This is a genomic window from Dictyobacter vulcani (assembly GCF_008974265.1).
Classification (GTDB): Bacteria; Chloroflexota; Ktedonobacteria; order Ktedonobacterales; family Ktedonobacteraceae; genus Dictyobacter; species Dictyobacter vulcani.
In genome coordinates, this window is record NZ_BKZW01000002.1 from 1,211,103 (window position 1) to 1,326,445 (window position 115,343).

Below are 115,343 nucleotides of genomic sequence, written 5' to 3' on the forward strand. Positions count from 1 at the left end.
ATTGCCCCATTTATGATTGGCTTATCATTGAGACCGCTCTCGCTGGCTTTTTCTTTAGCGTTGAGAGTCGGGTGAGGTAGGGTGCGCTTCTCTTTACCATTGAGAGAGAGGCGAGTTACATCGTATCTCCTTTTAACGTATAGAGGTTGTTGATTATTCTTAAATGATCTGCTATGTAAGTAGTTTAAAACCCATGGTTGAGCAGGGTTATGCTACATTTATAGAGCTAGCTTGCATAGTGTGTTTTCCTTATATGGATGAAAGGGTAAGTATTCATGCGGGCAACGGTCTATCATGGTAAGTGTGATGTACGAATTGATCAAGTTCCTGATCCTCAAATTAAAGAACCTGGTGATGCGATTGTGCGTGTAACTCATGCCTGTATTTGCGGCTCGGATTTATGGCCTTATCGTGGTATGGATCAATATCAAGAAGGCTGGCGCCTGGGTCATGAGTTTATGGGTATGGTAGAAGAAGTGGGTAAGGATGTGCATACGATCAAGCCAGGCGATCGGGTGATTTCTCCCTTTACCTATTCGGATGGAACCTGTGAATTTTGCCAGAAGGGTTTGTATACCTCTTGCTTGCATGGTAGCATCTGGGGGGGAGCGGCGAACGATGGTGGGCAGGCTGAGGCGGTGCGGGTACCGATGGCAGATGGGACGCTGGTAAAGATTCCTGAGGAAGCATCCAATGACGAGAAACTGCTCAAATCAATCCTTCCACTTACTGATGTGATGGGTACCGGTCATCATGCAGCCGTGTGTGCTGGAGTCACCCAGGGCGGAACAGTTGCCATTATCGGCGATGGAGCGGTAGGCCTGTGTGGAGTTCTAGCTGCGAAGCGGCTGGGTGCTGAACGCATTATTGTACTCGGACATCAGCCGAAACGGCTGGCGATTGCGAAAAGCTTTGGGGCGACGGATATTGTTGAGGAACGTGATGCCGAGGCAATTGCCAGGGTACAGGACCTGACCAAAGGTGGTGCTCATGCGGTGCTGGAGTGCGTCGGAACGAAAGCGGCGATGGATATGGCGATTGATGTTGCTCGTCCTGGTGGTGGGGTTGGTTATGTTGGCGCTCCCCATGGCAGCGAAAACTTGAAATTCTCCCGACTCTTCATGCAAAACATCTCTTTGCGCGGCGGCATCGCGCCAGTGCGAGCATATATACCTGATTTGCTTAAAGATGTTATTGCCGGCAAAATTGATCCATCTCCTGTACTGGATATGACGGTTGATCTGAATGGGGTTCCGTCTGGTTATGCTGCCATGGATAAACGTGAAGCGATTAAAGTTATGGTGCAGCCACAAAAATAAGCGGGTCGGCGCCATGTAAGCCTGGAGAAAAGGCTATGCGATAGATCTATATAATGAGTTGGGTATGCAGTCACAGATGCATGCCCATTATTATATATAGGTGTGAGTGAATTATTTAATCAGAACGACCAGACGCCAGCCGCCAAAGACGCGTACTGCAAAGTCAGGCTTGAAGGCATAGCAGAGCTGGGATGGTAGCCTGACGAGGGCTCGCTTAGCCAGCCGAATAAGTTTATAGAGCGCTTTTGTTGGACTTTTGACTTTGCTCCAGGGTTCAGGATCCAGCGGCTGTAAGCTATAGTAATAATCAAGCACCTCATAGCCAGCATCGCGTAGGATTTCCAATGCAATGTCTTTGGTAAAAAAGTGTAAGTGTCCGGTTGTATGACGATAGTCGATTAACTCGTTCTTAAACACCGATCTGACGGAGATGTCGAGCGGCAGTTGAAGAATTTTGTAGGTGCTCTTGGGATGGACATCGCGTAAAATTTGAAAGCAGTTCTCGAAATGCTCCAATACATCGATGAAAAGGATCAGATCAAAGTGGGGTAGTTCTTTGGCGGCAAAGAAATCGCCGAGATGAAAGTGTAAGCGGCTGTTTTCGCGTGTTTTGGCTATGTCGATAGCCTGTGGAGCGATATCATAGCCATCAAAAGTGCAATCAGACGGTAAACTTTGCTGGATAATCTGCAGGATTCCGCCCGATCCACAGCCTATCTCACAGGTAGTTTTGGGTAACAATGCATTGCGCTGCATCATTTCTAAAATACTCTCAGCCTTCCAGCGAGCAGCATCTTCATGCCAATCGGGGTTCTTCTGTAGATATTCTCCATTTGTATAAAAATCCGCGACAACCATAGCTACATCCTCCTTGTATAGTACGATTAGCATCGGCAATATGGGCAATCGGTATTTTTTTACCCATGTCACCTATTATAATCTATTTAACCATACATTTTTTGTTATGCGCTAAAAAAACATAGGAAATTGGCTCTCCGGCCATTAGGGGGAAAGCAGGGTGCAGGGGCGGCAGACCCTGACGGAGCGCGAGGTGTCCTCGCAACCCTACCCCTCCCCTCTTCCCCCGGAAGGACGGAGAGCCAGGAAATTTAGTCGAGAAATGTGGTCTACTCACTATAGCCTAACATTGATAGATTAATGCTCTATTAAGTTTTTGTTATGCAGATACTTCTCAGGAGATAGATTGCTCGAATATTTTTTTTACTACCTTTCTTGTGTTAAATGCATCTTTTCATGGAAGCTTTTGCGTAAAGATTGCTGCTTGAAGGAGGTTTGTCATGTCATATGTCCTGGTGGGTGTTGATACGGGAGGGACATTTACTGATCTTGTCCTGTTGTATGCTGGCACATTCAAAGTTCATAAAGTACTTTCCACGCCCGAGGACCCATCCCAGGCGATTCTACAAGGGTTGGGTGAGTTAGGTATTTTGCAGACGTTTGATGTGCTGGTGCATGGCTCGACGGTGGCGACGAATGCGGTGCTGGAGCATAAGGGTGTGGCGACAGGATTGATTACGACGGCTGGCTTTCGCGATATTTTAGAGATTGGCCGTCAGGCGCGACCGAAGTTGTACAGCTTGCAGGCACAGAAGGTGGAGCCGCTGGTTCCGCGCGAGTTGCGGGTTGAGGTCATTGAGCGACTGAATGAGCGTGGTGAAGTCCTGCTGGAACTGGATGAGGCTTCGCTGACAGCAGCGCTTGAGCGCCTGCAAAGCGCTGCTGTCGAGGCCGTGGCGATATCATTGCTCTTTAGTTTTACCAATCCTGCCCATGAGCAGCGCGTGGCTGAATTGGCTCAGCAAGCCGGTTTCTATACCTCGGTCTCCTCACAAATTCTGCCAGAATTCCGTGAGTATGAGCGCACCAGTACGACGGTGCTCAATGCCTACATTGGTCCCTTGATTGCGCGCTATCTGGAACGACTGGAGCAGGAACTTCCATCCCATACGACCCTACGTATCATGCAATCCAATGGTGGCTCTATTTCCAGTGGGACCGCGCGTAGCGAAGCGGCTCGCACACTTCTCTCAGGACCTGCGGCTGGCGTGGTTGGTGCGGTCTATGTGGCGCAGGCATCCGGTTTTGAGCAGGCAATCTCTTTTGATATCGGTGGTACTTCGACCGATGTGGCCCTGATCAATGGTGCGGCTACTGAGACGACTGATGGCATGGTTGGTGGCTATCCGAGCAAACTACCCATGATAGATATCCATACCGTAGGCGCGGGTGGTGGGAGTATCGCCTGGTTTGATACCGGAGGAGCCCTGCGCGTTGGGCCCAGATCAGCGGGTGCCAGCCCCGGTCCAGCGGCCTATGGACTTGGTGGACATGAAGCCACCGTCACCGATGCGAATGTTGTGCTTGGTCGTCTGATTCCAGAAGCCTTTCTGGGTGGTGCCATGACTCTGGATCTACAGGCGGCGCACCTGGCTGTTCAGTTGATTGCGACACGCCTGCAGACCACGCCGGAAGAGGCGGCACTGGGGATTATCCGTGTGGTCAATGCCAATATGGAGGGCGCGATTCGCGTGATTTCGGTCGAGCGTGGTTGTGATCCGCGTAGCTTTACGCTCGTTGCCTTTGGTGGTGCCGGACCCCTCCATGCCTGTGAACTGGCGGCCGCCCTGCGTATTCCACGTGTGCTGGTCCCCACAGTGCCAGGCGTGCTGTCAGCTCTGGGTACGCTGGTAGCGGATACGCTCAAAGATTATGTGCGGACCGTCATGCTCACAAGCGAGCAGGCTCAGGAAGTAGTAACTACCGTGTTGCAGGATCTGGAGCAGCAAGGTCGGCAGGACCTGCAAGCTGAGGGCATTGCTGCTGAGGATGTACGCATCGAGCGTTATCTGGATCTCCGCTATGTGGGCCAATCCTATGAATTGCGTATCCCGTTTGTACAAAAGATTGAGCAGGCAGTCAGGGATTTTCATGCGGCCCATGAGCAGCGTTTTGGCTATAATGATCCTGCTGAGCGTGTACAGGTGGTGAATGTACGCTTAAAAGCGCGTGGTCTGACCCATAAGCCTGAGCCGCAGCACCAGCAGGCAAGTACTGATCAACGCTTGATCCCATTAAGCCAGCGTCAGGTGGTCTTCGCAGGATCCACAGGAGCGGTGGCGACATATGAGACGCCTGTCTATGAGCGTGCTAACCTGGTTGCAGAGACTACGCTGGCGGGTCCGGCGATTATTGTGCAGTATGATACCACAACTGTGTTGCCACCTGACTGGCAGGGATACGTTGATCAGGTTGGCAATCTGATCCTTGAGCGCAGAGAGGAGCAATAACGCTATGAGCGAGACGACACATGTGACGCCGATCAGCCTGGAGATCTTGCGCAGTGCCCTGACGGCACTGGCTGAAGAAATAGGCACGGTCTTGATGCTGAGTAGTTATTCTCCCAATATCAAAGAGCGACGCGACTTTTCCTGTGCGCTCTTTGATATCCAGGGTCGCTTGATTGCCCAGGCTGCGCATATTCCGGTCCATCTGGGTGCAATGCCGGACTCGGTGGCGGCCGCGCTGGCCAGCTTTGATAGCTTTGCGCCTGGTGATCTGATCGCGCTCAATGATCCTTTTCTGGGCGGCTCGCACCTGCCAGATATTACGTTGATCTCGCCGATCTTTGTCGAGCTAGCAGGTGATGAGCGCCTGATTGGTTTCGCGGCCAATCGCGCTCACCACTCGGATGTTGGTGGGATGTCGCCGGGCTCGATGCCGCTGGCCAGCGAGATCTACCAGGAAGGGCTGATTATTCCGCCGATCAAGTTGTGGGATGCTGGTCAACTCAACCAGCCGTTACTGGCCCTGCTGCTGCGCAATGTGCGTACCCCTGAGGAGCGGCGTGGCGATCTCACAGCCCAGGTGGCGGCGAACCGGACGGCGATCCGCCGCATGCAGGAGCTGGTTGAGCGCTGGAGCTTGCCGATCCTGGAGGAACATGTCGAGGCGCTGATCGCCTATGCCCAACGTATCACGCGCGCCAGTATTGAGAAGATTCCAGATGGCACGTACTCCTTTGAGGATTACCTGGATGACGATGGGATGAGCGCTGAGGCCGTCAAAATCGCCGTTCGGGTGACGGTGTATGAAAGTGACCTGACGGTGGATTTCTCGGGCAGTAGTCCTCAGGTCCGTGGTAATATCAACACCGTGGCGGCAATTGCTCGTTCGGCGGCTTACTATGCGGTGCGCTGCCTGCTACCAGAGGATGCGCCGATGAACCATGGTACTTTTGCGCCGGTGACGGTGATCGCACCAGAGGGAACAGTGGTCAATGCGCGTCCGCCCGCCGGGGTCGCGCAGGGCAATGTCGAGACCTCCCAGCGTATTACCGATACCATCTTTGGAGCCCTGGCTCAGGCGCTCCCGGAGCTTATTGCGGCCGCCGGACAGGGAACCATGAACAACCTGACTGCCGGTGGCATCGATCCCCGCAGTCAGCAACCCTTTGCCTACTATGAAACCATGGGTGGTGGTATGGGGGCTGGTCCCGAGTGCGATGGGATGTCCGGGGTACATGTGCACATGAGCAACACCCTCAACACACCCGTTGAAGCGTTCGAGTACGCGTATCCCATGCGCATCACCCGTTATCAACTGCGCGACGATTCTGGTGGTCACGGTCTGCACCGTGGAGGCGATGGCTTGATCCGTGAAATTAGCTTTGAAGTCCCGACCGACGTAACCCTGCTCAGCGAGCGCCGCCGCTTCGTACCCTATGGACTCCAGGGAGGAGAGCCAGGCCAGCGTGGCGAGAATCGCTTGATCCATGATGGGCAGGAAAGCAGCCTGCCCGGAAAAATCCACTTCCGAGCCGCACCTGGTGATCGACTCTCCATCGCCTCACCCGGCGGAGGTGGCTGGGGCAAACCAGCAACGTTGATAGATAAAGATTGAACGTATATAAAAACAAGCCCACTAATGCGTTTTGGATTAGCGAGCTTGTTTTTATATAAAGGATTGTAAGGTGTGCTTAATTATAAGTGTTGATAATCGTTATAGCGTTCTAATGCCCATTTGGATGCATGTTCTGCTTTATGCCAGTGGGTAATTGAAGTATTTCGAGCGGCAATTGACACAGGTGAGAGTGTTGCTGTGTTCAGCCCGAAGAAATAGGTGAATGCTGCTCCAACAATGCCCCCATGACTGATCAGGACCACTGTCTTACCAGCGTGCTCCTCAATAATACGTTTTAGAGCGGATTGAACACGTAGCGAGAACTCCTGGCCGGTTTCGTAACCATCCTGCCAGCGATAAAAAGGTTTTTGTTCATCCGGAACCTGCTTCCAGCGCGCCGTGAACTCCTCGGGTGTCATACTACCATCCTCGCAGCGCCACTCCTCAAAATCCTGGTCCAGCACAATTGGCTGTCCCAGTACCGGAGCCAGGATCCTGGCGGATTCCTGTGCGCGCTGCAATGGACTACTAATCAACACATCAACCTTTATCTCACCTGTCCTCGCCAACCGATCACGTAAGCGTTCCGTTTGTCTGATACCATCCTCTGAAAGACCCAGATCCTGATACTTACCGTCCTTCAAAGCCTCAATGTTATCGCCATGGCGAATCAAATAGATATGTGTCAAATCTCTGCCTCCTTACCTTATTGTATCTTACACGGATATATCTGTTATGGATATAATAAGGTAAGGTAGAAGTACTGTCAAGTGTGTTATTCAATTGACCATGAACAAGTTGTGATGTGTTGGGTACGGTTTTCTGGCTGCGAACTTGCGATTGTCCTGATCGAAACTATGTTGTTAGAATGTCGCAATAGATAGTTTGGCCGCCGGTGATGCTATAGATATGATGATAGCCGGCGGGCCATGGATAGCCGCGTTGCTTGAGGTTGGTGGGCCAGATGAGATAGGTGTAGCCTTGAAAACTGCTGGGAATATATTTGAAGTCTTTGTCGGTAACATCGATTTGTTTGAGCTGGAAGCGCTGGTTCAGGGTCGGATTATAGGTAAACCAGTTGACAGATAAGCCGCCTCCATTGAGGCTGCTTCCGATCAGGCCGACTCTAGCGTGGTCCTGTGAATGAGATGCCAACCATTGCAGGGCTTCGCGATAGCCAGGATAGGCGACCTGTAAGCGCTGGTTTTCGTTATTCTGGAATAACTCAGATGTATAGCCTTCAGCCGCATAGACTGTGCTCAAGCCAAGCAAGTGTGGAGCGATTGCCAGGATGGCAAGGAGTATGGCTGGAATGAGTATATGGAGTTGCATACCCGGATTCTTGCTGCCTATATGTGGGTCTTGATCGCTGGCCGGTGTTGGTATATCCAGACTATGTATCGATTTTTTCCAGATCAAGTTGGTCAGGTAATGTAGTAATACTGCTAATCCAGCGACGCCTGCAATGGCAACAGGTGGAGTGACGGGCAGGTAATAATGGGTGCCAACTGCGATATTGAGCAGGCTGAACATCGCAAGCGTGCCAATGAGCCAGATCAGCAGGTAAGCGTGGCGGCTAATCTGTGTGACTTCTATCTGTGATGGATTGAGATGAAAGCGTATGACTTTGACCAGTGCAAAGATGCAAAAAAATACAGCAGGAATCGTCAGGAAGCTACTCATTTTTATGAAGATAGTATAGTCGCTGGTCCAGATGGGCACATGGGTAAGAATATGATTGTCCAGAAAAACAAGGTGCCCGCTCTTTGAATGGGTGGCTTCAAAGGCAAAGCTGCTTAAGAGTCGTGCTACAGGTTGTGGCCAGATGGCTGGATCAGCCAGCAAGAACCCGAGTGGAGCAACGATAAAGGCGATGGCCCACCAGCGCCAGGGAAATGCGGGTCGCTGCTCGATTGGTAGCTTTGGTCGCAACACGAAATAGTAATAGGCGATAAAGAGCACGATGGCGGGAATGGCTAAGGCGGCAGGATATTTGCTGGCGGCTCCCAAACCTATGAGCAGTGTGACCACTGGATAGAGCCAGGGGCGCTTGATTGCGTGCCATAGTAGTAGATAGGCCAGGGTGACAAAGGTTGCCATGGTCATGTCCAGATAGGCCAGAGCGCTGAAATATGCCAGCCAGGGACTCACTGCCAGGGCCAGTGCTGCAATCTGTGCGATCTTTTTTCCGAATGGAGCGCGCCCTAACCAGTATATGCCCAGGACCAATAAGGTGCCCATGATCACACTGGGCAGACGTCCTGCCATAAGTTCGCCGAGTGGATGGCCAATGAGGTTATTTAGCACTATCGACGTTCCGATCAAGATTTTGACCAGTGGTGGATGTTCGTGATTGACTAACCATTGCCCGGAAGTGATATCGTGGCTGGCAATCAAGCTTAGATAAAGTTTACCACCAGATATATACACAATTTCATCGGTAACTTCATCAAGTTGCCGTGCCAGTAGCAAACGTGGTAGCAGGGCCACCAGAGCCAGACCAATACTTACAAGCACCGTGATCAGGTGTTGGCTGGATAATAGCAATAGCGTGGCACGGCGCGATGTTTTAGCCGCATCAGGTGTGGCTGTCTGTTTCTTTGTTGTGCTTTCAATACTGGCTGCCATCGTGCTCCCCTCCCCATATGATAATAGATGAATATATAGTAATAGAAGCTTGTATCCCAAAAATAACATCAATAAATATTGCTATGTCTGAAAGGCATTATAGCAATAACTGGCTTTAAAATCCTGTAACGTAGTACTAAAGTTATGATTTGCCAGCATCGGTTGATCGTATTTTTGGTCACATTACTGTTATTCCACAATGGCACAAAAAAGAGGAAGAAAATCATGACTCATTTTCTTCCTCTTTTTTATAGCAAGCGAGTAGTGTTTTAGCGTACTTCCAGGACTACTTCGGCTTCGGTGGCGACTTGGTCGGTGACGTGGCCGATACGCCAGAAGGGGACTTCTGGGCCGAGGTTGGCGAGTTGGGACCAGGTGTCCTGGTCGACGGCGGCAAAGAGTCCGCCGGAGGTCTGGGGATCCCAGAGGATGGCCTGGTCGATGGGGTCGATGCCCTCGGCGATGCTGACATGGGATTCCAGGAAGGCTTTGTTGCGTTGGGCTCCGCCGGGAATACAGCCGAGTTCGGCATAGTGGCGAACGTTTTGCAGCAAGGGGAAGGCGTTCAGGTCAAAGCTCATGTTGGTCAGACTCTGGAGCGCCATCTCGCGGGCATGACCCATGATGCCAAAGCCAGTGACATCGGTGGCGGCGTGTACGCCTTTGCCGGCCGCAACCAGTGCTTCGCTGGCCTTGAGGTTCAGACGCGTCATCGAGGCAATGGCGGCCTGGATGTCCTCTTCAGTGACTTTGTTACGTTTCTGCGCGGTGGTCAGGAGTCCTGTGCCCAGTGGTTTGCTGAGGATCAAGATATCGCCAGGCTGCGCGCCGCCCTTGGTCAGGATATGGTCTGGATGAACCATGCCAGTTACCGAGAGGCCGTATTTAGGCTCATTATCAATGATGGTGTGCCCACCCGCGATGGCCCCACCGGCCTGCGCCACGATATCGGCTCCCCCACGCAGCACCTCGCTGAGAATGGCAGGATCCAGATCATCCGGCCAGGCCACCAGATTGATGGCCATCAGGACCTTGCCGCCCATGGCATAGATATCGCTGACCGCGTTCGCCGCCGCGATAGCACCATAACTATAAGGATCATCCACAACGGGTGGAAAGAAGTCTGCGGTACTGATCACCGCCTGTTCAGCATTTACGCGATAGACCGCCGCATCATCAATCGCATCCAGCCCCACCAGCAGATCCTGTGGTACGCCTGCATGTTTTAAGGGACTCACAACCTGGGCCAGATTCTGCGGACCCATTTTAGCGGCACAGCCAGCGCTACCGGCCAGCGTAGTTAAGCGAATCGGAATATTGATACTCATTAGAGATAACCTTCTCAAACAAATGACAATAACTACTATCAATATTGTACTATCTTTATTGAAGTAGCTTCAATCCATCTAGTATAAGATCAATGCCCTTGCATATTAGCAGAGATAGATGCCGCAACTATGTTTCGATCTATGGTATTACTCAAGTCGCAGAAAAAGAAGACTTTTATCTTGCATAAAACCGCTAAAAGGAGTACGATGAATTTTAATCTCATCTATGAATTACGTATATATAGATGATCTGTCAGTCAGGATGCTTGCTATACCAATCGCTATAAATACAATCGATTTGAGCATAGAGCATAACTGGCGCAGTATTTCAGGGAGGAAAAAGATAATGCAATTTGCATATGGCAGACAATTGCGGAAGAATCCGCTGATAGAGACATATAGAACACAAAAAATTATGTTTACGGTGCTCCTGGTTATGTTTTTTTTTATTGCATCTGTAATAGTCTTTGGCTACCTTACCTCACCATTAACTATGGATTCATTCCTGCAATTTTTAGATTCTGGAAGTGAATTCATCAGTTTCTTTTTAATGTATCCTTTGATTTATTTAAATACTGTCACACAATTATTCTATTGGCGTTGGATTGAGCAGCGTCGTTATGCGGCGGTGATGAGGCCAGATTTATGGAGTGTCGCCGAACAACCGATTGAAAATCCAACTGCCCTGTCATTACCTTACACCATCATTTCACCACTGCTTAAACGCCCACGCCTACGTGACTATGCCATGATGGTTTTAGTTATACTTATGCTTGCGCTTATTTTGGCTCCAGGTTCTAGTCATACTCTTACTCCCTGGTTGGATCGCTGGCACGGTTTTCTGGCAGCTTTTGCCGCAATAGTATTTATTTTTGGAGGCTTAATCATTCTCATTCTCATCCTTAATAGGTATACCAGGCTTGGCAGGGCAAAGATAGTTGTCGCCGAGCAGGGAGTAACCATGGGCAAAACGCAGATTTACTGGTGGGAAGCACAATTATTTGCTATCTATCAAACTTATAACGGGAAGCGGCCAGAAACATCTATCACCTATGAGTTGTCCAGCGCTACTGATATTCTGCGCTGGACAACTGTGTGGCGAGCGGCGGATGTGCAGCCAGATAGTGCCGAGGTAGAATATACGCGGCAGCTTCAGACGCTCAGTCAGATGATAGTGGCTCGCACCGGTTTACCGCTTGTCGATCTGCGCGACAGGCCAGTGGAGGGATAAAGGTCTCCAGATCTTTTTTATCCTTCCACTGGTTTCAGGCTGGTAACTAATCTGCTATCCGCTCAAAGCTGACAAGCAGGTGGCGAGGTCCACGTAGGGTTGGGCTTTCGCGGTATGGTGGTGGATCTTGGAGCAGGCGTGGGTTGATCAGGCGGCGTGCCAGGGCTCTCAGGGCGATATCGGCTTCGAGCCTGGCCAGTGGCGCTCCGACGCAATAGTGAATGCCGCCACCAAAGCCGAAGTGCTCGATGGCGGGCCGCACAGGATTAAAGCGGTCCGGATCCTGAAAATGGGCGGGATCCCGGTTGGCGGCTGCATTCATAAGCATGATAATTGACCCTTTTGGGATCTGGATGCCTTCGATCGTCAGGTCTGTGAGGGCGTTACGCATCGTGAACTGGACAGGTGGCTCGTAGCGCAGAACCTCTTCAATCAGGTTGGGGATGATGGCAGGCTGGCGGCGTAAGCGCTCAAATTCAGCAGGATGGCGCATGAGGGTCAGCGTGCTATTGGTAATCAGGTTGACGGTCGTCTCATGTCCCGCAATCAGCAGTAGCGTGGCCGTGGTTACCAGCTCGATCCGATTCATCTGCTTCTCCACAGTATTGTCATGGATCATCGCGGAGAGCAGGCCGGGCCGTGGCTGCTGCTGTATCCTGTCGATCAGCTGGCCCATATAATTGTTCAGCAGCTCTCGACCCTGTCGTGCCTCTTTGACAGCTTCCAGATCCCTGCCCAGGTTGCTCCCTTTGATGATCATGGTGGACCAGATATGGAATTGCGCTTCGTCTTCGCGTGGGATGCCCAGGAGTTCGCAGATCGCGGTAACGGGTAAGGGATAGGCAAAGTTATCCACAATATCCATCTGTGTCTGCCCGTGTTGGGCATCGAGCAGCTCATTGACGATCTCCTCCAGCCGTGGTCGCAGGCTGCTGATCAGTTGTGGCGTGAATTTGCTCATCACCTGCTGACGTAACCAGTCATGTTTGGGTGGATCCTGGAAGACAAAGCCGGGCTCCTGCTGTTCGACGCGGATCGTTGGCTCGTTACTTTTGCGCATATCGACGCTCATACGCGGATCCTTGATCAGCTGGCTGACGAGGTTGTAAGAGCTGACCACATAGCGACCATCATCCTGCAACTGGATTGGGTGTTCGCGCATCTTTGCATAGATTGGATAAGGGTTGGCTCGATTGGTATAATCCAGAACCTGATCTAATAAGTTTGAAGGCGAGACTGCCATGGCGTACTCCTACTTCCCACCTGGACTAAGTGACATACTCCGCATGATATCAATCAATATTATTAATCGTCATCATAGATAAATAAGAAAATAAATTTTTTCATGTATTAAGGGAAACGAGAGATGGCACATAAAATATTGCTGGTTGGCTCAACTGGCTATCTGGGCCAGGCACTGATGCTGCAACTACAGCCCGCTGGCCAGGTTATTCCTACCCATCGAAGCAGGGCCCTGTTTAAAGGATCGTGGCGTTATGATTTCTGGACGGATATTCTGTCTGACTTTATCCAGCAAGAGCGGGTGGATACGGTGGTTATTGCCGCCAGTATGGCAGGATCAGCGGTTGAGTTTACTGTTTTTCAGCAATGTGTACAACAATTGATGCTGGCGATCAAGCATTGTCGTGTGATCTATATTTCTAGTGACGGTATTTTTTCTGGCCGCAAAGGAAATTATACTGAAGAGGATATTCCAGACCCGATCACGTCATATGGTAGAAATCTGCACTACTTTGAGCAAATAGTACAGCAAAGATGTGCTAATTATTGTATTATTCGTCCCAGTTATCTTTATGGATATTCACAGGGCAAGCTGGATAGCCGCCTTAGCGGCGCACGGGAGAGTTTGCTGGCTGGCAAGCACCTCACCTATTTCAGCGACATGCTTAAGAGTCCGATGGAAGTAAATCAGGTGGCGCGTGCTATTGTCGTGCTGACACTTTCTAACTATATTGGCATTGTCCATGTGGCCGGGCCAGCAGTCAGCATCTATGATTTTTATCGTGAGGCTATGAAGCAGTTAGGTATTTCCTGCCAGCACCTGCATGCCGAGTTGATGCCAGCAGACTTTCCACATCCACGAGACACATCATTAAATACCAGTCTCTTGCAAACACTTACTGGTATCGAGCCACTGAGTATTCGTGATGCATTGCATATGTGAATAATAGCAGCTATAAAGTAGATGGAGTTTGTGCTATGGTATACTGATATGCAGGCAATATAGAGTGGAAGCTGTTGGGAGGGCATGCTATTTTTGGATGTTTGTCATACATAGGATGTGTATATGCAGACGGAAAAGCCGTTATCATTTCAGCTGGCGGGCAGTGTTATCAGTACGATTCTGCGCCACGATAGCAAGATGACAAGCTATAAGATTGCTTTGTTGCGGGCGATGAATGATGTCGTGCTGTCGTTTCCCGATCTCTATACCTATGATCAGGATGTGGCGGTACCGCTGCGCGAGCTGGCGCGCTATTGGGTGGCGTATTACTGGCCGTTTATGGATGAGCAGCAGCCGATCTGGCAGGGTCCACGTGCTCGACAGGGTGATGGCTGGAAAAATGATGTGTTGTTTCGCGATGCCCTGACGCGCTTGCGACAGGAGTTGGAGCGCTTAAGCCCCTGGGTGTCTCCCAGGCCCTCAGATGGTTTTTTCTTGATCAATGAGATGAAGATTGCACGCAAGAAACACCTATATTCTCCTGAGTTATTGCAGCAATATGAGCTGACTCTGAAAGCGATCTGTGAGGCATTGGAAAAGCCGATCCAGCATGCAGGTCCTGGTGAATGGGGGATCTTTGCGCGGCCAGCGCGCTATAAGTTGCTGGCCGGCCATGTGGTGGCTGTTCCGGGTACGCGGCCAGAGGATCGGTGTGTGGTCATTAAGGCGGATCTCTGGCGCACGTTCCGTGAGATGTCACTGTGGATTGAGGCGCTGTGTATCCATGAGTGGTGTCTTTTTTCTGAGCGCTTGCCATCTGAGGACCCGGTGGATCGTGGTCGCATCTATAGTTTACTGGTAGATCGCCCGGATAATCGTCGTCCTTTGAACTGGGAGCGCAATCATATCGATATCCTGCTCCTGGAGGGCAAGGAATTTACCTGTCCCTGGTCGCATAAAGTGATTCGCGTGGGAGTGAAATACGACCTGGATCATTTGATGCCACTATCGGTATATCCGATCAATGAATTATGGAATCTCGTCCCTGCCGATCCTTACTATAATTCGCATCAGAAGCGCGATCGTTTGCCGTCTGTAAAGCATCTACTCGAAGCTCAGTCACATCTGATACAGGCATATAGCAATTATCTGGCCTCCATGCCATTAGCTACCGTGATCAAGGATGATGTGTATGGACGCTTTGCGACGGTGCCTGCTATGGTCAACGGGCAAGATGCGAATTTTACCAGCGAGGTTGCCCGCGTGGTGGTGAATTTCCTGGATGATGTCGCGATTGCTCGTAACCTTGCCCGTTTCTGATTTCTCCTCTATCTATCAACGATTGCGTTCGCTACGCACAAAGATAATCGTACCGCTCACCAGGAAGACGACGAACAGGACAGTGGTGATGGCCAGGTTGATCAGCGGGTTTAACATGACGATCTGCTTGTACTCGGGGCGTCCGAGGTAGCATATGCCACGGGTGAGATCGACCACGTAGCGCATCGGCATGATTTTCGAGAGAATGTCGAGGTACCAGGGCAGGTTGCGCACGGGCAGAAAGACTCCTGATAGAAAGAACTGTGGGAATAGTATAAAAGGCATGATCATGTTTGCGGTACGCTGGTTGTTGAACAGTGAGATTAGCAGGACACCAAAGGCACCTCCAAACAGACAGATGATCAGGCAGACCGGAAAAATCAGCAGTAGCGTGAGTGGTGACATGGGCACGTTAAAGACGAGCAGGCCCAGAATAATCAGCACGACTCCCTGTACCATGGCGACCAGCGCTTCTCCCAGGATCTTGCCAAAGACGATAGCGTAGCGCGAGATGGGCGCGATAAACATTTCCTGGCTGAAGTCAGGATCGAGATTGTCGTGGTCTTGCCCGCGCCATTGGGGCCCAGCAACGCAAAGAGCGTGCCAGTTGGAACCGCAAACGAAATCTCGTCGACCGCGTTCTGCTCCGCTTTTTTATAGTGCTTGACCAATTTATCTACAGTAATAATCGGCGTGTTTGTCACCGTTTGTTTATGGCTAATCTCTGGGAGTACCAGACTATTTTGCGACACGTTATTTACACCTTTCTAGTATCTCTATTTTTTGTGTATATTGTTTGTTTGGAACAGACGCGACCAGGTACGTGCTCGAATGTGAAGAGGTCGCAGCGACCAGCGCTGCCGGTACGACTAGATCATTTGTTGTTGTACATAGTATAGCGTTGGATAGGATGATGGTGCATCATCTGCATGAGTGAATAGATGGATGATTTCTGCTGGGCAGGTAATGCGGGAAAAATTTGACTCATGTTAGAGTAATTGCAGTTCGCGTGCGACTTCGCTGGCAGCCTGGCGGTTGTTGACCTGGAGTTTGCGATAAATACTCTGAATCTGGGTGCGTACAGTATTCACGGATACGCTCAATTCGCGCGCGATCTCGGGATTAGAGTGGCCGGCGATTAAAAGTCTCAGGACTTTTTGTTCGCGCCTGGATAGTGGTTCATAGATAGTGGAGATGATCGGTGTAACCGTGACCTTACGGCGTTGCTGGACGAAGGAGCGCAGCAGGGCCTGGACATAGCTACGCAGGGGCTGTCTGGGTAATTCAGGCAAGAGATCACGTAGCAGCAGGAATAGTTGATCTCCTTCATCCAGGATGAGCCGTTGATATCCTCCGGCATAGGCTTGCTTTAGCGCTAGCAGCAGGACATCACGTGACTCCGCAGTTTGTTTGCGCGCCTGGTATGCCTGAGCCAATAGCAATCTGATCTGGAGCGTATGCCGTCCACGTCCGGCCTCATGCGCGGTGGGTAGGAGCTTGCTGAGCAGCTCAAGTGCTGTTTCTGCCTGTCCTTGAGCTAAATAGAGACGCGCTTCCAGTAATGATTTTCCTTCTTGCAGTATCATGGGTACCTGTTTATTTGTGTACAGGGAAGATATATCTTCTGTTTGTAGAGTATCGCTAGCCGTGGCATCAGCTGGTGCATCGAGTAAATGTGTTATGGGCATGGTGAGAGCATGATTATGCTGATGGGTCAGTTCGATGATCCATTCTTGCGCGGCCTGTTGATCTCCAAGGAGGAGTGAGAGGCGCACGATCCAGGATAGTGCTTCATGATACATATAGAAGTAAAATGGATTGTCGGGAGAAGTGTTTTGCGCACATTTGAGCCGGGTCTTTAACTGCTCCAGCGCCAGCACTGTTTCTCCCTGACCGTGCTGGAGGAGCGCGTGTAGGAGCTCGGTCATGGTTGCCAGTATATCCTGGGGGATATTGGTGAAAAGTTCTATCAGCCGCAATCCCTCTTGTAGTTGTTGCCTGGCCTCTTCCAGCCTGTTCCACTCATAATAGATGTAGGCCAGTCCCAGGTGTGCTGAGGCCGCCATTGGTTGTTGATTTGTGAGATCAAGCTGAGTTAGTTGCTGGCGATAGTGGTAGGCCGCTTGTTGCAAGTCCCCCTGTTCAAGACAGAGTATGCCGAGTAAGATGGCAATGCCATCACGTGCCTCTCTGTTGCCTGCGCTGGTCCACAGAGCAGAGATTTGCTCAAAAATGCTGCGTACTTGCTTGATCTGACCTTGCTGTAATCCTTCAAGTCCCATGACCATTAAGCTCATGCTGCGCCAGATTGTTTCATCTGCTGCTAACCACTCCAGGGCCTGGGTTGTATAGGCCAGAGCCTCCTCGCGTTTCCCTTGCTGGAAATGAACCAGGCCGCGTATAGCCTGGATTTTGCCTGATCCTGACAGGTTGCTGGTGGCTTGCCAGCTCAGTTCTGCTACGTGCAAAAGTTCCTCAAACCTGGGTGGAAGCGGTTCTTCGGGATTCTGCGGGTCGCGCCCGAAGAGCAGGCTAACCGCGTAGCTGAAGCAGAGAAGCGGGTGCTGGTGTAGAATGTCTTGTGGCAAGCGTTCAAACCAGTGGCGCAAGGTATGGTGCTCCCGGGTATCAAGGAAACGTAATGCCTCAACGTGTTTCTCAATCAAGCTGGCAGCTTGCTCATAGTCACCGAGCTGAAACACGGCCTCAACGGCTTCTGTCAGCATGCCATGCTCGCTAAACCAGTGGCTGGCCGTTTGATAAAGTTGTTGCATGGCCGTTTCACCAAGCTGTTTCCGAGCCTCATGTTGCATGGCTTCAGCAAAGAGGCCGTGATAGCGATACCATCCATCCGAGCAGTCCAGTGCTTCTAAAAACAGATTGGCTTGCTCGATCGTTTCCAGCAAATCAGCGCTATCAACTCGGCCTGTCACGGCCTCACAGAGCGCCGGACTGAGGCGTGTCAGGATGCTTGTACGCAGCAAAAAATCCTGGATCTCTGTCGTTTGAGCCTCTAGCACCTCACCGACAAAGTAGTTGCGAATTGGTGGCTGGCTGCCGCGAAAGGTAGCCAGGACCCGTTCGATCTGTTCGGTGGTATGTTTGCCCTGCAAGGACAGTGAGAGCAGGCGTAGTCCAGCCGCCCAGCCATCCAATTGACCCTCCAGCCGTTCCAGGATCTCGCTTGAGAGTGCTACCGGCAGGGTACGTTCCAGAAAGGCCACCATCTCTTCATGGGTGAAGCGTAGCTCGCTGGCCTGTAGCTCGTTGGTTTCACCGTTGGCACGCAGCCGAACCAGGGCGAAGGGCGGCTCCTGGCGGGTTATGAGCATAATATGCAGCGTCTCGGGCAGATGGGCCAGGAGAAAGTTGAAGCTCGCATGGATGCGTGGCTCGGTCAGCACATGGTAATCTTCCAGGATCAAGAGGTGGTGCTGGTTCTGCCTGGTCAGTTGATTTAGAAATACTGTCAGGACCATTTCTAAGGGGATTGGCTGCAAGGATGGTGGGGCCTGGGATAGGAGTAAGTCGAGCGCGTGCTGATTGGCGGGATGAGACCAGGCCTGGCAGGCGGTTAGAAGATAGCGCCAGAAGCGTATGGGATCATTGTCGCCTGTATCTAGTGAGACCCAGGCTGTTGCAGGTGCGTCTGGTTGCTTCTTCAACCAGGAATTTACCAGCGTGGTTTTGCCAAAGCCAGCTGGTGCCGTGATGAGTGTCAGTTTATAGGCTTGCCAGGCATCCAGGTGTTGATGGAGCCGTGGACGCGCTACCAGTAGCTGTGAGAGGCGCGGTGGTCGCAGTTTGGATTCCAGCAATGGAGCTAACGGTTTTCCTGAGGAAGGTGGTAATACCGGCTCTATCGTCTCTGTATCCGGGGAAGGAGCGTCGGGCGCTGGCTTTACCAGCAGCACAAAACGCTCGGCGATCTTTTCTAAATGTGTCAGTGAAAGATCCATCGTGCGGCCCAGATAGCGCTTAACGGTACGCTGTTGCAGTGAGCGATAGGCATACCAGTATGAGCCACTTCCCTGTATCACTTCTTTACGGACAGTACAATTAGCACCGGATGGACTATAAAAAGCAAACGAGGTGATGCTCTCTAACCAGGTAAACCAGCTTGCCTCGCCTGGTACCAGATCGGCGGGAGGCAGCAGGCCGGTGGTTCCAGCGATCTCATATTGTTGCGCCAGTGCAGACCAGCGCACAATATAGGGGGCACGTCGAGGCATCCAAACTCCTTATGCCAGAAAGCGGCGTATTACCTAAAGCGTCCATTACGCTGCAATTATAGCACATAGTGCGACTTTAGGTAATACGAGAGGGACCTTCTGCTCAGGTCAATTTGAATGGTGAGGCTGGATCGGTTTGTAACAGGGTGAGCAGGCGAGGACTGGGTTTAATAGTTATTGAGCTTGCATTGGCCAGGATCTGTTGACGCTCGTCTTCGCTCAGATCGCGGTTAGGATCCCAACCGTAGCGCTTCAGATCGACATGTCCATCCTCTAGAAAGGTCACACCATCCTTTTCTAACAACTGGCGCATCCGGCCTAGCTGGCCGAATGCCCGGCTACCTGTAAGCTCGCCTTTGCTACTGATCACGCGTTGTGCCGGCACACCTTCAGGTGCTTCATGCATCAAAAATCCAACCATGCGCGCGCCACGCGGATAGCCAATGGCCTTGCCCAGCCAGCTATAGGTTGTCACCTGGCCCGCCGGACATGCCTGCACGAGGGAAAATACCTGCGTCATTAAGGTCGCAATCTGTTGCCTGAAGTCACCTACTATCTCTGACATATATGCTCCTCCACCTTTTATCGACAGTTATTCTGACAGTCAGCTATGTACCTTTAATCTTACTGCATTTTTCTGCAAAGAGGCAAACCATGCTAAATGTGAAACCAGAGTAAGGGATTTGCTGTAATGGTAGGTATAGATTATGTGTAGCGAACACTAGAGCTTTTATGTAGTCAATGGCCTGTATTCTATGCAATAATAAAAAAATCTTCTATGTTTCAATCAAAGGAGCGCCAATTTTTTATGCCAATTATTAGTATTGTGCTGCTGATTATAGTGCTTGTGATTGTATTATCATTAGTAGCAGCAAGCCTATATTTTTATCGTCTGGTAATCTATCGTCAACCGAAGACATTTTTGCTGGATAATCCTGATCTAAAGCAAGATGGCGGGACCGACCTCCCGGTCCAGGATGTGCCATGGGTGGAGTCGCAGCCGTTTGAGTGTATCGAGATGAAGTCTGTAGATGGTTTGTTGCTGCGCGGCTTTTATCTGCCGGCCCCGACGCCTACCACCAAAACCGTGATTGTGGCCCATGGCTATAATTGTAGCTCCAAGCTGAACATGGGTCCATTTGCCCAGATGTATCATGAAGAGTTGGGGTATAATGTCCTGATGCCTGATGCGCGCGGACATGGTGAGAGCGAAGGCAACTATATCGGATTTGGCTGGCATGAGCGATTGGATTACTTGAAATGGATTCATCTATTAATTCAGCGCGTGGGTGAGGATTGTGAGATTGCGCTGCATGGTGTGTCGATGGGCGCGGCCACGGTTCTGATGACCAGTGGTGAGTCCTTGCCTGCACATGTCAAGTGCGTGGTTGCTGACTGTGCCTATACCTCCGCTAATGATATTCTGGCCTACCAGGGTAAGCGCATCTACCATCTGCCGGCGTTCCCGATTATTCCCGCTACCAGCCTGGTCTGCAAACTGCGTGCCGGCTACTTCTTTGGTGAAGCATCTACCCTCAAGCAGGTAGAGAAAACGCAGGTGCCCGTCCTCTTCATCCATGGGGAAGAAGATACCTTTGTCCCAACGGAAATGGCCGATCGCCTGCATGCAGCCTGTCCGACCACGAAAGAACTGATCCTGGTTCCCGATGCCGGCCATGGTATCTCCTTTAATGTTGATCCCGCCGCTTATGCGGGCCATGTAGGAAAATTCCTGAACAAGATTATCCCGTAAATCCCTTCGACCCGTTGTACCGGAATTGCTGGTCACGGCAACCTGTGTACGTACGAACAGGTGCCTGGTAGCGATGACCCGTTGCCTGCTCGGACGTGCACTGATCGCAGCGATTAGCGCTGCCGGTACGTTGGATGTATTTATAGGCGACCAGGCCACCAGTTCCATTTGCCGAGCATGAGTACGAGGCCTGGAACGAGGAGGCCGCGCACGATGAATGTATCCAGCAGGATACCAACGGCGACACAGGCACCCAGCTGGTAGAGGATGTTCAGGGGCAGGGTCGTCAGGACAGCGAAGGTGCCGGCCAGGATGAGGCCCGCTGAAGTGATGACTCCACCTGTGCGTGCGACGGCGTGTGGTACGCCTTTTTCGATGCCGAGTCGCTTGACTTCTTCACGGACACGCGACATCAGGAAGATGGTGTAGTCCGCTCCGAGGGCGACCAGGAAGATGAAGGTGTGCTGTTCCGGTGTAAAGGCCGGAGGCTGTTGTCCTGTTACAGGCGGCTTACCACCGATAGGCGGCTTGCCAGTCGTGGGAGGTTGCTGTCCTGTAGGCGGCTTACCGGTTGTAGGAGGCTGCTGTCCACCGATAGGCGGTTTGCCAGTTGTAGGTGGTTGGGTTGGCATACTTGGTTGTTTGCCTGAGCGGATGGAATCACGCACGGGAGCAGGCAGGGTTGTAATCGTATTTTGCAGCTTTGCAGGATCCACCAGTGGATCTTTCCCGGTTGGACGGGTTGGTCCCTGCACCTGAGCGACGCCGGCGGCTTTCTGAGCAGCAGCATTGAAGGCGTCGATTTTGACCAGTTGTTTATAGGCGTCCGCATCGGTGCCGCTGAGCTTGACCAGCACCGTTGTTGGGGCTAGCGTGCCTGCCGGGAAGTGCTTTTGCAGGATCGCATAGCCTTTGCTGGAGTCTGTGGGATCGCGGAAAGCGGTCAAGAAGTTAAAGGTTGGGAGGGAACCGATATTGCCGAGGGCCAGGATAATCAGGAAGACGGTACTGCCGACTATGGCCACGACACGATGGCGGGCGGTCCAGGTTCCCAGGCGGCCCCAGAAGCCTTTGAGCTCTTCCTCTGAATCGATTTGCAGGGCAGGATTATATTTTGGTACGAAGGGCCAGTAAGCGGCACGCCCCAGCCAGACGAGTAGGGCGGGTACCAGGGTCAGACCGGCGAGTAGCATGACAAAGATCGCTGTGACCAGGGCAGGACCCAGGCTGTAATAAAGTCCAATGTAAGTGAAGAGGAGGGTCAGTAGTCCCAGGATGACGGTTCCGGCGCTGGAGGTGATGGCTTCGCCCACCGCGCGCATGGTGGTGCGCATGGCTGTATGCTTATCCTCTGTCAGTGCGAGCTCTTCGCGGAAACGTGAGGCGATAAAGATACAGTAATCCGTTCCGGCGCCGAAGAGGAGGACGGTCATGATTGAGGTAGCTTGCTGGCTGATACCAACTGCACCAGATTTACCGAGAAAGCCTAATAACGCATTGGTAATTTGTAGCGCCCAACCCACGCCTATCAGGGGCAGTAAGGCCAGGATGAGTGAGCGATACAACACGATCAGCAGCACCAGGACCAGCGCGACGGTTGCCAGCAGCAGCTTGACGTCGACTGAGCCAAAGATCAATACCGTGTCGGTAATCACGCCAGCGGGTCCGGTTACGTAGGCCTGGACGCTGGTATTGGCGGTATCTGTCTTGAGATGATCGCGCATCTGCTTGACGCTATTCTGAAATTTCGTGTCCGAGGATGAGCCGGTCAGGTTAGCGATCAAGGTCATGGTTTGCCATCCTGCGAGATCAACTGGCTGGCAGCCTGCGGTACCGTGAAGATCGAGAGCACTTTATCGACCGAGGTTGGTTTCTGGCTGGAGGTTAGCCAGTCGCTGGTCTTTTTGGCGGTGGCTTTATCCTCTGCGCTTAATCCCTTTTCATCATAAAAGACGATAATTGCGGGTATGCCACGACTACCAGGAAACTTTTCCAGTAACAGTCGTTGCGCTACCTGTGAATTGGCATCACTGGGAATATTCTGGGTTGATGTATTATCATAAATATCGGCCAGTTTTGGTGCAGTCACCACCAGCACGACCGCGACAATCAACCAGATTGCGATCGTGACAAACTTACCGCGCTTGCCTACAGCACTATCAGTGAGTGCATGTAACAATCGTGTAACCATACCTTCTCCTAAAAAATCCAGTCGAGCAGCCACCTGCATGGCCAGCTACTAACTTCTATCTATTGATTAAATCCTTCACTTAAAAACACAGCATGATTGCTTATCACACTATAAAACAGAGTCAAAAAATTATCAAATGATAAGTAAAATGCAGTTTGTTTTTGCCTGACTTAATGTAATGACGTAAGCTAGAGTCAAATCGGGTGCATATTCGGAAAAATTGGCTAAAAAAGGTTAGACAAATACGCAATAGTTAGTTATCATCTGATAACAAATGTCTGACGAAGCGTGGTTGTAGTTACCGCTATAATCGAAGCATATTATAAAATGTATGCAGACCGGTTTTGTGTTTATAAATAGAAAGAATAGGACTACGATGTCTAAAGCTTTGAATTATTCCAGTTATTTGCGCGTCGATGAGCTTTTGCGTTTGCAGGCCCCGAAGAGTGTAGGACCTCATGGACCAGAGCATGATGAGTTGCTCTTTATTATTATTCATCAAGTGTATGAACTCTGGTTTAAAGAACTCCTCCATGAGATTACATATATGCAGCAGTTGCTCTATCAAAATGAAGCGGCCCGGGCCTCACATACGACGCGTCGTATTCTGGCTATACTAAAAACGGTGGTGGCACAAATTGATGTTTTAGAGACACTGACGCCACTGGAATTCAACTCGTTTCGCAGATTTTTAGAGACCGCCAGTGGTTTTCAATCGGTCCAGTTTCGCGAAATCGAGTTTGCCTTTGGCTATAAGCGTGCAAAGGTGATAGAACATTGCACCGATGATCCAGAGGCCCATCAGCGGCTGCTAGAGCGCTATCAACAGCCAACGGTCTGGGATGCTTTCCTGCATTATTTATCTTTGAATGGCTATAATGTTTCACAGGAGCAGTTGAATCGCGATGTGACGCAATCCATTCAACCTTCAGCTGAGATCCAGGCTTTATTGATCGATGTCTATCGCCAGGATCCGTCGGTTAGTAATGTATGTGAGAATCTGGTCGATATTGATGAAGGTCTACAGGAGTGGCGCTATCGACATGTGAAGATGGTGGAGCGCACAATCGGGGTAAAGATCGGTACTGGTGGATCTCCTGGCGCGGCTTATCTGGCGACGACGCTCAAGCCTTTTTTCCCGGATCTGTGGGCGATGCGCTCGCAACTCTAGTACTGCATAGAGTCGCAAGCCGCTCCAGGCCTGCTACTGTCAATAGAAAGAGTGAGTATCTATGACTATTTCGACCGATCTGGCCTATGCTGATAGGCTGGATGCCCAGGATGTGCTGGGACAATTTCGCAAGCGTTTTATGATCACCGATGATGAGCTGATCTACATGGATGGGAATTCGCTGGGACGCTTGCCTGTGGCTTCGGCTAAACTGGCCACGCAGCTGGTGCAGCAACAGTGGGGAACACGCCTGATCCGCAGCTGGAATGAGGGCTGGTTTACAGCTCCTGAGCGTATCGGCGCGAAGATTGCGCGGCTGATTGGTGCGCATGAGGATGAAGTAATCGTGGCCGAGTCTACCTCGATTAATCTCTTTAAGCTGGTCATGGCCGCCCTGCGCTTCCAGGCTGGCCGCTCGCATATCATGACTGACGACCTGAATTTCCCTCGGACCTCTATATCCTGCAGGGTGCCATCGAAATGCTGGACAAGCAGCATCAGCTTGAAATGGTACCTTCTGCTGATGGGATATATGGTCCTGTGGACGCTCTTCAGGAGAGTTTAAGCGAGCAGACGGCCCTGCTCACGCTCTCCCATACCGTCTTTAAGAGCGGCTATCTCTATGATATGGCGAGTTTGACTGCGGCCGCGCATGCCGTTGGTAGCCTGGTGCTCTGGGACCTTAGCCACTCGGTTGGCGCAGTCCCGGTAGATCTGCATGCCGCTAACGCGGATCTGGCTATTGGGTGTACCTATAAATATCTTAATGGTGGACCGGGTGCGCCGGCCTTTCTCTATGTGCGTCGTGACCTGCAAGAGAAGCTGCTCAACCCGCTTAGTGGCTGGATGGGGCAGCATAATCTGTTTGATTTTGCCCTGGAATATCAGCCCGCAGCCGGCCTGCGTCGATTTCTGACCGGGACGCCACCAATGATGTCGCTGGCCCTGATTGAGCCCGGGGTTGAATTATTGCTCGAAGCAGGTATCGACAACCTGCGCGCTAAATCCTTGCAGCAGAGCGATTACCTGATCCAGCTCTGGCAGAGTGAGCTGGCGCCCCATGGCTTTACCCTGAAGACGCCTGCTGAAGACCACCTGCGCGGCTCGCACGTCTCCCTGGGACATCCAGAAGGACTGCGTATTGATCTGGCCTTGATCAACGACATGCAGGTCCTGCCAGACTTCCGGGCACCCGACAATATTCGCCTGGGCATTACGCCGCTCTACACCACCTATCGGGACATCTATCAGACCGTCATTCGCCTCAAAGCCATCGTGACCGAGCGCCTTTACGAGAAATACTCGACCGACGCTCCGATCGTGACCTAGAGCGCAATCAGTGCCTGATCTGGCGGAAGAAGGTACGAATCTCATGGACTAAGGCGGCTGGCTGCTCCATGGCAGCGAAATGGCCGCCTGCGCCCATGCTTGCCCAGCGCTGAATGTTATACTGGCGGGTTGCCAGATTGTGTGGTGGCAGCGTGATCTCGCGTGGGAAGAGCGCGACCCCGACTGGTACCTCGACCTTGCCAGCTGTAGTGCCATCCGCATGTGCAGTCTCATAGTAGAGCCGCATTGAGGAATTAATGGTCTGGGTGATCCAGTAGATCATGATGTTGGTCAACAGCTCATCCTTATTGAAGACACACTCCAGGTTCTCATGGCAATCGCTCCAGGCGCGAAACTTCTCAATGATCCAGCCTGCCAGGCCAACTGGAGAATCATTGAGCCCATAGGCCAGCGTTTGCGGCCGTGTGCCCTGGATATGGCTATAGCCTGAACCATCTTTCTGGAAACGCTGCAGTTGCTCACGCCAGCGCTGCTCGTCTTCGGAAGGCTCTCCATCACCAATTTCCTGCCTGAGTGGTAGCATATTGACATGGACACCAATCAAATTATCAGGATATAACTCACCGAGCCGTAACGAGATCGAGCTGCCCCAATCGCCGCCCTGGGCCCCAAAGCGCTTATAGCCCAGTTCCCGTGTCATCAACTGCATAAACAGTTCCGCGATCCTCCTGACATCCATCCCCGGCCTATCAGAGCGATCCGAGAAGCCATAGCCAGGTAGCGAAGGCACCACCACATCAAAGGAATCCTGTGGATCGCCGCCATGGCTGGCTGGATCCGTCAAAGGTCCAATAATCTTATGCAGCTCAAAAAACGAGCCCGGCCAGCCATGCGAGATGATCAGTGGTACCGGATCTGGCCCCTGTCCCTTTGCATGGATAAAATGCAGTCCCACGCCATCGACATCAACCTTAAATTGGGGAAAAGAATTCAGCAACTGTTCCTGTGCCCGCCAATCAAAGCCATCCTGCCAGTACGCCACCAACTGTTGTAAATACGCCAGATTCGTCCCATAATCCCAGCTACTGTCTGTAATCTCATCGGGCCAGCGCGTCAACGCCAGCCGCTGCCTCAAATCATCCAGCACCGACTCTGGTACTTTAATTGAGAATGGCTCTATACTCATATTATATTACCCCATTTTAAGCTCATCATTTTATTCTACACAATTCAACTAGCATTCTACCATAAATAAAACACCAAAACATCCTCAAGTAAAAATTTTAAAGTAGCAAAATGTGTTTGCAAAAAATATCTTACGTTCTTCTTTTCTTAAGTTCTTATGCTGTCCCGAAAAAAAGCGCTGCATGTCTTCTGGAGTGTTAATGCTTTGATTTGAGGTAGATATTTTTAAAAATATATATATAATCATAACAGAAGTAATAAGATATTCAAAGATTTTTGGATGATTACAGGCAAAGTCATAGAGCAGCGGCAATCGCTGCCGCTACGATGGGGTTGCTGGCTCGCACGTCGAGAGGTCGCAGCGGCAATCGCTGCCGCTACGATGGGGCACATCCTTGTTTACGCTTTTGGAGCCGTAATGTTGACGACCCAGTTTATGCCAAATTTGTCGGTGAGCATGCCGAATGTATCACCCCAGATGGCTTTCTCAAGCGGCATTGTTATGTTGGCACCAGCCGAAAGCTGCTTGAAATAGTTTGTTAATTCTGCTTCGTTGTCCCCACTAAGAGACATACTAAAGTTTGTGCCGGTTTTATATTCCATGCGGTCTGGCGTGTCGGATGCCATAAATGTAATGCCGTTTTCGGCTTGCAGCATCGAATGCATGATTTTGTTGTCTTCGCTTGGATCCTGAGATGCGTTGTATTCTTTGAATGTGTTCATCTCAAGCTTACCACCAAAGATCGATTTATAAAATTCCATGGCCTCGCGAGTGTTGTCTTTAAAACTCAGGTATGGGTTCAGTTGTGTGTGCATTGTTTCCTCCTACTTAATACTAACTCTTTATGAGACAAATGTTCTACTGCCTGGAAATAGTATACGCGATGTTGAGCTGAAAAACTTATCGGATCTTGCTCTTTTTGGATTTCTACACGTTATTCGGATGGAGGCGATAATCCGGGGCATCTATCATGTCGATGCGCTGTACGAGGCGGGTGTCGCTCATGCGTGAGCGCAGGCGCGGCTCGATGCCTTCGAGGCCGATCAGGTTGGTGGTGATGACTGTGGCGAGGTGGGCATTATAGCGATGGTTGAGTAGCTGGAAGAGTTTCTCGTTGGCCCATGGTGAATGCTGCTCGGTCCCCAGATCGTCCAGGACCAGGAATTGGGCCTGGCGCATGCGTTGGAAGAGGATATCATACTGGATCTCGGCTTTGGGGGCATAGGTGGCGCGCAGGTAGTCCAGCAGGTCGGGGACGACCGCGAAGAGCACGGTATCTCTGGCTTCCAGGCGATGACGGGCGATGGCGACGGCCAGATGGGTTTTGCCACAACCATTCGGACCGATAAAGATCAACCATCCCTCTGGATTGCAGGCATAGCTGGCGGCTTGCTGAAAAGCCTGGCGTGTGCCGGGTAGAAAGCCGTTAAAGGTGTTCAGTGACTTGTAGCGGAATTCCTCCAGCGTATCCAGATTTGACAACTGGCGCAGATACTGGCGATGATGCTCTTCCTTGATGGCTTGCATGCAGGTACACGCGACCGCTTTGCCAAACAGTGGATGGCTAATTTCAACTTCCATGCGGAAATAGCGGCGTCCACTACACCGGGTACAGGATGGCTCTGCTGGCTCTTTGACGATACTCGTTTGAGCGCTGGGCAGCTCAAAGGCTGACTTCGCCATGGGACGCCCGTAGTTGGCCGAGCTGCGCTCAAACTCGGTTCCAGGCTCCGGTTCGGCCATGGGGGCTTCGCCCCCGTGCGCATCCTCATCAGCTGGCTCCTCGCTAGTCATCCAGCGGCGTGGATCATTATCTGGTTGTTGCATGGCGAGAAATTCTCGCGAGTTTTGGTGTGCGCGAATAATATTAACAATATGTTCCATGAAAAAAATCCTTTCTTTTCGTTCAGGCTGGAATGCGTAGCCGTGCTTGCAGCATGCCGCAAATTTCAGCCAGCTCTCTACGCCAGTGAACTGGACTCTTGATTGGCAGATTATTGCCTTCCCATTTGATGCGAACTATCCAGCCCGCGTACTCTGTCGTGACTTCGCTGGTGATGGTATAGCCGCGCTCTGCCGCATCTTGCACAACCTGTTGAGCCAGAGCACGCGCCTCTGCCTCATTCATCCAGTCCTTCTCGGCGTCCAGCGGTGTAATAGTCGTACAGCCTGTACTCCTGGCAGATTGTTTGTCAGATGTGTCGTTGGAGGCAGACGCAGGTGGCTGTGAGCGCTGTTCTGCCTCCAGCCTCAGAGCGTGATCGATCTCTTCCCAGCTTGCCTGGGTATTGAGCCAGAACAAAATCTCATCACTGATCACTGGATCCAGACAGTCATAGCGCTCGTATGCCTTGTTGACCCAGGCCCCTGGTGTACGTGGTTTACCGCGATAGTCGGGATGATGGGTGTGGACCAGCAAATCAATGACAGCTGCCCTGGTCGCGCGGGATTCTTTGACAGCTTGTTGATATACGACGGCAGATTGCGTGGATTCTTTTCCACAAAAAATACCAGGGCTTCCGCTTCTTTGCGGATCTGCTGGATCTGGCTTTTTCTTTCTGAAGTTGAATTCTTCAGCCTCTGAGCCGTCTCTTTATCGATAATAGTATCGTTTGAAAGATAATTATTATTCGATAATAATTTATTATTATCAGCTCTTCTATACGCTTGGTTGCTATGTATAAAACGGCTTCAGGCCTTGCTTTGTGTGTTAGATAATTATATAGGCTAGATACTACTTATTCTAGGTCAATAAACGGTTTATTTAGGAATAGATAGGCTTGATAGGCTGCTTTAAATGCATGAAGTTAAATAAATAATTCCAGTGATTATTCTAGGTCAATTGATCTAGATCAATTGTTTTTATTAAAAGATCTAGATCAATTGTCAATGTTGACATGCAATCGTTTTTGTCTTATGCTTGCTCTAGAGTTGCTATACTATTGCATCTGTGTTAGATCAGAAAGTGTTAAGATTATGACTTCCGAGATTAGCAAAGTTGACGAGATTATTAATGCAATCCGTCAGCGCATTGTGGCAGGCGAATTCGGAACTGGTGGCAGACTGCCATCACTGAGAATGTTTGCATCCCAATACAACACGACTCAAGAGACTATGAACAAGGCTATACAGCAATTGCAGTCTGAAGGTTTGTTATCATCTCTTGGTCGCCAGGGCGTCTTCGTTCATATGCCAAAAAACCGTATTCCTGGCATCTTACCTAGATTTGATAAGTATATTGAAAGTTTAGGTTTGACACCTGTTGAAACAAATATTGACGAACCGGCTTTAGTGCCAGCTTCTGAAGAGATTGCAAAAACCTTTGGTATTGCTGCTGGGTCTTCGGTGGTTCATCGCTTACGTCGCCAAGGAACAACTACTGTACATTATCGGCTAGCTGAAAATTTTTATCCTGTGGCTTTGGTCAATGATCATATTCTTCATCAGATGCAATCTGACGAAAGATTTGATGCAGTTCTTGCCATAAAAGAGGCTCATGGTAAAGTTATTAAGCACGTGCATGAGGATGTTATTGCACGGCTGCCAGATCACAGAGAACAAGAGCTATTGAAGATTGTTCGAGGTGCTCCTGTTCTTGAGGTCAAGAGAACTAACTACGCTGAGGATGATAAAACAGTCATTATGTATAATAAGATCATTTTTGTAGCTAGTTACTTCATGCTCTCTTATGACTATGAGGCTGCTCATTGGACAAACAAAAAATAATAGCAAGCTGTGAAAAGGGGTGATTTTTGTATCACCTCTTTTTTTTACCAATTTTGTGATCTAGACAGTTATCTATTGACATTTGATCTAGATCAATCTATAATCTTAATAGTTGCTGAGTGAGTAGTGATAAATATCACAATAGGAGGTGATTTTTGCGAGAGAATCGTGCACTACGCAATACATTTTTGCTGGTGCTGTTGATCTTTGGTGCTGGGGCTTTCTACTGCTTCTCTGTAGGAAATGTTATCGGTGGTGCCATTAATGCTGTTGGTTTTCTGGCAATTGTAGGAGTGCTGGCTAGCGGTTGCCGCCACTAGTCCAGCGTATGAGATTAGTTTTGTGTCGACAGTGAACATCTCTCATGTTTTCAGTATGCGGGATGGGACCGAATACGTCAAGATAGGAGTTTCTAATGACCACCTTCATTTTGTCACCTGTGCAGGTGCTTATGGTTCTCGGTGTCCTGGTCGTGTGTTCGTTGATCTTCCGTGCTATGAAATTGCGTTCCTTACTGCTGCTGGCCGTTGTGGCGTTTGCGGTTCTGTTCTTTGTGAAATTCCAAGTCCCTGTAACTCAGCTCTTCGCATTCTTTGCGCATCGCTAAGTGGGGGTGATCATGGCACAGTGCGCGTATTGTTCTGCCCAGAGCGTCCGGCTCCGTAAAGTCAAGATGGGTTCTTACCTGGTAACGCTTTGTTCTGCCTGTGCAAAACGGCGCAAGGAAGGTAAGTAAGATGGGCCTTTCCATTTTTAGCAGTAAGGCGACCTGGTCAAGTCCTCGCTCTAAAGAGCTGGTGCGGACGGATGTTGAGAATGAGCGACAAGCTCAACGCGAGATAGATCAACTGCTCCGCCAGGGCCATAAAATTAACGGCGTGCTTCCGAATGATACTGGTCGTTCCTCCTCACGAGGTCGACGATCTTCACGATAGTTTGTGTGTATGCTCGTTTGTCCGGCCTGGGGTCCAGTTCTTCAGGCCACTTAAAAAAAGAAAGAGGTGTCCCATGGCTTTTGAATTAACAGGTACCGTCAAATATGCTCGTCGCATGAATGGAACGGCGAAAGGTTCCGGCAAGGCCTATGATTTCTTTTCCCTGATTGTCCTGGATACGGACGAGGGCGAACGCATTCCTTTACAGATGAGTGCAGACAATCCCCAGTTTGAAGATCTCTGCAAGCGTGATCAAACCATGCTCGACCAACCTATCAAGGTTGTGATTCGTCGCTGCCTTCCTGGTACAAAAAAGGATAAAGACAGTGGAAAAGAAACTCCTACCGTTCGCTTCTTCATCAAAAAAGTGTTGTTCCCTGCTGCTCAGACTGCTGCTCGTTAGGTCTGGAAAGGATACCGACTATGCGTTTAGCGATTGGTTTACATCTGCTCTGGAAACGGTTTGAAATTGCCTTATGTGCGCTCGTAGTGCCTGGACTCATTTTTGAGTCCAGTATCGCGAACGGGTGGGTCTATGGTGGCACCTTTGTCGCCTTTCTCCGTGGCCTCTTCCTTGACCTGGTCATCTACATTTGTGCTCGTCAAGCGTACTTACTTATCAGCAAAAAAAAGATTTTGAGTGCGGTGATGATGGCGTTTGTTGCTTTAAGTATCACCTATGTCAGCGCTATTAATAATCTTGGGTGGGTGCTGTCTGGGCATGAAATGGCAGGAATGCTTGGTTCTCTTGGTTCTGTCCTGGGCGCGAAAAGTGGTTTCTATTCCGCCTATGAATTTACGCTGGCGGTCTGTCTGCCACTTTCCTTGCTTGCCATAGCACTGGTTGACCTGGATCACTTCTTTGAACATGGCGTCAATCAAGATCATTTGGATAATCAAGCGATGCTCTCAGATGAACGGCGTATGCATCGTACCGCTTTCTTGAAAGCTCAGAGAGTGCAAAAAGGCGCTATTCAGGGCCAATATGAAGAGATTGCAGAAGATCGTGCGCAAACCTTTGTCGATAAAGCTCGTGATGGTGATTTGACCTTTGGTTCTCAAACGGCGGCGCATGATACTGAGCAATTACCCCCCACAGACATCAAACAAATTGAACAACCAATCCAACATATCAAGGGCACGGTCTGGCCTGCGGATCGACCACATCCAGCTCATTATGAGGAGCAAGAACAGTGGCCGGGAATGCAAACACAGGCGGTGTCGGATTGGCAGTAGGCCGACGGTTAATGGTCTAAGAATAACGCCAAATAGGGAACGCCTTCTGCCGGACGCCAGGAAACGGTGTCCGGCCTATCTTTGGAGAGGAGAGAACTATGGTGATTACTCCTTCTGTGTATACATACTTTGCCGCTCTCTTTGTGGGTCGTCGCGATGATTATGCTCTTCAGGCTCCCAACGGTTTATATCGGCGTGTTGGCCGTCCGTTAACCCTGGATGTCCTGCGCGCTCATCTGGATGGGAAACAGACCATCGGAACCTATGTTTTGAATGATCGTCAAGCCTGTTCGTATGCTGTGATGGATGCGGATAAACCGGGCGGCCTGGCGCTCCTGGCTCATACTCAACGAACCTTAGCCGCGGATGGTATCACGTCGTATCTCGAACAATCGCGTCGAGAGGGCCATTTATGGATCTTCTTTCAAAAGCCTGCCCCAGCTGCGACTGTGCGGGGATGGCTGCGCCCCTATTGTCCTGATGGAATGGAGTTTTTTCCGAAACAAGATTATACAGATGGGTACGGATCTTTAGTTCGGTTGCCTCTGGGTGTGCATCAAGTCACGGGTCGGCGCTATCCCTTTGTGACCTATGATGAGCATGGATACATCGAGCCAGTGGCTCCGACACTTCATACCATGTTGGAATGGTTGCGCCATATTGAATCTGTCGAAGTTCCAACCCTCGAAGTAGTGAAACCTCGCTCGACACGTATAACGCACGGGGTCGTCAACAAAAAAAGATCGATGACACAACCTGTTACCTCACGACCCAGCTCACCCTATACGATGATTACCGACTGGTGTGCGCAGCAAGATCCTATTGCCTTGATTGGTCAGTATGTCGAACTGAACCAGCAGCGCATGGGACACTGTCCATTTGAAGAACATCATGACCATGGAGAAGATCGACGGCGCTCCTTCAAAGTGTTTCACCCTACAACTCCTGGCGGAATGTCCTGGTATTGCTATGCCTGGGGAAAAGGTGGGAGTGTCTTCGATTTTTTGCGCTTGTACTATCAGCTTGATGCTCGTGAATTATGGCGGCGCATTCAGTCCGGCGCTCGCTTCTAGGTGATTTGTGCCTGTTTTAGCAGTGCTATCAACAGTGGTAGCACTGCACACCACGAAACTAGTAACACGTGGTGTGCTATTTACACGGCTTCTGTGTTTGTATTGCTGCTTTGATCGGTGTGGTTTCACATATTGCCTGGAGGTCCGAATGCAAGAACATGGTGTGTATGATGTGGCACTCTGGCGCTACTGGCCTACCTCTGATTTTCCCTATGTAGCTTCAATCAGTGCTGATGTGGTGTCTTCTGCCCTGGTCGCTGCGCTGCACGTGATGGCGGAACATAAAGTAAAACATGTGGCTCGTGTGGCGGTCAAGTGTCCTGATAAGAGTTTTCAGCGGTGGGAACAAGGTTTGAATCTCTATTATCGAGAGGAGGTGGTTGCCCATGACTGATGAGCAAAAGATTGTCCACTTTGGTCCTGATACGTTTCTCGTCAACTGGAAGTTTGCGAATGAGCATGATATTCCAACTGGTGCGACTCTGCCTGACCATGTCATTGAGCTGCTTGAGGCGTATCAGAATGAGGCAAAGAAAGCGCATGAACCTGTCCAGACTGACCTTGAGTGTGATGGTCGGACACTCTATATGCGCTCGCATGGCTCTGGTACCTTCTCCTGGCTGCTCTATACAGATGAAATTACACTTGATCTGGGCTATGGCACATTACAGGGGCATGTGTTTTGTCAGGCTCGTTTCTCTTCTATCCTCTTGAATAAGATTGGTCCTGAGGCGTGTATTCTGGCGGTTGAAGAAGTCTTAGCGGGTTTGCTCGGTGCCACATTTCATCAGCAAGCCTCTGAAATTCATTTATGTGCTGATGTGGTCGGTGTGGACTTCTCCCAGGTCGATCCTCATCATGATTTTGTTTCTCGCGTGGTGCGTATTCGTGAACGTCCAACGGTCCCAGAAGAAAATGAACTGACGGAAAGTCTGTCTCCTGGTGAGATTGAAAAGCTTGAAACCTTATTGCAGCACCAACGTGAGGAAGGCATTGTTGATCCGCTTATCACCTCCAATCATCGCAAAATTGCGACCATAGATTTTGGGTCGCATGGCTCTCAAATTTCTTGCCAGATTTATAACAAGTTGGCGGAGGTCAAGAAACGCAAAAAAGACTGGTACTTTCCAATCTGGATTGCAAAAGGGTGGGATGAAAAGTCTGTGGTCTGGCGTGTTGAGTTCCGTTTTAAGCGCAAGTTTTTGCAACGCTTTGATCTGAATGGTGCGTATGAAGTGATTGAACAATTCCATTTGATGTGGAAGTATGCCACGGAACACTGGTTACGCTATGTGGATCACTCGCAACCTTTGACTAACGTGTCACGCTATCCAACCCATGCGGCCTGGGCGCTCATTCAATCGGCGTACAGTGCTGATGATCAGCTGGTGTGTGATGAGCAAACAGAACAGGCCTTGCGAGTTGAGATGGTGACGCATGATAAGCCGTTATATGTGATTGAACAGGCACAATCAATCCTGCTGCATGATGCGCTCTGGAATGAGGTTGATGGTATGCAGCATGAAATATATGCACTGGCGGCTGCGCTCCTGGCTCCGGCGACTTTCTCTCGATGGGTGCTGGTCTTTATATTGCTGTCGAGCATAGAAAAAATGCTCTCAAGAAAAATGTCTGATGATGGTCATGCCATAACAGCATCAATGCAGAATCAACCTATTGAGCTTTTACGTGAGTTTGCGAGTGATCAAATCACCCTGTTGTCTGATGTGCAGCGAGGTGAGTTATTAGACCACTTATGTCCTGAGCCATTCCGTGAAGTGCGCTCTGAATTGATCGAGCGTCAAAAACGCACGGCAAAACAAAAAGCGTGTGTGGCCGCAGCGCTTGGCAATCTGCGAACGGCGGTCGCGCTGATGCCATTAGATGAATTACCTGGGCATTTAGCGCATACCTGTCGGGTGCCTGGTCGAACCTATGTTGATTTGCTTTCCTCAATGCTCTGGTTTGTTGGCAAAGCCTATACCTATGATAAGGAAAAAGGCCGGGTCTTTGTGGAAGAAGTGAACAAGAAACGGCTTGCGTTTGGCATGCTGACGGCTGCAGAGTATGAACGGGAAAAGCGCTTGTATGGCGTCGATATCGCTGCTGATGATTGGTCGGTTATTGATCGTGAACTTGATGCATTGCGTCTCAAGTCTGTGATTTCTGCATAGGGAGTTTTATTATGAAATTATCGAAACGTCGCCAGGGCGTCCAAAGCTCTACACCGCTACAGCAAAATGGGGAATCGCTATCTTTTGAAAGAGCCTCGGAACTTTTCCTTAAATCTCAAAATGCTGCTGGTCATTCTAAGACAACACAAAAAGATTATCTTCAAGTCATCACATGGTTTTGGCGTTACATCTCTGATGAATTTGGCTATACAAAAATAGATGAAGTAGAGGAGGCGGATATCATAGAGTGGTTAGACTATTTACGGAATGCTACAAGCCGAATGGGGAAACCTTATAGCAGTAGAACTATAAGCACTTACTATACAGATGTCACAGCTTTTTTTTCCTGGTTGGTTAAGCATAACTATATAAGTGATAATCCGATGAAAGGTGTGCCAGCTCCAAAAACAGATAAGCCACTAATCCGTGTTTTTACAGAGGAGGAGCTAGTTTTATTGAATGCAGCATGTGATCGTGCTGCCAGTGGCAAGGCGATAACTCCGGATGAGCGTAAAGCGCTTGCAGCTCGCGACAGGGCTTTTCTCTGGCTACTTTTATCAACTGGCATTCGTGTTTCTGAAGCATGTGGTTTGCTCTTTTCTGATATTGATTGGGATACGGGCATGATCTATGTGCGTGGTAAAGGTGCAAAGGAGCGTAAAATCTCATTTGGTAAAGTTGCTCGTCAGTATCTGGATACCTATATTCGGTATTGGCGTGGTGGTACAACAACTGGTGATGAGTATGTGTTTCTTAATGTGTTTGGCAATCCCTTTAGGCCTGCGGCGGCTGGAGAGCTTTTTAGGAGATTAAAGAAAGTTGCTGGTATTACTGATAAACGTGTAAGTGCTCATACTTGCCGTCACTGGTTTGCTGTGAATGCTATTAAAAATGGTGTTCCTAGTACAGTTCTTCAAGGATGGCTTGGACATGAGCAGTTAGAGATGATTAATACATATGTCCGCCTGGCCGAGCAGGATAACAGAGACCTATATGCTCGGTTCTCTCCAGTGGACGCATTGAACATGCATCACTCATCTAAAGACAGACGAAAGCAGATGAGGGATTGGCGCAATTCCAGAAAAAAAAGTTGAGACTCTGACCTAGTTATTCTAGGGCAATAGCATTTTTGAGCTTAGATGGCCTTTAAAATAGGCTTTCTAAGCTTGTTTGCTTTGTGTGTAAACTGGCTTCTAGCCTGGATTTATCTGTATCCTCTGAAAAATGATTAATGCTAGCATAATTTATTATTATCATCGATAATCGATACGGGGGTTACCCGGGTCGCCTTAAAATCTTCAGAGTAACCCTGTTCGTGCTCAATAACTGCTGACGGGTCTCCTTTTTCAGTTTTCAAAGGGCTTTTCAGGTCACCTTTTGTGACTTCAGGTCGCCCTTTGTCCACAACCAGGTCACCTTTTTGTGTGGGCAGGTCGCCTTTTTGGATAAGTGCTTGAATGGGCAGGTCGCCTTTTGTCCCGGTTGAGTCGCCTCTCTCAATCGGAGTTACTCGTTCCGGGTCACCTTGTGTTTGGTGTGAGTCGCCTTTTTCAGTCGGAGTCGCCCATTCCAGGTCGCCTTTTAGTGCATGTGCCTCGCCCGGATGGGTTACCCGGGTTGGACGGTAGGAGCTACCATGGCTCGCATCATCAGCGTAAATCTTCTGTTCAGGACGATGCGGGTAACCTGTGGCCGCTGGATCTTGAACGTAACTGCTCAGGGTATTGATCTGGGCGGTGAGTAGCTGCATCGTCTCCCGCGTGAGCTGTCCCTGGAGGAGTTGCTGGCATGTGTCTTTGAGCTGTTGGATGGTGGCTGGATAGCTACTATTGTCGGGATCTCCATAGTGATAGATATAGCGTTTTCGGGTTGAAGCGGCCAGTTGACAGAGTTTGAGGCGGTGCTGGCTCATCAGGTTGTTCAAACCGGCCAGGGAGGTAGGAGCCTGATATGGACCCAGTGGCAGGTGTAGTTGGGTTCCTGAATGCGTGCGGTGATAGTGCTGGGCCAGCCCCAGCGCTCCAAAGATGGAGATGGTGCGCGCGATAAAATCGTAGCTGCCACACTCGGCACCGGAGAGATCACGCAGGCAGCGACAGGAGAATACAGCGGTCATGCCTTGACCGGTCACATATTCGATGGTGGCATGTTTAAGTACAAAGAGGTACAGCTCAAGTGCCTTCGCTTTGCAGGTGCGTACAAGTACATCCTGTCTGGACGCATCAACCTGCTCCCAGGCAGGATCGCTGGTGAGTACGGCACTGTATTTCTTATATTCTCTTTTTTTTGATTTCGTAGACATCTCTTCTATCCTTTTCAATGGCTTTCCATTCAATCGTGCGAGCTGTGCTAGCCGCATATGAGCGGTGTTCACGCTGGCGCATCCATGGCAGGTGAAGAGAGATGTAGCAGGATCTTGAAGAAGAAGCAGGCGGAATAAGGACTACTTGACTTTGATGTGAACAATGTTATACTCGATTCCAGCCGATACTACAATATACTAAGATCGGTGATACATTTTTCTTTACCTGCCAGTCTGTTACTCATAGCTCTGTTTTGTTTGGCAACAGGGGTGGAGCTATGAATGCAAGCCTGGCTTTTTTTTACTAATGTGCAAGGTGTAGAAGCATTTAAGACTTCTTATCCATGAATGTATTTTACCTGAAATGCCCGAAGAGTTCAATCGAATTATATCAATATGGCGCATGCTTGAGCAGCTTCTGTATTTTTCTGAACACTTTGTAATCTTTAAATGCTTTTTATTGTATGAGGTGCGGCCTCATCGCAAGCAAGGCAAGCACGTCTAGGACAGTGCTCGTACGCCGAGGGGTCGCAGCGACCAGCGCTGCCGGTACACGGTTGGTGCTCTCTGAACTGCGGCCTTGCTTTCAGGCCAAAAAGCTCGTACCCTGTTAGGGGAATAGCAACCTCAGTATGCCTGGCGCAATGCAAGCAAAAAGGCACTATGTCTCCTGAACCATGAGTATTGAGGAAGTCAACTTTGCAAGGGAAAGGATACAGATGAAATTCAAACGTTTAGGGCGTACAGGATTAAAAGTTTCTGAAATATGCCTTGGTACTATGACTTTTGGTAATCAGTGCGATGAGCCCACTTCACGCGCGATTATGGATCAGGCTGTTGAGCATGGAGTTACCTTTTTTGATACTGCCGATGCGTATCCGCTGGGTGGGACGTTAGAGACCGCTGGTCGAACGGAAGAGTTTATTGGTGGCTGGTTGAAAGGTCGGCGTGAGCAGATCGTGCTGGCAACCAAGTTCTTTGGCAAGATGGGTAGTGGTCCCAATGATCAGGGCGGCTCACGCAAACACATCTTCCAGGCTGTTGAGGATAGCCTGCGCCGCTTGCAGACCGACTATATTGATCTTTATCAGATGCACTTTCCGGATTATGAGACCCCCATTGACGAGACCCTGAGGGCGCTGGATGATCTGGTGCATAGTGGCAAGGTGCGCTACATTGGCTGCTCCAATTATCCTGCCTGGCTACTTACCAAAGCCTTATGGACCAGTGATAAGCTTGGCCTGGCGCGCTTTGATAGCGTGCAGCCGCGCTACAATATCTTGTTCCGCCACATCGAGACAGAGTTGTTCCCACTGGTTGAAGATCAGGGGCTTGGTGTGATCAGTTACAATCCGCTCGCCGGTGGTGTCCTGACCGGTCGCTATCAATCTGGTCAGAACGTCGAGCAAGGCACGCGCTTTAGCCTGAATAATGCTGGCCAGATCTATCGGGATCGCTACTGGCAGGAGCCACAGATGCGGGCCGTAGAGGATCTCAAGCGCCGTTGTGACGAGCGCAATGTTCCGATTGCGCAGGTAGCTGTGGCCTGGGTGCTGAAGCAATCCGCGATCACCTCGGCTATCGTCGGAGCAAGCAAACCCGAGCAACTCGATCAATCTCTGCCCGCCGTCAAGCTAACCCTCGACAAGGAGTTGATGGATGCCTGTAACGACATCTGGTACCAGCTCCCACGCGAGCGTAACAAAGATGTAGCTTACCGCTAAACCATGAGCAAACGGCCGGTATTCCATATAAAGGCCAATTGGGATACTGGTCATTTTATGAATGGAAATTATTCTTCTTGATATCCACGGCGCAGCCGGGCTCGATTGAGAGTGCGCCCTGGACATTGTCGAGCAGGGTACAGTTGTCGATGGTGCCGCGTCCGTTGTCGGCGACGATGATACCGTAGTCCTGGCCTTTGCTGATGGTGTTGCGTTGGAGGTGGGGATCTCCTCCACTGGCGATGGCGACATTGGCGGCCTGGTTGGCGAAGATGTCGCAGTATTCAAGGATACCTTTGCCGTTGTTGTTGACTATTACTCCATGTTGCTGTGCTTCGTGTATGCGGCAGAGATAGAAATAGGGTGTACTCCGGTAGTAATTGCGACATTATCGATGCCGTTGGCGAATATCTCGCAGTCCTGGTAGGAGCCCTGACCTTCCTGCAGGATTTCGACACCATACTTCTGGTTGTCGTGTAGCTGGCAGCGCAGGAAGAGTGGATTGCTCTGGGTGCTGACCGTGACAGCGGCATAGCCATGATGATGAATATCACAGTCTCAAAGTACCACGACCCAGATCCTGAACCAGGAGGCCATAGCGCTGACAGTTGTACACGTTGCAGTGGCGGATGGTTGGATCCGCGCCGATCGTGCTATGTATCCCGGCTCGGTTATGGTTGAAGATGTCGCAGTATTCAATCGTGGCATGGGCGTTGTGGGAGATGGTGATGCCATGGCCAGCGCCATCGTGGATGGTGCAGTAGCGAATGGTGGGATTGGTGTTGGCGTTGAGGATGGCGATGCAGGATGAGGAGGCCGAGGTAATATCACAGTTTTCGATATAGAGCTCGCCATCCGTAATGCGGAGCGCATGCGAGGTCTTGCCCGTTGGACCCACGGGACAGCGGATGGTCAGGCCACGGATGCTGGCGGAACTGGTCTGCATGACCACGCAATGGGTGTCGGCGCTCTCAAGCACCACCTGCTCACGTGGACCATTGGCGATGATCTCGATCGGCTTATCCAGGATAATATTCTCTTTATAGATGCCTTCGCGTAAAAAGATAAAGGTGCCGGGCTCTGCCTGCTGTATGGCTTCACTCAGCGAGGTATAATCGCCACCACCCTGCTGTGCCACAATGATACTGACGCGCGGCTCAAGGTTCAGTGGTGTTCCAGGCAGGCTCGTAGTCGTAGTCGATATCCTGGTCTGAACAGGTTGTACCAGTTGTCGAATGCTGGCGCTCTGCAGCATCTGCTGGATGCTCTGCAGCTCTTGCTTCACGATATCGGTATCCTTTGGCCGCTGCTGCTCTTTCATCTCCAGCATCTGCATAATCAGGTTTTCCAGCGCCACGTTGGCCGGTACTGCCGGGTCCAGTTCCAGTGGCTGATGTAGAAATGGTGTCAGACCGGGGTGGATGCCGGAACATAATTGATAGAGCGTCGCTCCCAGACTATAGATATCTGAGCGAATCGTGGTCTGCATTTTGCCATATTGCTCAGGAGCCGCATAGCCGGGTGTCCCTAGATTCATCGTATCTTTGGTCTGTCCTGGTTTAAAGAAGCGGGCGATACCGAAATCGATCAAATACAGTTGACCATCCGCCGTCAGCATCACATTATCCGGCTTCAGATCGCGAAAGATGATCGGTGGCTGGTGGCTATGCAGATAGCCCAGGACCGTACAGAGCTGGATACCCAGATCGACCACCTCTTTCAGAGGTAGCGAGCCGCCTGGAGTATTCTCCAGCCGCTTCTCAAGCGTCTCGCCCTCAATGTAATCCATTACCAGATACCAGCGTCCATGCTCCTCAAAATGATCATAGATGCGTGGCAGATTGGGATGGGAGAGATTCGCCAGCAGCGTCGCCTCATTACGGAAGGCTTCAATCGCCTCTCTGGTCTCCTGGACATCCAGTCCCCGCATCCCCATCTCCTTTACTGCCCGCTGCGTTTTATTAAAAAGCTCATCCTCCACCAGATAGATAGCGCCAAAGCCACCCTGTCCCAGTTTTTGTAGAATTCGATAACGCTGTTTTAGTTCAGAAGAAGAAGTCAGGAGCCCGGTAACCGTACTGGTAGTCGCATAAGAGATTTGAGGTTGCCCACAGGCATAACAGAATCTGGCATCGAGCCGATTAGTGGCTCCGCAATTATCGCAAAAGCGTACAGATGAATTCATCTACCAATTCTTTTCATTGAAAATCGTAAAAACTGTGATAACCTCTTAACGATAACACGCCATAAAAAAGGTTGTCAATCCCGTTACGAAGATCAATGAATCCATCGTACCGGCAGCGCCTTTGAAAGACAATCGTGAACGCCGCTCAATCGCGGCTAGCTGCGCTCACACGATTGCAAGGTAGGGCTGGTCGCTGCGATCAGTTCGCGTAAGGCATGTCCCTCAAACATGAGGGCAAGCGCATCCAGCCGCGCTCAGCGTGTGCCTTCGCGTACGCCAACAGGCTGCAGCGACCAGCGCTGCCGGTACTTTTACAGAACAAAGGTTCCTTTTTCGTTGTGATAGCGTACATGGTTATTTTGAAATGAGATATCCATATCTTGTAGCTTGCTGCCGCTCGCCGATGGGACAAAGCTGATATGAATCGGCACCAGATCGGCTTGCGCACCCCAGATCTGTGGACCCAGGAAGATGCGGGCGTGTGAGGCGTCGCCGCCGGGCATCTCGATGATTTCGACGCGCCCATGATCGTTAAGCGTGATAAAGTGGCTGGGTGTGGTGCCGCTTTCGTGGCCCACAAACGCGTCCGTCTGCACGGTTCGTGGCCGACCATAGCGCATATCATCATAGGTAATGGTTCCCCAGGCGATAGCCTGTTGCGCCAGCCAGAACAGCAGCAGCATTCCTAACATGGTCAGGCCAGCAATCAGCGACCAATGGAAGTTATGTGTCCGTGGTTGTACGCGCTCGCTCGGCTTCGTCAACTTTTTCACGGAAGCAGGACCGCCCGTGGTATGTGCTTCTCGTTTACCCGGCGCGCGCGAAGCTCTGGGCGTCACAAAGCGAATATCCTCAGTCTCCCATGCGATCGGCCGATGGCGCAAGGCACTGGGTGGTGTAATCTCCGATGTCATCACTGGTGCTTGCATAGCAATCCCCCTCTGTATATAGAAGAACAATAGCCAGATAAAAATCAGGAAATAAGCGATCAATTGAGAGGAGGTAGAACCATTCTCTATGCAAAAGTGTAGCTGATCAGCCTGTATGCTCGCTAGTAGTTTATCCACAACTTCGCGACCAAATATGTGGAAGCTTTGTGCACAACTCCTGAAGACATGTGTATAAGCAGTCTAACCCTGTGGATAACCGTTAATTTCACAATAGTATTTTATGGGAACACAAACTTGACTGTGAATTGTTATATACATTACCATGAGGTCGAGATGTTTTTTTAGAGTAAAGGAAGTGATATACATGAATAAGCTAACCCCCAGGAAGAGCGGGTAATTCTCCACAAGGGAACTGAGGCTCCATTCAGAAATGAGTACGATGAGTTTTTCGCGGACGGCACCTTCATCTGTCGCCGCTGTAATGCTCCTCTATTCTCCTCTGAGAGCAAGTTCAATAGTGGCTGTGGCTGGCCAGCTTTCGATGAGAATTATCCCAATGCCGTACGTCGTGAGACGGATGCTGATGGTCGCAGAACTGAGATTCTGTGCGCTAATTGTGGAGGCCATCTGGGACACGTTTTCACTGGTGAGCGTTTAACCGAGAAGAATACGCGCCACTGCGTCAACTCGTTATCGATTCGCTTTATCCCCAAAGGCAAGGAAATTCCTGCCATTATTCACGAATGATCCGATAAATAATCCAGCGAGCGCTCTGGTAACTTTGCCAGAGCACTCGCTTTATTTGTGCTAAGGCACGCTTTCCTTATATAGATATCCATAGCTATTTTATGTTTGAAGGCTCTTCTAGCTGTACCCGTTTTGCATTATCTTCTGGTGTGGATTGATCGTTAGCTGTACCCTGTTTGAGTGGAAAACGCAGGCCGGTCACAAAGAAGGTTCCTAGCAGGATAATGCTGAAGCCAATGAACGTACTCAGCGTTACCGACTCGTGCAGTAGTAATGCACCCCAGAGGATACTAAAGATAGGCACCAGAAAGGTCACGGTCAGGGTATTCGTCGGACCAATATTCTCGATCAAGCGGAAATAGAGCAGATAAGCGAGCGCCGTACACACCAGGGCCAGACAGGCGACCGAGATAATCACCGGTAGCGTCGGCACATGCTGAGCAGGGAATAGCGCCGTCAACGGCAACAAGAACAGGCTGGCCCCCATCTGACAGCAGGCCGTCATCGCCAGCGGACTGGCCCCTTTCATATAGACTTTCGTATACACCCCACCGATCCATAGAATGTTGAAGCGCCCAGCATTGCCAGGATGCCCAGGAGTACTCCCGATGTCAGCGGCAGCGGACTCCAGCCCACCAGCACCACGACACCGATAATTCCTAGAATAAGTCCGATGATTTTTTTCAGTGTCAGTCGATCTTTAATCCACAGTGCCGCCACAATTGCGCCGAACAGTGGTGTGGTTGCATTGAGAATCGCCGCCAGCCCGGCCGTCAAGTAGAGTTCAGATGTAGCAATCAGTGTAAACGGAATCGCAGAATTGATGATACCTACTGCCAGATAATGCTTCCAGCGCGCCCGCAGATCCAATGCTCTTCCTATAGCCTTAGTGTAGAGCAATAGTGCCAGGCCCGCGATTCCTACGCGTAGCTCGATCAACACTACCGGTCCAAGTACGGGAGCCGCGACCCGCATAAAAAGAAAAGAGCCGCCCCACATCACAGCCAGCAGGAAAAGCATCCCGATATCTCTGGTTCTCATCGTTGTATAGCCCTCAAGTTCTGTCCATATTCATGTGAATTTTTCCAATACAAGCACTAGTATAGACGAGAACTGCTGAGAAGGCTATCCGAATCTTGCTCTTGCTATGATGCTCTGTGCTGAGATAGGTGGCGGCTCCTGATGGATGTTGAGAAGGTTAAACGAGCTTTTTGAGTTGCCGCAAAAATTTCTTGCGTCCTATTCCGAGACGTTCCAACGTCTCAGTGGGTGGCTGGTATCCTATAAATGAGAGCGGTTTGCCCTGATCATCCAGCGTGTAAAAGCCTTTGTGTTTTTGTCCCCTGTTAAACGTAATGGCGACTGCAAGGATGGGTAACGTAAGCATCAAGACACGCACAACCGGGGAGAGAGCTGGCCGTACACGTGGTTCAACAAACCAGCCCAGGCTTCTCTGGAATGGTGCAATGAGCATGTAATAGAAGATATGTTTGCCTGGAACTGCGTAGCCGATATTATTTTCTTCAGCTGTTCTGCGTGGCCAATAAGCGGTAATCACCAGGTTTTTTGGAACGCGTTGATCAACCTTTTTCATTGAGAATCCTTTCTATAGACGCATAAGTAGAGCCATAATAGTTTTTACTATATCTGGTGTTTCATTGAGATGAAATTGCTTTATGTCATAAAACACTATGTATAATACGTCTGATAGCGCGCTCGGTTACCAGGAAAAGTCTGACAAATTCATGCTTGACAAGATATTGTAGAAATTGTGAATTCGCCCTTTTCGATATGGATATTTTATCCATACCACGGAATAGATATTTTATGGTATGCTCATAAATACAAGGTTACATCTCAATGTCGAGAAAAAGCGAGGAAGTGAAAGATGAGTGTTTTTGAGCAGCTGCACAAATTATTCAAAGAAGACCTGCAGTCCTTACGCCAGTTAAAGAAATATGGCTGGTTTGTCTGGCCGATGGAGCGGGTTGTCAAGCAGGAGCATCTAGGACGTTGCTGTTATCTGGCCGAAGAATTGTTGAGCGAAGATGAACTGTGCCAGATGAAGAGTCAGCTTGGTCTTTCGGATGTTCAATGGTATAGCTTAAAGGCCAGGGTCTCCGGTGATCGGCACGCGAGATCATAAGGCTTACAGCTGTATCGCGACCCGACCATAAGCTCATCAACGGCGTCTCCTTCTGCGTTATATAGTTACTATATACACCTCAGTGTATCCTTCAAGAAGGGAGACGCCAGATAGGTTGTGTCTTTTCCCCTCTTTTTATGCTTCTTATGATTAACTCTTCCGCTTTTTCCTTTGCAAATAGAATAGAAAGTTAGCAGGTAATTGATCTGTTATAACTGCGACCAGAGGAGTATTTTAATCATGGCAACGAATACAAATAGTCCAGCAGGAAAATATGTATCTGTAAATGGTATCAATCTTTACTATGAGGTCCATGGTACTGGCAATCCTTTAATTATGTTGCACGGCGGCTTTGGCACCTTTGATATGTTCTCTGCTCTTGCTCCCACGCTGATAGGTGAGCGTCAGGTGATTGGTGTGGATCTGTATGGACACGGCCGTACTGCGCTTACTGAGCGCCCGATCGATTTTGCGCAAATGGCGGACGATATCGCGGGCCTGATCCACCATCTCGGACTCGAAAAAGCTGATGTGCTGGGCTACTCTCTTGGTGGTCTGGTAGCTCTCCAGACCGCTATTCGCCATCCAGAACTCATCAACAAACTTGTGCTTATTTCCATCCCCGTCAAACATACTGACTGGTATCCAGACGTTCAGACAGGCATGGCCTCTCTTGCTGCTGACGGTTTCATTGGTACTCCCATGCATGATGCATATAAGAGTATCGCGCCAAAGCCAGAAGATTTTGCTCTCTTTGTTGCCAGAATGAGAGAAGGTATGAGTCGGGATTATGATTGGACTGATTCTGTTGCTACTTTAAAGACCCCGACTTTGATTATAGCTGGTGATTCTGATTCTTTCTCACCTGTCCATGCCGCCGAGTTTTTTGCCCTGCTGGGTGGTGGCTTGAAGGACGCTGGTTGGAATGGCGAAAACATGATTCCCTCCCAGCTTGCCATCTTGCCTGCTACCACTCACTACAACATTGTGTTCCAACCTGAGCCAATCCTCCCGATCATCTCATCTTTTTTGAACAAATAACTCCCTTGTGGCTTGACACAATATACATACATGTGGTATGTATATTGTGTGAGGGAGAGATATGCGTAAGACAAAAGAAGATGCCGCGATTACACGTAAGCGCTTGCTAGATGCCGCGCTGGAAAGTTTTCATACCCACGGTTATGCTGCTACCACGCTTGAAGATATTGCCCGGCGGGCCGGGATCACGCGTGGGGCGATCCAGTGGCATTTTGGCAGTAAGGCTGATCTTTTTAATACGCTTGTGCGTGAATGCTATCAGCGGGTGGCGATCCAATTTCAAGCCATCTATACGCAAGGAGGAACCCCATTGCAAGCGTTACGCCGGATCTTGTTGAGCTGGCTGACCTATCCTGAGCAGGACGCTGATTTTCGTATCATGCTGGAATTGACGTTATTGAAGACGGAGGTTTCACCGGAACTGGCAGAAGGTATGCAGGAGAAGATTGCGGGCAATCGCTCTTCCATCCAATTTTTCGCCGGACTTATCCAGCAGGGCATTACGGCTGGCGAGATCCGCTCCGATGTGCGTCCAGAGGTGGCGGCGACTGCCGCGTTAGGGATTATTAATGGCATGACTTCACTCTGGCTGGTTGATCCTACAGCTTTTTCGCTCCAGAGCTATGCCGAAGACACGGTGGATCTTTTTTTACAGGGAATTGCTCAAGGCTAGCAAATTCGCTCTTTTTTTTGCCTATTATACATACATACTGAATGTATATATGTTATTGTGAAAGAGGAAAATAGTATGGCATTGATTGATCTTGAGGATGTCTGGAAGTGTTTTCGCGTGCGGCGCGATATCGTTGAGGCGGTGCGTGGCTTACATTTGCAGGTGGCTGAAGGTGAGATGTTTGGCTTCCTGGGTCCCAATGGTGCTGGCAAATCAACCACGGTACGGATTCTGGCGACGCTACTCAAGCCAGATCAGGGCCGGGCCAGCGTGGCTGGTTTTGATCTGGCCAATCAGGCCGCGCAGGTGCGCATACGTATTGGTTATGTTGGACAGAGTAGAGGCATTGGGGATGGTGCGACCGGTCGGGCGCATCTGCTCTTTCAAGCTCATGCCTATGGCTCAAGTGGCGCGTCGGCACGCCAGCGGGCGCAGGAACTGATAAAGCAATTCACCATGGAAGCCTTTGTAGATCGGCCGATCCGCACCTATTCAGGTGGTCAGTACCGCCGGCTGCATCTGGCCCTGGGCATCGTGCACCGACCGAAAATCCTGTTCCTGGATGAGCCCAGCCTGGGACTTGTCCCCAGAGCCGGGCCTATCTCTGGGATGAAGTGCGCCGACTGCATACGCTGGGAACGACTGTGTTCCTGACCACACATTATCTGCAAGAGGCGGATAGCCTGTGCGATCGGCTGGCGATTATCGATGGTGGCAAGATTGTAGCCGAGGGTACGCCGACCGCGCTTAAGCAGCAGATCGTCGGTGATGTGCTGACATTTCGCCTGGAGCATCCCGAGAGAGCGCTGGAGCCGGCACAGCAATTATTGCGCGAGCAGGCATGTGTGCGGGAGACTAAGAGCGATCAAGCAGCATTATATGTGTATGTGGATCAGGGTGAAGAGGCGCTGGTAAGCCTGCTGCGTCGATTAGAGGACGCCGACATCGCTGTCCAGAGCGCCGCCCTCACCCGTCCCTCGCTTGATGATGTCTTCTTACAAAAGACCGGACGCTCGCTGAGCGAAAGTACAGCCAGCGTGCTTTGAGCTGTCATGACTGCTGTGTGTAGAGATTTTTACTTGTACATGTATTTATGAGCTTACTCCTAAGGAAGGTTAGCTGATGAAACTCATACGTGACACCTGGCTCCTGTTCTCATGGATCATGGGACAGACCCTGCGTAATCCGATCTGGGCTATGATCGGACTCTTTCAGCCGCTATGCTACCTGTTCCTGTTTGCGCCGCTACTCCAGTCGGTTACGGGCGTACCTGGTTTTCCAACGGGAGGCGCCCTGACCGTCTTCACCCCAGGCGTCCTGGTGATGATGGCGCTTTTCGGCTCCGCCTTCACCGGCTTTGGTCTGGTTGCCGAACTGCGCTCAGGCTTTATCGAGCGCCTGCGTGTTACCCCACTCAACCGGCTCGCGTTATCCCTTGGCTATCTCTTGCGGGATTGCGTCGTGCTGCTGCTGCAATCTCTATTGCTTATAGACATAGCATTGCCACTCGGTGTACACATCAACCCGGCTGGCCTTGTCCTGACCCTGGGACTATTAATCCTGCTGGCGCTCTGCCTCTCTTCCTGTTCCTATGCCCTGGCGCTGTTGCTCAAAGACGAGAACGCCCTTTCATCGCTGCTCAACACCTTCAGCCTGCCGCTCTTCCTACTCTCGGGCATCACCTTACCCCTGACGCTGGCACCACCAATCTTACGCTTGCTGGCCAGCTTTAATCCTTTCGCCTACGCCGTCAACGCGGCTCGTGCCCTCTTTATTGGTCATCTAGCGAGCAGCGAAGTCATCCAGGGCTACCTGCTGATTGGCCTGCTGGCCCTACTCTCGATCCTCTGGGTCACGCGTACCATGCAACGCGCCAGCGAGTAGCGGCACATATTTGCCCTATAACCATAAAAACGCGCGGACGTCTCTCTCGTCCAGTGAACGTCCGCGCCGCCACCCCAGCGTACCGGCAGCGCTGGTCGCTAATACTTTTCACTTAGCGCTATGTTGAGAGATGGTTGGACGTGACCAGCAAGCCAGGTGTACGTGGAGAGGGCGCCACACGCGGAGGCCGCACTGCTGCGTTTGCGCAGGCCAGCGTGCAAGCACGACGCGCAGTGCTGTGGCGCCTCCAGGGATCGTGTGTGCCGTGGCCTGCTCGCACCGCAACGTGGTGGGTGAGCGCGTGGATCCTCCCCGTACCTTCTCGAAGAGGATCACGAAACAGGATTCGTCTCGGTGGAGGCGCCACAGGCATGCGCTGCTCGTTGAGCCCTCGCTCCACGATCATGCCGCATGCCGGCCTTCTACGTTATACTTTTGGCATGAGTACTGAATGCTTCACTTGGACAGCAGAAAGGATGATGCGATAGAGTGAAGCAACGGGACTCCACCTGGAAAATACCCTGCCGGCCCGCGGCTCTTCTTCGCGAAGAGACTGCCAACGCGAGACCTGTATTTCCAGGTGCTTTCCAAGGTCGTAATCACACGAGAGCGTTGCGCTTCGAGCGCCAGTAGAAGGCTCGATCCGCCTTGGAGCGTTCCCTTTCATTTCAAAGGAGCATTGCTATGTGGTTTACTGGTATCGATTGGGCTGACACCCATCATGATGTGGTCGTCCTCGACCATGAAGGAGCGCTGTGCCTGCGCCTACGGATTGACCATACTGCCGCAGGAGTTGCCTCCTTGATTACGCGCTTACGCGCACTTACTGGCCCCGATCATCAAGATGAGATGATCTGTGTGCTGGAAACCAAGACCAATTTACTCGTGACCGCTTTGCTGAAGGCCAATTTTGTCCCGTATCCTATCAATCCTAAAACGGTTGATCGCTGGCGTCCCGTCTCCGGCGCCAAATCCGACCTGCTTGATGCCTACACCCTGGCCAAAATCGCCCGCAGTGATTGGCGTGATTTGAGGCCCCTGCATCTGCCAGAGCAGGGGTTGCAGGAACTGCAACTGTTGGTGCGTGATCAGCAGGGATTGATTGGAGCGCAGACGCGTCTGGCGAATCAACTCCGCGCGTGCTTGAAAGCGTACTACCCGGTGGTCCTCGACGCCTTTGACAAGGGGACCACGTTGCAGAAAAGTTTGCTCGCTTTCATCGTCGCCTATCCGACTCCTGAGCAGGCACGTCAGGCAAGCGTAGAGGAGCTGACCCAGATCTTCAAACAGGCACGCCATCCTCATCCCCTACCGTGTGCGCAACGGGTCTGGCCACTGCTTCAACAACCGCACCTGGAGGCGAGCGCGGCGGTGGTGCATGCCAAATCCCGACTGGCGCAAACGCTGGTCGCCCAACTGCACACCCTCATGGCGCAGATCCATGACTATGATCTGGCCATTGAGGAGCTCTATCAGCAGCAAGATGAATATGAGGTCTTCGCGAGCCTCCCAATTCTGGCAAGCGATTGGGCCCGCGGTTGCTGGCGGAGTTGGCGGTCATTGACCCTCATGAAGCCACTGTCGCCGTCGCGCAACAACTCGCAGGCACCGCTCCAGTCACCAAACAAAGCGGCAACAGTCGCTATGTAGTGCAACGCCAAGCGTGTAGCAAAACGCTTCGCGCTACAGTGTATCTGTTGGCGGCAGAGAGTTGCAAGAACATCAGTTGGGCGCGAGCGTATCATGACCAGAAAAAGAAGCAAGGCAAAAAGAGTGCGACCATTTTTCGGGGGCTGGCCAATACATGGCTTCGGATTATCTGGGCGATGCGGCGCAAGAAAGAGACCTATCAGGAGGACACGTTTGTACAAGCCCAGGCTCGCCATGCGCCAGCGGCCGCCTGAGCGGTGCGTGCTGCCGTGATCTGCACGGCATGCCGTGCAGATCACGGCAGCACGCGACAGCGGAGCACCCAGAGATCCGCGATTGGAACCGATACAGCAACTCTTTGCTTCAATGGGAGAGCCTCTGGCGCCCGTGGAGTCAAGGGGGAAGAGCAGCGGGCTTGAGACCACGGCGAGTCAAAAGCGAAACGAGCCTCACCCATTGAACGACCGTACCCTGTCTCATCATCTGGGTGTGCTGGTTGCACACCCAGCATCAGGGCACTGGGTCAGTCTGTGCTCAAAAAGCCTTCGGGATATGAGCTGAAAAGGTCTTTTTTGGCCCCCTTGACAGAGAGCGTCTCGCGTGTGGCGCCCTCTCCACGTATGATTCGCGGCTTTTCTCTGTTTTTTATGGTCACAAAAGCGCTTCACCGAAACGTATTGGCGCTTGTCGCTGCGATCAGTCGTACCGGCAGCGCTGGTCGCTGCGATCAAGCCAGCAACACGAAGAGAGGATGGGTCATCGTTTCCAGGGACATGCTCGTACGCCGACAGGCCGCAGCGACCAGGGCTAATACGTTTTACGTAAGCCTTTTTCTGGACGAGATTGACGAAAGCATCTAAGCCGATCAGAGGCCCAGTGACTTCTTTTGAGAAGGTGTTCCTTCACCGTCTTGCTATCATTTCAGCCATTCAATCCTTAAGTGAAAAGTATTAGCGACCAGGGCTGCCGGTACGCTGGGGGGCTTGCTCATACGCCGAGTGTCTCGGACGCAACCAGGATGCTTACTTATACGCCAACTGGTCGCAGCGACCAGCGTTGCCGGTACGCAGGGTTTGTAGTGCGCCGCCCCAGGCAATCAGCTGATCGAGCATGGTGTTGACGGCATCTTCTTGATGTGGGCGTGGCCGAAAGGCGCTGTAGTCCTCGAAATCAGCTGTCAGGGAGATGCCGACCTGGCCTTTGACGTCGGCGATCTGGAGTTCTCCCATGACCAGTCGCAGGTGTTCAACTGCGCGTGCTCCGCCCATATAGCCATAGCCAACGAAGCTGGCGGCTTTATTGTTCCACTCGCGATACAGATGATCGATGGCGTTCTTGAGCACACCGGATGGAGCATGATTGTATTCTGGTGTGACGAAGACGTAGGCATCGAAACCGTCTATCTTCTCGGACCAGGCCTGATGCCTGGCCTGGTTGCGCGGTTCCAACTCTTCAGAGACTGTTTCGCCGAGATAGGGCAGGTTGAAGTCTTTGAGATCTACCAGCTCTACCTGTACCTCGTTACGTCTTGCGGCAATCTCATGGACCCAGCGAGCGATGACCTCACCTTTACGTCCTGGCGTGTACTGCCAATGATAATGGCTAACTTGATCATGATTATTTGTATCCTTTTCTCGCATTCTTTTTTCCTGACACTGCTTGAGTATAGAGCCGGACAGGCTTATAGTCGCTGTCCAAAAGCAGGGTTGGTGCCTGTACAAAGGGCCAGCGTGATGTGGGAATGACAATCACGTTTGCGGGGTACATAGAGCAGCAGTGGTGGTGTTGTTTTTTTTGCACATAGGTTTATGCTGATTGGCACGCGAAGCGTGGTATTATACGCTGCTTTCAGTTATGCTTGAAAGCGAGTTACTATACTTCTATCTTGCTTTTAAAGGGAGGGTTCCATAGGATGTGGAAATTCGTTTTACGGATGCTAAAATGCTGGTTGCCGTACGCTATCATCATTGTGGGCTTGTCTGGTTTGCTGTATGTGGTGGGACAGCAGGTGCTGCGCCAGCAGGCGAACGATCCACAGATTCAAATGGCAGAGGATACTGCGGCCAGGCTGGCAGCGGGTGAGCAGCCACAGGCGTTGCTGCCTGCTGATAAGGTTGATGTGGCTACCAGTATCGCTCCATATCTGGTGATGTATGATGCGAATGGCAAACCGGTTGCTGGTTCTGGTCAGTTGAATGGACAACTGCCGACGCTTCCTGCGGGTGTCTTTGATTCTGTCCGGAAAGATGGGGAAGATCGAGTGACCTGGCAGCCTCTGCCCGGGGTGCGCAGTGCGACGGTGGTGTCGCCGATCAAGGGGGGAAGCGGTGGTTTTGTAATGGCTGGCCGTTCTCTGCGTGAGAGCGAGTTGCGTACAGATGATCTTGGAAAACTCATCCTGGTTGGTTGCCTGGGATTATTAGTGCTGGAGCTGGGAGTTGTGGCATTGCTCTTTCGTAATCCTCCCAGGAGGCGTGTCATCGTTTGATCTTTGTAATGATAAGCTGTTCTGGTGTCGCGACCTGTTCTTGCTGGTAGACAGAGCCTGGCAGGTCGCTTGATCCATGGCTACTAATTACATCTTTTGTCGTAGCCATTCAACCGCCTGTTCAAATTTTTGCGTGCCACTAAAGCGTTTGCTATCGCCCTCATTATTATCCAGTAGAATAATATCTGAACTATTTTCCGGGGTATCAGTAATCCAGCGAACCTCATAGCCAAGCTCCGATGCCAGCATATTCATTAATAATACCGCCATGCCTTTCCTCATAATTGCACTCCTTGTTGTATCTTTATGTATAGCTTTTATCCAGAGTATACCCCTGATTGCATATCTTTGCTTTTTTTCTACCATAAGAGAGACAAATGGGCCGTCTGGAGAGACGCGTAGGTTCGTGGCGTGCCACGATGACGTTGGCCCAGGATAATATCCGCTATTCCGGTGAGGCGGATGATAACATGACGCCAGCAATCGTGGGTAAGCCACGAACCTAAGGGGCATCTCAGATTACATGACAGCTTCTTTTTGTTCGTCGACATGCTCGCGATCAATGGGCAGGGTAAAGCAAAATGTGGATCCGGCACCTTCTTCGCTTTCCACCCAGATCTGTCCTTCCTGTCTGTGAATGATTTCGGAGGCGATATAGAGGCCCAATCCCAGCCCGGAGATGGCATGTTGTCTGGCATCTGTCAGGCGATAGAAAGGATCAAAGATTTTCTCGCGCATATCCTTTGGGATGCCCGGACCAAAGTCCTGGATGCGTACGGTCACCGTATCGCTGGTGGCGGTTGTCTTGACGATAATGCGATCACTGGCGGGGGCGTATTTGATCGCGTTCATCAATAAGTTGGTGATCACCTGACCAATACGGCCGCGATCACCCCAGACGGTCTGGTTGGTTTCGCCGTCGCGGAGCAGGAGCTGCTTTTCTGTGATGGGCTGAATCTCTTCGATCAGTTCGGCGATCAGCTCGTCAAAGGCAAAGTAGTCCTCGCGAAACTGGAGTTTCCCACCCTCGATGCGCGTGACATCTTGAAAATCGCTGATGAGGTCGGTCAGCTTATTAATCTGGGCATTCATGCGTGAGGTGGTACGCACGACCTGCTCATCGCCACTGGCCAGGAAGCGCTTGCGCAGAAGCTGGGCATGGGCCTTTAAACTGGTAAGCGGTGTGCGCAGTTCATGCACGACCATGCTGATGAACTCATTGCGCTTCTTCTCCAGTTCCTGGATGGCCAATTGCTCGCTGATCAATTTTTCGCGTTCGCGCTCAGCTTTTTTGCGCTCGATAGCGTAACGAATGATGCGGCGCAGGAGATCCTCTTGCAGATTTTCCTTCGAAATATAGTCATCGGCACCAGCTTGCAGGGCAAGGATATCGATTTCAGATTCATTGGCACCGGTAAGGAGTATAATCGGTAAAGAATAACCCAGACTGCGTGCTTGCTTAATGAGTTCAATGCCATTTTTGGCTCCAAGGCGATAGTCGAGCAGACACAGATCATGTTGGCCGGCCAGCATACTGCTGAGGCCAGCCTCCGGATCACTCTCCCAGCGCAGCTCATAATTGGCATTGCGCATCTTGGTCAGAACTTTTCTGAGGAGGAAATAATCCTCCTCGTCGTCCTCAATGAGTAGTATCGTTGTTTTGTGCAGTTCCATACGTGCCCTTCTTTGACTTGTCTGGCAATGTTACAACCTCAAACCAATATTTCCCCAGAGCCTGCATCACTTCAATCAACTTGTCAAAAGTTACTGGTTTGGTGATAAACGAGTTGACACCAGCTTATACGAGCGATAGATGTCTTCCTCTGCCTTTGAAGTCGTAAAGACCACGATGGGAATATCTCGGAGCTCAGGATGGTTTTTGATCTCGCGCAATGCCTCGCGTCCATCTTTTTTTGGCATGTTGAGATCCAATAAAATCAGGCCAGGCAAGGGCGCACTGCTGTTATCCGTATCGGCATATTTATTGCGATGGAGCAGGTAATCGAGCAATTCTTCTCCATTGCTGACGCTATAGAGCGTGTTGAGTAATTTTCCTTTTTGTAATGCTTTCTGGGTCAGCAGAATATCATCTTCGTCATCATCGGCCATCAAAATGACAATGCTATTTGAATTTATCATCGGAGATTCTTATCCTTTAAGTGGATGACTCACTGGTAAGGTTACTATAAACGTGGAACCTTCGCCAATGGTACTTGTAGCGGTAATGGTACCGCCATGACGTTCTACAATTTTGCGTACGACCGCCAGGCCAATGCCTGTACCTTCATATTCTTTTCTTCCATGCAGCCGTTGGAAGACTGTGAAGATCCGATCCAGGTATTTTTCTTCAAAGCCGATACCGTTATCCTGAACCGTGAGAATACAGTTTGGCCCACTGTAGAATTCGTCTGGTTGGGTGTTTTCTTCAATGGTGGCCGAGACTTTGATGACAGGTGGTACACCAGGTCGATGGAACTTCAGGGCGTTGCCGAGCAGGTTTTGCAGGACCTGATACATCTGCCGTGAGTCGGCTTCGATGGTTGGCAGGTTGCCCAGTTCGATGGTGCCGTTGGTTTCCTGGATTCGGGTTTCCAGATCATCCAGGACATCGCGCGCAACCAGTTCCAGACTGATTGGCGAGAAGGGCAAGGTTTTGGTTGCGACGCGTGAGAAGGTGAGCAGATCATCGATCAGGACGCGCATGCGGGCGGCCGCGTTCCTCATGCGATCCAGATATTCTTTGCCCTCACCAATTTCCGGGCCATATTCTTCTTCAAGCAAGTTGCCAAAGGCTTGAATTTTGCGCAGTGGCTCCTGAAGATCATGCGAGGCCACATAGGCGAATTCCTGGAGCTCCTGGTTGCTGCGCTCCAGATTGGCGTTGAGCAAACGCAGTTCATCGGTACGCTGAGCAACGCGTGCCTCCAGGGTCGCATTGAGATCCTGCAGATTATAATAAATGCGGGCACGTTCGATGGCCATATTGACCCGACTGGCCAGTTCTTCCGCCATATTCAGGTCCGCTTCTGTATAAGAAGTACGTTCCCGGGTAGTGACAAAGGTAATCGTGCCTTCGATCTCACCCTGGACCGTGAGCGGTACAATCATGGCGGACTCGGCATGCAGCTCGCGCAATAGTTCCAGTTCGCGTGGATCGCTCGTCAGGTTTTGCGCGCTCTCCGCATCCAGGTGGAAGTAGAGGGCTGCGCTCTTTTTCTGTCTGACGGTCGCGATCGCGGCCGGGATCTCTTTTTCCTCAAGCTCATGTTCTTTAAAATTGAACTCCTGTGTGTTCTGAACTGGATCAGGATAAGCGATGCTGACTGGTTGTAGATTGGGTATGCTGCTGTGCAGGTCGATGCGGCACCAGTCTGCGACGGCCGGAATGGCGTTTTGGATGACCTGGACAACCACCTCTTGATAGTTCATGGAGGAAGCCAGGAGTTTGCTGGATGAGGCAATAAAGCCCACCTGCTCCAGGGTATGTGCCAGTTGGAGTTCGGCCTCTTTGCGCTCGGTAATATCGATGTTTACACCAAGGACGCGCTGTGGATGCCCCTCTTCATCATTGATCACCTCGCCTTTGCCAAGCATCCAGCGTTGCGTTCCATCCGGGTGTATGACGCGGAATTCAACGTTATAGGGTGGTCCATCGGTAACTGAGCGTTGCAGATTGCCTTCTGCCCGTTCAAGATCATCGGGATGAACTCGCTGTGCCCAGTTCTCGTAGCGTCCCTCAAAACCGCCGGCTGGCAATCCATACAGCGCCTCCAGTTCGGGGGTCCAGAGAATCTCATTTGTGCGGACATTCCAATCGAAGGTACCAATATTGCCTGCCAGTTGAGCCAGTTGCAGGCGCTGCTGGCTTAACTTCAAGTTGTCGCGGTCGCGAATCTGTTCGGTTACCTCGACGGCATGCACCATAATACCATTGATCTTGCCATTAACATCACGGGCTGGTTGATAGACAAAGTTAAGGAAGCTCTCTTCAAGCTGCCCATCCAGCTTACGATCAATCATCACAAGCACTTCATCGCCATGGAAAGGGATGCCTGTGGTATAAACAGCATCCAGCAGTTCGTAGAAACCCTGATCGGCTATTTCTGGCAGGGCTTCACGGACCGTTTTGCCGATCAGGTCACGATTACCGACCAGTTGTAGATAGCGTGGATTGGCAAACTCAAAGACATGTTCTGGACCATGGAGCAGACAGACACTGGCCGGTACCTGCAGAAAGAGATCGTAGATCCGCTGGCGCTCGGCCTCGGCCTCGGCGTGCGCCTGTTGCTCTGCGGCCAGCAGGCGGACACGCTCCTCTTCCATCAATTTGCGTTCAGTGAAATCGCGGGTGACAGCCAGCACTGAGACCATCTGGCCATTGGCGTCAAATTCAGGTGCCAGATGCGCCTGATAGAAGCGCCGTCCAGCAGGTCCGGTAAAATCCAGATCTACTTCAAGTGGCTTTTGCGTACGGAAAGCTTCCGCTAGTGCTTCTTTCCAGCGCTGTACATGTTCAGTTGGGAAACCATTTTCCTCATGGGTTTTCCCAATGATATCGGCCTGAGGACGGCCCGCAACCCTGCAGCCAGCTGGATTAATATAGAGGAAGCGCGAGTCGTGATCATAGCGCGTAATTATATCTGGTGCGTTCTCCACCACGGTCATAAATGCCTGGCGCTGCTGATAAAGGTCCTGCTCCAATTTTTTGCGCTCGTTGATATCCTCGATTACCGAAATAAAATATTGTGGCGTATTGTCTTCAGCGCGTGACAGGGCGGCCGTCAGGTGAGTCCAGGTCAGATGGCCATCTTTGCAGATATAACGCTTATCCATGGCATAGTTCTGAATTTCGCCAGCGATAAGTTGTTTGACGTAGGCCAGATTTTTCTCCAGATCATCGTCATAGGTAATTTCTTGAAAGGTCATGCGCTGTAATTCTTCGCGTTGATAGCCAGTAATATCGCACAGCCTCTGGTTTACATATAACCATCTGCCGTCCAACGCTACGTGCGCCAGGCCGACTGCAGCTTGCTCAAAGGTATCTTCGAACCGTTGCTCAGTTTGCCTGACGGCGGAGCGCAGTTGTGAGATTGTCGTCTCCTCCTGCGGAACGGGATCAGGTATTTTTGCCATACGTCTTCTCTCTTCTCTTATCCCTGGGCCAAGCTGGCCAGGTCTGGATGGGCCTGCTTGTGTGCGCACTAGCTCTCGTCGGCAGACGGATCATCATCGCGCATTGCATAGATACCGCAATATCTATCGCACTATTATACCCCACAATATAAGCTGTGCGGTAGGGGAAGGACTGTCTATCTACTTTCCACCAGCTAATCCAGGGTCATTCTTTGCACCATTTAGACATAATCTATGGACTATACCATGTCCTGGCCCTCTGATTTAGAACTTTTATCCTTGATCCGGTACTTTTTTACCAGACGTTTCTGGAAAGCTCTCAGCCAGGTTTACGTATCTCAACTGGATCGGCAATTTAATCTTTATTACTATTCAAATAAATGAGAATTATTCTGTTTATCCTGTTGTAATACAGATAGTATCTTACTTACTGTACGTCCTATGTGATTAAATCGCTTCCTTCTTGCTTGAAATTATCATTTTCCTGGTGTTACACTACGGCTAGAAAATTGAAAGTTATGATGAAGGATTATGTGCAGATGCTGACATTATTTTATTCTCCACATGCCACCAGTGTTGATAATGAGGCGAGGCGTGCTTCTGGCTATGTGGATGTGCCGCTCTCGGAGGCAGGCTTACAGCAGGCCAGGTTACGGGGAGAACAGTATGCTCAAGAAGCACTGGATGCTGTCTATAGCTCCGATCTTCAACGTGCCTGGCGCACCTCCGAGATCGCCTTTGGCGAGCGTGGCCTACCTCTCTATCGCGATGCCAGACTGCGTGAATTCGATTATGGAGATATGACGCAGCATCCGATTGAGCAAATAGATGAAGAGATTCCCCGCCGCATAGTTGAGCCCTTTCCCAATGGCGAGAGTGCCGTCATGGTCGTTCAACGGATGGGGACCTTTCTGCGCGACGTCCTGCGCGATCATGATGGCAAAATAATTGTCGTCATTGGCCATCGCGCCACCAGATACGGCTTGCTTTATTGGTGCGGCAACACCCCACTTGCAGAGATCGTACACGCCCCCTGGGAATGGCGTGACATCCCATCTGGCGCCACGAACTCCATCCCCACAACCTGAATAAAGAAATTATATTGTAGTGGCAGCGCTGGCCGTACGTGGAGGCCTTGAAGGCTAATACGTTTCACTTAAGGATTGAATGGCTGAAATGATAGCATGACGGTGAAGGAACACCTTCTCAAAGGATCAAGAGAGGTAAAACGTGTAGGTTCGACCCTTTGGGTCGATTCGGTTGCCTCTACGATACCCTCACCTCCGCAGGATCACGCAAGTGAAAAAGCGGTGAAGCAAGGCGTGAAGAGGCTTGCTCATGGTCAAGCAAGGATATCATGCAGGCACGAATCGACCCAAAGGGTCGAACCTACCTGTTCGCTTTTCTTGATCCTTTGAAGTCACTGGGCCTCTGATCGGCTCAGATGCTTTCGTCAATCTCGTCCAGAAAAAGGCTTACGTGAAACGTATTAGCCTTGAAGGCTGCCGCTACGTGAGGAATTGGGTGCATTGGCGTTGCGCATGGATCAGGGAAGGGGAATGGGTGTCGCGGAGAGGACCTTTTCAGGGATACGCCAGACATGGACGGTGCCATCGTCGCTGGCCGAGGCTACAAACGGTATAGCTGTGGATGTATGTGCTCCATTTACCCATTGTGGTATCATCGCGAGCGCACGGATGGGGGCCCGATGACCGGTATAAGTGTAGAGCAATCGGCCAGTATCAAAGCGCCAGATTTGTACTCCTTGATCCTGTCCTGCTGAGATGATTAGCCCCTGGTAAGCTGCTATGGCATAGACGCTGCCCTTATGTCCGCGATAGGTCGTTATGGGTGAGGCCGAGGAAGGGGGGAACTTTGTTGACCAGACACGCACAGTACCATCATTGCTCGCTGAGGCAAATGTGTTGTGTTCTACTATCCATGCGAGGGCATTGATTGTGCCGGTATGCCCATTATAATAATCAGGTTGCTGTGAGAGATCATTCTCATCTCTGGCGATCTGCCAATAACTGATGATGTGCTTATCACCAGCTAACAGTAGAGAACCAGGGGCGTAGAAAAGTAGTGTTCGGATGATACCATACCCGGTATTGTTATAGATGCTCTTCTCGTTTCTGGCATCCCAGATCTGTACCGTGCCATCGTCAGCGCTAGAAAAGATGATGCTATCAGGAGTGGTTGTCGAGATAAAGTGTAGGTTTTGCCAGGTCAAGGAGAGTACCTTCCCGTGTTGGCCCGTGGGTCCCGTAGCCTGCTTGCCCCGAAACGCATTCCAGACCAGGACCTTGCCATCCTGATCGCCAGCCGAGGCAATATTGATGCCCTCTTTGTTCCAGGCGAGCGCAGTTATTGGCGAGGTATGTCCCACAAAGGTATAGTGCAGGGCCCCGTTGATGATTTGCCAGACCTGGACTGTCTTGTCTACACTACCCGAGGCCAGATAGCGGCCATCAGGCGACCAGGCCAGCGTTGTGACGGCGGCTTTGTGCCCGCGATAGATGTAATTTGTGCCTGGAGTGGTAACAGGCACGATAGATGCTGGCGCTATCCTTGAACGGGAGGAGTGGTAAGCCAGGTCCAGACTCTCACCGTGACAACGCCTGCCAGGGTGAGTGCGCCGATTCCAGGCCTTGTACCATGCGGCGACGTGGGATTCGAGCTCTTTGTCTTGTTAGAGTGCCTGGTATTCTCCGTGCAGGCACCGTGCCCAACGGCGCGCGGCAGGCGCTACAGTTCGCATCCGTTGCTTCATTTATCGAGCCGCAGCGGGGACAAGAGCGTAAATATTGACCCATGCGCCGCCTTCCTTATTTATGATAGGACACTGACTGCAAAGATAGTAAATCTATATTTTTCGATTTTTGATGCGTTTCTCACTATTCTACGGGTAAATTATAGCACATCTATGTAGCGAGGTATCATGTTAAGCGTGTTTGCTTTTACGTCTACAGGTTGCAGCGGCAAGCGCAAATACGTTTCATTTAAGCACTTTTGTGGTTGCAAAAGCTGTTGTGAAAAAAAGCAGCGGATCGTACGTGGAGAGGGCGCCACACGCGGAGGCCGGCATGCGGCGTGATAGTGGAGCGAGGTGCGCAACGAGCAGCGCATGCCTGTGGCGCCTACACCGAGACGGATCGTGTTTCGTGATCCTCTTCGAGAAGGTACGGGGAGGATCTACGTGCTCTCCCACCACGTTGCTGCGCGAGCAGGCGACGGCACCCACGATCCCTGTAGGCGCCACAGCACTGCGAGTCGTGCTTGCACGCAGGCCTGCGCAAACGCAGCAGGGCGGCCTCCGCGTGTGGCGCCCTCTCCACGTACACCTTGCTTGCTGGTCACGTCCAACCCTCTCTCAACATATCGCTAAACGAAAAGTATTAGCGACCAGCGCTGCCGGTACGAGTATTCAGCTCTTTGTGGCTACATAAAACCAGACACCAGCGGTGCTTACGCTGTCCGCTGGTGTCTGGTTGAGAGAGTGGAGCAATGAAGAAGGTTTATTGCTCCTGTGATTTGACCTGAGCTTCGCAGTAGTTATTGATCTGATCGAAGATCCCATCATCTTTTCAGGTCTCTACTGGCTTATGTGTACAGTATAGAACAAATGTTTCAAATAAGCAAGCTGAACAATACACATACACATTATGGGTAGCAGACCGCCTGGACTTTGCTGGCGGGCAGCGGGAATTTCTAGATTTCTAAAAAACCTTTGAGCGGTGGGCTGGATCAAACGCGCGTTTTAAGGCTGCCAGCAGATCTCGCTCGGCAGTCTGGGTTACCCGGGCATCGGCGACCATTCTGAAGCCGTGGTAGGCACCAGGATAGACGTGCAGCTCCGTTGGCACGCCTGCTCGCATCAGGCGACGAGCATATTCCAGATCTTCCTCCAGAAACAGATCGAGTGCACCGACGTAGAGGAAGGTGGCAGGTAAGCCCTCCAGCCGCTCAGCGCGTGCCGCCGCCGCATAGGGCGAAACATCGGTCCCGCCGGGTTCCTGGCCCAGCAAAGCGGTCCAGCCAAAGCGGTTAGCCTCCGGTGTCCAGATGAATTCCCCTGTGTATGGATGCGGGTTCGCCAGTGTACAAGTGCGATCATCGATCATGGGAGCGAGCAGGAATTGAAACGCCAGGGAGAATTCCCCACGGTCGCGTGTCAGGAGCGCTAATGCTGCGGCCAGTCCCCCTCCAGCACTGCTGCCGCCCACCGCGATCCGCTTCAGATCGATACCCAGTTCGTCGGCATGCGTAGCGAGCCATTTCAAGGCTGCGTAACAATCCTCGACCGGGCCAGGATAGGGGGTCTCAGGGGCCAGACGGTAATCTACCGAAACGGCAGCACACCCGAGCGTTGACACGATACTTTTAACCGTGAGATCTTCCGCATCCGCCGAACCCATAATATATCCGCCCCCATGAAGCCAGAGCAGGGCCGGGACCGCTTCCTGCACCGAGTTCGGCAGGTAGACCAGCACGCGTACATCGGGTGCCCCTTCTGGTCCAGAGATGAAGCGCTCACTTACAGACAGCGCAGCAAATTGGGACACGTCCGCAGTGGCCTGGGGACTCATGGCGCGTATCTGCTTCAGGATTTCAGCAGTTAATACTGTGGTCGGAATATGGTCAAGGAGAGCAGCAAGCTCAGGATCAACAAGGTGCCTGGTTGTCATTATATCTTCCTTTATTTATATGCCTCTTGCTCAATGACGGAAAACAGCTTATATGGCAACCGTTCGCAGCATGAGCACGAGCTAGCTATGCCATCCCGGACCTTCAAGCTAAACACGTGTGTGCTTGACGGGGGTTGCGGGAGGTCTTATACTCCATAGTAAGATGAGGACAATTGTCCTCAATAGATAGCGTGTAGTTTAAAGGACAATTGTCCCCTTGTCAAGAGGAGATCACGTTAAGAGGGGTGTTATGGAAACAGGGAGACGGCAGGAACTGGTCGCCACCACAAAGGCTGGTAAAGAAGCAGGGATGCGTAGGAGACCAGAACGGCGGCAGGCAGCCGATTTTGACCAGCGGATCTTGCGGGTGGCTCGGCAGTTGTTTGCCGAGCGAGGCGTTGAGGATGTCAGTATGCATCAGATTGCCCGGGAAGCAGGCGTTGGTCAGGGAACGCTCTATCGCCGCTACGCCCACAAGGGTGAATTGATCCTGGATCTGCTGAATGAGAGCGCCCTGCGCTTCTTAGAGGAGATCCAGGCCTATGCCCGGGATAAAGAAATATGGTCAGCATTACAGCGATTGGACAGCGTCCTCCGCAGGAGCCTTGCCTTCATCGAGGAGGAAGGATTATTTCTGGCGGCCATCATGGATACATCGTCTGGCGAGAAGCGCGAGATGAAGTTTAGCACGCAGTACTATCGTGCCTCCCATAGCCTTATCGCGCATTTGCTTGAGGAAGCTATTGCCCAGGAGGAACTTGCGCCGCTGGACACCATCTACACTGCCGATGCAATCATCGCAACCTCCGATCCTGCCCTCTATCTCTTTCAACGGCAGAGGCGAGGGTATACGCAAGAACAGATTTTAGCAGGGCTACGACGTATCTATATCAAGGGCATGTCTGTTCGCTCTCCCCACAACCAGGCATGCGCTGATCAGCCTCCTCCGGCTTGAAGGCTCTTGCGCAATCTTCTGATCAGCAAAAGATGTAGATGCGACCGCAAAGGTCGCATCTATGATTGATGATCTGTTTTTACGGATAGCGGACTTCCTGAACGGCGCGGATGTAGCGGTCGGCGGATCTGACAACTGCATCATGGGCGTCCTGTTGGACGATGGCTTCAAACCAGGCGGCGTAGAGGCGGTCGAATTTGTAGGGAGCGATGGTGTCGCGCATGCGCTGGACTTCGCTGGCGGGCAGGGGAATCAGGTTTGGATAACTATACATAAAACTGACGTAGCGGCGATCGACGACGACGGTGATGATGTCTCCACTGAGGAGTGCGCCTTTTCCTTCGGCTCCCCGGGGCCAGTGCAGGACGGTGCCACTGGGATAGTGGCCGCCGAGGCGGATCAGGGTGAGGTCACCAGGGAGTTGCAGGGTCTCGCCTGTCCAGTAGACGATGCGCTCGTCCGGGCGCATGACCCATTTTTTGTCGTTGGCATGCAGATAGATTTTCGCGTCAAAGCGCTGCGCCCATTCGACCATGGCGGAATAGTAGTGGGGATGCGAGATGGCGATTGCGGAAATACCACCCAGATCTTTTACCGCCTGGTAGGTCTCATCATCCAGATAGGTGATGCAGTCCCACAGGACGTTGCCTTGCTCACTGCACACCAGGAGTCCGCGCTGGCCGATGGCGAATTTGGGGTTAGTCCCGATGCCTATAAGCTGTGGTTCCTGCTGCTTGAGGATATTGCTATGACCCTCTGCGCGCATCGACTCCATCGTCGTCCATTGCTGTCCCTGATGACCAACATACTGTCGCTCATCCAGGCAGATCGGACATTCCCGAGGCTGCTCCTGGCTGGCTGCGAACTGGGTACCACAGGTGACACAAATCCAATGCTGCATAAATACTTCTCATTTCTAAATGTGTATTGAAGCGGGGCTGCCAGTGTGTGTGTATGTAAGAAATTTAACTGTCCAGCTAAAAAACATATACTTAAGCAGAGATAGTGGAATTCACTTTCATCGCGTCATCAGCGATCTGTCATTGAATGCGCCCCAAATCACCAGCAATGGCGCGACGGTGATTGCTATGAGCACGAATACGCTCTTACAGCAACAACTGATCCCTCCCCATTATATCTTACCTGTAGTAGAATATCCATGTAGCTTAGATTTACAATTTTGCTACTATAGCCATGATTATTTATATGCCGAGCAGGCGCTTTATGATCGATATAACTGGTTTCACTCAGGCATTCCTGTGCATAGTGTTGAAAATATTGAAGATGTCTCTTGGCGCCAGGATGATAAATATTGTGTTACTATAAAGAAGTCTCTCAAAAGGTGTAAAAATTGAAATTTACTGCTCACGTGGTTATTGAACGTCCGCAGGAAAAAGTCTTTGACTGGATGTTTCAACCCCAACATATCGTGCAATTGCTCACGCGGAAACCTACACAAAATCTCATGAATAAAGGGCCGGTCCCTGCACATTTGCTCGAGCGGGTCGCTAAGCAGCAGCGTTTTCAGGAGCAAGCTGAAACAGCCATTGAGATAGAAGATCTTTCGACACCGGTTCTCTGTGTCGGAACAACCTTCTACTATAGGCTGGGATTGAAGCATCCATCTATAGAGTTTCCAGAATGGAAATATCTGACCTCAGGTACTGTCACTATAAAAAAATCCACCGTGCCCACATTTTTTGCATTTACCACCAAGGGTTTTTCACCGTCTGCAGAGCACCAGCTGGTTTTCCATCCTCAACGTGGAGGGACCAGCATCATCTATACTCAGTCGATTCCCTTTGGAAAACTACAACTAAAGATAGCATCTGTGCTCGCTCCTGGAGTGTTCCCCTCTGGCAATGAGGCCAGCTTTTTGGGAAATGGTGCAATTCCATTTGGAGATAAAGAAGTACAGCAACAGCTTATGCATCTCAAGTCTCAAATGGAAGTTGAAATCGGATGAGCCAGAGCAGCTCTTAGCTCAGTAACATATTTTTCATACTCACGTGGATCAAGAAAGCGTTCTGCCGCGTGGGACATTCTTTGCTCCGGGGCTGCATCACCATAATAGCGAGGCTTGAGACGGCAATAGAGATGCGGATAGCCACTACTTCCCATATCGATACTCATTTTCAGTGGCGTAAAGACCTTTTCGATTGCCCTGGCTGAGCGGGCCAGATCGTCAATAAACACATACTGTTCCTCTTGCGAAAGATCGTGCAATTCCTTGACATGACGCTTATAGGTAATTATACATTCCCCATGAATATATTGGTTCTTCGTGAGACTGAGGCGTGCCATGTTGAGATCGGCGACGACAAATCCATAGCCATCAAACGCTTCATTTTTTGCAAGTTGGGCGCAGTGAACGCAATTTTCGCCTCGAACAAGTGCTTCCCATTGTTCTCGTGGCATCCACTTTGAAGGACCGGAAGGGAGTAGTTCCGAAAGGTTTTTTCGTATCTGCTCGGCAGCCCACTCCGGTGTATCTTGCTCAGCAATTCCAGCCTGTTTCGCAATTGCTGCAAGTTTGGCAAACATCTCATCTTCAAGGTTTAGTGTGATTGTTTTCATCGGTTCCTTCCTTCTGATCATTGAGACGACTTTCAGTAGCTATCTTACGCGATTTACTCAGCTCAGGCAAGTTTTTTGCAACAGATATTGCACATGTTGTTCCCGTTTTCTTCCGATGTTTTACCCATGATCCCCTGTTATATCATTAGTAACAGGAAAAACCTGAACACGGTTGATCGCAAAAAAACTGGCTCAGGTATTTCGTCAACTACGCCAGTTGTGTCTACCTTGCCTGCCTTTTGGCCTCAATTGTTCAGTTGCGACAAAGGACAGGTGGGCATGAAATCTTTGAAGGAGCACAATCCTATCCTGGAGGACGCAGAGACGATGAGAGAAAAGAGGAGCTTTATGTCGATTGCATCCTATCTGCCCGCCTATACCGATGTGTTTGTGGGTCGCCGTGATGACTACGCAATCCAATTGCCAAATGGGAGTTATCGGCGCGCAGGACGACCACTCACCAATGCGAATCTCTTGAATCATCTCCTGGGGAGACAGACCTATGGGACCTATGTGATGGATGACGATGGCCAGTGCCGCTTTGCGGTGTTTGACGCCGATACCGAGGATGGAATAGATCGAATATTGTCTATCCATGATCGGTTGGCTGCTCAGGGGATTGTTTCTTACGTGGAACGCTCCCGACGTGGTGGCCACCTCTGGATCTTTTTCATTCGTCCAGTACCCGCATCCTGGGTGCGTGCCTGGTTGCTGCCTATTGTCCAACCGATATGGAATTCTATCCGAAGCAAAACGAAGGGTTGGGCTATGGCTCGCTGATCCGGCTCCCCTGGGGTATTCACCGTAAGAGTGGACAATGCTATCCCTTTGAAAGTCGAGCAAGGACGCGAACTGCTGCGTGCTCTGGTGCTAAGCACTGATATCGTAATAGAAAGCTTTCGACCGGGAGTGATGCAGCGATTGGGTTTGGACTACGAGCAGCTGAAAAAAATCAAACCCGATCTCATCTATTGTGCCATCTCCGGGTACGGACAGGACGGTCCCTATCGGGACAGGGCCGGACACGATCTTAACTACCAGGGATACGCCGGTTTGCTCGACTACCAGCGGGACGCACAGGGAGTTCCCTCTCTTCCAGCCACGCAACTAGGCGACCTGATTGGCGGTAGTTATAGCGCCGTTGTTGGTATCCTGTTAGCCCTGGTGGAGCGTGCGCACAGTGGGCAGGGGCGCTTCGTCGATGTTGCCATGACTGAGAACCTGTTGAGTCTGATGCCTCTGGTCACTTCGCTATACCTGCACAGTGGTGTGAGCTTGTCGCCGGAGCGCTCGCCACTGAACGGTGCTCTCCCCTGCTATCACATCTACGAGGCAGGTGATGGCAAGTATGTTACGCTCGCTGCTCTGGAGCCAAAGTTCTGGCGCACCTTCTGTGAGCGCATCGGGCATCCTGAACTGATAGCTGGGCATATGCCGACCAGCGCAGAGCAGAGGGATGAGACCATACGCGCCTTGCAAGCCATCTTCAAAACGCGCTCGCGTGATGCATGGATTGAGGTATGTGGCGGCGACGACACTTGCCTGGGTCCCGTCTACAGCATTGACGAAGCCTTCAACGATCCCCAGGCACTGGCGCGCCATGTTGTGCGCACTGATGAAGCAGGCGGAAAGGAGCTATCCACATTGGCGCGCTTTCCGCGCCTGGTTGGAGGCGAGCAGGTGACACCGCAGCCCGCACCTTACGTCGGTGAGCATAGTGAGGCTATTCTGCAAGAACTGGGATATAGCGCAGAGCAAATTCAAGCCTGGAGGGGGCAGGGTGTGATTTAACGTGTCTATGCTAGCCTTCCTACCTCCAATATTTACCGCACGGGGAGAAGCGATTACCCTCAGGGGAGGTCATGACCACTTCGCTCACGATCAAACCGGAGGTTAAGAGTTGTGAGGGGTTCTGGTGAAGGCAAGTTCAGGTTTGAGCGCTGGCAGTGTTTCGAGCAAACGCTGCCGACAGTAGAGTACAACATACATCTGTAAGAGAGAATGAAGACATGCAACATCACGACAATTACTTTACCTTTCAAGCTGAAAATAACTATGACCTGGGCCTCCAATTGGGAACCCATTTCAAAGAAGCAATCCAGGCCAAAATAAATCGTACCCTACGAGATGATGTGTGGGCTTTAAAGCTTAAACGATCTCTAGAATACCTTTCCGCGGCGAAAGAGTGCTTCCCACACTATGTTCAGGAGATGGAAGGGTATGCCAGAGGAGCAGGCGTCGATTTTCTCGCCTGCTGGACTTGTAGTCTTGAGGATGAGTTCTCTTTCTACCGAGAAGATCACTGTACGTCAATTGTTACCAATGATGGGAAGCTCATCTCGCACAACGAAGATTGGGCGCATGATGCAGCGGATGAAATCTGTGTCCTTCAGAAGACAATTGGCGATCTCACCCTATTAGAACTCAATTACCTCAATACGTTGGGCGGTAATTCCGCGAGTATCATTCCTTCGATATGTCCTGATCTACTGATCAGCGATAGCATATACTGATCAATCATGACTCATAGCGACTGGCAGCGGGATACAAGAAATGTCATGGCTCGCTTTCTGTCAGAAACGCAAGATCCGCTGCAAGATTTTCAAAAGTTAAAGTCCCTGCAAAGAGCTACTGGTTACAACCACAATATTATGAACATGGACGGCAAGAGATGGAATATTGAGTCGACTGCGAGAGAACAGGTGATAATTGAACCTGCTTCCCCATTTGTGCATACCAATCACTACCTGTCAGAGCAACTGAAACCTCTGGAAGCGGAAAAAATGCCGTCCACCTTCCGGCGCTATGAAGTAGCGAGCGAGAAAGTCAGACCACACATGTCTGAGCAGGAACTCATGACGCTTGTGAGCGATACCTCCCAAGGCCCTGATTTGAGTATTTTTAATGACAGGACGATAGCACGGATGATTGTCGATACAGAGCAGAGAAGTGCGAAGATATGGCTCCGACGGGAAGCGGCTAAAGGATGGGTGGAGTATCCACTGGGATTTCTAGGAAATGTGGGAATTCGGTGAAGCACCTGGCTCACCTTTGATGAATGATGAGCTTATCTGACGATTATTCTCCCTTTGTTGAGTCTGTTAAAGAAGAGCAAAACGGCAAGTATGGAGAACAACCTCGGCGATGGGTCGTTGAGCGGCTTTTCTCCTGGCTCAACCGTTCTCGACGGCTCTTGATCCGTTGGGAGAAGCACGCTGCCCGATGGCGAATTTGGGGTTAGTCCCGATGCCTATAAGCTGTGGTTCCTGCTGCTTGAGGATATTGCTATGACCCTCTGTTTGTGTACAGGTGAGAGCTTTAACTGTACAACTAAAAAGCGTATACTAAAGCAGAGGTAGTGAAATTCACTTTCCTCGATGCACTTGTTTGTCAGGAGTTTCTACCACTATGTATCGTCTCCTCGCTATTGATCTGGATGGAACCTTATTAACGCCGCAACACAAAGTGAGTCCATATACGCTGGATGTGCTTAAGCGGGCGGTCGCTGATGGCATGCGACTGGTTATCGCCACGGGCCGTGTCCCTTTTAGTTTTCATCGTGTCATCAGGGATCTGCCGTTGAATGCGCCGCAAATCACCAGTAATGGCGCGACGGTGATTGATATGAGCACGAATACGCTCGTGCACCAACAACTGGTTCCTCCCCATTATATCTTACCCGTAGTGGAATATGCACGCAGCCTCGATCTACAATTTTGCTACTATACCAATGAGTATTTATATGCCGAGCAGGCGCTTTATGATCGACAGAACTGGTATCTCTCTGGTATACCTATACGTAGAGTCGAAAATATTGAGGATGTCTATCCACAGCCATGTATCAAGATTGGCGCGTTTGGGGATGCGTCTACCCTGAGAGCCAAACGTCGGGACCTGGAGAGCCACTTCGCTGGACAGCTCTATGTGACGCAGACAGCAGAACAATGGCTGGAATTCCTGCATCCAGAGGTCTCGAAAGCCAATGCCCTCAGGACGATTACCCAGATGCTGGATATTCGGCCTGAGGAAGTGATTGCTTTTGGTGATAATCATAATGATATCGAGATGTTGCGCTTCGCTGGGCTGGGGATCGCGATGGGGAATGCACACCAGGAAGTCAAGGCTGCTGCCGATTATGTGACATTGAGGAACATTGATGATGGTGTGGCTGCGGCCCTCGAAAAATTTGTTTTTGCGGTAGAAAAACGCTAGCCAGGATTTTGTGGGTAAAGGTTCGATCATTTCTTTTATGCAGAGGTGCAAGATGTCGGATGAGCAGCAGTTTCAAGATGATGTCTGGTTATGGCTTGAGGAACAGTACAAATATGATCGAATGCTCACTGGTTATATTGTTGAGCTGGCGGGCGATCATTTGATTGTGGATATTCGCGGTATTCAAGGGACAGTTGAGCATGTGACGCTGGGTGTGAACTGGCGGCTGGCGAATCTGACGATTGAGGAGCAGCAATTATCTGAAGAGGAGCTGGTCTATCAGCAATTGACGACCCTGCAAGGTCAGGAGATCGGGGTCAGGATCCTGGATATGGACCGTTACCTGCATATTTTGTCCCTGGAGCTTTCTGGCAAAGCTGAGGTGACTGCTCAGCAGAAGAGCAAGGAAGCGCACATACTGACGGGTTTACGGCCAGGTGATATCTGTAAAGGGCGCGTGAAAAGTATCTATGGGCATCAGGTCAAAGTAGAGCTGGGCGGCATCGAAGGCACCATCCCGCCCGACCATATCTCGCTGCAAAAAAGCTTTATTGATCCCTGGAAAGTTGTGCAGCCGGGCCAGGAGGTTGAGGTCATGATCATGGATAAGGATCCAGACAACCTGTTGCTCTCTCTGACCTATGCTCAGCGCCGCGATGAAGCCTTGCACAAACTGAAAGCGGACACGATCTGTGAAGGCTCGATCGCCAGCCTGAGCTCTGACGGGATCTATGTAGACCTGGGCGGCGTGCTGGGTCTGGTCCCGGTTGAGCAAGTTGTCTCCGGCTACATCACCCATCCCGCCGACCGTTATCACAAAGGCCAACACATCGTAGTCCGCATCCAGCAGATCGCCAGCGACAAACGCGTTACCGCCTCCCTCGTCAGCGCTGAGTAAATCACCCTTTGTAGCGGCAGCGCTGGTCGCTGCGATCAGTTTGACGTCCGAGCAAGCCCCTCGCAGCGATGACCCGTTCCCGTCTGGGAAGGTTGTTGGTGAAATGATATGTGTCGATAATGTTTTATTGCATCAAATGATCGATAAAAAAATTAATGTAGGTTCGGCCCTTGCGGCCGATTGGCTCGCTCTCCATCAACCTTCACCTCACCAAGATCACGAGGAATGGCACCGATCCAACGTGTGTGCAACCACGAGCTGTAAAGTGATCACCTTTGAGTGGCTTGATCATGGTGAAGGGAGGGTGTAGTGGGGGAGTTAATCGGCCGCAAGGACCGAATATATCGCTTTTACATCTTCTGAACCTTTAATGAAATGCTGCTTTCTGGTCATACAATGCTTTCGCCAACCACATCCATAGGTGCATGCTATCCATGTGGCAGTGAGCGATCCCTGGCAGCGCCACACAGCAGGGAAAGGGGTTCGTGTGTGGCGTTGCCAGCTCGGGACGCGAAGAGGCTGCAGCCGCCAGGGCATGCCGCTACGCTGGGGCCCCTGCTCAGACGTATACTGACCCGGACGTGCTCGCATTGCTTGTGTTGAAACCGAGCCTAAAGCTTCAATTCACCGCTTTAAGAGAACCTTTGACGTATCCTGAAGGAAATTACATCCCTTGACTTTCAGGGTACAAGTGTTTCTGACAGAATTTCAGTACCTCGCGAACATCTATTCTCCAATCGTCATAAAGGGTGTAGCAATCTCCATTATGGTGTTAAAGTCATTGACATCAATATAATAAGGATGATATGCTGTTGCTATGATGAACGCCAATGAGGATACTTCTGAACAACCACGGAAAAAACGTGTCTACAGGGGAACCGTTCAGGCGGAGATTGCTGCACTCACCGAGCAACGGATCATTGAGGCTGGGCTGGCACTTTTCGATGAGCGATGGGCCGACCAGATTACACTCGACCAGATTGCAGAGCGTGCTGGCGTAACCGTGCAGACCCTTTTACGCCGTTTCGGATCAAAGGAACGTCTGGCGAATGCTATCAGCCAGGAGGCCTTTCGTCGAGCCATGCAGCAACGTATCGAGCCGCCTACGGGTGATCTCACAACAATTGTGAATGGCCTGACCGCCTACTACGAAGCGGGAGGGAAACGGATGCTACATGGGCTAGCTCAGGAGGCAAGACATCCCCAACTGCACTCCATTATTGATGTGGCGCGTACTTCCCACCGGGAGTGGCTAGAGCGTACTTTCAGGACGCATCTAGAACGGCGTGACGCAGCAGCACGAGCACGTTTACTCGCTCAATTGTTCACTCTTACTGGTGTCTATACCTGGTATCAACTTCGCTACGAGTCTGGCCTGAACCAGGAAGAGACCGCGCATGCACTGTATGAAATGCTCGAAAAACTTCTCTAAGGAGTGTATTTGCAAAGGAGACAAGGATGGTTGCTTCATCTCTACCGCAAGCTCAAGCGGTTCCCTTTACACGTGGGCATTTCTTGCTCGGGAACTATCAGGAGTTTTTGCAGGATCGTCTCGGTTTTCTCAATCATCTGGCACAAGAGGGAGATGTCAGAGGTTTTCGTATCGGTCCCGTTCCTCTGCTCTTTTTCAATAAGGCTGAGCATGCGCAGCACGTCCTGGTTGAGTATGCCAACGATTTCTCCAAAGGGAAGCTCATGCATAAAGCGGTAGGCAATAACGGACTCTTCGTCAGCGAAGGAGAATTCCATAGGCACCAGCGCAAGCTGATGGCTCCCTGCTTTCAGCCACGTCACATTGCCAGCTACGCTGATACCATTGTTCACTACGCCAAGCGTCTCATGCAAGAGTGGGAGGATGGCGCGATCATCGACATCAATCACTCTATGATACGCTTCACGATGAGCATCGTCGGCAAGGTACTCTTTGATACCGACTTCCTCAGCGAAACAGATGAACTGGGAGTTGCGATCAATACAGGCTTAGCCCATGCCGTTCGCACGCTCACCTCGCCTTTCATGCTACCACTCAGCATCCCCACGCTATACAATCAGCGCGTGCGCCAGGCGACACACCTGCTCGAAACGCGTCTCTCCCAGATGATTGAAGAACGTCGCCAACACCCAGATGATCGGAACGACCTGCTCTCCCATCTCTTACGAGCTAGGGACGATGAAGGGCAGCCAATGAGCGACCAGCAATTGATTGATGAATGCGTAACCCTTTTTACCGCCGGACACGAGACTACTGCCGCCGCCCTTGCCTGGACCTGGTACCTGCTCTGCGAGCATCCCCAGAGCTATCAGAAGCTCCAGCAGGAGGTCGATCAGGAACTTCAGGGACATCTCCCGACGTTTGAGGACCTGCCCCAACTCCCCTACTGCTTGCAGGTCTTCAAGGAGACGATGCGCCTTTATCCACCCGCGTCCGGTATTCTGCGCGAGTCCTTGCACGATACCGTGATCGATGACTATAGGGTGCCGAAGGGGACAACCATCCTGATCTCACCCTACACGCTCCATCGACGCGCGGATACCTTCCCTGAACCTGAAAGCTTTCAGCCGGAGCGTTTCGAGCCTTCGCGCGAGAAACTGCTGCCGCGCTCAGCTTCTATTCCTTTCGGGGCCGGACCGCGCATCTGTATCGGCAACCACTTCGCTCTCATGGAGGGCCAACTGCTGATCGCTGCCATCACCCAACACTGCACCTTTCGTCTCGTTCCTGGACAACTGATCGTACCGGATGTTGTTCATCATCTCGCGCTTCGCCCAGGTGGTGAAGTGAAGGTCAGAGTCCATGTCCGTTAAAAAGCGCGCTGTTCGTCCTCGTATCTCGACACAGCCGCGCGCGTGATGGGAGAGGAGGCCTGAGACGCATCTGTCACCGTGCTGTGAATCATGCCTAAGCCTCTTGAATGGCATCAACCTGTTCTATGGACCATAGGCGTTGCATCTCCTGGCTGGTGTTTAATAATGCTTGCAAAGTGCCCTGTGATTCTATCTGCCCGTCTTTCAGGACGATGATCCAGTTGGCGCGGCGCAAGACGGCCTGACGATGGGTGACGACCAGGTAGGTGCGCTCGCGTTGTGCGAAGAGTCGTTCCCATAGCTGGCTTTCGGTGGTGACATCCAGGGCGCTGGAAAGGTCGTCCAGGACCAGTAATTCCGCGGATCGGGCCAGCATGCGTGCTGCCGCGGTGCGCTGGGCCTGTCCACCTGAAAGCTTCATGCCGCGTGTACCGATCTCTGTCTGGATGCCCGCTGGAAAGCTGGCCACATCTTGATCCAGTACTGCTTGATACAGGGCAGCCTGGATATCTGTGGCTTCTTCAGTTTGTCCAAGTAAGATATTGGCCTGCAGCGTATCGCTGAAGAGATGCGGAACCTGCGGTGTATAAGCCGAGCGTGGCGGCACAAAGAATTCCGCTGCATCGCCGACTGCTTGACCATTCCAACATATTTCTCCCGTATCTCTGGGAAGTTGTCCCAGCAGCGTACGTACCAGTGTGGTCTTGCCTGAGCCAACGCGGCCCACGATTGCTGTCAGGCTGCCACGTTTCAGGCTCAGGTTAATGCCGTCGATGCCTTTACCACTGCTCGAATAGTGATAGCTGAGATTGGTTGCTGTGAGCAGTGCTAACGGATCACTCTGTACGCTTGCATGTATCTCGGATACATTTAATGCCTGCTGCTTGTTTGAGACTGGATGGTGCTCAACCAGCAGTTGTTCATCTTGATCCTGTGCCTGCATCAAGGCCAGCAGGCGTGTCAAGGAGACGCGGGTGCGCGCAAAGTTTCCCATACTATCTCCTAGCGCGGTCAGGGTGCCGGTAATATATTCCATGTAAAAGATGAAGAGCGTGATCTCTCCAATGCTTAGATGGGAGGCATGCGAGCGTAGCGCGGCCATAAACAATACCAGTCCGGTACCGAGCCCGATGGTATTGCCCAGTACAGCATTGACGCTATCATTCTGGAGCCGTTCGCGTAGGAGCTGGACCAGCCGTTGCTGGCTGAGCTGACGGAAGCGTGCGACTACCGCCGCTTCGGCGCCCGCTACCTGGATCGCCTGGGTCGCCCCCAGCAACTCACCGGCCAGTCCAGTCACCTTGCCGGTTGCCTCGCGGCTCGCCTGACGATACTGCTCAATCTGCTTCATCCAGAGCCGTGCCAGCATAATGATCAGTCCTAATGAAATCAGGACCGCCAGGGTGATGATGGCGTCGATGCGCAGCAGGATGAACAGAGCGACCAGCGTAAAAATGATGTCACCCAGTTGACCAAAGCCGGGCGCATACGCCACTGTCTCGGTATCATCGCGCAGCGTGTTGAGGGCCTCGCCCTGCGAGACATTTAGCGCACGTGCGCCTGGTTGCCTGAAAAGCCGGGCCAGCACATTCCGACTGAGCAGGCCGCGCACCGGATAATGATACTTGAGAGTATTATCAAAGCCGATAAACTGCATCCCCATCTGAATCATGGTCAGCGCAAAGAGTCCGGTGAGCAGCCATGCCAGCTGACCGGTAAATTGTGGTCGCTGCATGAGCAAGTCAAAAAGCTGCTGGAGCAACAGGCCAAACGTTAGTGTGGCAGCATGGGAGACAAAGCCAAGCAGTACTCCCCGTACCTGATAAAAGAGGCGATAGCGATTCAAGCTCACAAGCATACTGTACATCTTCATACGAATACTCCTCCTTGCTCATGCTGTAGCAGGCGGGCGAAATGAGAGGTTGGATCAGCGGCCAGCGTGGCGCGTGGACCCGCCTCCACAATACGTCCATGCTCAATCACCAGGATCTCATCCACGCGCTGTAGCGTTGCCAGTCGATGGGCGATCACGATGCCGGTGCGCTGCTCGAAAAGCCGATCCACCGCCTTCTCAATCACCTGTTCCGTCACAGGATCCAGTCGTGATGACGCTTCATCCAGGATCACCAGATCAGGGTGCGTCAAAAAGACGCGTGCGAAGGCCAGCAACTGAGCCTCCCCGGCCGATAGACCATTCCCGGTTGGACCCAGCCGGGTCGCTAATCCCTCCGGCAGCGCCTGATACCAATCCAGCAGACCAATCTCGGCCAGCACGGTGTGAATCTGTTGATCGCTGATCGAGCGGTCAAAGAACGTCAGATTATCGCGTACCGAGGCATCAAAGAGCTGGACATCCTGTGTGATCAGGCTTAGCCGCTGGCGCAGGTCTACCAGCCGCATTTCTGTGAGCGGCACATCATTCAGGCAGATTTGGCCAGATTGAGGATCATACATACGGAAGAGCAGGCGTGAGAGTGTGGTTTTGCCACTGCCGGTGCGCCCGACAATTCCCAGCACGTGTCCGGCTGGCAGCTGAAACGAGATATCCTGTAACACAGGCTCATATTTCGTATAGCCAAAGGTAACCTGCTCAAACGTGAGCGTTAGCGCACCCGCAGCAGGCATCGCCCCCGGACCATCCTGAATCGCGGACCGGGTCTGGAGCAGGCCATCGATACGGCGGATACAGGATTCCGATTTATTGAGGTCCTGGATCTGCCACTGAATCTGGTCGAGTGGCTGCATCAGCAGATTGCTATAGACAAAAATCAGATAGACAGTGCCGGGTGAGGCGATATGGATGCTCCAGAGATAGGCTCCCAGGACCAGCCCCAGGACTTTACCGAGTGTGAAGAGGGCTTGCGAGATGATCCAGGGCGAGGCACCGGACCAGCCTGCATAGCAAGTTGTGTTATACCAGCGGGAGAAGCGCTGATAGAAGTTGTGCCAGACATAGTTCAGCCCACCATTGCCACGAATATCTTCGGCGGCCACCAGCGACTCACCGATAAAGCCAAAGAACTCCGCACTGGCCTGATGCGCCACCACCCAGCGATCCACCACAGGTCGGCGCATCCAGGTCAGTGCAGCCACCACCAGTAAGCAATACAATCCCATACTGGCACTCAAGATCCAATCAATTGTACCCAGCACCAGCAGCATCCCGAGTAGCAATAGGATATGGAAGACCATATGCACCACAAACTTCGAGAAAAAATTGGCCAGATCGTTGACATCGCCATCGATGCGCTCCAGTAGCTCGCCCTGGGTATGGCTCTTATGGAAACCCTGGTCCAGCGTCAACACATGTGCCAGCAGATCGCCACGCAAAGCATTCGTCGCCGTCCAGGCCACCTTCTCGCAGAGATACGACGAGGCCACCGAGACCGCTTGATTGAGTAGCGTGATCACCAGAAAGAGCAGGGCCGCCCAGATCAGATTCTGGGAGAGACCCTGCGCCAGCGTCATATCGATAAAGTCGCGCAGGATGCGCGGATTCTCCAGTTGTAAGCCAATGCTGACCAGCAATAGTAGTGACATCAACAGTGTCGTCAGCCATTGTGGACGCAGATAGCGGGCCAATAAAACAAAGTAGCGTCGAAAGGGTCGCAAACTCACCAATACATCCTTTCACTTGTTCAGATATACACATTGAGATCAAAGGGATGTACCATGATGGCTTTCCAGGAGAGAAAGTATGCGTGTAGGCAGAGGGGGAGGGAAGCAGAAGTGGGCAAGAGCATAGAGAGACTATGTGCCGCTATACATGTGCCGGACGTATGCTGTCAATGCAGTGAGGTTGCCCACCAGGAGGAAAGAGGAGTGGTCGCTTGTTCGATGGCCTCTTTACATCAGCTCAGAGATGACCGCGCAAAGCCTGCAACATGCCTTCTGTACCTTGATCTACACCAGACAAGCTTGATCTACACCAGACAAGCTTGATCTACACTAGACAAGCTTGTTCCCTGCACAAAAAAGCTCATGATGTATGCAAACATCATAGAGATCAAGCAGGCATAAACATCCTGGCGTACTTTCTTCCTGGAAAGGAAAACGGTACAGAATTAGCGGCAGTCGGGCATACGTGTCAACTCCTATGAAATAATAATTCAAATGCCTCTATTAAAATAAACGAAGCCCAATGCTTTGTCAAGCTTTTTTGATGTAAAGAGCTGCAAAGTCACTGTGAGTACGCAAATGGATCTGGATAGATATGGCACATTGCTTGCATAATTATCTTGCTTCCATTTATAATAGTGAGGCGATGAATAGGATGTATATAGAGATAGACCAGCAGAATTATAGAATTTGAGGATATGAGCATGAAGCTTCAAGCTTTCAAGCAGATGGATCTCAAGCAGTATCGCTATGAGCAACCCCTTAAATTATTGGCGTTGATCTATCTTTTGCTGGTCCTGGTTGGTATCTGTTTTGATCCACAGGTGGCTCTGGCAGACTTTGGTGGCAATCGGCACTCCTTGCCTGTTACGCAGCCGCACCTGACTGAAGTTGCTGATGACAACATTCCAGCTTTTTATCCGCTACCAGCATTGTCGGATGCGCATACACTGCTTGCGCGTGTGCCGCATGTCAACCATGCGCGTTATCTCTCGCTTCCCAATTTCCGGGAAGATATGGCCATGAGAGAAGCCTTGCTGGCTACGCCTGCGCAATGGCAACAGGCGTCTGCTAGCGGTCTATCCTGCTATCACGCTTCCAATGCGCTCCATGTCTATTATCAAGCTGGCGAGGATCCTTCTCAAGTGTGTTCAATGCCGGGACAGTCAAAAATAACAGGTGATAGTACCCTCCTTACCGCCCGTATCCTGCTGGGTCTGTGGAACAACAGGCATACTGACCCACAGCTTTCAGCGCATGGATTGGTTGCGATCAAGGTAGAAGAGATTCTGGCTTGGAGAGGCATTCAGAAGCATCAGCGCATCGCGTATCCAGGTGCCAGCAAGCGTTTTTCGGATGGCTATCAGAGTAAGCAGAAGCAGCAAATCCACGCGGAGCTTCTCCACTTATCCCGCTATACTCTTCGTGGTCAGCAATATATCCGGCAGCAGGGTCAGGTCCATGTCAATGCACTGAATACGCCCTATATGCATGTGCAGCAAGTAGCACAGGGGCACAAAATTACTGGTTATCTGGTTGGACCAGGCAATTGGATCGCGTCCTATCAAAGTGGCAATAGCATGTTTCTATCCAGTGTAGAACGGCAAATCTTCCAACTTCATCCGCGCAACGATTATTTAGCGTTACGTCTCGCTTTTTATCTGGTTGAACATTGGCGTCAACTGGCCCGTAGTGGTGATTATCAGCATCCGTTACAGATGGCACAATTGTTGTCGGCCAGTATGATTTCCGTGGATAAAGCTAATCTGACCTCGCGCTTTGTGCCACGTATCGAGGCGGCCTTGCATAAACTCTATGCACAGAACATCCTCGGCCAACCAGCAATCTGTCTCTCTCAACTCGACACAAATAAAGCCCACTGGGGCAACGAGTGGCTGGCCTCGTATTGGCGCCTTCTGCCGCCGGACGACATTATGCATGCCTATACCAGCCGTAAAGCATTACCCGCCTATCTCTGATCGATGATCTATCCAGTTTTAAACATGTATCATTCTGGTGAAGCTATTTGCCCCCACTACTGATGGTGGAGATCCCACGATTGATGGTGGAGATCCCCACTACTGATGGTGGAATTTTTGTGCTCAAATGATCCTCAGGTATGCCTCACGCAGGCGCTGTTTTTACCGCTTTTTCTCCTTTAAGATGTCTGCAAAACGTTCAGTTAGCGGACCTTAAGGAGAAGTCTATGTGGCAGAAATTACACACTATTATGGTTGCACGCGATGTGCGCAATAAAATATTCTTTACCCTGGCTATACTATTGCTTGTGCGCGTCCTTGATATTATTACTGTTCCCTTATCGCCTGAAGGACGAGTGAATCTCCTCAAAATGTTTGATCCTGGTCGTGATCAACAAGGGATAGGACAACTATTCGGGTTGATTGATGGTTTTTCCGGTGGCTCATTGCATAGCTTTTCTATCATTGCTCTATCTGTATACCCATATATTACCGCTACAATTGTGATGCAATTGCTGCAACCGCTGATTCCAGCGCTCCAGGATCTGGCGCTTCAAGGGGAAGCAGGCCGTACACGCTTAAATGCGATTACGCGTCTGATCACTGTGCCGTTAGCTTTTTTGCAGGCGATCAGCTCATGTCTGATGTATCAACAGCAAGGTGTCCTGGCGCATTTCGACCTGTTTGATGCCAGGTATGTGCTGAATTCTCTGGCAATCATCCTGGCATTGATTGCAGGCGTGATGATCTTACTCTGGTTAGGCGAGTTGATTAATGAAAAAGGCATCGGGAATGGCATTTCATTGATTATCTTTGGTGGCATCCTTGCTACGCTACCACAAACAGTGAAGCAAGGCTATCTGGCACTGGTGAATGGTGGAGGCAATGGAGCGCCCATTGTCAGCATCGCTGTTTTTCTGCTGGTGTGTCTGCTGGCAATTATGGGCATGGTGTATATGTATATGGGACAGCGGCGCGTCCCGATCCATTATCCAACCCGGCGTATTGTCAATAAAGACATGGCGGTCGGACAAGCCAGGACAAGCTATATTCCGCTGCAAATAAACAGTGCGGGCATGATTCCACTGATTTTCGCATCCTCTTTACTGCTGGTCCCTTCTGCACTGATTCGCTATCTCAGTACCACGAATGGTCCGGTCGGGCTCAAGGAAGCCACTACCTGGATTGCCGTCTGGATCTTTAATCCATCGGGATGGATTTACTGGGGGATCAATGCCTTGCTGGTCTTTGCCTTTACGTACTTTTATGCCTATGTGCTCTGGCAGCAGCAGAATATTGCAGAAAGTCTTCAGAAGCAAGGAGCGTTTATTGCAGGATTGCGTCCTGGTAAGCCGACCAACACGCAACTTTTACATATTCTGAATAGAATTACCTTTGGCGGCGCATTTTTTCTTGCCCTTATCACGATCCTACCCTTCTTTACACGCATCGGTGGTACACAATTGCTAAGTAGTACCTCGCTCTTGATCGCGATTGGCGTGGTGCTAGATACTGTCAGGCAGCTCGAAGCAGAACTGGAGCTGCGCAACTATACAGGTTTTTCTGGTGTGACGTTTCAAGCAGTATCAATATCTGGAATGAACTCTATCCTCCCGGTTTCAGGGAAATCGCTACGTCGGGAGGATAGAGGATGTCAGCTTCTATCTGCGCTTTCCTGGCTGGTTCCCATTCTGAGCTCCAGCTGCCAGGCGGTGACTTCTGTGAAGACGCGTTGCGCTTCTTCTTTTTCGGACTGGCTCATGGCGCCGATGCCGGTGAAGGTGATGCGCTGGTGGGCATGGTCAATAATGGGTTTGCCAATGATCTTTGCTTCAATCGGGATGAGCTTGCGGGCCGTGTTGATGAGCGCTTTCAGGTGGACGCGTTCATGTAACTCGATGCCCCAGCCGGTCTGCGCCGTAATCTCCTGGAAGCGATCGGCGTAGTGTACGCGTGCGCCCTGTGGAAAGTGAAAGTGTAGCCATAGGCAGCCGCGTTTGGCATCGACGCCGATCTGATAGAGATCTTCGGCATCGCTGAGGAGCTGGCTGGCTATGGCCATGGCCTGTACCTGCGTGACGCGAGATGCTGGATCCATCTCTACCAGTAGCTGTTTTACTTCCTGTGGCTCTGCTGGCTCGTCTGCGGCAGAGCCATTCCCTTGAGCGGGTTCATCCGCTGTTGTGATTGGTTCCAGTTTCTGGCCATCTCTGGTGGCCGGGGCTGCCTGCAAGCTCATGCCCTGAAGTTCCAGTGTCCAGGCGGTCTCGGCGGTGAATTGCTGCCGGGCTTCATAGGCTGCGCTTACTTCGGCGGTGCCTTTACAGAGGACACCAACGGTATTGCGATCCCAGTAGATCGAAGGCTTGCCGATGACTTCCAGTCCGTCTGGCAATAAGCTATGAGCCATGGCTGCCAGCGCTTCCTGGGTTGGTGTCAGTGGATAGAGGCGGATCTGCCAGCCTGTGCTGGACTCGATCTGCTCAAAGATGGATGCATAGCGTTGTTGTGCTACTTCCGGGAACTCGAAGCGTACCCTTAAAGTGTAGTTGGTCTTCTCGATACCTACTTTGCGAAAGCCGGCCAGATCTCCAAGCAGGTCGCGGGCTATGCTGATCGCCTGTTGTTCCTGAATGGCGGTTCCTGTTGCATTTGGGGTCGCCACCGCACTTCTGGCTCTACTGACAGGTTGTGCAGGCTGACGACTTTCGGCTATTCCCGCGACTTCCAGCGTCCAGCCGGTTTCGGCCAGCACTTGCTGTTGAGCTGTTTGCATCTCTCCCTCGCTGACCTGGCCTGAGCAGGTGAAGCGGATCATGCGCTGGTCCAGAAAGATGGAGGGATTGCCCTGTACCGTCAGTCCGGATGGTAGCTGCCGCTGGGCGAAGCTGGTCATCTCTTTGAGCGGTGTCTGTGGCGAGATGTCGATATTCACGCCAGCCTCTTCGGCGGCCGCATCAAGTTGTTCGTGGTAGCGTTCCCAGGCTCCCTCTGGATATAGAAATGAGAGGGTGACATCTCCGGTCTCTCCATCCAGGCTGCGCCGAATCAGTTCGGGCGGTGTACCGATATAGCGCTCGATCGTGGCCAGGATCCAGTTCTGGTCGGGACGTTCGCGCTGCTCTGGCTGTTCCAGGGCCTCACGCCACGTTGGTGCCAGCCCATAATGGACCGGCCCCTGACCATCCACCAGATCGTCGTGTTGCGTAAAGATCTGTGGATGTTGTTGTAACAATTTGGCCAGTGCCAGACGCTCCTCTACCTTATGTTGTGAGACCCCGGCCAGATTACACAGTTCTGTCAGCGTATAGGCTGTATCTTCCTGACAGTTGCGGGCCAGTTCGTGGGCTGATAGTCCTTTGCGGATCCTGCGTGCATTGCGTACACAGTTGGTCAGCAACTCTTTTTCGCTCAGTTCTTCCTGATACGGTAGGGGTCCCATCACGTCGAGCAGGGCGCGTAACGGATATCTGGTGCGATCAAAGGATTCGCCTCTGGGAAAGAGGACGCGCAGGGTGTCGCGCGTGTCGATGGCTCGACATAATACAGGCTTGGCGGCGGCTGGATTAGTACGTAGCAGGATGATACGTCCCACCAGTTTGCGCAGGCGATCCTCCTGCTCATCTTCCTGCGTGCGCCGCACATAGTAGGCCTCGGAGATCTCGCCTGCCGGAGTAAAATAGGGCTCGTCATAGGGCTGCTCATCTTCCAAGACATCCGAGAGCCACATGGCATGTTCAGGAATGGCCCGATCCCCATACCAGACATTGACCAGTTCCCTGACCGTCACCACCTGATACGACGGGACATGTTCCAGGGCCTTCCACAGTTGCTCCAGGTGAGAGGCATTAAAGATGCCGTCCTCGCCGATTCCATAGGGCAGGCTTTCAGGCTCAACCGGGGTTGGTGCCGGTGCGAGTGGCTCTACTTTCTTCTTTTTCTGCAGTACACTCAGATCGAGCGTGTCACCATTTTTGGGGAGCAGCACCTCGGTTTGTTCCAGCAAACCAAGCAAGGCGCGTCTGGCATCATCATCTCCATGGACCAGGGCCACGCGTCGCGGTTTGAGGTGAGAAGCATAGGAGGCCAGTTCGCCGCCATCCGCATGGGCTGACAGGCTGTACTTGGCCACATTACACTGGACCATGATCTGCTGATTTTCGAGTTGCAGCGTATCTTTCTTATGCTCGGCCAGGTCCAGCAGCTTTTTGCCCGGCGATTCTTCATCCTGGTAACCGGTAATCAGAATCGAAGCGTTGGGATTACCAGCCAGCCTGGCAGCATACCAGGCGCTGGGGCCTCCGGTCAACATACCCGAACTGGCGATAATACAGGCCGGAGGACCATCCAGAATTGTTTGTCGCTCGCGGGCATCGCGTACAAAGTTGACGTTATCGCCCTGGAAGGGTAAGAAGCCCTTACGGATCTGCCGACTGAGCCGTGGTGTCAGGGCCTCGGGCATCAATTGATAGGCCGTGCAGACGCGCCGTACCAATCCATCGACATGAATGGGGAAGACCGGCACCACGCCCTGTTCCTGCATTGCCTGGAGCAATAGCAGGATTTCCTGGCCGCGTCCCAGACCAAAGCAAGGTAGCAGCACATGTCCGGTTTTCAGTCCTTCGGCCACTGCCTGGGCCATACGTTGTTCTTCCGCCTGACGATTGGGATGGAGGCGGGCACCATAGGTCGATTCAAGGATCAGCAGGTCGGGCCGCTCAAGCGCTGGTGGTACTGCGCCCAGGATCGTTCTCTGGGGTGTCATACTGATATCGCCTGAGACCACGATGCTCTCCTGCTTGCTGACAAAGCCCAGACTCATCGCACCCGCAATATGGCCTGCCCGACTGGTATGGATCGTAACCCCTGGTAATTGTGCCACGGTACAACTCTCACCAACCGGGATCGGCCGCACCCTGCTTAGCATACTGCCGACCAGCGCCGCAGGATAGAGTGGGATCTCCATCTCCTCGACCGCGCGCTTATTCATAATCTTCAAGGCATCGGCCAGCATGATCTCCATCAATAAGTGCGTGGCCCGTGAGGTATAGATAGGAGCGCTGGGAAACGCGCGATGTAGCAGTGGTAGTGCACCGATATGGTCAGCGTGGGCGTGCGTTACAAAGATCGCCTGTACATCTTTGTCCTCTAAGAGTGCCAGATCAGGTAATGGATCGGCCGAGCGATCCACGCGCACCCCTGCATCAACGACAATCCACCGCTCCGCGATCTGGATCGCCACACAACTTGCGCCGACACCGGCTGCACCACCTGCGAAAATTACCTGCATATTCCCCCTCGCCCTTTGCTAAAGCTGATTGCTCATAAATTACTGCATTTACTACCTATGTGTACGCATTCTATTGCCTGTGCCCAGGCTTGTCAACGTTATTCATTGTTATCCTATAGTCTTTAATTGTATGGCGTACTTTGGGAGCGGCATATACTAAAAAAAATCGTGGTGACGTAGGCATATCATGAAGGTCACCAATCGACCTCAAGGGTCACCAATCGACCTCAAGGGTCGAACCTACATGATCGTTTGAGGTGATGGTGCATTTGATTGCCAATAACATTAAATGGGGGAATGTCTATGCAACAGCAAGCACATGAGCAAGGATCTCGTAGGTTCGAGGCTTGCCCTCGATTGCCTCGCTCGACAGTTTTTTATGGTGGGGATTATAATCCGGAGCAATGGTTGTCAGAGGAAGATGGCAATGCTATCTGGCAGGAGGATCTGCGCTTGATGCGCAAGGCGGGCGTGAATTGTGTCTCGCTGGGTGTGTTTAGCTGGGCGGCTCTGCAACCGGCTGAAGATGTCTTTACGTTTGAGTGGCTGGATCAGATCTTTGACCTGCTGGCCGAGCAGCAGATCTTTGTCTGTCTGGGAACAGGCACGGCCGCGCAGCCCGCCTGGCTGTCGGCTGCATATCCCGAGATTCTTCCTGTGAATGAGATGGGACAGCGCCAGCAGCATGGGGTCAGGCTTAACTATTGTCCGACCAGTGAGCAATTTCGTCTTCATGCTAACAGACTCGTACGCCTGCTTGCTGAGCGCTATCGTGAGCATCCTGCTCTATTGCTCTGGCATATCAGCAATGAATATGGTCCCGCCTGCTATTGTGAGCACTGTGCGCTGCGCTTCCAGGGCTGGTTACAGCAACGCTATGGAACGTTAGCGCAACTCAACCAGCACTGGATCACCTCGGTCTGGAGTCACACCTATACCAGTTGGGAGCAGATCCAGCCGCCCGTCAGTATCGGTGAGCGTAGCATGCAGGCCCTACAACTTGATTACCAGCGCTTCATCTCAGCGATGAATCTGGAAAGTTATGTAAGTGAGGCTGCGATTCTGCGTGAAGTCACTCCACATATTCCAGTCATGACCAACTTTCATGGTTTAACCCGTACTATCGATTATTTTAGCTGGGCACCACACCAGGATATCATTACCTGGGATTCTTATCCGCGCCATAATTCTACTCCTGATATGGTGGCGTTTTACTATGACTTTGTGCGTTGCTTGAAAAATAATCAATGGCTATTATTAGAGCAGACGCCAAACCAGGTACAGTGGCATGCGGAGAATCCGTTGAAACGGCCAGGTGTAATGCGTTTACAAAGCCTCCAGGCTCTGGCACACGGCTCAAACTCGGTGATGTTTTTCCAGTGGCGCCAGGCGCGCAGCGGTCGCGAGATGTATCATGGTGCCATGGTCAGCCACGCCGGAACCGAGCAGACGCGTACCTTTCAAGAAGTAGCCAGCCTGGGTGCTGAAATACAACGCTTAGGCGCATCGTTCCTGGAGACACGGCTCCCTGCCGCTCGTGTCGCTTTGTTGATGAGCTGGCCAAACTGGTGGGCGGTCGAAAATAAGCATACACCCAGCCGCCGTTTCCACTATCTGGAAGAATTGCAGCGCTACTACAGAGCCCTCTGGCAACGCAACATTCCCGTCGACATCGTCTCGCCCGACCATGCTCTGTCCCAATATCAACTGGTCATCGCGCCATTGTTTAATATGATCAGTCGCGAACAGGGCGACGCCATCCAGAGCTATGTGGAGCAAGGCGGAACCTTTCTCACCACCTATTTCAGCGGCATGATTGATCAGTTTCACCGTGCCTGGCTGGGCGGCTTTCCAGGACCTCTACGGCGTACATTGGGCATCTGGGTCGAAGAATTTGATCCGCTACCCGAAGGTCGCACCAATACCGTGGTGGGCCAGCACGCGGACGAAGATTGGAGCGAGACGTATACTTGCGAACACTGGTGCGATGTCGTCCATCTGGAAGGTGCCCGCGCACTCAGCGTCTTCGGACAGGACTTCTACGCTGGCCAGCCCGCGATTACCGAACATCAATCCGGTAAAGGTACAGCCTTATATATCGCCACCAGACCTGATGCCGCCTGCCTGGACGCCTTGATCGCCAGACTGCAAAGCCAGCTGAGCCTGACCGTTCCACTGCTTGTTCCCAGGGGAATAGAAGTCACGCGCCGTGAAGGTGAGCAGCTCTACTATTTCTTACTCAATCATCTAGAAATAGAGCAATGCATCAGCCTGCCCCGCCCGATGCGTGACATCATCACTGACCAGATCCATCAACAAGAAATGCAACTACCACCACGCGGCGTCGCCATTCTTATCCCGATGGGAACGCCATTGAATTGATGCAAATTGTACATGATTCCCCTCATGCCCGGGCCGATGCGCGCTGGCAATAAACGCTGCCGGTACGGGTTTAACGTAAGCGATCTGTTTTGATGTCGGGGTCGATGATCTTTAGGACTTCGACGGAGAAGAAGCCGGGATCGAGCTGGTTCAGGGTTTTGATGATGGCGTCGATCAGCTCTTGCGCTCCTGCCAGTTTGTAGCCGGCCAGTGTGAGCTGGAAATACAGGCTGTGCAGGAACATTTTAGTATTGTGGTAGGCATAGATGTCGGGGGCCTGCGCAAAGCGTACGGTATTCTCCCAGTGGAGCTGTTCTTCTATCTGGGCCATTGGCCGGCACCACCAGGACCAGAAGCTGGGATGGATCAGGTTGCGGGTCAGGGCCGCGATTACGACCAGCGCCATGCGCTCTTCTTCAAGGGTGAGATAGGCATAGCTGGTCGGAACGGTGACCTTTTCGGCCAGGGCCGTCAGGATACGTTTAAGCTCGGCACCTCCGATATGGCGATTGCGTGCCAGTACCGCCAGGAGATCGCCTGCATGGGCCAGCGCATGCACCCAGCCTTTCCCGACCTCATAGCCGCGCAGGTCTTGTTCACGCATAAAATAACTGATGCCTTGTTCTAAAATAGCGTGTACTTCATCACCCTTGAGAAAATGTTGCGCATTATCATATTTCAAGATATCCGATAACGTCAGGGCAGAGAAAGAGCGCAGCAGGACCGTGTTGTCGCCTTCAGTCTCCAGGCCCTGCGTCATATTCGCGAGTAGCTGCGTGATCATCTCGCGCAGCAACTGCTCGGAGCAGAGTCCATGCAGGATCCAGTGTTCAAGGGTGGTGTAAATGTAATAATCGCGTAGCTCAGGATCTTCCGCGCCCAGTTGGTGCAAAAGCTCGGGTATGAGCTCCTCAATAGTGTATTGTGCAGGCAGTTGAAAGTTATTAGTCGCAATCGAGCGCCAGAAAGCAGTATCCATAGCCGTCCCTTTTTTGTCTTATGATAGCGAATTGACATTTGAAGAGCAAGAGCAAGCTCGGACTTCTTTTTTTATGGGTTGCGCTTGACAGGGCATGCGCGTATAAGGGAAGATAGGAAAAGATCATCATAGTGGAGCGCCGGGAAGACTGGTCGGCAACCAGTCTTTCTCTTTGCCTTTTTTAAGATAGACGCGGGTACACTGATAGTAAAAGAAGGTTTGCAAAGGAAAATAATGCTCACACTGCCTATCCTGATTCGCGATCTGGTCCTTTTTCTCTCTATCGCCCTGGTAACGAATCTGGTCACACGTAAACTGGCGATACCATATACGCTGGGTCTGGTCATCGTAGGCCTGGTGATTGGCCTGCTTGGCTTGACTCCCGAGGCGCGCTGACCTGATCTGGTCATGTATGTGTTTCTACCGGCTTTATTGTTTGAAGGAGCCTGGAACGTCAAGCTGGACCTGTTACGTAAAAACTGGCGCGTGATTTTCTTCCTGGCCGGACCTGGACTCCTGTTCTCCCTGGTCATTATCGCTGCGTTACTCCATCTGGTGGACGGACTTGATTGGATGACGGCTTTTCTGCTGGCGGCAATTCTATCGCCAACGGATCCTGTGGCTGTGCTAGGACTCTTCCGCCAGTTGCATGTCAATGAGCGGCTGGCCAATATCATTGAAGGTGAAAGTCTCTTTAATGATGGCGTGGCCGGCTCACTCTATCAAGTGTTTTTGATGCTGGTCTTGCTTGGCCTGCACAATACTCCCCTGACTGGCTGGCCGGCTATTGGCACAGGCATCTTGCAATTGTTGATCGAGGCCGGTGGTGGAATTGTCTTTGGAATCCTTAGTGGAGCATTGATCAGTCAGGGCTTAAAGCGGATCGATGATCCCAGATCGAGACGACGGTTACCCTCGCTGCGGCCTATGGTGTGTTCTGGATTGCTGATACCATTCATCTATCCGCGATCATCACGGTTATTGTGCTGGGCCTGGTGCTGGGTAATTATGGGCGCAATACCGCTATGTCCGAAGCTACAAGCGGAGACGTGGATACCGTCTGGAATATCGTCGCCTTTCTTGGCAACGCCCTGATTTTTCTGCTGGTAGGAGTGCAATTCCGCTCCTTTGCCCATACCTTCTTCAGTGATACCGGCTTTAGAACCTGGCTGGTCGCGTTATTGGCCGTAGGCATCGTCTTGCTGGCCCGCTTCTGTCTGACCTTTCTGCTCGCGTTACACTCATGGATTAAGTGGCCCAACTCACTATTTGAAAAAGGACGCTATGTTCCTCGCTCATGGCGGCTGATCATCTTCTGGAGTGGCCTGCGTGGCGCATTATCGCTGGCCCTGGCCCTGGCGATTCCTCTGGAAGTACCTGCCCGGAATATGATCCTGGTATCAACCTATGCCGTCGTCTTCTTTACCCTTCTGGTACAAGGCTTAAGTATTCGCTGGGTTCTGCACAAAGCCCTACCCACTGCTCATCCCCAGCCAGCAGAACTCCCAGATCACAACGAGCAACCCGAAGAAAAAGTTTTCTCTGCATAAGATCCCTGGTGGTTGATTGCCTCGCTCCTTATCGATCTTGCCCCAGGGAGATCATGTAGAAGGTGTTAACCAAATAAAGCCGGGGGCGCGGGGGCAGGCATGCTGGGAGCATGACAGTCCCCCGCTACTCTCTCCTCCCCTCTCCCGCAGCAGGCGGGAAGAGTTTTTTTATACCTCATTTTAAACCAGGTTTTAAAGCGTTTTTTTTCATGGCGCTATGTTCATGACAGGGAGGGAGTTTGCCCTGGCAATGCAGCCAGAAAGCCGGCGTCTCCCTGGAATACTCTATCAGATAAATGGTCGTTTCGCAGCTATCCACAGTCATATGAGCCATTTTTTGCAAGAAATGAGGCGCCTTCGCACGCAGCATCTCGATAAGCTCCTCCGCCTTCCATCCGGTTGCATCACGGTTGATACTGCCGATAATCTGTCCATTGATGTCAATAGTATGCTCGGGATATCTACTATTTAAGCTTTCCAGACACACAATGAGTATATCTTCGAGATACATAAGGAAGCCTCCTGTGCAAGACTATAAAATGATCAGCTCAATCGATGCAGACCACCATAGCACTACACGCTTGATCGCCATTGATTGTGGACACCTGAAAGAGAAGTAGTCCTTTTTCTAGTGCTGATTGGGGAGCTTGAATAGCATCTCTCCTTTCCCTTCCTTAAAGAATATGATAGACTGTTGAAGATTTCTAAAATATATTATCCATCAATGGTTTATCATTAAATGATAAAGGACGTAGGGATCCGAATGGTAAAGCAAGACACGCCTCATTTTGCTTCGTTTGATTTTTTGGCTGGTGGTGGGGATATGGGCGAACGGATTCGCTCATTTGATTGGTCGAAAACGCCCTTGGTCCGGTTGAAGTTTGGCCTCAGAGTTTAAAAACCATTATACGTATTATGCTTACTTCCCGGCAGCCAATCTGGATTGGCTGGGGGCCAGAACTGACTACATTCTATAATGATCCATATAAAGCCATTATCGGCGGCAAGCATCCCTGGGCACTTGGCAAACCTACTTCAGTCGTCTGGCAAGAAATCTGGCATGAAGTAGGACCCCGCCTTGAGATAGCTCTAAAAACAAATGAAGGTACCTATGATGAATCCCTCCTCTTAATCATGGAACGTTATGGATATCAGGAAGAGACCTACTACACATTTTCGTATAGTCCAGTGCCAGCAGATGAAGGTGGTGTCGGCGGGATTATTTGTGCCAATACCGATGATACGCTGCGGATTATTAATGAACGCCAGCTGGCATTATTACGCGCCGTGGCTGCCTCAAACTCTGAAGCCCGGACGATTGATGAGGTGTGCTCCCTCAGTGCCAGAAGTCTGGGAAATAATGCTCATGACATCCCTTTCGCGATGCTTTACCTGTTAGATCCCGAAAAACAAACAGCTTCTCTGGCAGGCAGCTCTGGTATTCCGCTCGATCATCCAATGATGCCAGCGCTGGTCACCCTGGATGATGCACAGGGCTGGCCTTTTGCAGAAGCGATAAAAGCGCAAAAAGAGTGTGTCATCCCTGATCTGGCTACGTTGTATGAGCAATTGCCACGGGGCGCCTGGCATATTCCGCCGCAAAAAGCAGTCGTTGTACCGATTGCGCAATCCGGTCAGAGCGGTCAGATGGGAGCGCTGGTGATCGGGCTGAATCCACTCCGTTTATTTGACGAAAGGTATCAGGGATTTGTTCATTTACTGGTAGGGCAGATTGCGGCCAGTATCGCGAATATCCAGGCCTTTGAAGAAGAGCGTAAGCGAGCCGAGGCACTGGAAGAGCTTGATCGCGCCAAAACGATCTTCTTTAGCAATATTTCACATGAATTTCGCACCCCGCTGATGTTGATGCTCGGACCCATCGAAGAAGCCATTTCAGGTAGTCTTGATATAACTGCTGAACAGCACGAGCAGATGGCGATCATTCACCGCAATGCGCTACGCCTGTTAAAGCTGGTGAATATGCTGCTGGATTTCTCGCGTATTGAAGCGGGACGTATCCAGGCATTCTATACCCCAACAGATCTCTCCACGATGACCATAGATCTGGCTAGTAGTTTCCGCTCGGTGATTGAAAAAGCGGGCATCAAACTAACTGTAGAGTGTCCACCACTGCCAGAACTGGTTTACGTAGATCAAGAGATGTGGGAGAAAATCGTCCTCAATCTCCTTTCTAACGCCTTTAAATATACGCTCAAAGGTGAAATTTCGGTGACTCTGCAACAGTCTGGCCATGTAGTGAAACTGATTGTCAGCGATACAGGTGTCGGCATTCCTGAGGCAGAGCTACCGCATATGTTTGAACGCTTCCATCGTGTGCGTGGCACCGAGGACGTACCCACGAAGGAACCGGTATTGGCCTATCTTTTGTGCTTGAGCTGATCAAACTTCATGGTGGAACCATCGACGTTGCCAGTACACTGGGCGCAGGAAGTACCTTTACTGTCACGCTACCGCTAGGAGCAGCCCATCTGCCACAGGATCGTCTGGATAAATCTGTTCAATCTAGATTAACCACTACCAATCTTCAGAGCTATGTCAGTGAGGCCTCCTGGTTGCTCCCCTCGCCGGAGGAGGTATATACGCCGCCTGCTGCGGTGCCCACCTCAGAGGAGACAGAAAATGTCGGTGATGGCGAATTTCAACCGGGAGGGCGTGTTCTATTCGCTGACGATAATGCGGATATGCGCGCCTATGTGAACCGGTTGCTACGACAACACTATGAAATCAAAACCGTTGCTGATGGAGAGGCCGCCTTGCAGGCCGTGAAGGAATATCAGCCAGATATCCTGTTGACAGACGTGATGATGCCTAAAATGGACGGTATCGAGCTACTCAACAGGCTGCGAGCCGATCCTCAGACCAGCACGCTGCCGATTATCCTGCTCTCTGCCCGTGCGGGCGAAGAAGCAAAGATCGAGGGTGTCAAAGCCGGGGCCAACGATTACCTGGTGAAACCCTTTAGCGCCCGTGAATTACTGGCACGCGTCGGGACGCACCTCCAACTGGTTCGGCTACGTAAAAAGGCTGAAGATGCGGTGAGGATGGAGCGCGAGCGCCTCTATGGTCTGTTCTCGCAGGCACCGGCCGCCATCGCCGTGCTGGATGGACCACAGCATGTCTATACCCTGGCGAATCCACTCTATCAGAAGGTCTTTAATCGTACGCAAGAAGAGCTTTTAGGGAATCCTTTTAAAGAAGTCTTTCCTGAGCTTGCCGGTCAGGGAGTTTATGAAATATTCGACACCGTTTTTGCGACCGGCGAGACGTTTGTGGCTAGCGAGTATCCAGTCTCCTTTAGTCGGTCCGAGCATGGAATTCTAGAGCAAACGTATTTTAATTTTGTGGCCCACCCGATCAAAGATGCCAATGATAAGGTCGAGAACATCATGATCCATGCCTTTGAGGTGACGGAGCAGGTGCACACACGGCAACAGATCAAAGAGAGCGAAGAGCGCTTCAGGACACTGGCAGAAAACATCCCCAATCTGGTCTGGATGGCTACTCCTAAAGGCTGGATCTACTGGTTCAATTCTCGCTGGTATGCCTATACCGGCACGACTCCAGAAGATATGGAAGCGGATGGATGGGAATCCGTTCATGATCCCAACGTATTACCTTCTGTGCGTAAGCGTTGGGAAAAATCTCTGGCCAGTGGTGAGCCATTTGAAATGGTCTTTCCTTTAAAAGGAGCTGATGAAGTTTTCCGTCCCTTCCTGACGCGCATGATGCCGATCTATGATGATGCCGGGATGATTGTGCAGTGGTTTGGTACCAGCACCGATATTACCGAGCAGAAGCGGCTGGAGCAGCAGAAAGATGAGTTTATTGGTATCGCCAGTCACGAACTAAAGACGCCGGTCACCAGTCTCAAGGCCTATACCCAGTTGCTGGAACGGCGCTTCCGCAAAGATGGTGACGCGCGTGCCTCAGAGTTGTTACATAAAATGGATGGGCAGTTAAACCGTCTGACAGGCTTGATCAAGGATTTGTTGGATGTGACCAAGATCGAAAGCGGCAAACTGATCTTTCAGAACTCTACTTTCGAGCTGAATGCACTGATCGACGAGATCGTCGAGGAAACACAACGTACAACCCTTACCCATACCATTCACCAGGAACTGTCCGCGCCGGCCATGGTATGTGGTGATCGTGATCGGCTTGGCCAGGTCCTGATTAATTTGCTGACCAACGCCATTAAATATTCGCCGCAAGCAGGAAAAATCCTGGTAAAAACTGCTTATAGAGATAAATATATTGTCACCTCTATTCAGGATTTTGGCATCGGGATTCCCAAAGAGCGACATACACAGGTCTTCGAGCGTTTCTTCCGGGTTGAAGGCGAGAACCAGACCACCTATCCCGGTCTGGGCTTAGGACTCTACATTTCAGCCGAATTTGTCAAAAGGCATCACGGCTCGATCTGGATTGAGAGCGAAGAAGGAAAAGGCACCACCGTTTCATTTTCATTACCCCTTGAGCATGCAAGTAATATGGTAGAGAGTGAGTATAAAAATGAGAGAGGAAGGTTGCAGCTCGATGAGCTATAAAAAAAGAATTTTTGTAGCCGATGACGATCCAGGTATTCTTGATGCTCTGACACTCATCCTGGAAGAATTCGACTATGAAGTGGAAACCACCAATGATGGTGCAAAAGTTCATGATATTCAACCTGACCGCTTTGATCTCCTGTTGCTGGATATCTGGATGTCGGGTTGGAATGGACGCGATATTTGTATGGCCTTAAAAAGCCAGCCCGCGACCAAAAATTTGCCTATCATACTGATATCCGCGAATAAAGACACGGAAAAAATTGCTAGAGAGGCTGGCGCGGACGATTTTATTGGTAAACCGTTTGAGTTGGATGAATTAGTAGCAAAGATTGAGAAATATATGTAGGCTTTTTTCCCTGGCGAGATTGAAACGATACATATGAAGCATGGTATACTCTGCAAAACTGGACTCTTTATTAAGAATGCCAACCAGATTGATTTCATACAGATGCTGCCAGAACTTACACTGTCATGCCTCTGTGAGCAAACGTTCATCCTGGGCCTGACCCATCTCTGGGTCACGAAGGATACGGGCATCGTGCCTGATAAATCCTTTGTGGATGCTGCGCGCGAACAATGGTCCTTGCTCGCCACCTACCGCTATCCTGAAGCCGTTAAGCTCTCCTCTGGCAAGCCGAATGAGGCTGTCTATGTGACGGCCAGCCAGAAAAACACCCTCGACGAGCGGCGACAGATCACGATTGTCTTTCCATATAACACGAAATGGAACTTTGGCACGGTGAACAATCCCCGCCACCTGTTGGGTACGATCGCCTATCTGGAAAAGTCCTTGCAGGTAAAAATTGTGGGTAGTCCGGCCAAAGTAGGCTGGAAGCTCATTGAACTCTTGAACGCAGAGCAGTGGGACACGCTCTCCTTAAAGCCGACCGATCTGGCAACCTATCACTTTGATCAGCATGCCGCCCAGGATATTATCTGGCAGCGGCCTCTGCATGCTTACGAGATACAGAAATACTATCTACATAAATATAGGAATCATACCGCTTATTTATATGAATGCCTGCAGCAGGATTTTGGCATTGGCGAGCCGTTGCATGTATCTGGTACGAATTATGATCCCTGCTATCCGGGTGTCTGGCGCATAAGCGTCAAAGAGAAAATGCTCCACAACCTGCCAGCCGTGCTATGGGAAGGTGCTGAATGGGTCGCGGCGCCGATCGTCAAATTTCTTCATGAGATTGGCGAAGATGTGACCGTGCATGAAGGCTGGGTCTATCCACAGGTCAACGACCAGGCGCACTACCAGCCCTGGTTGAAACCCTGGGCACAGTTTATCTGGCAAAAGTGGCAGGACTTTAAGGATGATGTCCGCTGGCGTAACTATGTCTGCCGCGAATATGCCCAATGGAGTATGAAAGATATTGTCATGGCTACCGTTGCCACAGGTACTGCTCATCATAGCCAGCCAGGTGTCAGGATACAGGCAGTTGGAGGGGCGCGCGCGACTATGCTTGGACATATCCTGGAGGTGCAGCGCGAGCAATTGTTGAAGCCGGTTCTGGTCTATAAAGATGCCCTGTATTATTTAAGTAATCAGCCAGAACCGCAGGGTATACTGGCCAGCATGGTCGCGCAGGCAGATGTACCAGGTCGTTTCAGTTGGGAATGGGCGTTGCCAATGACGAAGCACGTCGGTGAAATCCTGATGCAGGATATCCCGGCCCTTGAAAAGCAACGCATGCTGCAACGCATTGTCCAAAAACGCGAGAATGAGGACCCCTCTTAATCCTCGGGGCCCTCTCAAGTATCTATCATGTAATGGTCTGAGCCTTTACCACAAGCTGGTAAAATTTCCTTTTTGAGCCACCAGTCCAAGGTAATTCCTTACCTCTTCGAGCGACCAGCCAGATTCGCGGATGCGGCAGGCAAAATCATGCCGTAAGTCATTGAACGTAAGATCCTGAATCATTTCTCGCTGGGTAGGACTGGCCAGCGTTTTGAGGGTCCGGAACCAGTAGTGGATGCCCTCTTCGGTTAAGCGATCGCTGCGCTGTGAGGTGAATACATAGGTACGGCGCAGGTTAGTGGAATTATGTATATATTCGTAGAGTGGTTGACGAGCGCCATTTAAGAGATCAATATCGCGTGCGCGGTGTTCTTTATCGCCTACATGCAGCCAACCTACTTTGGGACCAACATGGGTATGGCTCATTTGGAGCCAGGAGATATCGCTGACGCGGCAGCCAGCCCAGTAGCCCAGCGCGAAGAGTGCCCTCCCACGAGCATCACTTTTACGCTCAACCAGTGAACGCAGGATGGCGCGTTGATCGGGCGAGAGTTGCTGCGTGGTCGCATGTTGGATAGGGGGAAGATCAATACCTCGGGTCGGATTCCTTTGCAGCAGTCCTTTCTCCTCAATCAGGAAATTAGCGAAGTTACTGATGGTGGATTTGACGCGTGCCCGATGGTGAAGTCCCAGTCCTTCTGACTCTAAATGAGATAGATACAGTTCAACGGTCGCTTTGACTAATTGTGCTGGTTGAAAATATCCATTGTTCTCGGGGCGTAAAGCGAGCCAGCCGATCAAATGACGTATGGTGCGTAAATAAGAATCTGTCGTCCCTTCAGATTTGCCGAAAAGAAATTGTTCATACTCCTCTAAAAGTGTACAAATTTCTTCACGTGCATTCAGGTGAAGTGGAAGCATATTTAAGGATACAGTACTCATTATTTCTCCACATAATCTTGCTACATTGCTCACAATATCCTTTTGTCTGACTACTCCTTGATTTTTACGTGTTTTCTACTATTACTCTACATCTTTCAGAGTGTGTCTGAAAATCACCTCCATGAGGTACTTCGTCGACAGACTTTCGCGCCTACTACATTGTCAAACTTCGTTTGATGAGTTGTGCGCCCGCTACGCGGGCGGCATGGGGGGGAGATGCCGGGGGCACAGCCCCCGATCCCCCAGTCAAGGGGCTCGGCGCCCCTTGCATCCCCGCCTCTCGGTGCCCCTTGCATCCCCGCCTCTCGATCCCCAGTCAAGGGGCTCGGTGCCCCTTGCATCCCCGCCTCCCCATCACATGATTTCTGACAGACTACTACGGCGCTCTAAAAATTTTATGCGGTGGTGGAAATGCGTGTGCGTCGCGCACGCATTTCCACCACCGCATAAAAGAAGTATGGGCACTTTAGTGCCCGAGTGTGGCTGAGCGCGACACTCCCGATCAGCGTGAATCTTCGATACACACTCTCAGCAAGCAAGTAGAATGGGTGCTTACTATGTAATTACGAAAAATAAGCCAGGAGAATTCATTCAGATTGCTTCAACTCTGAACAAAAATAATTTTTTTGTATAGGTTTATTTTCAGGAAGGGTTACTGATTACTACCCGCGTGAGAAATGTTTTGTTCTGTCGATTGAGATTGTTTGCTTTTTTAATATCTCAAGGACCAGACATGAACTTTTTACAAAAGATTTATATAATAGAGGCTATGCCTTTATTTGCCGTTGAGTATTGTGCCTGGCGGCCAATTAGAAAAGAGTGGTATTGATGGATCAGCGCTTGGATTTTATCTCATTTATTCAACAACCCAGTGACTTTGCAGAAATACAGGCAGGGAAACAAATATTTAGAGTGAAAGAAATACAAGATTTTTCTTATTTCTTACAATCAACCTCTGACTTGAATGCAGTTTTACATGATGTGGCTCCACTGCTGAACTCGAGTGATCTTTTTCATGCCGGCACGCTGGCTTTGATCTGTGGTGGATTGGTTGAAAGCGGAGCAGATCTGTCCATTGTAGTGAATGCGACCATGGAATTGCTGGTGAGTCAGTTGAGCAGGTTGAAAGATTATATATATATGCATAAGAAGTTGAGTCCACAGGAAATGTTTCTGCATTTTCCCACTGCGACCCGTGCTCATGCGGGACTGCCTTTTACGTTCATGGCGGCTATGACGATGCTCTGTCGCGATGTAGAGGCACGCAAGTACTGGCGGCGGCACAAGGATCTGCTGGATCTGGTTGAAGCATTGGAGGATACGGATGAACTGCCCTTTTATTTTAAGCGTTTGTTGACGCTGCTGGATGATCGCGAGTTGATGGTTTTTGATCCCCTTAATAAACGTGGTTTCCTTGTGCGCCTGGTTGGTGTGCAAGATGTCATGTATCACTGCTATGCACTGCTGCAAGATACCATCCTCAAGCATACAGGTCCTGGCTATCTGGATGCCGAGCCAACGGATCCAGAGGCTGTACGTTATGCACAGAACTATCAACTTACAGAAAAAGATTATTACAAGGCGCGAGGTACTTACGATTATCAACGCTTTGGCTTCAGTTATCCCGGTGGCCTGTTTTTTGCTGGTTCCGCGAGCTTTGCTGATCTACCAACGCTGGATGGGCTACCATTTCTGCTGATCGAGAAAAAATCCATGACCTTTCAATGGGAACCTGCTAACATGTATCCAGTGTTACATGGGGCATTAGCTTCGTGGGTATATCTTGTGCACGAAATGAGGAGTGAAGAGGTAAATATTTGGCTACAACGTATTTTTAGCTAAAGAAGTTTTCGCTTTCCTGGCGGGAATATGGTATAGTTTTAGATGGAACATAATTTTTGTCGTTGGAGATAGAGGAAGGAGCGTATGGTAAGTAAGGGAACAGTGTATCCTTTTACCGGAAGTGAGATTCAGAAGGATCTTTATAAGCGTGTATTTGAGTTGCTGGCAAGTGTCGAGGATGAGAACCGCCAATGGCGTATCGCCCAGACGATTTTTGAGTATATGCTCTTTCATTTTGATGAGCATAAGCAAGGCATCGCTGTGCGTTATGCAAAAGTCGGACCGGATCATGAAGATGGTATACATAGCCTCTATGAAACTTCACTGTATGGAACCTCACCATGGCCAATGACTGTGCAATATCACGCCTACTGGGGAAGGACACACCTGGGAGGCTGGGCCGCTGAATTGCAGCGGATGCAGCGCTGGGATGCACGGGATGGACAGCAGCATCGACCTATTGATATCGATCTTTATGAGCAAAGTTCCTGTGCCTATCCCATTATTCGCGGCGATGCACTGGCGGGTGTCTTAATGGTTTCCAGTACCCAGCCAGGATTCTTCCAGCATCCTTCTACCTGGCAAACTGTGCGTGACTATGCCTTATTATTAAATCTTGCCTTTGCGCAAAGTGACTTCTATCCTTTATCTCATATTAAATTGCGTGTCATGCCGGCTTTGTCCTGGCAAAGTGCTGAGATGCAAAAAGTGTATGTGCCACGGATGCTTATCGCTACCCGTCAGTACAATCTGGCTCTCCAGGATGCTGAGCGGCAGGTGCGTGACGAACTGGAGCTTGAGTTTGAGCAGGTTGCGCGATCACAAGATCTGCAAGAAAGTGTCAATAGTGGAAAGAGGGATGCAAGATGACTAAAACTGCCATTGTATCGACGAGTCTCACTGGAAGCCATGAAAGTGGCGTTGATCTGGGACAACAATTACTGGCCGCGCTCCCAGAGCATCTGGATGCGGTTATCCTGTTTGCTTCACCCCGTTACGATCAGACAGAGCTTCTGGCCGCGTTCAGCCAGACCTGCCATCCTCAACTCCTGCTTGGATGTTCATCTGCCGGTGAATTTACCTTTGCGCGCCAGGGAGAAGGCATGGCTTGTGCCCTGGCGATTAGCTCTTCCACCATGCGATTTTCCGCGACTGTGGGACAATCCATAAGCTCCAATGTGTCCGGTGCCGCGGAGCAACTGGTGGCTGGTTTCCATGGCCGTGAGATCGAGGATGAATATCCGTATCAGACCGCGATCCTGCTGGCAGATGCCCTGGCTGGCCATACTGATACATTGATTGAAGATCTTACACGACTCACCAAAGGATCCTATCAATTTATTGGTGGGGGAGCAGGTGACAACGCGCAATTTCAGCGCACACCCGTATTTTACGGAACCGAAGTGATTGACAATGCCGCGGTCGCGCTTGAGATTTGCTCGAAAAAGCCACTGGGACTCGGGCCAGCCACGGATGGACCCCGCAAAGCCGGCCATTCTTTGTCACAGAAGCGGACGGTAGCCGTATCATCAGCGTGGACGGTCAACCAGCGGTCGAGATCTTTAAGTCCCACGCCAGTGCCACCAACCAATCTTTAAATCTGGACGAACCCATCGCTTTCTTTCTGCACAACCTGGTCGGTATTGATATGGGCATCGGCTACAAATTACGTGTGCCGCTGATGATAGAAGCCGATGGCAGTGTTGTCTGTGCCGCAGAGGTACCAGTTGGCTCGACGATTCGGATTATGGGTGCCACCATCCAATCAGCGAAGGACGCGGCAGAAGCAGCGGTCAAGGACGCGCTCCTGAAAATGGGTGGTGAGCAACCAGCGGCCGCCCTGTTCTTTGATTGTGTTGCCACCCGCCTGAAGATGGGCCAGCAATTCAAGTCCGAACTGGACGGTGTCCAGCGACTGTTGGATCCCACCCACTATGTGGGCTGCAACACCCATGGCCAGATAGTGCGTGCCGAAGGACAATTCAGCGGCTTCCACAACTGTACCGCCGTCGTCTGTCTGTTCCCAGACTGATCATGCTCCCGCGTAGCGGCAGCCTTCACGGCTAATACGTTTCACGTAAGCCTTTTTCTGGACGAGATTGACGAAAGCATCTGAGCCGATCAGAGGCCCAGTGACTTCAAAGGATCAAGAAAAGCGAACAGGTAGGTTCGACCCTTTGGGTCGATTCGTGCCTGCATGATATCCTTGCTTGACCATGAGCAAGCCTCTTCACGCCTTGCTTCACCGCTTTTTCACTTGCGTGATCCTGCGGAGGTGAGGGTATCGTGGAGGCAACCGAATCGACCCAAAGGGTCGAACCTACACGTTTTACCTCTCTTGATCCTTTGAGAAGGTGTTTCTTCACCGTCATGCTATCATTTCAGCCATTCAATCCTTAAGTGAAACGTATTAGCCTTCACGGCTGCGACCTCTCCACGATCCCTATCTCATCCAGTATTTTCGTTGGAGAAAATGATCGTACAAATCACTCTGAAATACGCTTATTTCTTACATTGCAACATAAAATGTTTCACAAGGAAAATTTACTATTGTGTATTTGAATCCAATCTACTATGATTTCGCGTATTGTATATGAGCTAACCAATTATGATTCATGTATGCATATTTATGAATATTGTGAGGAGAAATCTGTGAAGCGTTTCTATTGTTTGCCAGGCGTATTTCTGGCGCTACTACTTTGCCTGCTGATGCAAGTATCGCCCGTTCTGGCAGCACCAGCATCTACCACGAAGGCCCAGACCTGTAAAAGTTGGCAGGACACCTATGATCCTCAGGCTAATGGTCCACTTGACAGCATGCTTTGGAGTATCGCGCGTGTGAACAACCATGATATGTGGTCGGTTGGATTTGCACATAATCAGACAGCAGGAACGGAACAAATCTATGCACTCCATTGGAATGGAACGAGATGGACGCCAAAGACCCCGGCCCAACCCTCAATGAATCCTTCGAGCCTTAACGGCGTCACAGCCATAGCTTCCAACGACGTGTGGGCCGTTGGAAGCTATATGGATGCGACAGAACAGCGTAATGATCTGACCCTGGCAGAGCACTGGAATGGCAAAACATGGACCAGAATTGCCACGCCCAGTCCACAAGGTGGATTCACAAATATATCAGATGACTTGAAAGCAGTCACAGCTTTTTCTTCCAGCGATGTCTGGGCCGTTGGATCAAAAGAAGGCCCAGTCGGTGTGCTTCTTGAGCATTGGAATGGCAAGCAATGGAGCGTCTTATCTCTTCCATATCAGTACGAGGATCAATTGACGGCCATCTCAGGAACATCGAGTAAAGATATCTGGGTGGTTGGCCAACGTATGAATGGGCATATGTTTGTGCCATTGGTTGAGCATTGGAATGGAAAAAGCTGGACCGTCGTGCCCAATCAGGCACAGACATTCGGTGGAGAACTCTATAGTGTCAAAGCCATAGCTGCCAATGATGTCTGGGCCGTTGGTAATTACGATGCTCCAAACTCATCAAGTAGTCAAGCCCTGATTGAGCATTGGAACGGTTCCAAATGGAGTATGGTTGCGAGTCCGCAGGGAGGGGCGTCTTCCATGGCATACCTGTTGAATGCCGTAACCGCCACAGCCACAAATGATGTCTGGGCGGCAGGCAGTGTTGTGGATACCAGTCCGCTGCTTGAGCATTGGAATGGGAAAAAGTGGAGCATTGCAGTTGGTCCAACGCAGCAGACGAATTACAACGCGATCAATGCAATTACCGCCGTTCCTGGTATGGTCTGGGGTGCCGGGACGGATTTCGGTGAGGAGCCCATGGCTGGTTATTATTGTTCCTGAGTATCTTTAACCGTCTGATTTTATTATTCTTATCCATCACTTTCGCTCTAGAGAGTGATGGATAGGAGGTGTTAGTATGGGGCTAGCTGGCTGCGCTCGTGGAGGAACGGTCGCAGCCATCAATGTTGCCGTTACGGGTTTCTTTCGGTGAGTGGGAGCATGCTGGGGCGCATTTTGAGTTGCATGGAGGGGATGATTGAGCGGGCGCGCTTTTTCATGTCTGTGGCCACTGGACCGGTGAAATGGCTATCGACTTCGGCTTCAAAGAGCTCCAGCCAGCGCGCGAAGTGTTCGGTGGTGAGATGCTTTTGCCGATCGAGCATGATGTGTTTGTACATCATGCCGCCGCGATAGGCGCCGGTCTGAAACAGTAAGTTATCCCAGAAGTCATACATGACTGGTAGATGTTCTTCGAGGTCGATGGCGGCGATCTCGGTAAAGAAGGGGCCAATGGCGGGATCTTGCATGGCGCGCTGGTAGAATGCGCGTACGACGGTGGCGATATCTTCGCGATTTTCGATGTCCTGGCTATGTGGCATAAAAAGTGTATTCCTTCGTGTCATTGAAGTATTTGTATTTATATGGATGGGATGCCTTCTTATTATAGCAGAAAACCGCCGGACACGAGGTGTGGCTGGTGGTTGCCTGGTCGTACGCAGAATGGGTTGCAGCCTTGAGGGCCAATATTTTTCGTTGAAGCGCTTTTGTGGCGCCCCCTCCACGTACACCGTGCTTGCTGGTCACGTCGAACCATCTCTCAACGTCTCGCTAACCGAAACGTATTGGCCACGAGGGCCAATACGTTTCGGTTATGGATGGAATGGCTACAATGGTGGCATGATCATGAAGCAACGCATGCAAAAATGATCAAGAGAGATACAAATGGTAGGTTCGACCCTTTGGGTCGATTGTCTCCCCCACACGAACGCATTGCCTAACATGGCATAGCTTGCTCATGGTCAAGCAAGGATATCATGCAGGCACGAATCGACCCAAAGGGTCGAACCTACCTGTTCGCTTTTCTTGATCCTTTGAAGTTACTGGGCCTCTGATCGGCTTAGATGCTTTCGTCAATCTCGTCCAGAAAAAGGCTTACGTGAAACGTATTGGCCACGAGGGCTGCCGCTACATGTTGATCTGGATGCCACCGTAGCTGCTGGTGGTGCCGTCGTTGTGGGTGAGAATGGCTCCGGCGCGGCCGGGGGCGATGCTGATCTGGATTCCTCCTGTGAGTTCGAGCTGGATTGGGTGTGAGTGTTCGGAGACAATCAAGGTGAGTGTGCCGTTTCTGAGTGTCTGGCGGGCAATCACATAGGGACTATCTTGCTGCTGACTCTGGCTGATGATTCCCAGGATCTGCTGGTAGATGGCGCGAATGCTGTCTGTGCTCTGGGATTGTTCGAGGGGCAAGCCGGACCAGACGATGCGGCCCTGACCACGCGTGTACTCACGGATACTGTTATGGGCTTTCTTGATCAATGCCATCTTGTCCCGTGGATAGCTGAACTGATAGTCCTGTCCGTCCAGGCCGTGTAGCTGCTCATAGCGGGCAACGGGTCTGGGTGTGGGCTGTTCCTGGTTATCCAGTTCATCCAGGCCGGTGGCGCTGATGAGATTGTGCTGATCGTGGCCCAGGACGCCGCTGACGAGCAGGGTGGCTCCGCGCTCGACCATGATGAGCAGGGCTTGCCATGCCCGGGGATCAAAGTGCTGTACGCCTGGTAGGATGATGGTTTGCGGTTGCTGGTCCTGTTCGAGTAAGGCCGCTAATTGCTGCTCGCCGACCATTTGCGGTATGGTATCCAGATCATAGCCAAGGACGCGAATCGCTTGTTGCGTGGCTTCGATGGCCAGGTCGGGACGCAAGAACCATTGGGAATAGGGAATAATGACCCAGGTGGCGGGGACCTTTTCTGGCTCGATGATCTGGCCGGATAGCTCACGCATCAAGCGACCAACCTCATAGAAGACCGTTAATTCTGGTTTGGCACTACCATCGGGGCGTACCAGGCCGATGCTATTTTCGTTATCGCTGGTCATGTAGGCGTTGATATGCCAGAGCCATTGAATCAGGCCGGCACCACGGGCGATCAGGCCCATAATCAGCTTGCGTTCGAGCAGGGCGGCGCACTCTTCTTCGCTACGCATGGGTAGCATATCCACATCGCGCACCAGCATCACCCCGATCTCCTGGATCAGATTCGGGCGGGCAATGTGTTTGTCCAGTAACATATCGCAGAGCATCTCATCATAATTCCACCAGGGATGGGTCGTGCCATAATCCACGGACGGTGCGTAGAACTGGGGCGAGATACGCGAGCGCGCCTCGTCCTGTCCGACGCCAATCAGGGTCGTACTGCCAGCGGCCCGGATGGTTGCATAGAGCAATTCAGCCCAGCGTGCAAACATATCCTGGGAAAAGAAGGTATAATCCATCACCTTGAGCATGTTGCGGGTATCGGTGATGCGCACATCGGTGCCATAATCCTCGGCCTGTGGCAAGGACACCTGTTCCCAGGTGGAGAAGTCGGCCGGGGTCTGGCGCCAGCGCAATTGCAGTTCTTCCAGGGTATAGCGCTCGGCCAGCCAGGTCTGGAAGGCGGAGAGTTCAAAGCGATCATAATTTGGTAGGGGGCGCTGACTAAAGATCGCGGCTGGAGCGCCAAAGCTGGGTTCATTGATCAGGTCCCAGGAGATCAGTTGTACGCCAGCATAGCGCCGGGCGATCAGCGCGACGAAATCCTGTTGTCCCTGCAATGAGCGTGGATCCAGCCAGGGATTGACACCTTCAAAGAGTGGGGGATAAAAAGAGAAGAAGGTAAAGATTACCTGTATTTCATGGGCACAGGCCGTCATTACAAAGGCATCCAGGGCGCGTAACGCCGACTCGTTGATGCGGCCGCGATCCGGCATCATCGTGCGCCAGGCTGTCCAGATGCCGGTGCGGATAACATTAACGCCAGCCGCTTTCATCTGCGCGAAATCATGATCCCAGCGGGCAGGATCGGGCAGGGACAGAAATTTGCGCTGGATATTGCTATCCATATATGTTGTGCCATACAGTGGGAAAGGCACGCCGCGCTGATAGAAATAGTCTCGGCCAGCCTCTAAGCCCAGATCTGAGCAGGCTTCCACCAGCGAGGCATCCCAGGACCAGAAGCCGCTGTTCTCGCGCCATGTGAGTCCTTGCTCGTTCTCAAAGCAGGCTTCGATTTTGTAGAGGCCGGCTTCCTGGTGTGGCTCTGGTAGCGTGAAGCGGGCTTCCTGGAGATACGGTGAAGCCGCCAGCTCGGTGCGCCAGGTCTGTAAGCGATCACCGTGCGGCGAGCGGACGGTGATCGTCAGGCTATGGGCCTGGTTTGAACGTGCGGAAACGATACATGTGGCTGTCTCGCCGGGACGATAACACGCCTCCAGTGATCGTACCTGTAAGGATGTGGCACCCTGGCCTGCCAGCACGATGAACTTCTTTATGGCGCTACCCAGCGTGAGCCAATCCTGGACATGAACCGGTTTCCAGGGTGAAAGCAGCCAGCGACCACCGCTGAAACGGCCAGACTGCTGATCGAGCAATGAGGCCAGTGTCGCAAAGTGACTGTCACCACGTTTGGACGCGACCTCATCGAGATAGAGCAATGGCGTCAGCGTGGTATCAATGGGACCGGCGGAACCGAGATCAACCTGTTGATCAGAGACCTGGGTTAGCTTGGGATAAAAAGACCAGTAGCGGCCTGCTTCAGGGGACTCAAGTCGAAGCTGATCCGGCGACAGAAAGGCGGCGGTGCAGGCAGCCGACAACTGTAGTCCTGTCTCAGATGGCTGCAAGGCAAAGAATGGTCCCAGGTAGAGTTGTCGCGTGTAGGCCTGCTGCTCGGCTTCGATGGTGCCATCTGCGCGCACAGGACGCGTAAAAGGCATACCGCCAAAGACCGCCATGTTGCCACCGCGCTCCAGAAAGGCCAGCAAGGCAGGCCAGACATCTTTCGGAAAATATGGGCCGTGAAACGAAATAAATAGTGCGCAGGAATCCTGCAAGGCGTCCTGTAGAGCGTTTGCAGCAACGAAACGTACCTGTTCAGGGAGCAGTGGCGCGAGCGTAGCAGGTTCATACCACTCTGGATAGGTAGGATCCGAAAAGACAATGATCTCTTTGTGGGCCGTGTTTAGTAATGGCATACAATTTCTCTCTAGATAGTATAGGATCTCTTGTTTATGATTACTTGTGCAGGTAGGATTCAGTATCTTGTTATGAGACCTACCTGCACTATTAAGTGTACATTACTTTACATCTGCAATTGCAACACCGCTATCAATATAGCGTTGTCCCAATGCATAGAGGATGACTGGAACTACCAGCGCGACCAGTGTTGCGGCCATCAACTGGGGATCGACTGATTTGAAAGGATTTGAGAAGAAGAGCAGGCCAAGCGGTACAGTACGATTTGCATCACTGCTCAGGTAGATCAATGGACCCAGGGTGTCGCGCCAGCTATTCAGGAAGGCGAAGATCGCTACCACGACAATGACCGGCCGGGATTGTGGCAGGATCATATTCCATATACATCACTCCTTCGTGTGGAAAATAAAATGGATCCATGTGCGACGTTAACTTGATCGGACGAATGGTCATGTGGTTTTGAACATGACCGTATAAGCAATAGAGTAAGTACTCTATTGAGAAGACTCGCCCTTTTTTACTGATAAAAAGCTGATGAGTTCTCAAGAAAAGAGAAGGATGTTGAAACTACGTGAGCCGCAAGACCGATGAACGCTCGATCAGTGAAACTTCCAGCACGCTGGAAATACTGGCTTCAAACGTCTCATTGCCTTGTTCCAGGAGCCGTCTGACCGAGATCTCGCCGATCGCTTCTTTATTGACGCGAATGGTGGTTAAGGCTGGCGTCAGATGTTCAACCAGAGCAATATTATCAAAACCGACCATCGAGACATCCTCAGGCAAGCGCAGCCCGTGTTCGCGCAATGCCTTCATGGCTCCGATTGCCAGTTCATCGTTGGCGCAAAAGAGCGCCGTAAAAGGTTGTTGTCGTGCAAGCAAACGTTGACAGGCCAGATACCCACCCTCGATACCCGGACTATCATGCTCAATCAGATCAGGGTTGACCTGAATGCCTGCATCCAGTAATGTGGTTCGATAACCCTGGCTGCGCTGCTGAATAGTATAAATCACATCGATCGGGCGGAAACCAGGCTTCACAGGACCGCCAATGTAGGCGATCTTGCGATGGCCATGCTCAATCAGATGATTGACCGCCATGCGCGCACCCTCGAAGTTATCGCAGAGGACCGAACTCACCGAAAGACCAGGAATATGGTTGTCGACTAAGACCAGTGGAATATCGAGACGCTTCAACACCTGTACCGTTTCCCGTTCAGCGGGCCCGACCAGCAAGATACCGCCCAGTTTCATCTCCTGGATAGCCGTGAACAGTTCCTGTGGTGCCTGTACCAGTGTCTCAATCGATCTGTACGTCACCTTGATATTCGAGCGGCGAGCCTCCTGCTCAACGCCATTCAAAATATGTGTCCAGAAGGGATTACTGGTTGTCGCACCCCTATCCGCCAGATCGCCATAGAGAAAGCCGATCTCCTTAATAGGACGAGCCCCGAGCGAGGAGGTTCAGAGCTAACCAGGCGTTCATAGCCTAATTCAGAGGCCGCCTTCAAGACCCGATCGCGTATCTCCTCCGAGACATTGCTATGATTATTAAAGACACGCGAAACCGTTCCTACCGAAACATCCGCCTTACGAGCGACATCCTTTACCGTGACCGAACCAATCACACGTTTGATCCCTTCTACTGTGAGCGTGACGGATGGTCACTGCACCACCTGGTTGACAACAATTCAATGAAAACATGAATGTTTCATTGATGAAATATTACAGTCATTTAATAAGAAAGTCAATACTTTAGCAGCATGAAAGTAGAAATTCTGGCGTGATCGCATAAAATTGGTCAGTCATGTATATTGTTTGTTTGCTAATACTGTTGGCTAAAAAAATATCATTGAACAGTAAGTTCAATGATGAAAATTATAATTGTTCATTATGTTGGGATGCTTGCTTTTATGTGTCTTATAGAATAAGATAGAGACAGTTCTGTATCATATTCTGTTGGTAAGTATACAGAACTATCTCTATCAGGTCAAGAGAAGAAGGAAAGGTCATGAAAACTAGTTCGCCTCGTTCCGCACGGCAGCAGATTCTGGATACCGCTGCGGACCTGTTTTTCCGTGAGGGCTATCGTGCGGTAGGTGTTGATACTATTATCAGTCGTTCTGGGGTCGCGAAAATGAGCCTCTATCGGCATTTTTCCTCGAAAGATGCCTTAATCGTGGCGTATTTAGAACGCTCGAATGAGCTATTCTGGACCTGGTTTGAGCAGGCTGTTAGCCCGCATCCAGATGATCCACGCGCCCAACTGGTGGCGTTTTTTGAAGCGTTGGAGGCGTATGTTTCCAGCCCAATATGTCATGGTTGCCCATTTCTGCATGTGGCCACCGAGTTTCCCGATGAAACATATCCTGGGCATCGTCTGGCCCTGGAGCATAAGCAAGCGGTTCGTGCACGTTTTCACGAAATGGCCGTGCAGGCAGGCGCGCAGCAGCCGGAGGTGCTAGCCGATCAACTCATGTTGCTCATGGATGGCGCCTATCTGCAAGCACGCATGTTCGGACCTACTAATCGGCTACCCATGTGGCGCAGGCTGCGGTGGCTTTGCTCGATGCCCAGTCATCGAACGCTTGTTCCAACTTAAGAACTTAAGAAAAGAAGACCTTAAGACACTGTGCAGAATTGTCTTATGTTGGCTTGATTTCTGCACCGCTACTCTTTCCCCATCATTACATGATCGATAAAAATGTATATATAGTTTCGACCTTTGCGTCCATTATTTTCGTTTAAGCACTTTTGTGACTGCAAAAGATGCTGTGTAGAAAAGTAGCGAATCGTCCGTGGAGAGGGCGCCACACGCGAGACGCTCTCTGTCAAGGGGGGCCAAAAAAGACCTTTTCAGCTCATATCCCGAAGGCTTTTTGAGCACAGACTGACCCAGTGCCCTGATGCTGGGTGTGCAACAGCACACCCAGATGATGAGACAGGGTACGGTCGTTCAATGGGTGAGGCTCGTTTCGCTTTTGACTCGCCGTGGTCTCAAGCCCGCTGCTCTTCCCCCTTGACTCCACGGGCGCCAGAGGCTCTCCCATTGAAGCAAAGAGTTGCTGTATCGGTTCCAATCGCGGATCTCTGGGTGCTCCGCTGTCGCGTGCTGCCGTGATCTGCACGGCATGCCGTGCAGATCACGGCAGCACGCACCGCTCAGGCGGCCGCTGGCGCATGGCGAGCCTGGGCTTGTACAAACGTGTCCTCCTGATAGGTCTCTTTCTTGCGCCGCATCGCCCAGATAATCCGAAGCCATGTATTGGCCAGCCCCCGAAAAATGGTCGCACTCTTTTTGCCTTGCTTCTTTTTCTGGTCATGATACGCTCGCGCCCAACTGATGTTCTTGCAACTCTCTGCCGCCAACAGATACACTGTAGCGCGAAGCGTTTTGCTACACGCTTGGCGTTGCACTACATAGCGACTGTTGCCGCTTTGTTTGGTGACTGGAGCGGTGCCTGCGAGTTGTTGCGCGACGGCGACAGTGGCTTCATGAGGGTCAATGACCGCCAACTCCGCCAGCAACCGCGGGCCCAATCGCTTGCCAGAATTGGGGAGGCTCGCGAAGACCTCATATTCATCTTGCTGCTGATAGAGCTCCTCAATGGCCAGATCATAGTCATGGATCTGCGCCATGAGGGTGTGCAGTTGGGCGACCAGCGTTTGCGCCAGTCGGGATTTGGCATGCACCACCGCCGCGCTCGCCTCCAGGTGCGGTTGTTGAAGCAGTGGCCAGACCCGTTGCGCACACGGTAGGGGATGAGGATGGCGTGCCTGTTTGAAGATCTGGGTCAGCTCCTCTACGCTTGCCTGACGTGCCTGCTCAGGAGTCGGATAGGCGACGATGAAAGCGAGCAAACTTTTCTGCAACGTGGTCCCCTTGTCAAAGGCGTCGAGGACCACCGGGTAGTACGCTTTCAAGCACGCGCGGAGTTGATTCGCCAGACGCGTCTGCGCTCCAATCAATCCCTGCTGATCACGCACCAACAGTTGCAGTTCCTGCAACCCCTGCTCTGGCAGATGCAGGGGCCTCAAATCACGCCAATCACTGCGGGCGATTTTGGCCAGGGTGTAGGCATCAAGCAGGTCGGATTTGGCGCCGGAGACGGGACGCCAGCGATCAACCGTTTTAGGATTGATAGGATACGGGACAAAATTGGCCTTCAGCAAAGCGGTCACGAGTAAATTGGTCTTGGTTTCCAGCACACAGATCATCTCATCTTGATGATCGGGGCCAGTAAGTGCGCGTAAGCGCGTAATCAAGGAGGCAACTCCTGCGGCAGTATGGTCAATCCGTAGGCGCAGGCACAGCGCTCCTTCATGGTCGAGGACGACCACATCATGATGGGTGTCAGCCCAATCGATACCAGTAAACCACATAGCAATGCTCCTTTGAAATGAAAGGGAACGCTCCAAGGCGGATCGAGCCTTCTACTGGCGCTCGAAGCGCAACGCTCTCGTGTGATTACGACCTTGGAAAGCACCTGGAAATACAGGTCTCGCGTTGGCAGTCTCTTCGCGAAGAAGAGCCGCGGGCCGGCAGGGTATTTTCCAGGTGGAGTCCCGTTGCTTCACTCTATCGCATCATCCTTTCTGCTGTCCAAGTGAAGCATTCAGTACTCATGCCAAAAGTATAACGTAGAAGGCCGGCATGCGGCGTGATCATGGAGCGAGGTGCTCAACGAGCAGCGCATGCCTGTGGCGCCTACATGACACGGATCGTGTTTCGTGAACCTCTCCGCACTGTACGGGTAGGGCCACGCGCTCTTCTATCACGTTGCTATGTGAGCAGGCAACGGCACGGCACACACGATCCCTGTAGGCGCCACAGCACTGCGGGTCGTTCGAGCACGCTGGCCTGTGGATACGCAGCAGTGCGGCCTCCGCGTGTGGCGCCCCCTCCACGTACGCGATGCTACGCCATGGAGTCTTCACAGAAACGTATTGGCTTTGCCGCTACGGGGGGTGATGTTCTGGCCGATGACGTGGCAGAGTCTGGGGCTTTGCAGGCAGTCACTTTGGCGTTGGACGAGGTCGAAGATGTTGGGTCCGATGTGGGGTTTAGGGCAGAGGATGGTTTGTTGCATATGAGGATTGAGGCGGATGCCCAGGCAGATGGGTTGGGGGCGTTCGGGTAGTGCCTGTGCTGCCATATCCAGGATGGCGCGCAGGCGTTGTTGCAGGCTGGCAAAAGGCATGTCTGGATACAAGCGATAGAGGCTGATGCTCTGGCTGCTCGGCTGTTGCTGATATTGCTGACCACTCCGCTGGATGATGCGTGTATGTTGCTCTTGTTCAGCTAGCGGCTCGGCAATCGTCGGAAAGAAGAGGGCTCCTGTGCTGGCTCCCATTAATGACATATCGCCGAGCATCTTTTTGATGGGATTGTGGGTGAGCGTGGGGTCGCTGCCGTTGAGGTAATATTTGGCATCTAGAATAACCGCTGGCTCACGCCAGATGAGTTGCTGCTGATGGCGGATCTCCAATGGCTTTTCCCGCTCTATCGTATAGTCAGGGCGCGAAGCTGGGCCATGTTGCCAGTCGGCTTGATAGCCGGTGCTGGTGTCGAGCTGGCGATTGTAGAGCAGGCGGAAGCGGCGGTTTTGCCAGGTGAAAGTGCATTGTAAGCGGTCACTATTGATCGTAACATCGTTGGGAGTGATACTGCTTTCCTCATGCAAGAGATGGATCAATTCCAGCTCGACCCACAATTCGTATAGCCATGCATCGGTCTTCTCACCCTGGCGCGTACTGCTCAGGGCCAGGACCTTATCCTGATCGATCCTGCCGACCCGGAACTGGGAGAAGCGTTGCCACCAGTGGAGCAGATCGCGATACGGGCTGGCTCCTGGTCTGAGTGTATGCGTGACCTGCTGGACCAGGGCAGGGATTGAGGCGCTACTGGCCTGTGCCTTGAGCTGGCGAGCATGCGTTGTGGCCAGCTCACGTTGCGCGTGCTCATCCGCGCTGCTGAAGAACTGACGCTCCAGACGACTCAGCTCCTCATCTTCAAATGGCGTATTCATAGCCTGTTGTAGCTCCTGGCGCAATTGCAGCGTCAGAGCCACTGCCAGCACGTTCTCGGGCGTCTCCATATCCCTTTGCCGTACGCGGGTCAGCAATTGCAATGGCAGCTGTCCAGGTGTATGCTGCTGACTGCGCTGGATGGTCTGTGGCCAATCGATCTCGCCACGCGTCGGTGCCTCCTCCAGCAAGCGCTTATGCGTCGTCTTCAGACTCAGCTGACGGCGGATACGGGGCAGGATATCGTCCAGGAGCTCATTGCTCAGAAATTGCAGCTTGATAGCCTGATCATAATATTGCAGCAGCGGAATCTGCGGCAACTGGCTCTGCGCCGTAAACAAACGAAACTGCTGTCGAAACAGAGCTGCATCATGTTGCAGCAGCAAGCGTATCACCCGCCGCTGCAAGCGTTGAGACCATTGTTGAGCTTCGGTAATGTCTGAAAGCATATATTTGTATCCTCAAAACCCACGTGAGGTGATGGCCCGATAACATGTCTCATCACCTCAAATGACCAATAAATATGAGACGTAGGTTCGACCCTCGTGGTCGATTGTCTCGCCCCCGACAACCTCCCGGTCCCATGATACCGTCCCCGATGACCACGCCCGTCGTTAATGACACCCCGAAGGTGATCGTGGGGATACCAATCGATCGCAAGGATCGAACCTACGTGTCGTGATGGCCGAAGGTGATCGTGGGGATACCAATCGATCGCAAGGATCGAACCTACGTGTCGTGTTTATCATGCGTTTACAGGCCGCGTTCGGCTTTGAATGAGCGCAGGCGGCGGGTGAATTGTGGCAGGTTGTCGGTTTCGGGTTGTAGCTGGAATAATCCTGTGAGTATGGTTGCGGGTACCTCCGGGCGATCTTGATTGGCGAGTTGTTCAACCTGGGCGGCGGTCAGGAATGGGTGGCCGTTCGGGTTGGTGACGCTGGCGAGTGAGAGCAGCTGGCTATAGAGGCGCTGCGGCATGCTGTTGAGTTTGTCCAGGAGTCTGGTGTAGGCGACTGGAAAGGTGTCGGCGGGCGTGGTGAGATAGAGTAAGAGGGCTTCGATTTCGTCGGGTAGCAGGACCTGGAGCTGGTCGGCGATGGTGTCGCAGAGGGCGGCGTCCAGGGCTTCGCTGATCCATTGTTCATGGGTATTATAGTTTTGCAGGATGCCGGCGATCAGCATGTGGCGTAGCAGGTTGATGGCCTGGGCTGTACCGAGCTGGCGATAGATACGGATGATTTCAAAGACGCGCCAGGCGGCGGCGAAGGCTGTCTGGAAGGCGTTGTTTTCCTCTTCCCAGAGGATCGAATAGCTACCGTCTGGCTCGGTGCTGACGGAGATACTGTTCCAGTTGATGTTGTCGTCGCGTACTTCTATGGCTGCGCTGAGATGGGCAACTTTTTTGAGGGCTTTATACAATACGATACCCTGCTCGGCCTGGCTCTGGGCGCGGGTTGGCGGTAATATCTCGACGAACGAGAAGCGGCGCTTGAGGGCTTCGCTGATCTGATTAAGGTAGCT

103 protein-coding genes and 5 pseudogenes (1 of these 108 only partly in view) are annotated in these 115,343 nt (G+C 51.3%); 61 read left to right on the top strand and 47 right to left on the bottom strand.

Annotated features, from left to right (window positions below):
* The first annotated feature begins 275 nt into the window (after window positions 1-275).
* A complete protein-coding gene (locus KDW_RS22555) occupies window positions 276-1,319 on the top strand; it encodes a zinc-dependent alcohol dehydrogenase family protein (protein ID WP_151758190.1) in 1,044 nt (347 codons plus the stop codon).
* A gap of 111 nt (window positions 1,320-1,430) precedes the next feature.
* On the opposite strand, the gene KDW_RS22560 is transcribed toward KDW_RS22555, so the two are convergent.
* Window positions 1,431-2,177: a class I SAM-dependent methyltransferase gene (locus tag KDW_RS22560; RefSeq protein WP_162005519.1), complete on the bottom strand. Its 747-nt coding sequence runs from the start codon at window positions 2,175-2,177 to the stop codon at window positions 1,431-1,433.
* Window positions 2,178-2,617: 440 nt separating this feature from the next.
* Between KDW_RS22560 and KDW_RS22565 the strand changes: the two genes are divergently transcribed.
* Entirely contained in the window at window positions 2,618-4,627 is a 2,010-nt protein-coding gene (locus tag KDW_RS22565) for a hydantoinase/oxoprolinase family protein (RefSeq protein WP_151758192.1), read from the top strand.
* 4 nt (window positions 4,628-4,631) lie between these two features.
* Window positions 4,632-6,239 carry a hydantoinase B/oxoprolinase family protein gene (locus tag KDW_RS22570; RefSeq protein ID WP_151758193.1) on the top strand — a complete coding sequence of 536 codons (1,608 nt, stop codon included), beginning with the start codon at window positions 4,632-4,634 and terminating at the stop codon, window positions 6,237-6,239.
* A gap of 80 nt (window positions 6,240-6,319) precedes the next feature.
* Here KDW_RS22570 and KDW_RS22575 read toward each other — a convergent pair whose 3' ends face one another.
* The 3 genes from KDW_RS22575 to selD all read right to left on the bottom strand — a co-directional run bounded on the left by KDW_RS22575 (window position 6,320) and on the right by selD (window position 10,195).
* Window positions 6,320-6,928: a histidine phosphatase family protein gene (locus KDW_RS22575; protein WP_151758194.1), complete on the bottom strand. Its 609-nt coding sequence runs from the start codon at window positions 6,926-6,928 to the stop codon at window positions 6,320-6,322.
* Window positions 6,929-7,094: 166 nt separating this feature from the next.
* Window positions 7,095-8,867 (bottom strand): glycosyltransferase family 39 protein, encoded by a 1,773-nt coding sequence (locus KDW_RS22580; protein WP_162005520.1) that lies wholly within the window; start codon window positions 8,865-8,867, stop codon window positions 7,095-7,097.
* 269 nt (window positions 8,868-9,136) lie between these two features.
* Window positions 9,137-10,195: a selenide, water dikinase SelD gene (gene selD / locus KDW_RS22585; RefSeq protein ID WP_151758196.1), complete on the bottom strand. Its 1,059-nt coding sequence runs from the start codon at window positions 10,193-10,195 to the stop codon at window positions 9,137-9,139.
* A 346-nt stretch (window positions 10,196-10,541) separates the two neighbouring features.
* Between selD and KDW_RS22590 the strand changes: the two genes are divergently transcribed.
* The gene (locus KDW_RS22590; protein ID WP_151758197.1) at window positions 10,542-11,426 is read left to right on the top strand and encodes a hypothetical protein; all 885 of its coding nucleotides are present in this window, start codon (window positions 10,542-10,544) and stop codon (window positions 11,424-11,426) included.
* Window positions 11,427-11,472: 46 nt separating this feature from the next.
* Here the strand turns inward: KDW_RS22590 and KDW_RS22595 are convergent, their stop codons facing one another.
* Window positions 11,473-12,669 (bottom strand): cytochrome P450, encoded by a 1,197-nt coding sequence (locus KDW_RS22595; RefSeq protein WP_151758198.1) that lies wholly within the window; start codon window positions 12,667-12,669, stop codon window positions 11,473-11,475.
* Window positions 12,670-12,792: 123 nt separating this feature from the next.
* Here KDW_RS22595 and KDW_RS22600 point away from each other — a divergent pair, with 123 nt between their 5' ends.
* A complete protein-coding gene (locus KDW_RS22600) occupies window positions 12,793-13,611 on the top strand; it encodes an SDR family oxidoreductase (protein ID WP_151758199.1) in 819 nt (272 codons plus the stop codon).
* A 123-nt stretch (window positions 13,612-13,734) separates the two neighbouring features.
* Complete coding sequence (locus tag KDW_RS22605; protein WP_151758200.1) at window positions 13,735-14,931, top strand: DUF8808 domain-containing protein; 1,197 nt, start codon at window positions 13,735-13,737, stop codon at window positions 14,929-14,931.
* Window positions 14,932-14,946: 15 nt separating this feature from the next.
* On the opposite strand, the gene KDW_RS22610 is transcribed toward KDW_RS22605, so the two are convergent.
* From KDW_RS22610 to KDW_RS22625, 4 genes are all read right to left on the bottom strand, one after another.
* Complete coding sequence (locus tag KDW_RS22610) at window positions 14,947-15,459, bottom strand: ABC transporter permease (RefSeq protein WP_151758201.1); 513 nt, start codon at window positions 15,457-15,459, stop codon at window positions 14,947-14,949.
* Window positions 15,369-15,683 (bottom strand): ATP-binding cassette domain-containing protein, encoded by a 315-nt coding sequence (locus tag KDW_RS35260; RefSeq protein WP_269822500.1) that lies wholly within the window; start codon window positions 15,681-15,683, stop codon window positions 15,369-15,371. Before KDW_RS35260 ends, KDW_RS22610 begins: the two co-directional genes overlap by 91 nt.
* Window positions 15,684-15,920: 237 nt before the next feature.
* The gene (locus tag KDW_RS22620; RefSeq protein WP_151758202.1) at window positions 15,921-19,163 is read right to left on the bottom strand and encodes a winged helix-turn-helix domain-containing protein; all 3,243 of its coding nucleotides are present in this window, start codon (window positions 19,161-19,163) and stop codon (window positions 15,921-15,923) included.
* A 103-nt stretch (window positions 19,164-19,266) separates the two neighbouring features.
* The gene (locus tag KDW_RS22625; protein ID WP_198925426.1) at window positions 19,267-19,728 is read right to left on the bottom strand and encodes an MGMT family protein; all 462 of its coding nucleotides are present in this window, start codon (window positions 19,726-19,728) and stop codon (window positions 19,267-19,269) included.
* A 243-nt stretch (window positions 19,729-19,971) separates the two neighbouring features.
* Here KDW_RS22625 and KDW_RS22630 point away from each other — a divergent pair, with 243 nt between their 5' ends.
* Entirely contained in the window at window positions 19,972-20,916 is a 945-nt protein-coding gene (locus KDW_RS22630; RefSeq protein ID WP_151758203.1) for an alpha/beta hydrolase, read from the top strand.
* A 140-nt stretch (window positions 20,917-21,056) separates the two neighbouring features.
* Here KDW_RS22630 and KDW_RS35265 read toward each other — a convergent pair whose 3' ends face one another.
* Both KDW_RS35265 and KDW_RS34200 read right to left on the bottom strand, forming a co-directional pair.
* A complete protein-coding gene (locus KDW_RS35265) occupies window positions 21,057-21,548 on the bottom strand; it encodes an MMPL family transporter (RefSeq protein ID WP_269822522.1) in 492 nt (163 codons plus the stop codon).
* Between the two features lie 465 nt (window positions 21,549-22,013).
* Window positions 22,014-23,146, bottom strand: a pseudogene (locus KDW_RS34200) (MMPL family transporter); the annotation flags it as partial.
* Window positions 23,147-23,483: 337 nt separating this feature from the next.
* On the opposite strand from KDW_RS34200, the gene KDW_RS22645 reads away from it, so the two are divergent.
* The 3 genes from KDW_RS22645 (at window position 23,484) to KDW_RS33065 (ending at window position 25,607) form a co-directional block, all read left to right on the top strand.
* A complete protein-coding gene (locus KDW_RS22645) occupies window positions 23,484-24,278 on the top strand; it encodes a tryptophan 2,3-dioxygenase (RefSeq protein WP_151758206.1) in 795 nt (264 codons plus the stop codon).
* 61 nt (window positions 24,279-24,339) lie between these two features.
* Complete coding sequence (locus KDW_RS33060) at window positions 24,340-24,843, top strand: hypothetical protein (RefSeq protein ID WP_198925428.1); 504 nt, start codon at window positions 24,340-24,342, stop codon at window positions 24,841-24,843.
* Window positions 24,819-25,607 carry an aminotransferase class V-fold PLP-dependent enzyme gene (locus tag KDW_RS33065; RefSeq protein WP_198925430.1) on the top strand — a complete coding sequence of 263 codons (789 nt, stop codon included), beginning with the start codon at window positions 24,819-24,821 and terminating at the stop codon, window positions 25,605-25,607. Before KDW_RS33060 ends, KDW_RS33065 begins: the two co-directional genes overlap by 25 nt.
* Window positions 25,608-25,614: 7 nt before the next feature.
* On the opposite strand, the gene KDW_RS22655 is transcribed toward KDW_RS33065, so the two are convergent.
* The 4 genes from KDW_RS22655 to KDW_RS22670 all read right to left on the bottom strand — a co-directional run bounded on the left by KDW_RS22655 (window position 25,615) and on the right by KDW_RS22670 (window position 29,173).
* The gene (locus KDW_RS22655; RefSeq protein WP_151758207.1) at window positions 25,615-26,754 is read right to left on the bottom strand and encodes an epoxide hydrolase family protein; all 1,140 of its coding nucleotides are present in this window, start codon (window positions 26,752-26,754) and stop codon (window positions 25,615-25,617) included.
* A gap of 398 nt (window positions 26,755-27,152) precedes the next feature.
* Complete coding sequence (locus tag KDW_RS22660; protein WP_151758208.1) at window positions 27,153-27,569, bottom strand: VOC family protein; 417 nt, start codon at window positions 27,567-27,569, stop codon at window positions 27,153-27,155.
* Between the two features lie 112 nt (window positions 27,570-27,681).
* On the bottom strand, window positions 27,682-28,638 hold the full coding sequence (locus KDW_RS22665) for an ATP-binding protein (RefSeq protein ID WP_151758209.1): 957 nt from the start codon (window positions 28,636-28,638) through the stop codon (window positions 27,682-27,684).
* 22 nt (window positions 28,639-28,660) lie between these two features.
* Entirely contained in the window at window positions 28,661-29,173 is a 513-nt protein-coding gene (locus KDW_RS22670) for a hypothetical protein (RefSeq protein ID WP_151758210.1), read from the bottom strand.
* A 557-nt stretch (window positions 29,174-29,730) separates the two neighbouring features.
* Between KDW_RS22670 and KDW_RS22675 the strand changes: the two genes are divergently transcribed.
* The 10 genes from KDW_RS22675 to KDW_RS22715 all read left to right on the top strand — a co-directional run bounded on the left by KDW_RS22675 (window position 29,731) and on the right by KDW_RS22715 (window position 36,992).
* A complete protein-coding gene (locus KDW_RS22675) occupies window positions 29,731-30,480 on the top strand; it encodes a GntR family transcriptional regulator (RefSeq protein ID WP_162005522.1) in 750 nt (249 codons plus the stop codon).
* 155 nt (window positions 30,481-30,635) lie between these two features.
* Entirely contained in the window at window positions 30,636-30,800 is a 165-nt protein-coding gene (locus KDW_RS31950; protein ID WP_162005523.1) for a hypothetical protein, read from the top strand.
* 95 nt (window positions 30,801-30,895) lie between these two features.
* Window positions 30,896-31,087 carry a hypothetical protein gene (locus KDW_RS22680; protein ID WP_151758212.1) on the top strand — a complete coding sequence of 64 codons (192 nt, stop codon included), beginning with the start codon at window positions 30,896-30,898 and terminating at the stop codon, window positions 31,085-31,087.
* A 130-nt stretch (window positions 31,088-31,217) separates the two neighbouring features.
* Complete coding sequence (locus KDW_RS22685) at window positions 31,218-31,415, top strand: hypothetical protein (RefSeq protein WP_151758213.1); 198 nt, start codon at window positions 31,218-31,220, stop codon at window positions 31,413-31,415.
* Between the two features lie 73 nt (window positions 31,416-31,488).
* Entirely contained in the window at window positions 31,489-31,818 is a 330-nt protein-coding gene (locus KDW_RS22690) for a hypothetical protein (RefSeq protein WP_151758214.1), read from the top strand.
* Between the two features lie 20 nt (window positions 31,819-31,838).
* The gene (locus KDW_RS22695; protein ID WP_151758215.1) at window positions 31,839-32,651 is read left to right on the top strand and encodes a hypothetical protein; all 813 of its coding nucleotides are present in this window, start codon (window positions 31,839-31,841) and stop codon (window positions 32,649-32,651) included.
* 98 nt (window positions 32,652-32,749) lie between these two features.
* Window positions 32,750-33,724 carry a TOTE conflict system archaeo-eukaryotic primase domain-containing protein gene (locus KDW_RS22700; RefSeq protein WP_151758216.1) on the top strand — a complete coding sequence of 325 codons (975 nt, stop codon included), beginning with the start codon at window positions 32,750-32,752 and terminating at the stop codon, window positions 33,722-33,724.
* Between the two features lie 148 nt (window positions 33,725-33,872).
* On the top strand, window positions 33,873-34,118 hold the full coding sequence (locus tag KDW_RS22705) for a hypothetical protein (RefSeq protein ID WP_151758217.1): 246 nt from the start codon (window positions 33,873-33,875) through the stop codon (window positions 34,116-34,118).
* Window positions 34,111-35,898: a hypothetical protein gene (locus KDW_RS22710; protein ID WP_151758218.1), complete on the top strand. Its 1,788-nt coding sequence runs from the start codon at window positions 34,111-34,113 to the stop codon at window positions 35,896-35,898. Before KDW_RS22705 ends, KDW_RS22710 begins: the two co-directional genes overlap by 8 nt.
* An 11-nt stretch (window positions 35,899-35,909) precedes the next feature.
* Complete coding sequence (locus KDW_RS22715; RefSeq protein ID WP_151758219.1) at window positions 35,910-36,992, top strand: tyrosine-type recombinase/integrase; 1,083 nt, start codon at window positions 35,910-35,912, stop codon at window positions 36,990-36,992.
* A 140-nt stretch (window positions 36,993-37,132) separates the two neighbouring features.
* Here KDW_RS22715 and KDW_RS22720 read toward each other — a convergent pair whose 3' ends face one another.
* Window positions 37,133-38,200, bottom strand: a complete 1,068-nt coding sequence (locus KDW_RS22720) for a hypothetical protein (protein ID WP_151758220.1) — start codon at window positions 38,198-38,200, stop codon at window positions 37,133-37,135.
* A gap of 719 nt (window positions 38,201-38,919) precedes the next feature.
* On the opposite strand from KDW_RS22720, the gene KDW_RS22725 reads away from it, so the two are divergent.
* Window positions 38,920-39,924 carry an aldo/keto reductase gene (locus tag KDW_RS22725; protein WP_151758221.1) on the top strand — a complete coding sequence of 335 codons (1,005 nt, stop codon included), beginning with the start codon at window positions 38,920-38,922 and terminating at the stop codon, window positions 39,922-39,924.
* 55 nt (window positions 39,925-39,979) lie between these two features.
* Here KDW_RS22725 and KDW_RS36090 read toward each other — a convergent pair whose 3' ends face one another.
* The 4 genes from KDW_RS36090 to KDW_RS22740 form a co-directional block, all read right to left on the bottom strand.
* On the bottom strand, window positions 39,980-40,267 hold the full coding sequence (locus KDW_RS36090) for a right-handed parallel beta-helix repeat-containing protein (protein ID WP_151758510.1): 288 nt from the start codon (window positions 40,265-40,267) through the stop codon (window positions 39,980-39,982).
* Complete coding sequence (locus tag KDW_RS36095; protein ID WP_371876268.1) at window positions 40,240-40,473, bottom strand: right-handed parallel beta-helix repeat-containing protein; 234 nt, start codon at window positions 40,471-40,473, stop codon at window positions 40,240-40,242. The genes KDW_RS36090 and KDW_RS36095 overlap by 28 nt, the downstream gene beginning before the upstream one ends.
* 1 nt (window position 40,474) lies before the next feature.
* Window positions 40,475-42,109, bottom strand: coding sequence for a protein kinase domain-containing protein (locus KDW_RS22735; protein ID WP_151758222.1), 1,635 nt, complete (start codon window positions 42,107-42,109; stop codon window positions 40,475-40,477).
* Window positions 42,110-42,420: 311 nt separating this feature from the next.
* A complete protein-coding gene (locus KDW_RS22740) occupies window positions 42,421-43,038 on the bottom strand; it encodes a hypothetical protein (RefSeq protein WP_151758223.1) in 618 nt (205 codons plus the stop codon).
* Between the two features lie 357 nt (window positions 43,039-43,395).
* Between KDW_RS22740 and KDW_RS22745 the strand changes: the two genes are divergently transcribed.
* A complete protein-coding gene (locus tag KDW_RS22745; protein ID WP_151758511.1) occupies window positions 43,396-43,746 on the top strand; it encodes a methionine-R-sulfoxide reductase in 351 nt (116 codons plus the stop codon).
* Between the two features lie 94 nt (window positions 43,747-43,840).
* Here KDW_RS22745 and KDW_RS33070 read toward each other — a convergent pair whose 3' ends face one another.
* The 3 genes from KDW_RS33070 to KDW_RS22755 form a co-directional block, all read right to left on the bottom strand.
* Entirely contained in the window at window positions 43,841-44,293 is a 453-nt protein-coding gene (locus tag KDW_RS33070; protein WP_198925432.1) for a DMT family transporter, read from the bottom strand.
* Window positions 44,272-44,787, bottom strand: coding sequence for an EamA family transporter (locus tag KDW_RS33075; RefSeq protein WP_198925434.1), 516 nt, complete (start codon window positions 44,785-44,787; stop codon window positions 44,272-44,274). Before KDW_RS33075 ends, KDW_RS33070 begins: the two co-directional genes overlap by 22 nt.
* 157 nt (window positions 44,788-44,944) lie before the next feature.
* The gene (locus KDW_RS22755) at window positions 44,945-45,340 is read right to left on the bottom strand and encodes a hypothetical protein (RefSeq protein WP_151758224.1); all 396 of its coding nucleotides are present in this window, start codon (window positions 45,338-45,340) and stop codon (window positions 44,945-44,947) included.
* Between the two features lie 294 nt (window positions 45,341-45,634).
* On the opposite strand from KDW_RS22755, the gene KDW_RS22760 reads away from it, so the two are divergent.
* From KDW_RS22760 to KDW_RS22780, 6 genes are all read left to right on the top strand, one after another.
* A complete protein-coding gene (locus KDW_RS22760) occupies window positions 45,635-45,892 on the top strand; it encodes a hypothetical protein (protein ID WP_151758225.1) in 258 nt (85 codons plus the stop codon).
* 240 nt (window positions 45,893-46,132) lie between these two features.
* Entirely contained in the window at window positions 46,133-46,933 is an 801-nt protein-coding gene (locus KDW_RS22765; RefSeq protein ID WP_151758226.1) for an alpha/beta fold hydrolase, read from the top strand.
* 61 nt (window positions 46,934-46,994) lie between these two features.
* Window positions 46,995-47,606 (top strand): TetR family transcriptional regulator, encoded by a 612-nt coding sequence (locus tag KDW_RS22770; RefSeq protein WP_151758227.1) that lies wholly within the window; start codon window positions 46,995-46,997, stop codon window positions 47,604-47,606.
* A 75-nt stretch (window positions 47,607-47,681) separates the two neighbouring features.
* Window positions 47,682-48,260: an ATP-binding cassette domain-containing protein gene (locus KDW_RS33080; protein ID WP_198925436.1), complete on the top strand. Its 579-nt coding sequence runs from the start codon at window positions 47,682-47,684 to the stop codon at window positions 48,258-48,260.
* The gene (locus KDW_RS33085) at window positions 48,251-48,652 is read left to right on the top strand and encodes an ATP-binding protein DrrA1-3 family domain-containing protein (RefSeq protein ID WP_198925438.1); all 402 of its coding nucleotides are present in this window, start codon (window positions 48,251-48,253) and stop codon (window positions 48,650-48,652) included. The genes KDW_RS33080 and KDW_RS33085 overlap by 10 nt, the downstream gene beginning before the upstream one ends.
* Before the next feature lie 76 nt (window positions 48,653-48,728).
* Window positions 48,729-49,490: an ABC transporter permease gene (locus KDW_RS22780; RefSeq protein WP_151758228.1), complete on the top strand. Its 762-nt coding sequence runs from the start codon at window positions 48,729-48,731 to the stop codon at window positions 49,488-49,490.
* Window positions 49,491-49,598: 108 nt separating this feature from the next.
* Here KDW_RS22780 and KDW_RS22785 read toward each other — a convergent pair whose 3' ends face one another.
* Window positions 49,599-49,826, bottom strand: coding sequence for a hypothetical protein (locus KDW_RS22785; protein ID WP_151758229.1), 228 nt, complete (start codon window positions 49,824-49,826; stop codon window positions 49,599-49,601).
* A 348-nt stretch (window positions 49,827-50,174) separates the two neighbouring features.
* On the opposite strand from KDW_RS22785, the gene KDW_RS22790 reads away from it, so the two are divergent.
* From KDW_RS22790 to KDW_RS22800, 3 genes are all read left to right on the top strand, one after another.
* Window positions 50,175-51,140, top strand: a complete 966-nt coding sequence (locus tag KDW_RS22790; RefSeq protein WP_151758230.1) for an IS110 family transposase — start codon at window positions 50,175-50,177, stop codon at window positions 51,138-51,140.
* On the top strand, window positions 51,041-51,394 hold the full coding sequence (locus KDW_RS22795) for a transposase (protein ID WP_162005524.1): 354 nt from the start codon (window positions 51,041-51,043) through the stop codon (window positions 51,392-51,394). Before KDW_RS22790 ends, KDW_RS22795 begins: the two co-directional genes overlap by 100 nt.
* Window positions 51,395-51,742: 348 nt before the next feature.
* Complete coding sequence (locus KDW_RS22800; protein WP_151758232.1) at window positions 51,743-52,000, top strand: hypothetical protein; 258 nt, start codon at window positions 51,743-51,745, stop codon at window positions 51,998-52,000.
* Window positions 52,001-52,381: 381 nt separating this feature from the next.
* Here KDW_RS22800 and KDW_RS36100 read toward each other — a convergent pair.
* A pseudogene (locus KDW_RS36100) lies at window positions 52,382-52,780 on the bottom strand (NADPH-dependent FMN reductase); the annotation flags it as partial.
* A gap of 272 nt (window positions 52,781-53,052) precedes the next feature.
* On the opposite strand from KDW_RS36100, the gene KDW_RS22810 reads away from it, so the two are divergent.
* Window positions 53,053-53,628 carry a hypothetical protein gene (locus KDW_RS22810; RefSeq protein ID WP_151758233.1) on the top strand — a complete coding sequence of 192 codons (576 nt, stop codon included), beginning with the start codon at window positions 53,053-53,055 and terminating at the stop codon, window positions 53,626-53,628.
* Window positions 53,629-53,715: 87 nt separating this feature from the next.
* Here KDW_RS22810 and KDW_RS22815 read toward each other — a convergent pair whose 3' ends face one another.
* Window positions 53,716-53,910 carry a hypothetical protein gene (locus KDW_RS22815; RefSeq protein WP_151758234.1) on the bottom strand — a complete coding sequence of 65 codons (195 nt, stop codon included), beginning with the start codon at window positions 53,908-53,910 and terminating at the stop codon, window positions 53,716-53,718.
* Between the two features lie 95 nt (window positions 53,911-54,005).
* Between KDW_RS22815 and KDW_RS35270 the strand changes: the two genes are divergently transcribed.
* The gene (locus KDW_RS35270) at window positions 54,006-54,134 is read left to right on the top strand and encodes a hypothetical protein (RefSeq protein WP_269822501.1); all 129 of its coding nucleotides are present in this window, start codon (window positions 54,006-54,008) and stop codon (window positions 54,132-54,134) included.
* Window positions 54,135-54,147: 13 nt separating this feature from the next.
* Here KDW_RS35270 and KDW_RS22820 read toward each other — a convergent pair whose 3' ends face one another.
* The 3 genes and pseudogenes from KDW_RS22820 to KDW_RS22830 form a co-directional block, all read right to left on the bottom strand.
* Window positions 54,148-55,302 (bottom strand): sensor histidine kinase, encoded by a 1,155-nt coding sequence (locus KDW_RS22820; RefSeq protein WP_151758235.1) that lies wholly within the window; start codon window positions 55,300-55,302, stop codon window positions 54,148-54,150.
* A pseudogene (locus tag KDW_RS22825) lies at window positions 55,268-55,737 on the bottom strand (response regulator). Before KDW_RS22825 ends, KDW_RS22820 begins: the two are co-directional and overlap by 35 nt.
* Window positions 55,738-55,776: 39 nt before the next feature.
* On the bottom strand, window positions 55,777-58,761 hold the full coding sequence (locus tag KDW_RS22830) for a PAS domain S-box protein (protein ID WP_151758236.1): 2,985 nt from the start codon (window positions 58,759-58,761) through the stop codon (window positions 55,777-55,779).
* A 539-nt stretch (window positions 58,762-59,300) separates the two neighbouring features.
* On the opposite strand from KDW_RS22830, the gene KDW_RS22835 reads away from it, so the two are divergent.
* Complete coding sequence (locus KDW_RS22835; protein ID WP_162005525.1) at window positions 59,301-59,849, top strand: histidine phosphatase family protein; 549 nt, start codon at window positions 59,301-59,303, stop codon at window positions 59,847-59,849.
* Window positions 59,850-60,307: 458 nt separating this feature from the next.
* Here the strand turns inward: KDW_RS22835 and KDW_RS22840 are convergent, their stop codons facing one another.
* Window positions 60,308-61,312: a WD40 repeat domain-containing protein gene (locus KDW_RS22840; protein ID WP_151758238.1), complete on the bottom strand. Its 1,005-nt coding sequence runs from the start codon at window positions 61,310-61,312 to the stop codon at window positions 60,308-60,310.
* Between the two features lie 613 nt (window positions 61,313-61,925).
* On the opposite strand from KDW_RS22840, the gene KDW_RS22845 reads away from it, so the two are divergent.
* Window positions 61,926-62,210: a hypothetical protein gene (locus KDW_RS22845; protein ID WP_162005526.1), complete on the top strand. Its 285-nt coding sequence runs from the start codon at window positions 61,926-61,928 to the stop codon at window positions 62,208-62,210.
* 270 nt (window positions 62,211-62,480) lie between these two features.
* Here the strand turns inward: KDW_RS22845 and KDW_RS22850 are convergent, their stop codons facing one another.
* Window positions 62,481-63,449, bottom strand: a complete 969-nt coding sequence (locus tag KDW_RS22850; protein WP_151758240.1) for an alpha/beta hydrolase — start codon at window positions 63,447-63,449, stop codon at window positions 62,481-62,483.
* A gap of 250 nt (window positions 63,450-63,699) precedes the next feature.
* On the opposite strand from KDW_RS22850, the gene KDW_RS22855 reads away from it, so the two are divergent.
* Window positions 63,700-64,404: a TetR/AcrR family transcriptional regulator gene (locus tag KDW_RS22855; protein ID WP_151758241.1), complete on the top strand. Its 705-nt coding sequence runs from the start codon at window positions 63,700-63,702 to the stop codon at window positions 64,402-64,404.
* Window positions 64,405-64,483: 79 nt separating this feature from the next.
* Here the strand turns inward: KDW_RS22855 and KDW_RS22860 are convergent, their stop codons facing one another.
* The gene (locus KDW_RS22860; protein ID WP_151758242.1) at window positions 64,484-65,305 is read right to left on the bottom strand and encodes an MBL fold metallo-hydrolase; all 822 of its coding nucleotides are present in this window, start codon (window positions 65,303-65,305) and stop codon (window positions 64,484-64,486) included.
* A 19-nt stretch (window positions 65,306-65,324) separates the two neighbouring features.
* On the opposite strand from KDW_RS22860, the gene KDW_RS36105 reads away from it, so the two are divergent.
* Both KDW_RS36105 and KDW_RS22870 read left to right on the top strand, forming a co-directional pair.
* Window positions 65,325-65,759: an HAD hydrolase family protein gene (locus KDW_RS36105; protein WP_151758243.1), complete on the top strand. Its 435-nt coding sequence runs from the start codon at window positions 65,325-65,327 to the stop codon at window positions 65,757-65,759.
* On the top strand, window positions 65,756-66,370 hold the full coding sequence (locus tag KDW_RS22870) for a hypothetical protein (protein ID WP_151758244.1): 615 nt from the start codon (window positions 65,756-65,758) through the stop codon (window positions 66,368-66,370). Before KDW_RS36105 ends, KDW_RS22870 begins: the two co-directional genes overlap by 4 nt.
* Here KDW_RS22870 and KDW_RS22875 read toward each other — a convergent pair.
* Window positions 66,346-66,981 (bottom strand): HIT family protein, encoded by a 636-nt coding sequence (locus KDW_RS22875; RefSeq protein WP_151758245.1) that lies wholly within the window; start codon window positions 66,979-66,981, stop codon window positions 66,346-66,348. The two genes, KDW_RS22870 and KDW_RS22875, sit on opposite strands and share 25 nt — an antisense overlap.
* 279 nt (window positions 66,982-67,260) lie before the next feature.
* On the opposite strand from KDW_RS22875, the gene KDW_RS22880 reads away from it, so the two are divergent.
* From KDW_RS22880 to KDW_RS22920, 8 genes are all read left to right on the top strand, one after another.
* Window positions 67,261-67,761 carry a TOTE conflict system archaeo-eukaryotic primase domain-containing protein gene (locus tag KDW_RS22880; RefSeq protein ID WP_151758246.1) on the top strand — a complete coding sequence of 167 codons (501 nt, stop codon included), beginning with the start codon at window positions 67,261-67,263 and terminating at the stop codon, window positions 67,759-67,761.
* 48 nt (window positions 67,762-67,809) lie between these two features.
* Window positions 67,810-68,772 (top strand): CaiB/BaiF CoA transferase family protein, encoded by a 963-nt coding sequence (locus tag KDW_RS22885; protein ID WP_233097853.1) that lies wholly within the window; start codon window positions 67,810-67,812, stop codon window positions 68,770-68,772.
* Between the two features lie 218 nt (window positions 68,773-68,990).
* Window positions 68,991-69,494, top strand: coding sequence for a C45 family peptidase (locus KDW_RS22890; protein WP_151758248.1), 504 nt, complete (start codon window positions 68,991-68,993; stop codon window positions 69,492-69,494).
* A 45-nt stretch (window positions 69,495-69,539) separates the two neighbouring features.
* Window positions 69,540-70,016 (top strand): carcinine hydrolase/isopenicillin-N N-acyltransferase family protein, encoded by a 477-nt coding sequence (locus KDW_RS22895; RefSeq protein WP_162005528.1) that lies wholly within the window; start codon window positions 69,540-69,542, stop codon window positions 70,014-70,016.
* Window positions 70,017-70,389: 373 nt separating this feature from the next.
* On the top strand, window positions 70,390-71,193 hold the full coding sequence (locus KDW_RS22905) for a Cof-type HAD-IIB family hydrolase (protein WP_151758250.1): 804 nt from the start codon (window positions 70,390-70,392) through the stop codon (window positions 71,191-71,193).
* A gap of 52 nt (window positions 71,194-71,245) precedes the next feature.
* A complete protein-coding gene (locus KDW_RS22910) occupies window positions 71,246-72,091 on the top strand; it encodes a S1 RNA-binding domain-containing protein (protein ID WP_162005529.1) in 846 nt (281 codons plus the stop codon).
* A gap of 817 nt (window positions 72,092-72,908) precedes the next feature.
* Entirely contained in the window at window positions 72,909-73,523 is a 615-nt protein-coding gene (locus KDW_RS22915) for a TetR/AcrR family transcriptional regulator (RefSeq protein WP_151758252.1), read from the top strand.
* A gap of 26 nt (window positions 73,524-73,549) precedes the next feature.
* Entirely contained in the window at window positions 73,550-74,896 is a 1,347-nt protein-coding gene (locus KDW_RS22920) for a cytochrome P450 (protein WP_151758253.1), read from the top strand.
* A 94-nt stretch (window positions 74,897-74,990) separates the two neighbouring features.
* Here the strand turns inward: KDW_RS22920 and KDW_RS22925 are convergent, their stop codons facing one another.
* Window positions 74,991-76,769, bottom strand: coding sequence for an ABC transporter ATP-binding protein (locus KDW_RS22925; protein ID WP_151758254.1), 1,779 nt, complete (start codon window positions 76,767-76,769; stop codon window positions 74,991-74,993).
* Window positions 76,766-78,514 carry an ABC transporter ATP-binding protein gene (locus tag KDW_RS22930; protein WP_233097854.1) on the bottom strand — a complete coding sequence of 583 codons (1,749 nt, stop codon included), beginning with the start codon at window positions 78,512-78,514 and terminating at the stop codon, window positions 76,766-76,768. Before KDW_RS22930 ends, KDW_RS22925 begins: the two co-directional genes overlap by 4 nt.
* 704 nt (window positions 78,515-79,218) lie before the next feature.
* On the opposite strand from KDW_RS22930, the gene KDW_RS22935 reads away from it, so the two are divergent.
* Complete coding sequence (locus KDW_RS22935; protein ID WP_151758255.1) at window positions 79,219-80,493, top strand: hypothetical protein; 1,275 nt, start codon at window positions 79,219-79,221, stop codon at window positions 80,491-80,493.
* 227 nt (window positions 80,494-80,720) lie between these two features.
* Window positions 80,721-82,439, top strand: coding sequence for a preprotein translocase subunit SecY (gene secY / locus KDW_RS34210; RefSeq protein ID WP_162005530.1), 1,719 nt, complete (start codon window positions 80,721-80,723; stop codon window positions 82,437-82,439).
* A 2,066-nt stretch (window positions 82,440-84,505) separates the two neighbouring features.
* Here secY and KDW_RS34215 read toward each other — a convergent pair.
* Window positions 84,506-85,783: pseudogene (locus tag KDW_RS34215) on the bottom strand (MBL fold metallo-hydrolase); the annotation flags it as partial.
* A 303-nt stretch (window positions 85,784-86,086) separates the two neighbouring features.
* On the opposite strand from KDW_RS34215, the gene KDW_RS22950 reads away from it, so the two are divergent.
* Window positions 86,087-88,165 (top strand): beta-galactosidase, encoded by a 2,079-nt coding sequence (locus KDW_RS22950; protein WP_162005531.1) that lies wholly within the window; start codon window positions 86,087-86,089, stop codon window positions 88,163-88,165.
* Window positions 88,166-88,235: 70 nt separating this feature from the next.
* On the opposite strand, the gene KDW_RS22955 is transcribed toward KDW_RS22950, so the two are convergent.
* Window positions 88,236-89,144, bottom strand: coding sequence for a DUF2785 domain-containing protein (locus KDW_RS22955; protein WP_151758259.1), 909 nt, complete (start codon window positions 89,142-89,144; stop codon window positions 88,236-88,238).
* A gap of 234 nt (window positions 89,145-89,378) precedes the next feature.
* Between KDW_RS22955 and KDW_RS31955 the strand changes: the two genes are divergently transcribed.
* Together KDW_RS31955 and KDW_RS34220 are read left to right on the top strand one after the other, a co-directional pair.
* Window positions 89,379-89,540, top strand: coding sequence for a hypothetical protein (locus KDW_RS31955; protein WP_162005532.1), 162 nt, complete (start codon window positions 89,379-89,381; stop codon window positions 89,538-89,540).
* A 12-nt stretch (window positions 89,541-89,552) separates the two neighbouring features.
* Window positions 89,553-90,694: pseudogene (locus KDW_RS34220) on the top strand (cation:proton antiporter).
* Between the two features lie 175 nt (window positions 90,695-90,869).
* Here KDW_RS34220 and KDW_RS22970 read toward each other — a convergent pair.
* On the bottom strand, window positions 90,870-91,205 hold the full coding sequence (locus KDW_RS22970; protein ID WP_151758262.1) for a hypothetical protein: 336 nt from the start codon (window positions 91,203-91,205) through the stop codon (window positions 90,870-90,872).
* Window positions 91,206-91,543: 338 nt separating this feature from the next.
* Between KDW_RS22970 and KDW_RS35275 the strand changes: the two genes are divergently transcribed.
* Genes KDW_RS35275 through KDW_RS22990 form a run of 4 tightly spaced genes read left to right on the top strand, consistent with a single transcriptional unit; the run spans window position 91,544 to window position 97,012 of the window.
* Window positions 91,544-93,094, top strand: coding sequence for a GAF domain-containing sensor histidine kinase (locus KDW_RS35275; RefSeq protein WP_151758263.1), 1,551 nt, complete (start codon window positions 91,544-91,546; stop codon window positions 93,092-93,094).
* Window positions 93,082-95,262 carry an ATP-binding protein gene (locus KDW_RS35280; RefSeq protein WP_151758264.1) on the top strand — a complete coding sequence of 727 codons (2,181 nt, stop codon included), beginning with the start codon at window positions 93,082-93,084 and terminating at the stop codon, window positions 95,260-95,262. Before KDW_RS35275 ends, KDW_RS35280 begins: the two co-directional genes overlap by 13 nt.
* Entirely contained in the window at window positions 95,252-95,611 is a 360-nt protein-coding gene (locus KDW_RS22985) for a response regulator (protein ID WP_151758265.1), read from the top strand. The genes KDW_RS35280 and KDW_RS22985 overlap by 11 nt, the downstream gene beginning before the upstream one ends.
* Before the next feature lie 33 nt (window positions 95,612-95,644).
* Window positions 95,645-97,012 (top strand): hypothetical protein, encoded by a 1,368-nt coding sequence (locus KDW_RS22990; RefSeq protein ID WP_151758266.1) that lies wholly within the window; start codon window positions 95,645-95,647, stop codon window positions 97,010-97,012.
* A gap of 45 nt (window positions 97,013-97,057) precedes the next feature.
* Here the strand turns inward: KDW_RS22990 and KDW_RS22995 are convergent, their stop codons facing one another.
* Window positions 97,058-97,954 (bottom strand): tyrosine-type recombinase/integrase, encoded by an 897-nt coding sequence (locus KDW_RS22995; RefSeq protein ID WP_151758267.1) that lies wholly within the window; start codon window positions 97,952-97,954, stop codon window positions 97,058-97,060.
* Window positions 97,955-98,782: 828 nt separating this feature from the next.
* Here KDW_RS22995 and KDW_RS23000 point away from each other — a divergent pair.
* From KDW_RS23000 to KDW_RS23015, 5 genes are all read left to right on the top strand, one after another.
* Window positions 98,783-99,796 (top strand): hypothetical protein, encoded by a 1,014-nt coding sequence (locus KDW_RS23000; RefSeq protein ID WP_151758268.1) that lies wholly within the window; start codon window positions 98,783-98,785, stop codon window positions 99,794-99,796.
* Window positions 99,797-99,880: 84 nt separating this feature from the next.
* A complete protein-coding gene (locus tag KDW_RS23005; RefSeq protein ID WP_151758269.1) occupies window positions 99,881-100,666 on the top strand; it encodes a GAF domain-containing protein in 786 nt (261 codons plus the stop codon).
* Window positions 100,663-101,394 carry an FIST N-terminal domain-containing protein gene (locus KDW_RS33090; RefSeq protein ID WP_198925444.1) on the top strand — a complete coding sequence of 244 codons (732 nt, stop codon included), beginning with the start codon at window positions 100,663-100,665 and terminating at the stop codon, window positions 101,392-101,394. The genes KDW_RS23005 and KDW_RS33090 overlap by 4 nt, the downstream gene beginning before the upstream one ends.
* On the top strand, window positions 101,331-101,828 hold the full coding sequence (locus KDW_RS33095; RefSeq protein ID WP_198925446.1) for an FIST C-terminal domain-containing protein: 498 nt from the start codon (window positions 101,331-101,333) through the stop codon (window positions 101,826-101,828). The genes KDW_RS33090 and KDW_RS33095 overlap by 64 nt, the downstream gene beginning before the upstream one ends.
* A 620-nt stretch (window positions 101,829-102,448) precedes the next feature.
* Window positions 102,449-103,621 (top strand): beta propeller repeat protein, encoded by a 1,173-nt coding sequence (locus KDW_RS23015; protein WP_151758270.1) that lies wholly within the window; start codon window positions 102,449-102,451, stop codon window positions 103,619-103,621.
* A 131-nt stretch (window positions 103,622-103,752) separates the two neighbouring features.
* Here KDW_RS23015 and KDW_RS23020 read toward each other — a convergent pair whose 3' ends face one another.
* The 5 genes from KDW_RS23020 to KDW_RS23040 form a co-directional block, all read right to left on the bottom strand.
* Entirely contained in the window at window positions 103,753-104,160 is a 408-nt protein-coding gene (locus KDW_RS23020; protein ID WP_151758513.1) for a group III truncated hemoglobin, read from the bottom strand.
* Window positions 104,161-104,746: 586 nt separating this feature from the next.
* The gene (locus tag KDW_RS23025; protein ID WP_151758271.1) at window positions 104,747-107,797 is read right to left on the bottom strand and encodes a beta-galactosidase; all 3,051 of its coding nucleotides are present in this window, start codon (window positions 107,795-107,797) and stop codon (window positions 104,747-104,749) included.
* Window positions 107,798-107,899: 102 nt separating this feature from the next.
* On the bottom strand, window positions 107,900-108,172 hold the full coding sequence (locus tag KDW_RS23030) for an ABC transporter permease family protein (protein ID WP_151758272.1): 273 nt from the start codon (window positions 108,170-108,172) through the stop codon (window positions 107,900-107,902).
* 193 nt (window positions 108,173-108,365) lie between these two features.
* The gene (locus tag KDW_RS23035) at window positions 108,366-109,157 is read right to left on the bottom strand and encodes a substrate-binding domain-containing protein (RefSeq protein ID WP_162005534.1); all 792 of its coding nucleotides are present in this window, start codon (window positions 109,155-109,157) and stop codon (window positions 108,366-108,368) included.
* Entirely contained in the window at window positions 109,154-109,423 is a 270-nt protein-coding gene (locus KDW_RS23040) for a LacI family DNA-binding transcriptional regulator (protein WP_162005535.1), read from the bottom strand. The genes KDW_RS23035 and KDW_RS23040 overlap by 4 nt, the downstream gene beginning before the upstream one ends.
* A gap of 383 nt (window positions 109,424-109,806) precedes the next feature.
* On the opposite strand from KDW_RS23040, the gene KDW_RS23045 reads away from it, so the two are divergent.
* Window positions 109,807-110,397 (top strand): TetR/AcrR family transcriptional regulator, encoded by a 591-nt coding sequence (locus KDW_RS23045; RefSeq protein WP_151758275.1) that lies wholly within the window; start codon window positions 109,807-109,809, stop codon window positions 110,395-110,397.
* Between the two features lie 560 nt (window positions 110,398-110,957).
* On the opposite strand, the gene KDW_RS23050 is transcribed toward KDW_RS23045, so the two are convergent.
* The 3 genes from KDW_RS23050 to KDW_RS23060 form a co-directional block, all read right to left on the bottom strand.
* The gene (locus tag KDW_RS23050) at window positions 110,958-112,178 is read right to left on the bottom strand and encodes an IS110 family RNA-guided transposase (RefSeq protein ID WP_151758276.1); all 1,221 of its coding nucleotides are present in this window, start codon (window positions 112,176-112,178) and stop codon (window positions 110,958-110,960) included.
* A gap of 551 nt (window positions 112,179-112,729) precedes the next feature.
* Window positions 112,730-114,271 (bottom strand): hypothetical protein, encoded by a 1,542-nt coding sequence (locus KDW_RS23055; RefSeq protein WP_151758277.1) that lies wholly within the window; start codon window positions 114,269-114,271, stop codon window positions 112,730-112,732.
* Window positions 114,272-114,575: 304 nt separating this feature from the next.
* Window positions 114,576-115,343, bottom strand: the final stretch of a protein-coding gene (locus tag KDW_RS23060; RefSeq protein ID WP_151758278.1) for an AAA family ATPase. The gene runs 1,587 nt beyond the window's last position; only the last 768 of its 2,355 coding nucleotides appear in the window; its start codon lies beyond the right edge, outside the window; its stop codon occupies window positions 114,576-114,578.

Excerpts from the sequence above, each read along its gene's own strand:
- KDW_RS22580 (WP_162005520.1), bottom strand. The coding sequence starts at position 8,867 with ATGGCAGCCAGTATTGAAAGCACAACAAAGAAACAGACAGCCACACCT.
- KDW_RS22955 (WP_151758259.1), bottom strand. The coding sequence starts at position 89,144 with ATGGATACTGCTTTCTGGCGCTCGATTGCGACTAATAACTTTCAACTG.
- KDW_RS22695 (WP_151758215.1), top strand. The coding sequence starts at position 31,839 with ATGCGTTTAGCGATTGGTTTACATCTGCTCTGGAAACGGTTTGAAATT.
- secY (WP_162005530.1), top strand. The coding sequence starts at position 80,721 with ATGTGGCAGAAATTACACACTATTATGGTTGCACGCGATGTGCGCAAT.
- KDW_RS22810 (WP_151758233.1), top strand. The coding sequence starts at position 53,053 with ATGTGGAAATTCGTTTTACGGATGCTAAAATGCTGGTTGCCGTACGCT.
- KDW_RS22610 (WP_151758201.1), bottom strand. The coding sequence starts at position 15,459 with ATGTTTATCGCGCCCATCTCGCGCTACGCTATCGTCTTTGGCAAGATC.
- KDW_RS22565 (WP_151758192.1), top strand. The coding sequence starts at position 2,618 with ATGTCATATGTCCTGGTGGGTGTTGATACGGGAGGGACATTTACTGAT.
- KDW_RS22570 (WP_151758193.1), top strand. The coding sequence starts at position 4,632 with ATGAGCGAGACGACACATGTGACGCCGATCAGCCTGGAGATCTTGCGC.
- KDW_RS31955 (WP_162005532.1), top strand. The coding sequence starts at position 89,379 with ATGCTCACACTGCCTATCCTGATTCGCGATCTGGTCCTTTTTCTCTCT.
- KDW_RS23055 (WP_151758277.1), bottom strand. The coding sequence starts at position 114,271 with ATGCTTTCAGACATTACCGAAGCTCAACAATGGTCTCAACGCTTGCAG.
- KDW_RS22740 (WP_151758223.1), bottom strand. The coding sequence starts at position 43,038 with ATGCAAGCACCAGTGATGACATCGGAGATTACACCACCCAGTGCCTTG.
- KDW_RS22925 (WP_151758254.1), bottom strand. The coding sequence starts at position 76,769 with ATGAAGATGTACAGTATGCTTGTGAGCTTGAATCGCTATCGCCTCTTT.
- KDW_RS22995 (WP_151758267.1), bottom strand. The coding sequence starts at position 97,954 with ATGAGTACTGTATCCTTAAATATGCTTCCACTTCACCTGAATGCACGT.
- KDW_RS22720 (WP_151758220.1), bottom strand. The coding sequence starts at position 38,200 with ATGTCTACGAAATCAAAAAAAAGAGAATATAAGAAATACAGTGCCGTA.
- KDW_RS22560 (WP_162005519.1), bottom strand. The coding sequence starts at position 2,177 with ATGGTTGTCGCGGATTTTTATACAAATGGAGAATATCTACAGAAGAAC.
- selD (WP_151758196.1), bottom strand. The coding sequence starts at position 10,195 with ATGAGTATCAATATTCCGATTCGCTTAACTACGCTGGCCGGTAGCGCT.
- KDW_RS22675 (WP_162005522.1), top strand. The coding sequence starts at position 29,731 with ATGACTTCCGAGATTAGCAAAGTTGACGAGATTATTAATGCAATCCGT.
- KDW_RS22855 (WP_151758241.1), top strand. The coding sequence starts at position 63,700 with ATGGAAACAGGGAGACGGCAGGAACTGGTCGCCACCACAAAGGCTGGT.
- KDW_RS33075 (WP_198925434.1), bottom strand. The coding sequence starts at position 44,787 with ATGAGAACCAGAGATATCGGGATGCTTTTCCTGCTGGCTGTGATGTGG.
- KDW_RS22725 (WP_151758221.1), top strand. The coding sequence starts at position 38,920 with ATGAAATTCAAACGTTTAGGGCGTACAGGATTAAAAGTTTCTGAAATA.
- KDW_RS22985 (WP_151758265.1), top strand. The coding sequence starts at position 95,252 with ATGAGCTATAAAAAAAGAATTTTTGTAGCCGATGACGATCCAGGTATT.
- KDW_RS33090 (WP_198925444.1), top strand. The coding sequence starts at position 100,663 with ATGACTAAAACTGCCATTGTATCGACGAGTCTCACTGGAAGCCATGAA.
- KDW_RS22935 (WP_151758255.1), top strand. The coding sequence starts at position 79,219 with ATGAAGCTTCAAGCTTTCAAGCAGATGGATCTCAAGCAGTATCGCTAT.
- KDW_RS22605 (WP_151758200.1), top strand. The coding sequence starts at position 13,735 with ATGCAGACGGAAAAGCCGTTATCATTTCAGCTGGCGGGCAGTGTTATC.
- KDW_RS22835 (WP_162005525.1), top strand. The coding sequence starts at position 59,301 with ATGCTGACATTATTTTATTCTCCACATGCCACCAGTGTTGATAATGAG.
- KDW_RS23005 (WP_151758269.1), top strand. The coding sequence starts at position 99,881 with ATGGTAAGTAAGGGAACAGTGTATCCTTTTACCGGAAGTGAGATTCAG.
- KDW_RS22915 (WP_151758252.1), top strand. The coding sequence starts at position 72,909 with ATGATGAACGCCAATGAGGATACTTCTGAACAACCACGGAAAAAACGT.
- KDW_RS22665 (WP_151758209.1), bottom strand. The coding sequence starts at position 28,638 with ATGGAACATATTGTTAATATTATTCGCGCACACCAAAACTCGCGAGAA.
- KDW_RS33060 (WP_198925428.1), top strand. The coding sequence starts at position 24,340 with ATGACTATTTCGACCGATCTGGCCTATGCTGATAGGCTGGATGCCCAG.
- KDW_RS22765 (WP_151758226.1), top strand. The coding sequence starts at position 46,133 with ATGGCAACGAATACAAATAGTCCAGCAGGAAAATATGTATCTGTAAAT.
- KDW_RS23045 (WP_151758275.1), top strand. The coding sequence starts at position 109,807 with ATGAAAACTAGTTCGCCTCGTTCCGCACGGCAGCAGATTCTGGATACC.
- KDW_RS23025 (WP_151758271.1), bottom strand. The coding sequence starts at position 107,797 with ATGCCATTACTAAACACGGCCCACAAAGAGATCATTGTCTTTTCGGAT.
- KDW_RS35265 (WP_269822522.1), bottom strand. The coding sequence starts at position 21,548 with ATGCCAACCCAACCACCTACAACTGGCAAACCGCCTATCGGTGGACAG.
- KDW_RS22715 (WP_151758219.1), top strand. The coding sequence starts at position 35,910 with ATGAAATTATCGAAACGTCGCCAGGGCGTCCAAAGCTCTACACCGCTA.
- KDW_RS22820 (WP_151758235.1), bottom strand. The coding sequence starts at position 55,302 with ATGGAACTGCACAAAACAACGATACTACTCATTGAGGACGACGAGGAG.
- KDW_RS22555 (WP_151758190.1), top strand. The coding sequence starts at position 276 with ATGCGGGCAACGGTCTATCATGGTAAGTGTGATGTACGAATTGATCAA.
- KDW_RS22790 (WP_151758230.1), top strand. The coding sequence starts at position 50,175 with ATGTGGTTTACTGGTATCGATTGGGCTGACACCCATCATGATGTGGTC.
- KDW_RS22780 (WP_151758228.1), top strand. The coding sequence starts at position 48,729 with ATGAAACTCATACGTGACACCTGGCTCCTGTTCTCATGGATCATGGGA.
- KDW_RS22590 (WP_151758197.1), top strand. The coding sequence starts at position 10,542 with ATGCAATTTGCATATGGCAGACAATTGCGGAAGAATCCGCTGATAGAG.
- KDW_RS22680 (WP_151758212.1), top strand. The coding sequence starts at position 30,896 with ATGACCACCTTCATTTTGTCACCTGTGCAGGTGCTTATGGTTCTCGGT.
- KDW_RS22655 (WP_151758207.1), bottom strand. The coding sequence starts at position 26,754 with ATGAGTATAGAGCCATTCTCAATTAAAGTACCAGAGTCGGTGCTGGAT.
- KDW_RS22660 (WP_151758208.1), bottom strand. The coding sequence starts at position 27,569 with ATGCACACACAACTGAACCCATACCTGAGTTTTAAAGACAACACTCGC.
- KDW_RS22645 (WP_151758206.1), top strand. The coding sequence starts at position 23,484 with ATGTCTAAAGCTTTGAATTATTCCAGTTATTTGCGCGTCGATGAGCTT.
- KDW_RS22690 (WP_151758214.1), top strand. The coding sequence starts at position 31,489 with ATGGCTTTTGAATTAACAGGTACCGTCAAATATGCTCGTCGCATGAAT.
- KDW_RS22685 (WP_151758213.1), top strand. The coding sequence starts at position 31,218 with ATGGGCCTTTCCATTTTTAGCAGTAAGGCGACCTGGTCAAGTCCTCGC.
- KDW_RS22735 (WP_151758222.1), bottom strand. The coding sequence starts at position 42,109 with ATGAATTCATCTGTACGCTTTTGCGATAATTGCGGAGCCACTAATCGG.
- KDW_RS23000 (WP_151758268.1), top strand. The coding sequence starts at position 98,783 with ATGGATCAGCGCTTGGATTTTATCTCATTTATTCAACAACCCAGTGAC.
- KDW_RS22910 (WP_162005529.1), top strand. The coding sequence starts at position 71,246 with ATGTCGGATGAGCAGCAGTTTCAAGATGATGTCTGGTTATGGCTTGAG.
- KDW_RS22895 (WP_162005528.1), top strand. The coding sequence starts at position 69,540 with ATGGCTCGCTTTCTGTCAGAAACGCAAGATCCGCTGCAAGATTTTCAA.
- KDW_RS22875 (WP_151758245.1), bottom strand. The coding sequence starts at position 66,981 with ATGAAAACAATCACACTAAACCTTGAAGATGAGATGTTTGCCAAACTT.
- KDW_RS22760 (WP_151758225.1), top strand. The coding sequence starts at position 45,635 with ATGAGTGTTTTTGAGCAGCTGCACAAATTATTCAAAGAAGACCTGCAG.
- KDW_RS22770 (WP_151758227.1), top strand. The coding sequence starts at position 46,995 with ATGCGTAAGACAAAAGAAGATGCCGCGATTACACGTAAGCGCTTGCTA.
- KDW_RS23050 (WP_151758276.1), bottom strand. The coding sequence starts at position 112,178 with ATGTGGTTTACTGGTATCGATTGGGCTGACACCCATCATGATGTGGTC.
- KDW_RS22595 (WP_151758198.1), bottom strand. The coding sequence starts at position 12,669 with ATGGCAGTCTCGCCTTCAAACTTATTAGATCAGGTTCTGGATTATACC.
- KDW_RS22710 (WP_151758218.1), top strand. The coding sequence starts at position 34,111 with ATGACTGATGAGCAAAAGATTGTCCACTTTGGTCCTGATACGTTTCTC.
- KDW_RS23030 (WP_151758272.1), bottom strand. The coding sequence starts at position 108,172 with ATGATCCTGCCACAATCCCGGCCGGTCATTGTCGTGGTAGCGATCTTC.
- KDW_RS22860 (WP_151758242.1), bottom strand. The coding sequence starts at position 65,305 with ATGCAGCATTGGATTTGTGTCACCTGTGGTACCCAGTTCGCAGCCAGC.
- KDW_RS22950 (WP_162005531.1), top strand. The coding sequence starts at position 86,087 with ATGCAACAGCAAGCACATGAGCAAGGATCTCGTAGGTTCGAGGCTTGC.
- KDW_RS22905 (WP_151758250.1), top strand. The coding sequence starts at position 70,390 with ATGTATCGTCTCCTCGCTATTGATCTGGATGGAACCTTATTAACGCCG.
- KDW_RS22970 (WP_151758262.1), bottom strand. The coding sequence starts at position 91,205 with ATGTATCTCGAAGATATACTCATTGTGTGTCTGGAAAGCTTAAATAGT.
- KDW_RS23020 (WP_151758513.1), bottom strand. The coding sequence starts at position 104,160 with ATGCCACATAGCCAGGACATCGAAAATCGCGAAGATATCGCCACCGTC.
- KDW_RS22705 (WP_151758217.1), top strand. The coding sequence starts at position 33,873 with ATGCAAGAACATGGTGTGTATGATGTGGCACTCTGGCGCTACTGGCCT.
- KDW_RS22620 (WP_151758202.1), bottom strand. The coding sequence starts at position 19,163 with ATGCCTCGACGTGCCCCCTATATTGTGCGCTGGTCTGCACTGGCGCAA.
- KDW_RS22625 (WP_198925426.1), bottom strand. The coding sequence starts at position 19,728 with ATGTCAGAGATAGTAGGTGACTTCAGGCAACAGATTGCGACCTTAATG.
- KDW_RS22880 (WP_151758246.1), top strand. The coding sequence starts at position 67,261 with ATGAAATCTTTGAAGGAGCACAATCCTATCCTGGAGGACGCAGAGACG.
- KDW_RS36105 (WP_151758243.1), top strand. The coding sequence starts at position 65,325 with ATGTGTATTGAAGCGGGGCTGCCAGTGTGTGTGTATGTAAGAAATTTA.
- KDW_RS22755 (WP_151758224.1), bottom strand. The coding sequence starts at position 45,340 with ATGAAAAAGGTTGATCAACGCGTTCCAAAAAACCTGGTGATTACCGCT.
- KDW_RS33080 (WP_198925436.1), top strand. The coding sequence starts at position 47,682 with ATGGCATTGATTGATCTTGAGGATGTCTGGAAGTGTTTTCGCGTGCGG.
- KDW_RS22850 (WP_151758240.1), bottom strand. The coding sequence starts at position 63,449 with ATGACAACCAGGCACCTTGTTGATCCTGAGCTTGCTGCTCTCCTTGAC.
- KDW_RS22600 (WP_151758199.1), top strand. The coding sequence starts at position 12,793 with ATGGCACATAAAATATTGCTGGTTGGCTCAACTGGCTATCTGGGCCAG.
- KDW_RS22920 (WP_151758253.1), top strand. The coding sequence starts at position 73,550 with ATGGTTGCTTCATCTCTACCGCAAGCTCAAGCGGTTCCCTTTACACGT.
- KDW_RS35270 (WP_269822501.1), top strand. The coding sequence starts at position 54,006 with ATGGGCCGTCTGGAGAGACGCGTAGGTTCGTGGCGTGCCACGATGACG.
- KDW_RS22830 (WP_151758236.1), bottom strand. The coding sequence starts at position 58,761 with ATGGCAAAAATACCTGATCCCGTTCCGCAGGAGGAGACGACAATCTCA.
- KDW_RS22890 (WP_151758248.1), top strand. The coding sequence starts at position 68,991 with ATGCAACATCACGACAATTACTTTACCTTTCAAGCTGAAAATAACTAT.
- KDW_RS22990 (WP_151758266.1), top strand. The coding sequence starts at position 95,645 with ATGAAGCATGGTATACTCTGCAAAACTGGACTCTTTATTAAGAATGCC.
- KDW_RS22815 (WP_151758234.1), bottom strand. The coding sequence starts at position 53,910 with ATGAGGAAAGGCATGGCGGTATTATTAATGAATATGCTGGCATCGGAG.
- KDW_RS22630 (WP_151758203.1), top strand. The coding sequence starts at position 19,972 with ATGCCAATTATTAGTATTGTGCTGCTGATTATAGTGCTTGTGATTGTA.
- KDW_RS22700 (WP_151758216.1), top strand. The coding sequence starts at position 32,750 with ATGGTGATTACTCCTTCTGTGTATACATACTTTGCCGCTCTCTTTGTG.